This is a genomic window from uncultured Streptomyces sp. (assembly GCF_947488945.1).
GTDB lineage: Bacteria > Actinomycetota > Actinomycetes > Streptomycetales > Streptomycetaceae > Streptomyces.
In genome coordinates this window covers 57,672-170,995 of sequence record NZ_CANLBS010000012.1, presented here as the reverse complement: position 1 = coordinate 170,995, position 113,324 = coordinate 57,672, and the positions used below count along the sequence as shown (strand labels likewise).

General features: G+C 72.3%; 104 protein-coding genes, 1 pseudogene and 1 riboswitch (2 of these 106 cut by a window edge). Of the genes and pseudogenes, 63 read left to right on the top strand and 42 right to left on the bottom strand.

Going from position 1 to position 113,324, the window contains the following annotated elements; genetic code table 11:
• The 5 genes from Q0994_RS20655 to Q0994_RS20635 all read left to right on the top strand — a co-directional run.
• Window positions 1-408, top strand: partial view of a sugar ABC transporter permease gene (locus tag Q0994_RS20655; RefSeq protein ID WP_299537137.1) — the 3' portion only. 579 nt of this gene lie to the left of the window's left edge; 408 of the gene's 987 nt are visible here — the last part of the coding sequence; its start codon lies off the left edge, out of view; the stop codon is at window positions 406-408.
• Window positions 408-1,340, top strand: a complete 933-nt coding sequence (locus tag Q0994_RS20650; RefSeq protein ID WP_299537134.1) for a carbohydrate ABC transporter permease — start codon at window positions 408-410, stop codon at window positions 1,338-1,340. Before Q0994_RS20655 ends, Q0994_RS20650 begins: the two co-directional genes overlap by 1 nt.
• 86 nt (window positions 1,341-1,426) lie before the next feature.
• Window positions 1,427-3,103: an extracellular solute-binding protein gene (locus Q0994_RS20645; RefSeq protein WP_299537132.1), complete on the top strand. Its 1,677-nt coding sequence runs from the start codon at window positions 1,427-1,429 to the stop codon at window positions 3,101-3,103.
• A gap of 361 nt (window positions 3,104-3,464) precedes the next feature.
• Complete coding sequence (locus Q0994_RS20640; protein ID WP_299537130.1) at window positions 3,465-4,664, top strand: hypothetical protein; 1,200 nt, start codon at window positions 3,465-3,467, stop codon at window positions 4,662-4,664.
• Window positions 4,665-4,779: 115 nt separating this feature from the next.
• The gene (locus tag Q0994_RS20635) at window positions 4,780-5,577 is read left to right on the top strand and encodes a helix-turn-helix domain-containing protein (RefSeq protein WP_299537127.1); all 798 of its coding nucleotides are present in this window, start codon (window positions 4,780-4,782) and stop codon (window positions 5,575-5,577) included.
• Window positions 5,578-5,611: 34 nt separating this feature from the next.
• Here the strand turns inward: Q0994_RS20635 and Q0994_RS20630 are convergent, their stop codons facing one another.
• Window positions 5,612-6,883 (bottom strand): alpha-L-fucosidase, encoded by a 1,272-nt coding sequence (locus tag Q0994_RS20630; RefSeq protein ID WP_299537125.1) that lies wholly within the window; start codon window positions 6,881-6,883, stop codon window positions 5,612-5,614.
• Window positions 6,884-7,032: 149 nt separating this feature from the next.
• Complete coding sequence (locus tag Q0994_RS20625; RefSeq protein WP_299537123.1) at window positions 7,033-9,444, bottom strand: polysaccharide lyase 8 family protein; 2,412 nt, start codon at window positions 9,442-9,444, stop codon at window positions 7,033-7,035.
• 255 nt (window positions 9,445-9,699) lie between these two features.
• Between Q0994_RS20625 and Q0994_RS20620 the strand changes: the two genes are divergently transcribed.
• Window positions 9,700-10,782 (top strand): FAD-dependent oxidoreductase, encoded by a 1,083-nt coding sequence (locus tag Q0994_RS20620; RefSeq protein ID WP_299537120.1) that lies wholly within the window; start codon window positions 9,700-9,702, stop codon window positions 10,780-10,782.
• A 198-nt stretch (window positions 10,783-10,980) separates the two neighbouring features.
• Entirely contained in the window at window positions 10,981-11,118 is a 138-nt protein-coding gene (locus Q0994_RS20615) for a hypothetical protein (protein WP_299537117.1), read from the top strand.
• Between the two features lie 125 nt (window positions 11,119-11,243).
• Here Q0994_RS20615 and Q0994_RS20610 read toward each other — a convergent pair whose 3' ends face one another.
• Window positions 11,244-13,049: an ABC transporter ATP-binding protein gene (locus Q0994_RS20610; RefSeq protein WP_299537114.1), complete on the bottom strand. Its 1,806-nt coding sequence runs from the start codon at window positions 13,047-13,049 to the stop codon at window positions 11,244-11,246.
• 329 nt (window positions 13,050-13,378) lie between these two features.
• On the opposite strand from Q0994_RS20610, the gene Q0994_RS20605 reads away from it, so the two are divergent.
• The 4 genes from Q0994_RS20605 (at window position 13,379) to Q0994_RS20590 (ending at window position 20,813) form a co-directional block, all read left to right on the top strand.
• Entirely contained in the window at window positions 13,379-13,843 is a 465-nt protein-coding gene (locus Q0994_RS20605) for a MarR family transcriptional regulator (RefSeq protein ID WP_363325559.1), read from the top strand.
• Between the two features lie 60 nt (window positions 13,844-13,903).
• Window positions 13,904-16,879, top strand: coding sequence for an FAD-binding and (Fe-S)-binding domain-containing protein (locus Q0994_RS20600; RefSeq protein ID WP_299537108.1), 2,976 nt, complete (start codon window positions 13,904-13,906; stop codon window positions 16,877-16,879).
• A gap of 200 nt (window positions 16,880-17,079) precedes the next feature.
• Complete coding sequence (locus tag Q0994_RS20595) at window positions 17,080-19,035, top strand: ABC transporter ATP-binding protein (RefSeq protein WP_299537106.1); 1,956 nt, start codon at window positions 17,080-17,082, stop codon at window positions 19,033-19,035.
• Window positions 19,032-20,813: an ABC transporter ATP-binding protein gene (locus tag Q0994_RS20590; RefSeq protein ID WP_299537103.1), complete on the top strand. Its 1,782-nt coding sequence runs from the start codon at window positions 19,032-19,034 to the stop codon at window positions 20,811-20,813. Before Q0994_RS20595 ends, Q0994_RS20590 begins: the two co-directional genes overlap by 4 nt.
• A 98-nt stretch (window positions 20,814-20,911) precedes the next feature.
• Here the strand turns inward: Q0994_RS20590 and Q0994_RS20585 are convergent, their stop codons facing one another.
• Window positions 20,912-21,340 (bottom strand): calmodulin-binding protein, encoded by a 429-nt coding sequence (locus Q0994_RS20585; RefSeq protein ID WP_299537101.1) that lies wholly within the window; start codon window positions 21,338-21,340, stop codon window positions 20,912-20,914.
• 283 nt (window positions 21,341-21,623) lie between these two features.
• Between Q0994_RS20585 and Q0994_RS20580 the strand changes: the two genes are divergently transcribed.
• On the top strand, window positions 21,624-22,985 hold the full coding sequence (locus Q0994_RS20580) for an NAD(P)/FAD-dependent oxidoreductase (protein ID WP_299537099.1): 1,362 nt from the start codon (window positions 21,624-21,626) through the stop codon (window positions 22,983-22,985).
• Between the two features lie 140 nt (window positions 22,986-23,125).
• Here Q0994_RS20580 and Q0994_RS20575 read toward each other — a convergent pair whose 3' ends face one another.
• Both Q0994_RS20575 and Q0994_RS20570 read right to left on the bottom strand, forming a co-directional pair.
• Window positions 23,126-24,661 carry an ATP-dependent DNA ligase gene (locus tag Q0994_RS20575; protein ID WP_299537096.1) on the bottom strand — a complete coding sequence of 512 codons (1,536 nt, stop codon included), beginning with the start codon at window positions 24,659-24,661 and terminating at the stop codon, window positions 23,126-23,128.
• A gap of 85 nt (window positions 24,662-24,746) precedes the next feature.
• A complete protein-coding gene (locus Q0994_RS20570) occupies window positions 24,747-25,538 on the bottom strand; it encodes a metal-dependent hydrolase (RefSeq protein ID WP_299537093.1) in 792 nt (263 codons plus the stop codon).
• A gap of 77 nt (window positions 25,539-25,615) precedes the next feature.
• On the opposite strand from Q0994_RS20570, the gene Q0994_RS20565 reads away from it, so the two are divergent.
• Together Q0994_RS20565 and Q0994_RS20560 are read left to right on the top strand one after the other, a co-directional pair.
• Window positions 25,616-28,189 carry an RNA helicase gene (locus Q0994_RS20565; RefSeq protein WP_299537091.1) on the top strand — a complete coding sequence of 858 codons (2,574 nt, stop codon included), beginning with the start codon at window positions 25,616-25,618 and terminating at the stop codon, window positions 28,187-28,189.
• Between the two features lie 49 nt (window positions 28,190-28,238).
• Window positions 28,239-29,111: an acyl-CoA thioesterase II gene (locus tag Q0994_RS20560; protein WP_299537088.1), complete on the top strand. Its 873-nt coding sequence runs from the start codon at window positions 28,239-28,241 to the stop codon at window positions 29,109-29,111.
• A gap of 16 nt (window positions 29,112-29,127) precedes the next feature.
• Here Q0994_RS20560 and Q0994_RS20555 read toward each other — a convergent pair whose 3' ends face one another.
• Window positions 29,128-29,397 (bottom strand): DUF6011 domain-containing protein, encoded by a 270-nt coding sequence (locus Q0994_RS20555; protein ID WP_299537086.1) that lies wholly within the window; start codon window positions 29,395-29,397, stop codon window positions 29,128-29,130.
• 152 nt (window positions 29,398-29,549) lie between these two features.
• Between Q0994_RS20555 and Q0994_RS20550 the strand changes: the two genes are divergently transcribed.
• The 5 genes from Q0994_RS20550 to Q0994_RS20530 all read left to right on the top strand — a co-directional run bounded on the left by Q0994_RS20550 (window position 29,550) and on the right by Q0994_RS20530 (window position 34,072).
• Window positions 29,550-30,491 (top strand): DUF389 domain-containing protein, encoded by a 942-nt coding sequence (locus Q0994_RS20550; RefSeq protein WP_299537084.1) that lies wholly within the window; start codon window positions 29,550-29,552, stop codon window positions 30,489-30,491.
• 138 nt (window positions 30,492-30,629) lie between these two features.
• Entirely contained in the window at window positions 30,630-32,051 is a 1,422-nt protein-coding gene (locus Q0994_RS20545; RefSeq protein ID WP_299537082.1) for a DUF2252 domain-containing protein, read from the top strand.
• Window positions 32,052-32,365: 314 nt separating this feature from the next.
• The gene (locus tag Q0994_RS20540; protein WP_299537080.1) at window positions 32,366-32,926 is read left to right on the top strand and encodes a GNAT family N-acetyltransferase; all 561 of its coding nucleotides are present in this window, start codon (window positions 32,366-32,368) and stop codon (window positions 32,924-32,926) included.
• Window positions 32,927-32,945: 19 nt separating this feature from the next.
• Entirely contained in the window at window positions 32,946-33,434 is a 489-nt protein-coding gene (locus Q0994_RS20535) for a glutathione peroxidase (RefSeq protein WP_299537077.1), read from the top strand.
• Window positions 33,435-33,685: 251 nt separating this feature from the next.
• A complete protein-coding gene (locus Q0994_RS20530) occupies window positions 33,686-34,072 on the top strand; it encodes a DUF6281 family protein (protein ID WP_299537074.1) in 387 nt (128 codons plus the stop codon).
• 156 nt (window positions 34,073-34,228) lie between these two features.
• On the opposite strand, the gene Q0994_RS20525 is transcribed toward Q0994_RS20530, so the two are convergent.
• Window positions 34,229-35,455, bottom strand: coding sequence for an acyl-CoA dehydrogenase family protein (locus tag Q0994_RS20525; RefSeq protein ID WP_299537071.1), 1,227 nt, complete (start codon window positions 35,453-35,455; stop codon window positions 34,229-34,231).
• 174 nt (window positions 35,456-35,629) lie between these two features.
• Between Q0994_RS20525 and Q0994_RS20520 the strand changes: the two genes are divergently transcribed.
• Window positions 35,630-36,277, top strand: a complete 648-nt coding sequence (locus Q0994_RS20520) for a TetR family transcriptional regulator (protein ID WP_299537068.1) — start codon at window positions 35,630-35,632, stop codon at window positions 36,275-36,277.
• Between the two features lie 28 nt (window positions 36,278-36,305).
• Here Q0994_RS20520 and def read toward each other — a convergent pair whose 3' ends face one another.
• On the bottom strand, window positions 36,306-36,851 hold the full coding sequence (gene def / locus Q0994_RS20515; RefSeq protein ID WP_299537065.1) for a peptide deformylase: 546 nt from the start codon (window positions 36,849-36,851) through the stop codon (window positions 36,306-36,308).
• 113 nt (window positions 36,852-36,964) lie between these two features.
• On the opposite strand from def, the gene Q0994_RS20510 reads away from it, so the two are divergent.
• From Q0994_RS20510 to Q0994_RS20480, 7 genes are all read left to right on the top strand, one after another.
• Window positions 36,965-38,203 (top strand): MurT ligase domain-containing protein, encoded by a 1,239-nt coding sequence (locus tag Q0994_RS20510; protein WP_299537063.1) that lies wholly within the window; start codon window positions 36,965-36,967, stop codon window positions 38,201-38,203.
• 31 nt (window positions 38,204-38,234) lie between these two features.
• Window positions 38,235-38,963 carry a type 1 glutamine amidotransferase gene (locus Q0994_RS20505; RefSeq protein ID WP_299537061.1) on the top strand — a complete coding sequence of 243 codons (729 nt, stop codon included), beginning with the start codon at window positions 38,235-38,237 and terminating at the stop codon, window positions 38,961-38,963.
• 143 nt (window positions 38,964-39,106) lie between these two features.
• On the top strand, window positions 39,107-40,132 hold the full coding sequence (locus Q0994_RS20500) for a 6-phosphofructokinase (protein WP_299537059.1): 1,026 nt from the start codon (window positions 39,107-39,109) through the stop codon (window positions 40,130-40,132).
• A gap of 180 nt (window positions 40,133-40,312) precedes the next feature.
• The gene (locus Q0994_RS20495; RefSeq protein ID WP_299537057.1) at window positions 40,313-41,266 is read left to right on the top strand and encodes a cytochrome c oxidase assembly protein; all 954 of its coding nucleotides are present in this window, start codon (window positions 40,313-40,315) and stop codon (window positions 41,264-41,266) included.
• Window positions 41,267-41,332: 66 nt separating this feature from the next.
• Window positions 41,333-41,491, top strand: a complete 159-nt coding sequence (locus tag Q0994_RS20490) for a hypothetical protein (RefSeq protein WP_299537055.1) — start codon at window positions 41,333-41,335, stop codon at window positions 41,489-41,491.
• 217 nt (window positions 41,492-41,708) lie between these two features.
• Entirely contained in the window at window positions 41,709-42,422 is a 714-nt protein-coding gene (locus Q0994_RS20485; RefSeq protein WP_299537052.1) for a 1-acyl-sn-glycerol-3-phosphate acyltransferase, read from the top strand.
• Between the two features lie 63 nt (window positions 42,423-42,485).
• Window positions 42,486-43,535 (top strand): NAD(P)-dependent oxidoreductase, encoded by a 1,050-nt coding sequence (locus Q0994_RS20480; RefSeq protein WP_299537050.1) that lies wholly within the window; start codon window positions 42,486-42,488, stop codon window positions 43,533-43,535.
• A gap of 73 nt (window positions 43,536-43,608) precedes the next feature.
• Here Q0994_RS20480 and Q0994_RS20475 read toward each other — a convergent pair whose 3' ends face one another.
• From Q0994_RS20475 to Q0994_RS20445, 7 genes are all read right to left on the bottom strand, one after another.
• Window positions 43,609-45,135 carry an alpha/beta hydrolase gene (locus Q0994_RS20475; protein ID WP_299537276.1) on the bottom strand — a complete coding sequence of 509 codons (1,527 nt, stop codon included), beginning with the start codon at window positions 45,133-45,135 and terminating at the stop codon, window positions 43,609-43,611.
• 287 nt (window positions 45,136-45,422) lie between these two features.
• Window positions 45,423-46,184, bottom strand: coding sequence for an urease accessory protein UreD (locus Q0994_RS20470; RefSeq protein WP_299537048.1), 762 nt, complete (start codon window positions 46,182-46,184; stop codon window positions 45,423-45,425).
• Window positions 46,181-46,855: an urease accessory protein UreG gene (gene ureG, locus Q0994_RS20465; RefSeq protein ID WP_299537046.1), complete on the bottom strand. Its 675-nt coding sequence runs from the start codon at window positions 46,853-46,855 to the stop codon at window positions 46,181-46,183. The genes Q0994_RS20470 and ureG overlap by 4 nt, the downstream gene beginning before the upstream one ends.
• A gap of 38 nt (window positions 46,856-46,893) precedes the next feature.
• Window positions 46,894-47,556 carry an urease accessory protein UreF gene (locus tag Q0994_RS20460; RefSeq protein ID WP_299537043.1) on the bottom strand — a complete coding sequence of 221 codons (663 nt, stop codon included), beginning with the start codon at window positions 47,554-47,556 and terminating at the stop codon, window positions 46,894-46,896.
• Window positions 47,557-47,569: 13 nt separating this feature from the next.
• A complete protein-coding gene (locus Q0994_RS20455; RefSeq protein ID WP_299537041.1) occupies window positions 47,570-49,291 on the bottom strand; it encodes an urease subunit alpha in 1,722 nt (573 codons plus the stop codon).
• Window positions 49,284-49,595 carry an urease subunit beta gene (locus Q0994_RS20450; RefSeq protein WP_299537039.1) on the bottom strand — a complete coding sequence of 104 codons (312 nt, stop codon included), beginning with the start codon at window positions 49,593-49,595 and terminating at the stop codon, window positions 49,284-49,286. Before Q0994_RS20450 ends, Q0994_RS20455 begins: the two co-directional genes overlap by 8 nt.
• Window positions 49,596-49,606: 11 nt before the next feature.
• Window positions 49,607-49,909 (bottom strand): urease subunit gamma, encoded by a 303-nt coding sequence (locus Q0994_RS20445; protein WP_299537037.1) that lies wholly within the window; start codon window positions 49,907-49,909, stop codon window positions 49,607-49,609.
• Window positions 49,910-50,429: 520 nt separating this feature from the next.
• On the opposite strand from Q0994_RS20445, the pseudogene Q0994_RS20440 reads away from it, so the two are divergent.
• The 3 genes and pseudogenes from Q0994_RS20440 to Q0994_RS20430 all read left to right on the top strand — a co-directional run.
• Window positions 50,430-50,798 (top strand): annotated as a pseudogene (locus tag Q0994_RS20440) (ATP-dependent Clp protease proteolytic subunit); the annotation flags it as partial.
• 7 nt (window positions 50,799-50,805) lie between these two features.
• A complete protein-coding gene (locus tag Q0994_RS20435; RefSeq protein ID WP_299537034.1) occupies window positions 50,806-51,114 on the top strand; it encodes a hypothetical protein in 309 nt (102 codons plus the stop codon).
• Between the two features lie 375 nt (window positions 51,115-51,489).
• Window positions 51,490-51,654: riboswitch (cyclic di-AMP (ydaO/yuaA leader) on the top strand.
• Between the two features lie 3 nt (window positions 51,655-51,657).
• Entirely contained in the window at window positions 51,658-52,128 is a 471-nt protein-coding gene (locus Q0994_RS20430; protein WP_299537031.1) for a C40 family peptidase, read from the top strand.
• 185 nt (window positions 52,129-52,313) lie between these two features.
• On the opposite strand, the gene Q0994_RS20425 is transcribed toward Q0994_RS20430, so the two are convergent.
• Together Q0994_RS20425 and Q0994_RS20420 are read right to left on the bottom strand one after the other, a co-directional pair.
• A complete protein-coding gene (locus Q0994_RS20425) occupies window positions 52,314-52,742 on the bottom strand; it encodes an ATP-binding protein (protein WP_299537029.1) in 429 nt (142 codons plus the stop codon).
• 224 nt (window positions 52,743-52,966) lie between these two features.
• The gene (locus Q0994_RS20420) at window positions 52,967-54,106 is read right to left on the bottom strand and encodes an 8-amino-7-oxononanoate synthase (RefSeq protein ID WP_299537027.1); all 1,140 of its coding nucleotides are present in this window, start codon (window positions 54,104-54,106) and stop codon (window positions 52,967-52,969) included.
• 144 nt (window positions 54,107-54,250) lie between these two features.
• Between Q0994_RS20420 and bioB the strand changes: the two genes are divergently transcribed.
• From bioB to bioD, 3 genes are read left to right on the top strand one after another with little or no spacing between them, the layout of a single operon-like run.
• Complete coding sequence (gene bioB / locus Q0994_RS20415; RefSeq protein WP_299537025.1) at window positions 54,251-55,630, top strand: biotin synthase BioB; 1,380 nt, start codon at window positions 54,251-54,253, stop codon at window positions 55,628-55,630.
• A complete protein-coding gene (locus Q0994_RS20410) occupies window positions 55,623-56,975 on the top strand; it encodes an adenosylmethionine--8-amino-7-oxononanoate transaminase (protein ID WP_299537022.1) in 1,353 nt (450 codons plus the stop codon). The genes bioB and Q0994_RS20410 overlap by 8 nt, the downstream gene beginning before the upstream one ends.
• Window position 56,976: 1 nt before the next feature.
• The gene (gene bioD, locus Q0994_RS20405) at window positions 56,977-57,678 is read left to right on the top strand and encodes a dethiobiotin synthase (RefSeq protein ID WP_299537019.1); all 702 of its coding nucleotides are present in this window, start codon (window positions 56,977-56,979) and stop codon (window positions 57,676-57,678) included.
• Window positions 57,679-57,779: 101 nt separating this feature from the next.
• Here the strand turns inward: bioD and Q0994_RS20400 are convergent, their stop codons facing one another.
• The 3 genes from Q0994_RS20400 to Q0994_RS20390 form a co-directional block, all read right to left on the bottom strand.
• Window positions 57,780-58,118, bottom strand: coding sequence for a fic family toxin-antitoxin system, toxin component (locus Q0994_RS20400; RefSeq protein ID WP_299537274.1), 339 nt, complete (start codon window positions 58,116-58,118; stop codon window positions 57,780-57,782).
• A gap of 361 nt (window positions 58,119-58,479) precedes the next feature.
• On the bottom strand, window positions 58,480-59,472 hold the full coding sequence (locus tag Q0994_RS20395) for a PP2C family serine/threonine-protein phosphatase (protein WP_299537016.1): 993 nt from the start codon (window positions 59,470-59,472) through the stop codon (window positions 58,480-58,482).
• Between the two features lie 122 nt (window positions 59,473-59,594).
• A complete protein-coding gene (locus Q0994_RS20390; RefSeq protein WP_299537013.1) occupies window positions 59,595-59,822 on the bottom strand; it encodes an antitoxin in 228 nt (75 codons plus the stop codon).
• A 169-nt stretch (window positions 59,823-59,991) separates the two neighbouring features.
• On the opposite strand from Q0994_RS20390, the gene Q0994_RS20385 reads away from it, so the two are divergent.
• The 6 genes from Q0994_RS20385 (at window position 59,992) to mug (ending at window position 67,927) form a co-directional block, all read left to right on the top strand.
• Window positions 59,992-60,411 (top strand): GNAT family N-acetyltransferase, encoded by a 420-nt coding sequence (locus Q0994_RS20385; protein WP_299537010.1) that lies wholly within the window; start codon window positions 59,992-59,994, stop codon window positions 60,409-60,411.
• Between the two features lie 1,372 nt (window positions 60,412-61,783).
• Entirely contained in the window at window positions 61,784-63,121 is a 1,338-nt protein-coding gene (locus tag Q0994_RS20380) for a hemolysin family protein (protein ID WP_299537007.1), read from the top strand.
• Window positions 63,118-64,137 carry a hemolysin family protein gene (locus Q0994_RS20375; RefSeq protein WP_299537005.1) on the top strand — a complete coding sequence of 340 codons (1,020 nt, stop codon included), beginning with the start codon at window positions 63,118-63,120 and terminating at the stop codon, window positions 64,135-64,137. Before Q0994_RS20380 ends, Q0994_RS20375 begins: the two co-directional genes overlap by 4 nt.
• A 444-nt stretch (window positions 64,138-64,581) precedes the next feature.
• Window positions 64,582-65,430 (top strand): SGNH/GDSL hydrolase family protein, encoded by an 849-nt coding sequence (locus Q0994_RS20370; RefSeq protein WP_299537003.1) that lies wholly within the window; start codon window positions 64,582-64,584, stop codon window positions 65,428-65,430.
• A gap of 453 nt (window positions 65,431-65,883) precedes the next feature.
• On the top strand, window positions 65,884-67,326 hold the full coding sequence (gene purB, locus Q0994_RS20365; RefSeq protein WP_299537001.1) for an adenylosuccinate lyase: 1,443 nt from the start codon (window positions 65,884-65,886) through the stop codon (window positions 67,324-67,326).
• A 46-nt stretch (window positions 67,327-67,372) separates the two neighbouring features.
• The gene (gene mug, locus Q0994_RS20360) at window positions 67,373-67,927 is read left to right on the top strand and encodes a G/U mismatch-specific DNA glycosylase (RefSeq protein WP_299537272.1); all 555 of its coding nucleotides are present in this window, start codon (window positions 67,373-67,375) and stop codon (window positions 67,925-67,927) included.
• 247 nt (window positions 67,928-68,174) lie between these two features.
• On the opposite strand, the gene Q0994_RS20355 is transcribed toward mug, so the two are convergent.
• The 3 genes from Q0994_RS20355 to Q0994_RS20345 form a co-directional block, all read right to left on the bottom strand.
• Entirely contained in the window at window positions 68,175-68,615 is a 441-nt protein-coding gene (locus tag Q0994_RS20355) for a hypothetical protein (protein WP_299536999.1), read from the bottom strand.
• A 208-nt stretch (window positions 68,616-68,823) separates the two neighbouring features.
• Complete coding sequence (locus Q0994_RS20350; RefSeq protein ID WP_299536998.1) at window positions 68,824-69,561, bottom strand: ABC transporter permease; 738 nt, start codon at window positions 69,559-69,561, stop codon at window positions 68,824-68,826.
• Entirely contained in the window at window positions 69,558-70,499 is a 942-nt protein-coding gene (locus Q0994_RS20345; RefSeq protein WP_299536996.1) for an ABC transporter ATP-binding protein, read from the bottom strand. Before Q0994_RS20345 ends, Q0994_RS20350 begins: the two co-directional genes overlap by 4 nt.
• A gap of 107 nt (window positions 70,500-70,606) precedes the next feature.
• Between Q0994_RS20345 and Q0994_RS20340 the strand changes: the two genes are divergently transcribed.
• From Q0994_RS20340 to Q0994_RS20330, 3 genes are all read left to right on the top strand, one after another.
• The gene (locus tag Q0994_RS20340) at window positions 70,607-71,779 is read left to right on the top strand and encodes a sensor histidine kinase (RefSeq protein WP_299536995.1); all 1,173 of its coding nucleotides are present in this window, start codon (window positions 70,607-70,609) and stop codon (window positions 71,777-71,779) included.
• Window positions 71,780-71,788: 9 nt separating this feature from the next.
• Window positions 71,789-72,439, top strand: coding sequence for a response regulator transcription factor (locus tag Q0994_RS20335; protein WP_299536992.1), 651 nt, complete (start codon window positions 71,789-71,791; stop codon window positions 72,437-72,439).
• Between the two features lie 102 nt (window positions 72,440-72,541).
• Window positions 72,542-73,699, top strand: a complete 1,158-nt coding sequence (locus Q0994_RS20330; protein ID WP_299536990.1) for an ROK family transcriptional regulator — start codon at window positions 72,542-72,544, stop codon at window positions 73,697-73,699.
• 590 nt (window positions 73,700-74,289) lie between these two features.
• Here the strand turns inward: Q0994_RS20330 and Q0994_RS20325 are convergent.
• Window positions 74,290-74,685, bottom strand: coding sequence for a GNAT family N-acetyltransferase (locus Q0994_RS20325; RefSeq protein ID WP_299536987.1), 396 nt, complete (start codon window positions 74,683-74,685; stop codon window positions 74,290-74,292).
• A gap of 274 nt (window positions 74,686-74,959) precedes the next feature.
• Window positions 74,960-75,739, bottom strand: coding sequence for a GntR family transcriptional regulator (locus tag Q0994_RS20320; protein ID WP_299536986.1), 780 nt, complete (start codon window positions 75,737-75,739; stop codon window positions 74,960-74,962).
• 534 nt (window positions 75,740-76,273) lie between these two features.
• Here Q0994_RS20320 and Q0994_RS20315 point away from each other — a divergent pair.
• From Q0994_RS20315 to Q0994_RS20305, 3 genes are all read left to right on the top strand, one after another.
• Window positions 76,274-77,140, top strand: coding sequence for an alpha/beta fold hydrolase (locus Q0994_RS20315; RefSeq protein WP_299536983.1), 867 nt, complete (start codon window positions 76,274-76,276; stop codon window positions 77,138-77,140).
• 544 nt (window positions 77,141-77,684) lie between these two features.
• Window positions 77,685-79,292 (top strand): alkaline phosphatase, encoded by a 1,608-nt coding sequence (locus tag Q0994_RS20310; protein WP_299536981.1) that lies wholly within the window; start codon window positions 77,685-77,687, stop codon window positions 79,290-79,292.
• A 311-nt stretch (window positions 79,293-79,603) separates the two neighbouring features.
• A complete protein-coding gene (locus tag Q0994_RS20305; RefSeq protein WP_299537270.1) occupies window positions 79,604-81,046 on the top strand; it encodes a GNAT family N-acetyltransferase in 1,443 nt (480 codons plus the stop codon).
• Window positions 81,047-81,169: 123 nt separating this feature from the next.
• Here Q0994_RS20305 and Q0994_RS20300 read toward each other — a convergent pair whose 3' ends face one another.
• Window positions 81,170-82,354, bottom strand: coding sequence for a PLP-dependent aspartate aminotransferase family protein (locus Q0994_RS20300; RefSeq protein ID WP_299536979.1), 1,185 nt, complete (start codon window positions 82,352-82,354; stop codon window positions 81,170-81,172).
• A 60-nt stretch (window positions 82,355-82,414) separates the two neighbouring features.
• Here Q0994_RS20300 and Q0994_RS20295 point away from each other — a divergent pair, with 60 nt between their 5' ends.
• From Q0994_RS20295 to Q0994_RS20285, 3 genes are all read left to right on the top strand, one after another.
• On the top strand, window positions 82,415-82,894 hold the full coding sequence (locus tag Q0994_RS20295; RefSeq protein ID WP_299536977.1) for an Lrp/AsnC family transcriptional regulator: 480 nt from the start codon (window positions 82,415-82,417) through the stop codon (window positions 82,892-82,894).
• 196 nt (window positions 82,895-83,090) lie between these two features.
• Window positions 83,091-84,776: a DUF885 domain-containing protein gene (locus Q0994_RS20290; protein ID WP_299536974.1), complete on the top strand. Its 1,686-nt coding sequence runs from the start codon at window positions 83,091-83,093 to the stop codon at window positions 84,774-84,776.
• Between the two features lie 170 nt (window positions 84,777-84,946).
• Complete coding sequence (locus Q0994_RS20285) at window positions 84,947-85,849, top strand: ATP-grasp domain-containing protein (RefSeq protein ID WP_299536972.1); 903 nt, start codon at window positions 84,947-84,949, stop codon at window positions 85,847-85,849.
• A 32-nt stretch (window positions 85,850-85,881) separates the two neighbouring features.
• On the opposite strand, the gene Q0994_RS20280 is transcribed toward Q0994_RS20285, so the two are convergent.
• Window positions 85,882-86,382 carry a rhodanese-like domain-containing protein gene (locus tag Q0994_RS20280; protein ID WP_299536970.1) on the bottom strand — a complete coding sequence of 167 codons (501 nt, stop codon included), beginning with the start codon at window positions 86,380-86,382 and terminating at the stop codon, window positions 85,882-85,884.
• A gap of 92 nt (window positions 86,383-86,474) precedes the next feature.
• On the opposite strand from Q0994_RS20280, the gene Q0994_RS20275 reads away from it, so the two are divergent.
• Entirely contained in the window at window positions 86,475-86,981 is a 507-nt protein-coding gene (locus Q0994_RS20275; protein ID WP_299536968.1) for an Lrp/AsnC family transcriptional regulator, read from the top strand.
• Between the two features lie 81 nt (window positions 86,982-87,062).
• Here Q0994_RS20275 and Q0994_RS20270 read toward each other — a convergent pair whose 3' ends face one another.
• The 3 genes from Q0994_RS20270 to Q0994_RS20260 form a co-directional block, all read right to left on the bottom strand.
• Window positions 87,063-90,119: an AAA family ATPase gene (locus Q0994_RS20270; RefSeq protein ID WP_299536965.1), complete on the bottom strand. Its 3,057-nt coding sequence runs from the start codon at window positions 90,117-90,119 to the stop codon at window positions 87,063-87,065.
• Window positions 90,116-91,282, bottom strand: coding sequence for an exonuclease SbcCD subunit D (locus tag Q0994_RS20265; RefSeq protein ID WP_299536964.1), 1,167 nt, complete (start codon window positions 91,280-91,282; stop codon window positions 90,116-90,118). The genes Q0994_RS20270 and Q0994_RS20265 overlap by 4 nt, the downstream gene beginning before the upstream one ends.
• Before the next feature lie 228 nt (window positions 91,283-91,510).
• On the bottom strand, window positions 91,511-92,137 hold the full coding sequence (locus Q0994_RS20260) for a YigZ family protein (RefSeq protein ID WP_299536961.1): 627 nt from the start codon (window positions 92,135-92,137) through the stop codon (window positions 91,511-91,513).
• Between the two features lie 74 nt (window positions 92,138-92,211).
• Here Q0994_RS20260 and Q0994_RS20255 point away from each other — a divergent pair, with 74 nt between their 5' ends.
• Complete coding sequence (locus Q0994_RS20255) at window positions 92,212-92,619, top strand: CoA-binding protein (protein WP_299536960.1); 408 nt, start codon at window positions 92,212-92,214, stop codon at window positions 92,617-92,619.
• Between the two features lie 75 nt (window positions 92,620-92,694).
• A complete protein-coding gene (locus Q0994_RS20250; protein ID WP_299536957.1) occupies window positions 92,695-93,501 on the top strand; it encodes an aminoglycoside N(3)-acetyltransferase in 807 nt (268 codons plus the stop codon).
• An 81-nt stretch (window positions 93,502-93,582) separates the two neighbouring features.
• Here the strand turns inward: Q0994_RS20250 and Q0994_RS20245 are convergent, their stop codons facing one another.
• Window positions 93,583-94,155: a helix-turn-helix domain-containing protein gene (locus tag Q0994_RS20245; RefSeq protein WP_299536955.1), complete on the bottom strand. Its 573-nt coding sequence runs from the start codon at window positions 94,153-94,155 to the stop codon at window positions 93,583-93,585.
• A gap of 93 nt (window positions 94,156-94,248) precedes the next feature.
• Between Q0994_RS20245 and Q0994_RS20240 the strand changes: the two genes are divergently transcribed.
• A complete protein-coding gene (locus Q0994_RS20240; RefSeq protein WP_299536952.1) occupies window positions 94,249-95,115 on the top strand; it encodes a DMT family transporter in 867 nt (288 codons plus the stop codon).
• A gap of 48 nt (window positions 95,116-95,163) precedes the next feature.
• Here the strand turns inward: Q0994_RS20240 and Q0994_RS20235 are convergent, their stop codons facing one another.
• A complete protein-coding gene (locus Q0994_RS20235) occupies window positions 95,164-95,916 on the bottom strand; it encodes an acyltransferase (protein ID WP_299536950.1) in 753 nt (250 codons plus the stop codon).
• A 150-nt stretch (window positions 95,917-96,066) separates the two neighbouring features.
• Between Q0994_RS20235 and Q0994_RS20230 the strand changes: the two genes are divergently transcribed.
• Complete coding sequence (locus Q0994_RS20230) at window positions 96,067-96,597, top strand: gamma carbonic anhydrase family protein (RefSeq protein WP_299536947.1); 531 nt, start codon at window positions 96,067-96,069, stop codon at window positions 96,595-96,597.
• A gap of 122 nt (window positions 96,598-96,719) precedes the next feature.
• On the opposite strand, the gene Q0994_RS20225 is transcribed toward Q0994_RS20230, so the two are convergent.
• Together Q0994_RS20225 and Q0994_RS20220 are read right to left on the bottom strand one after the other, a co-directional pair.
• Window positions 96,720-97,382 carry a DedA family protein gene (locus Q0994_RS20225; RefSeq protein WP_299536945.1) on the bottom strand — a complete coding sequence of 221 codons (663 nt, stop codon included), beginning with the start codon at window positions 97,380-97,382 and terminating at the stop codon, window positions 96,720-96,722.
• A gap of 287 nt (window positions 97,383-97,669) precedes the next feature.
• Entirely contained in the window at window positions 97,670-98,122 is a 453-nt protein-coding gene (locus Q0994_RS20220) for a DUF4442 domain-containing protein (RefSeq protein ID WP_299536943.1), read from the bottom strand.
• A gap of 127 nt (window positions 98,123-98,249) precedes the next feature.
• On the opposite strand from Q0994_RS20220, the gene Q0994_RS20215 reads away from it, so the two are divergent.
• Both Q0994_RS20215 and Q0994_RS20210 read left to right on the top strand, forming a co-directional pair.
• Window positions 98,250-99,305 (top strand): hypothetical protein, encoded by a 1,056-nt coding sequence (locus Q0994_RS20215; protein WP_299536941.1) that lies wholly within the window; start codon window positions 98,250-98,252, stop codon window positions 99,303-99,305.
• 162 nt (window positions 99,306-99,467) lie between these two features.
• Window positions 99,468-100,793 (top strand): MFS transporter, encoded by a 1,326-nt coding sequence (locus Q0994_RS20210; protein ID WP_299536939.1) that lies wholly within the window; start codon window positions 99,468-99,470, stop codon window positions 100,791-100,793.
• Here Q0994_RS20210 and Q0994_RS20205 read toward each other — a convergent pair.
• The 3 genes from Q0994_RS20205 to Q0994_RS20195 form a co-directional block, all read right to left on the bottom strand.
• Window positions 100,755-101,600 (bottom strand): spermidine synthase, encoded by an 846-nt coding sequence (locus Q0994_RS20205; RefSeq protein ID WP_299536938.1) that lies wholly within the window; start codon window positions 101,598-101,600, stop codon window positions 100,755-100,757. The two genes, Q0994_RS20210 and Q0994_RS20205, sit on opposite strands and share 39 nt — an antisense overlap.
• An 82-nt stretch (window positions 101,601-101,682) precedes the next feature.
• Complete coding sequence (tuf, locus tag Q0994_RS20200; protein ID WP_299536936.1) at window positions 101,683-102,855, bottom strand: elongation factor Tu; 1,173 nt, start codon at window positions 102,853-102,855, stop codon at window positions 101,683-101,685.
• A gap of 99 nt (window positions 102,856-102,954) precedes the next feature.
• Window positions 102,955-103,092, bottom strand: coding sequence for a hypothetical protein (locus Q0994_RS20195; RefSeq protein ID WP_299536934.1), 138 nt, complete (start codon window positions 103,090-103,092; stop codon window positions 102,955-102,957).
• A 455-nt stretch (window positions 103,093-103,547) separates the two neighbouring features.
• On the opposite strand from Q0994_RS20195, the gene Q0994_RS20190 reads away from it, so the two are divergent.
• The 3 genes from Q0994_RS20190 (at window position 103,548) to Q0994_RS20180 (ending at window position 105,675) form a co-directional block, all read left to right on the top strand.
• Window positions 103,548-104,294: a TVP38/TMEM64 family protein gene (locus Q0994_RS20190; RefSeq protein WP_299536931.1), complete on the top strand. Its 747-nt coding sequence runs from the start codon at window positions 103,548-103,550 to the stop codon at window positions 104,292-104,294.
• A 185-nt stretch (window positions 104,295-104,479) separates the two neighbouring features.
• Window positions 104,480-105,352: an undecaprenyl-diphosphate phosphatase gene (locus Q0994_RS20185; protein WP_299536928.1), complete on the top strand. Its 873-nt coding sequence runs from the start codon at window positions 104,480-104,482 to the stop codon at window positions 105,350-105,352.
• A 98-nt stretch (window positions 105,353-105,450) separates the two neighbouring features.
• Window positions 105,451-105,675: a hypothetical protein gene (locus Q0994_RS20180; protein ID WP_299536926.1), complete on the top strand. Its 225-nt coding sequence runs from the start codon at window positions 105,451-105,453 to the stop codon at window positions 105,673-105,675.
• A gap of 96 nt (window positions 105,676-105,771) precedes the next feature.
• Here the strand turns inward: Q0994_RS20180 and Q0994_RS20175 are convergent, their stop codons facing one another.
• The 3 genes from Q0994_RS20175 to Q0994_RS20165 form a co-directional block, all read right to left on the bottom strand.
• Window positions 105,772-106,038, bottom strand: a complete 267-nt coding sequence (locus tag Q0994_RS20175) for a hypothetical protein (protein WP_299536924.1) — start codon at window positions 106,036-106,038, stop codon at window positions 105,772-105,774.
• 47 nt (window positions 106,039-106,085) lie between these two features.
• Window positions 106,086-106,703 carry a flavin reductase family protein gene (locus Q0994_RS20170; protein ID WP_299536922.1) on the bottom strand — a complete coding sequence of 206 codons (618 nt, stop codon included), beginning with the start codon at window positions 106,701-106,703 and terminating at the stop codon, window positions 106,086-106,088.
• Window positions 106,704-107,449: 746 nt separating this feature from the next.
• Window positions 107,450-108,178: a hypothetical protein gene (locus Q0994_RS20165; RefSeq protein WP_299536920.1), complete on the bottom strand. Its 729-nt coding sequence runs from the start codon at window positions 108,176-108,178 to the stop codon at window positions 107,450-107,452.
• Between Q0994_RS20165 and Q0994_RS20160 the strand changes: the two genes are divergently transcribed.
• Window positions 108,177-108,389, top strand: coding sequence for a hypothetical protein (locus tag Q0994_RS20160; RefSeq protein WP_299536917.1), 213 nt, complete (start codon window positions 108,177-108,179; stop codon window positions 108,387-108,389). The two genes, Q0994_RS20165 and Q0994_RS20160, sit on opposite strands and share 2 nt — an antisense overlap.
• 85 nt (window positions 108,390-108,474) lie before the next feature.
• Here Q0994_RS20160 and Q0994_RS20155 read toward each other — a convergent pair whose 3' ends face one another.
• Window positions 108,475-109,518, bottom strand: coding sequence for a LacI family DNA-binding transcriptional regulator (locus tag Q0994_RS20155; RefSeq protein ID WP_299536915.1), 1,044 nt, complete (start codon window positions 109,516-109,518; stop codon window positions 108,475-108,477).
• Between the two features lie 238 nt (window positions 109,519-109,756).
• Here Q0994_RS20155 and Q0994_RS20150 point away from each other — a divergent pair, with 238 nt between their 5' ends.
• The 4 genes from Q0994_RS20150 to Q0994_RS20135 all read left to right on the top strand — a co-directional run.
• Window positions 109,757-111,073, top strand: coding sequence for an ABC transporter substrate-binding protein (locus Q0994_RS20150; protein ID WP_299536913.1), 1,317 nt, complete (start codon window positions 109,757-109,759; stop codon window positions 111,071-111,073).
• A 121-nt stretch (window positions 111,074-111,194) separates the two neighbouring features.
• Window positions 111,195-112,079: a carbohydrate ABC transporter permease gene (locus Q0994_RS20145; RefSeq protein WP_299536911.1), complete on the top strand. Its 885-nt coding sequence runs from the start codon at window positions 111,195-111,197 to the stop codon at window positions 112,077-112,079.
• A gap of 4 nt (window positions 112,080-112,083) precedes the next feature.
• The gene (locus tag Q0994_RS20140) at window positions 112,084-112,989 is read left to right on the top strand and encodes a carbohydrate ABC transporter permease (RefSeq protein ID WP_299536909.1); all 906 of its coding nucleotides are present in this window, start codon (window positions 112,084-112,086) and stop codon (window positions 112,987-112,989) included.
• A gap of 57 nt (window positions 112,990-113,046) precedes the next feature.
• On the top strand, window positions 113,047-113,324 hold the 5' portion of the coding sequence (locus tag Q0994_RS20135) for an alpha-L-rhamnosidase (RefSeq protein WP_299536907.1). Its footprint extends 2,317 nt past the window's final position; 278 of the gene's 2,595 nt are visible here — the first part of the coding sequence; the start codon lies at window positions 113,047-113,049; its stop codon lies off the right edge, out of view.

Genomic DNA, 113,324 nt, shown 5'->3' with positions numbered 1-113,324 from the left:
GAGCTGGTCTGGAAGGAGAGCGGCTGGGGCACCATCATCTTCCTGGCGGCGCTCTTCCAGGTCGACGAGGGACTCTACGAAGCCTCCGCGCTCGACGGCGCGGGTCCCTGGCGGCGGTTCTGGCACATCACGCTGCCGGCCCTGCGCCCGGTCATCTTCCTTCTGCTCATCCTGCGCCTCGGTGACATCCTCTCGGTCGGCTTCGAGCAGATCCTGCTCCAGCGCGACGCGTTCGGCGGCGACGTGGCCGAAGTCATCGACACCTACGTCTACTTCCACGGCATCCGCGACGGGAACTGGGGGGTGGCCGCCACTGCCGCCCTGTTCAAGGGCGTCATCGGAGCCGTTCTCGTCTTCTCCACGAACAAGATCGCCCACCGCATGGGTGAGCAGGGGGTGTACCGCTGATGAGCGATGTCCTCGACATGGACCGCCCGACCGCCGAGCGCGCCGAGCGTCCGGCGTGGAAGGAGAAGCCGAAGCCGGTCACCCGGGCGGGCAAGGGCGTCGTCCTCGTCGTCACGGTGCTGACGGTGATCGTCCCCTTCTGGGTGGTGCTCGCCACCAGCCTCTCCCCCGACTCCCAGGTGATCGCCAACGGCGGTTACGCCCTGTGGCCCGAGCGCTGGACCACCCACGCCTACGACCTGGTCTTCTCGGGGGGACAGATCACCCGTGCCGTGGGCGTGTCCGCCCTGGTGACCGTGGTCGGCACCGCCGCGAGTCTGGCGTGCACCATCCTGCTCGCCTACGCCCTCGCCCGGCCCGGTGTGACCGGCGGCAAGCCGATCATGCTGCTGATCCTTTTCACCCTCCTCTTCCCGGCCGGCATGATCCCCAGCTTCCTGGTGGTCAACGGGATGGGCCTGCGCAACACCTACTGGGCGCTGTTCCTGCCCGTCCTGGTCAGCGCGTTCAACCTGGTCGTCATGCGAGGGTTCTTCCAGGGCATCCCGCAGGAACTCTTCGAATCGGCCAAGATCGACGGCGCCGGCGAACTGCGCATCCTCTTCACCATCGTCCTCCCGCTCTCCAAGGCCGTGGTCGCGGTGGTGGGTCTGTTCTACGCGGTCGGGTACTGGAACGACTTCTTCCGAGCCGTCCTCTACACCGACCAGGCCACGATGTGGCCCCTCCAGACCTGGATGCGCACCTACGTCGTGCAGAGCCAGCAGAGCCTGATCAACGTGGCGGGCAACGTGAACGAACAGATCCAGTTCGCTCCGCAGACCGTCAACATGGCCGTCGTGATGATCGCCACCGTGCCGATCCTCTGCGTCTACCCCTTCATCCAGCGCTACTTCGCCAAGGGCGTGCTCACCGGTGCGGTAAAGAGCTGACCCCGCCCCCGCAGCCCGTACACCCCGCGCATCCCCCGCTTCGTCACCCGCCCCGGGTCGGGGCCTTCGTAAAGGAACGGTTTCCCATGTCCTCCGGCATCTCCCGCAGAAAAGTGCTGCAGACGATCGGCGCCTCCACCGCGCTCGCGGCCACCGGAATGACCCTCTCGGCCTGTTCGACCACGTCTTCGGGCGGGGGCGACCTCGACAACGTGGGCAAGAAGCTCGCCGCGTGGCCGACGTACGTCGCGAGTCCGGACGCCCCGGCTCCTGACCTGGCCCCCACCGACCAGGGTGTCCGTCCCGGCTACCTGCGTTACCCCGAGGGACTGAAGCGGTCCGTCGCCGAGAAGCCCGGTGACGGCTCCAAGGTGACGGTGTGGACCATCACCTGGGGCGCCCCGCCGAAGGCGAAGGCCCAGCACCAGTTCTGGCAGGCCCTCAACAAGGAGCTGGGCGTCGATCTGGACCTGGTCGTGGTGCCCGCCGGTGAGGCGCAACAGAAGTTCGCCACCCTGGTGGCCGGCGGCGATCTGCCGGACATCATCGCCGCGTCGTCGTACCTGCCGAACCCGACCGAGCTGATCGCCGCCAAGTGCCAGGATCTGACGGAGTTCCTCTCCGGGGACGCCGTCAAGGAGTACCCGAACATCGCGGCCATCCCGACCTACGCCTGGAAGGCCGCCGACCGCATCGACGGCCGTCTCTACCGCTTCCCGGTGGAGCGCCCCCGGATCGGCCAGACCATCGCGGCCAATGTGGAGCGGCTGAAGTCGGCCGGCGTCTGGGTGCCGGAGATCGGCGCTCTCACGGTCGACGAGTACGCCAAGGGCCTCCAGCAGATCTCGGGACGGAACAAGTGGGGGATGGGCGTGGCGGGCGCGGGCGCGTTCGGCTTCAACACGCTCGTGCCGATGTACGGAACGCCGAACGTGTGGACCCTGAAGGACGGCGCCTTCGTCAACCACGTCCAGGCCGACGAATTCAAGGACGCCCTGGAGAACATGGTCAAGTGGCAGAAGAACGGCATATTCCGGGCCGACCCGCTGTCGCACGACGCCACCCTGACCACCGACTTCCGCACGGGGGTCACGGCCAGCGTCTCCGGCGCGGCCGTCGACTTCACCGGCAACCACGTGGCCGTCGGGAGCGCCTTCACCGTGGACCAGGTCCGTCCGCCCAAGCCGGACAACGGCAAGAAGGCGGTGCACTGGTTCTCCCCCGGCGCCGACTACTTCACCGTGCTGAAGAAGGCCCCCAAGGACCGCATCAGGATGCTGCTCCGGGTCATGAACTACCTCGCGGCCCCGTTCGGCACCAAGGAGTACGAGTTCGTCAACTACGGCGTCGAGGGCACGCACTTCGACCGTGCCGAGGACGGCAGTCCCGTCCAGAAGCAGATCGCGCTGGACGGCGACAGCAAGGACACCGTGGGCGTGGGCTTCATCGCCTGCTGCCAGACGCCCATCTTCCTCCCTTCGTCGGTTCCCGGCGCCGAGGCCTCCGTCAAGCGCCGGCACGCCTTCGAATCGGAGATCGTCGCCATCGGCCGGCCGGACATGAGTGTCGGTCTGCTCTCCAAGACCTGGAACGCCAAGCAGAACGAGTTGATGCTGCTCAAGGAAGACGCGATCAAGGCCATCGTCATGGGCCGCAAGCCGGTCTCCTCCTGGGACACGATGGTCAAGGACTGGCTGGCCAAGGGCGGTGCGCAGGCAGCCGAGGAGTTCCACGAGGAGTACGAGGCGGCCACCAAGGCCTGACCGGCCCGCGCGCTCCCGTCGCACCCGCTCCGGCCGGCCCCGGAATCCGCAGCCCGGACGACAGGGCCCTCCCCGGCCGCCGGGCCGGCGTCCGGTGGCCGGGGCCGACCCGGTGATCGCCGTCCACGACGTGTTCGCCGACGCGCCCCGCACCCTACGACTGGCACCTCACGCCGGAGACGGGTACCGCCCTCACCTTCGGCGACACCACGTACGACCTCTCCGATCTCGCGGGACACGCCCCCTCCGCGGGCTGACCCGCGCGGCGGCGGGGCCCCCTCCCCCGGCGGCCCCGCCGCTCCCCCGATCCGGCCCGTCCGTCCGGGCGGGCTGTCTTCCCCCCACTTGTGGAGGACACACCATGCGGAACAGCACGGTACAGAGCGGTACCACGGGGCAGCCCGGCACCTCGCCCGCACCCCGCGTCGGACGGATGCGACGTGCGACGGCCGTCCTGGCGGGACCGGCGCTGGGCGCGATCCCGCTGCTCGGCACCACCCCGGCCGCGGCCGCCGACCCCTTCCCCGTCTTCGTCAACGAGCGCGGCGCCGACCGGCCCACGCTGGAACAGTTCGGGTCGACCCGCTCCACGGTCGTGTACGACGTCTTCGCCTTCACGTGCACCGCCACCTCGTGCACCGCCAACGGCGGCGCACTGCCCACCCAGGCCGTCTTCGAGGCCAAGGTGAAGGAGTACATGGGCGCCAACCAGTTCGGCGGCGCCGCGACCGCGCCGGTCGTGCTGGACTTCGAGGACATCGAGCTGACGCAGGTGGCCACCGGGGCCGCCGCGACCCACGCCTACAACCTGTGGCGCACCCTGCTGACGTGGACGCACAACGCCGCGCCGAGCGCTCCCGTCTGCCACTACGGCTACGACTGGCTGACCCAGAACCAGGCGCTGATCAAGCAGCTCCACGACGACGACCTGCTCAACTGCTTCGCACCGCGCGCGTACTTCTACACGGCGTGGACCCAGGCCGAGTGGGACCAGCGCCTGGACGAGGCGGTCACCCACGACCGCACCATCGCTCCGGACCACCCGATCTACCCGTATGTCAACCCGACCACCATCGAGAACGGCGCTTACGTCTCCGGCAACACCTGGGCGCACATGTTCGAGCAGGTCAAGGCCAAGGCGGACGGTGTCATCGTCTGGGAGCCGACCGCCGCCGACAGCACGGCCTGCAACTGGGTGGCGCAGCACTCCTACGAGATGGGAGTGATCACCGGGACCGGCAGCAGCGGCCCGCTCAAGGCCACCGCCACACCGCCGAGCGGCAACTGCACGGTTCGGCGCGGTACCACGGTCTCCGTCCCGGTGGCCTTCGCCAACACCTCCACCACCGCGACCGCCGCGACCGCGCTGACGCCGGTGAGCGGGGCCACCGGGATCACCGGCACCTGGGCGTCCGGCACGGTGCCGGCCCTGGCGCCGGGCGCGACCTATGCCACGACGCTCTCGCTGACGGTCGCCCCGACCCGGACCGCAGGGACCGCCCTGCTGCACCTGAAGACCGGGCTCAGTGACACCCGGATGTCGGTGATCGTGCTCAACTGACCCTGCCTTGGCCCGGTTCCGTCGCCGTCCGAGTTCCGGGACGGCGACGGGGCCGGGCCTCCCGTCCGTCCCGGAAGCCGGCGGGCCGCGGGCTCCGCGCTGGTACATTCTCCCCGTGGTCAACGAGTCGCCGCCCGGCGCCCAGGTCCGTCTGCCGCTGGAACGTCCTCCGCGCGTGGCGGGGTCGGGGACCGCGGTACACGGCACCGACACCCGGAGCGAGGTGTTCCGGCTGCCGGACCTCTGGCAGCTCCACCTCTACCGGTACAGCGCCGAACTCGTGGTGGACGGCGTGCCGCACATGATCCGGCCGGGGCACGTGAGTCTGGTCCAGCCGGGAAGCGTCGTGGAGTTCCGGTACACCGGGCGCTCCGAACACCTCTTCGTCCACTTCGCGGCCGGGGCCCAGGACGGGCCGGGGCTGCCGCTGCCGGTCGCCCAGCCGGCGGGCCCCGAGGCAGGGGCTCTCACGGACACGCTGCGGCGGGCCGTCGCGGCGGCGCCGCACAGCCCCGCGCGCGCCTCCGTAGAGGTGTGGTCGGCGCTCTGGCGGGTCTGCGACATCGCCGCGCGGGCCGGTTCGGCCACCGGCGCGCACACCCCGGTCGGCCGGGCGCTGGCCCACATCGAGTCCCGGCTGCCCCGCCCGTTGACGGTCCCCGAGGTGGCCGCGGCGGCCGGGGTCTCGCACAACCATCTGATCCGGCTGTTCCGGGCGGAGACCGGGGACACCGTGGTGGCGCACATCCGGCGGCGGCGGATGGAGCGGGCCCGGCATCTGCTGCGCGAGTCGACGCTCTCCATCCCCGCGGTGGCGGCCTCCGTAGGCGTCCCCGACCTCCAGGCGTTCAACAAGCTGTGCCGGCGCGAACTCGGGGCGTCCCCCCGCGCCGTCCGCGCCGGCCAGGTCTGACGGCCAGGCGCGTACGGGACCGCCCCGGCGCGGCTCAGGAGCGGCCGGCGCCCTGGTACAGCTCCAGCGGCCCTTCGAGCTCGACGGCGAGGACCGTGGCGTGCGGGTCGACGTCCTCGGCCGGCGGGGCGTCGATCCACCGGACCCCCGGCACGTTGCCGAGGCCGCCGGTGTTGCGGTGGGCCAGCTCGGTGCCGGTACCGACGACCCGGACCCGCCGGATGCCGGTGAGCAGGCCGCGGATGCTGACGGTCTCGCGCGGCGGGTCGAAGCAGACCAGGTAGAGGGTGCGCGCGTCGGCGGAGAGGGTGCTCGGGCCGTAGTGGTGGCCGGCGGGCAGGCCCGCCACCGTGCCGTACACGGCCTCCTCGTGCCGGGCGATCCAGGCGCCGAGCCCTTCCAGTCGGCTGACCTGGGGGGCGGGGATGGTGCCGTCCTCGCGTGGGCCGACCGCCAGCAGCAGGTTCCCGCCCATGGCGATGGTCTCGGTGAAGTACCGCACCAGCATCCCGACGGACTTCTGATTGTGGTCCTGACCCCGGTACCCCCACGAGTCGTTGACGGTGAGGCAGAGTTCCCACGGTCCGTCCGGCCGGGTGAGCGGCACGCCCTGCTCGGGGGTCGCGTAGTCGCCGTGCCGGAGCATCCGGGCGTTGAGCACGGTCTCGGGGTTCCCGGCGAGGATCAGGGCGGCGAGGTCGTCCAGCCCCCACTGCTCCTCGGACCGCTCCCATTCGCCGTCGAACCAGAGCAGGTCGGGACGGTAGCGGGAGACGAGTTCGCCAACCTGGCCGTCCCGGTGGGCGAGATAGCGGCGCCACGCCGCGGGGTCCTCCTCGCCCGGCGCGGCTGAGGCGTAGCGGTTGGTCCGCACCTCGTCGTTGGGCGGCTCGGGGTGGACGGCGCTGGCGTAGTCCGGGTGGTTCCAGTCGGAGTGCGAGTAGTAGAGGCCGACCTTGAGGCCCTTCTCCCGCAGGGCGTCGGCGTATCCGGCGACGAGGTCGCGGCCGGCCGGGGTGCGGCGCACCACGTCGAGGTCGCCGTGGGCGGTGTCCCAGAGCGCCACCCCGTCGTGGTGCCGGGCGGTCAGCACCGCGTAGCGCGCTCCGGCGCGGGCGAACAGGTCGGCCCAGGCGACCGGGTCGTAGGCGGAGGCGGTGAAGCCGTCGAGCTGCTTCATGTACGTGGAGTGCGGGACGTCACCGGTGTAGAAGGACCACGACTCGGCCACACCGTCGACGGCGTAGATCCCGTAGTGGAGGAAGACGCCCAGTTTGGCGTCGCTGAACCAGGGTTGCATCGGCATGCGCCGACGCTATGCCGGGGCGGCGCGCGGGCGCGTGGCCCCGGATCACCAGAAGTGGTCCGTTCTCACCGTGCGACGCCCTCTTCTGCGCCGGTTCCGAAGGGGGAGCGGCACCGTCGGCAGAACCGCTCCCCGGGAATCTCCGGCGGTCAGTGCAGCCTGACCCTGACGGTCAGGCCGGCGCCGGCCAGCTTCGTGAAGTCGCCGAAGGCGAGCCTCAGCCTCCTGCCCCGGTCGTCGGTCGTCGCGGTGACGCCGTCCGGCGCGGAGACGATCTCCTTCACGCGGCGCGCCCAGAGAAGCTGGAGCGAGGTGTTGAGCCGGGTGGGGTCCGCGACCACGAGGGTCGCGGTGCCGTCGCGGTGCTCGCGGACCAGCACGGAGGCGGGGGCGTCGACGGTGATGCCGTCCACGGTTCCGGGCTGCCAGAAGTTGACGGCGGCGAAGCCGAGCGACGCCACCCGTACGCCGTGCTGGGCCGGGGTGGCGGCGGTGACGGTCAGCCAGTTCCGGTGCTGGGCGCGGCGCGCGGTGGCCTTGGCGCTGGCTCCCGGCATCAGGACGTAGGCGTAGCCGGCGTCCACCGGGTCAGTGCCGTGGTCGTTCCAGAGCGTCAGGTAGCGGCGGGTATTCGGGGTGGTGGGGCCGTTGACGTTGATGTCGCGCCAGGCGCCGGTGCGCTCCTCGCGCAGCGCGTCCAGTGTGGTCCCGCCCGGGAAGACGTAGCCGGCGTGGCCCTCGATGTGCGCCCACTCGGCGCGCGGGAACGTCTGCGCCCATCCCTGGGCGGAGGGCTGGGTCCGGCCGTCCACGACGAACCGGGGGGCGCCCGCGGTGCCCAGCGCCCGGTTGTCGACGGTGGTCTCGACCAGGTGGCCGTCGGTGGCGGTGATGCCGGAGCCGAGGCAGACGATCGCGTCGTCCAGGCAGAACCAGGACTTGCGGGCGGTCATCGTGCCGGCGATGGCCTTGAGGTGGTGACCGACCGCGCCGAACTCGCCGTCGGTGGCGCCGCCGACCCAGACGGTGTCGCTGGGCGGCTGGCCCCACTCCCCGCCCTGCCCGTCGGCCAGCGGCTTCTTCGAGGCGGTGATGCCGGGCAGCCGGTAGGGATCGACGGTGGGCCAGTAGGCGTCGGAGTACTGCTCCAGGTTGACCTCGGCGCCCCACCACGACAACCAGCCGGAACCGGTGTGGTAGCCGCGGGCGTTCTCGCCGTTGCCGTACTCGTAGTGCGCGATCCGCCGGGACGACATCGAGATCGAGGCCGCCCAGCCGGGGCGCCGGTGGGTGACACGGCTCATGTCGGCGAAGTTCCGGTGCTCGACGGGCTCCGGGCTCGCCACCACGGAAGCGTCCCGCAGGACGTCCTGGAGCAGGGACATCCTGGTGAGGCTCAGGGCGTTGTTTGCCGTCGCGGGCCGGTAGTAGTCGCGCTCCAGCCAGCCCTTGACCATCGCGCGCCAACGGGCGTTCTCGGCGGGACTCGCCCCCTGCCCGACGAGCAGGACGGTGGCGATCAGCGAGTGGGCCCTGGTGTGGTCGTTGCCGCCGACGCGGCTGATGGAACGCCCGCCGACGTTGTCCATGATGAGGCCGTTGTAGATGAACGGGGCGACGGCCTTCTCGACGGTGTCCAGGAACGGCTGGGTGTCCGCCGCGTCGATCTCCCACGTGGAGCCGCGCAGCAGTGCCAGCAGACGGCCGACGCCGTCGTGCAGCACGGCGCCGTACGCCCCGATGTAGGGGACGTTGGTGTGCTGGATGAACGAGCCGTCGGCGTAGAAGCCGTCGCCGGACGTCACGTACGGGAAGACGGCCGGGAGCGCCCCGGCGGCGAGCGCGATCTTCTCGGCGCTCCGGCCGACGATGCCGCGCAGGATGACGCCCCGGCACAGGTCGACCCGGTTGGCTCCGGTGGACACGCCCGTGTACGAGGCGAAGAGGGAGTCCGGCACGAAGTGGTCGACGGCGGCGCAGTAGTCCGCGATCTGCTCCTCGCTCAGGGCGTCGTACAGCAGCACGGCCGTGTCCATCAGGGCCTGCGGGGCGCCGATCTGCCAGTTCCACCAGTTTCCGTAGCGGGTGACCCGCTCGTTGTAGACGGTGGCGTACATGTGGTCGAGGCCGGTCACGACCGCCTGGAGGAGACCGGCGTCGCCGGTGAGACCGGTGCCCGGCTGCGCGTAGGCCTGTGCCATCGTCTGCAACCGGGTGTACGAACCGTTCATCCGCTCCGAGAACGCGTACGACTCGGCGTCCAGGTCGGGGTCGGGGTCGCTCCACACCAGGTCCGCCCAGAGCGAGCCCTCGGCCGGCCGCATCGTGGAGAGATAGGTCCGGGCGTTGGCGCCGAGCGTCGTGAGGAGGGTCGCGTAGGGCTCCTCGGTGGCCACGAAGCCGGTGCCCAGGATCAGTTCGCGCCACTTCTGACGGAGCGCCGCGTACGGGTCCTCGTCGGCGGCCGCCGTGCCGGGCCAGGTCCCCACGGACGCTCCGAGTGCGAGGGAGGCGGCTCCCGCGGTCCGGAGGAAGGTACGGCGTGGCCACGGTGCTGACATGGGGACTCCTGCGGGTTCGACCGGCTAGAGGGGGCTCGCGGTTTCTAACACGCATCGGCAGCACGAAGCAACGGTTTCGTACATTCTCCTTTCGAATGTTCGTCATTCGAAAGCAATCGAAAAACCGAAACTGCGGGCTTCCGGCCTCCACGCGAGGCGCGAACCGGACGCCGGTGGTACGCCGGGTCGGGCGCGTCTCCGGCCCGTGCCCTCGCGTCCGGGAAGACGGGACGGCCGTCGCTGGTTGGTAGAAGCGTGAACGATTCTCAGGTACGCGCCGTGGACGTCGTGGTGATCGGGGCCGGTCAGGCGGGCCTGTCCGCCGCTTACCATCTGTCGCGATCCGGCCTGGCGCCCGACCGCGACTACGTGGTGCTGGACCACGCGCCCCGCCCCGGCGGCGCCTGGCAGTTCCGGTGGCCTTCGCTGACGTACGGCAAGGTGCACGGCATGCACGCGCTGCCCGGCATGGAACTCACCGGCGCCGACCCCGCCCGCCCCTCGGCGCAGGTGGTCGGCGACTACTTCGCGGCGTACGAGGAGCGGTTCGGCTTCCGGGTGCACCGGCCGGTGGAGGTGCGGGCGGTCCGCGAGGGAACGGAGGGCAGGCTGCTGGTGGAGACCTCGGAGGGGGCGTACGCGGCCCGCGCCCTGATCAACGCCACCGGCACCTGGGACCGGCCGTTCCTGCCGCACTATCCCGGTCAGGAGACCTTCCGCGGCAAGCAACTGCACACGGCCGGCTACCGGGGCCCGGCGGACTTCGCCGGACGTCGGGTGGTGGTCGTGGGCGGCGGGGCGTCCGGCACCCAGCACCTGATGGAGATCGCCGACGTGGCCGCGGCGACATTCTGGGTGACGCGACGGGAGCCCGTGTTCCGCGAGGGCCCGTTCGGCGAGGAGCAGGGCAGGGCCGCCGTCGCGCTGGTGGACGACCGGGTCCGGCAGGGGCTGCCGCCCGCGAGCGTGGTGAGCGTGACCGGGCTGCCGCTGACCGACGCCGTGCGCGAGGCACGGGCCCGGGGCACCCTCGACCGGCTGCCGATGTTCGACAGGATCACCCCGGACGGGGTGGCCTGGGACGACGGGCGGACGGTCGCCGCCGACACGATTGTGTGGGCCACCGGTTTCCGGGCGGCCGTCGACCACTTGGCCCCGCTGCGGCTGCGCGAACCCGGCGGCGGCATCCGGGTCGAGGACACCCGGGCGGTCCGTGACCAACGCGTCCACCTGGTCGGTTACGGGCCGTCCGCCAGCACCGTCGGCGCCAACCGGGCAGGCCGCACGGCGGTCCGCTCGGTCACCCGCCTTCTCGCCCGCACCCCCGCGCCGGTCTGAGCCGTTGCCGTCCGCTCGCGCCGCCGTAGTGGCTTCGCCGCCGCCGCGCCGTGAAACGGGTGTGGCCCGGGGCGAGGGGCGGCGCGCATCGCACGGAGTCCACGACACGACCGAACAGGCGAACAGGCGAGCGGGTGTTCGTCAGAACGCGTGATCGTTCCGCTTTTCGTTGCCCGGTGCCCCTGTGACGCCGGATGATTGCAGAGCGCAGGCAACGGGCTGCAGACCGTGCACGCGCAGTCCCGTAACGCACCATGCACCAAGGAGAAGCACTCGATGAACTTCCTCACCGACCTGCTGGCCGGCATCGTCCACTTCGTGGGTTGGCTCGTCTGATCGAGGTCACACCTGCGCCGTCGCTCCCCGTCCCACGGGAGCGGCGGCGCTGCCATGTGTACGGAGCGGGTGTCGCGCCGGCCCGACAGCGCGGGCCGCAGAAGCGTCGGCCCGGAAGCGCTGCCTCAGAGGGCCGCCGGGGCCGGCCGGGTGTCGCGGCGGACGAGTGCGGCATAGCGGCCGTCCAGGGCGAGCAACTCCTCGTGGGTGCCGCGTTCGACGGTACGCCCCGCGTCCAGGACGACAATCTGGTCGGCGTCGCGGACCGTGGAAAGGCGGTGGGCGATGGTGATCGTGGTGCGCCCCGCGGACAGCGCGTCGATCGCCTCCTGCACGGCGTGCTCGGTACGCGTGTCCAGGGCACTGGTCGCCTCGTCGAGGATGAGCACCGGGGGGTCGCGCAGAATGGTGCGCGCGATGGCGAGCCGCTGCTTCTCACCCCCGGAGAAGCGGTAACCCCGTTCGCCGACGAGGGTGTCGTACCCGTCGGGCAGAGAGGCGATGTGGTCGTGGATCTGCGCCGCCCGCGCCGCGGCTTCGATCTCGGCGTCGGTGGCGTCGGGTTTGGCGAAGCGGAGGTTCTCGGCGACCGAGGCGTGGAAGAGGTAGGTCTCCTGGGAGACCACCCCGACGGCCCTGGCCAGCGTGTCGAAGTCGAGGTCGCGCACGTCCACGCCGTCGAGGGTGACCCGCCCGCCGGTGACGTCGTACAGCCGGGGGACCAGATAGCTCAGCGTGGACTTGCCCGAGCCGGTGGGGCCGACGACGGCCAGCGCCGCGCCCGCGGGCACCTTGACGTCGATGTCCGCGAGGGTCGGACCGTTCTTCTCGTCGTAGCTGAAGTCGACGTGCTCGAAGGCGACCTCGCCGCGGATCTTCTCCAGCCGCACCGGCTTCTCGCGCTCGGTGATGTCGGGTTCGAGGTCGAGGTATTCGAAGATGCGCTGGAAGAGCGCCAGCGAGGTCTGCATCTGCACGCCGGTCGAGAGCAGGCTCACCGCGGGGCGGAAGAGCCCCTGCTGGAGCGAGACGAAGGCGACGATCGTGCCGAGCGAGACGGCGGTCGAGCCGGAGCGCAGGGTGAGCCCGGCCGCCCAGTAGATGACGGCGGGCATGGCGGCCATGACGATGCCGATGGTCGACATCCGCCACCGCCCCGCCATGTTGGAGCGCACCTCCAGGTCGACGAGTTGTTCGGACTCGTCGGAGAAAGCCTTGGTCAGGGAGTCGGAGCGGCCCATGGTGCGCCCGAGCAGGATGCCGCTGACGGAGAGCGACTCGGTGACGGTCGCGGCCATGGCCGCCATCTGGCGCTGGCGGTGCGTGGTGATCTTCTTGCGCTCGCGGCCGACCCGGCGGCTGATCCAGACGAAGACGGGGAGCAGCAGCAGGGAGACGACGGTCAGGCGCCAGTCGAGCGCGAGCATCGCGACGACCGTGGCGACGACGGCCGTGAGGTTGGAGACCAGGGAGGTGGCGGTCGAGGTGACGGTCGCCTGCATGCCGCCGATGTCGTTGGCGATGCGCGACTGGACCTCGCCGGTGCGGGTCCTGGTGAAGAAGGCCAGCGGCATCCGCTGGAGGCGGGTGTAGACGGCGGTGCGCAGGTCGTGCATCACCCGCTGGCCGACCGTGGTCGAGATCAGGGTCTGCAGGACGCCGAAGACGCTGGTGACCACGGCGGTGAGGATCATGCCGAGGGCGAGCAGCGTGAGCAGGCCCGTGCGGCCCTGCGGGATCGCGGTGTCCAGGATCTCGCGGAGCAGGAAGGGGGAGGCGACCGAGACGAGGGACGAGGCCGCGACCAGCAGCCCCACCAGTCCGAGACGGGCGCGGTAGGGCCGGAAGAGGCCGAGGATGCGGCGCAGCTCGGGCGGAGGCTGGGCCCCGTCCCGGGGTGGGGGTGTCCAGGTGGGTTCGTCGGGTTTCATGGGCTCCTTCGTGAAGCGTGCGGGCGCGTCGGCCGGAAGCGGTGGGGCGCCGAGCTGTGCGGTCGTGCGGTCGTGCGGTCGTGCGGTCGTGCGGTCGTGCGACGGAGCGTGCGTGGGGCGCGGGCTCGAACCGCGTGCTCCCGCGTGAGCGGGCTCGGACGAGCCTAGTCCATTGTTACCTATACTCACAATGAACAAGGTCCTGCTATTGTTCCCGCATGGGTACCCCAGATTTCCCGGCGCCCGCTCCCGGCGGTGCCGACTCCCCCGATCCCGCCGCGGACGCGCCCCACGGCCGGACGCCCCACGGCCACGCGGTCGCCCCGGAGGTGGAGGACGACTCCCCCGGCTTCCGCTCCGCCGACGCCGACGGCGTCCTCGCCGAGCAGTTGCTGCGGCTCACCCGGCGGCTGCACCGCATACAGCGGCGCCAGCTCGAACCGATCGGGGTCACCCCCGCCCAGTTCCGGCTGCTGCGCACCGTCGCCCAGTACGAGGCGCCGCCCCGGATGGCGGACCTCGCCCAGCGGCTGGACGTCGTGCCCCGCGCGGTCACCACCCTGGTGGACGGGCTGGAGGCCGGCGGCCGGGTGCGCCGGGTGCCCGATCCGGCCAGCCGCCGGGTGGTTCGGATCGAGCTGACCGACGAGGGACGCACCACCCTGCGGTCGCTCCGCGACGCGCGGCGCGGGGCGGCGGAGGAGATCCTTGCACCACTGGACGCCGAGCAGCGCGAGGTGCTCGGCGGGTTGCTGTCCGCCCTGGTCGACGGAATGCCGGAGCGGCGCTGCTGAGCCACCGCAGACCGAGCGGGCGCGCACACCGACGACCCGCCGTCCCGAGGGGATGCCGCCATGCCGTTGCTGGAACCGAACCCGGACTCCCTGCGCCCGGACACGCCCCGTCCGCCGTCACCCGACCGGGTGCCCGACCGCGAGGCGTCCGGCACCCCGGAGCCGCTTCGGTCCGAACTGACCGCCCTGCTCGGTCCGGAGAAGGTGCTCTGGAAGGTCTCCGACCTGGTGCGGTACGCCTCCGACGCCAGCCCCTACCGATTCCTCCCGCAGGTGGTGGTGGTCCCCGAGGATCTCGACGACGTCTCGGCGGTCCTGTCGTACGCCCACGGCAAGGGTCGCCACGTCGTGTTCCGGGCCGCCGGAACCAGCCTCAACGGCCAGGCGCAGGGCGAGGACATCCTGGTGGACGTGCGGCGCCACTGGGCGGGCGTCGAGGTGCTGGACGGCGGCGTCCGGGCCCGCGTCCGGCCGGGCACCACGATCATGCGGGCCAATGCCACGCTGGCCCGGCACGGACGGCTGCTCGGCCCGGACCCGGCCAGCGCCATCGCCTGCACCGTCGGCGGCGTGGTCGCCAACAACGCCTCCGGGATGACGGCGGGCACCACACGCAACTCCTACCGGACGGTGTCCTCGCTGACCTTCGTCCTGCCGGGCGGCACCGTGGTGGACACCGCCGACCCGGACGCCGACGAGGCCCTCGCGCACGCCGAGCCCCGGCTCTGCGAAGGACTGCTGGCGATGAAGGCGGAGATCGAGGCGGACCCGGAGCTGACCGCGCGCATCCGCGCCAAGTACGAGATCAAGAACACCAACGGCTACCGCCTGGACGCCTTCCTCGACGGTGCGACGCCCGTGGAGATCCTGCGCGGGCTGATGGTGGGCTCCCAGGGGACGTTCGGCTTCATCTCCGAGGTCGTCTTCGACACCCTGCCGCTGGACCGCCGGATCTCCACCGGGCTGCTGTTCTTCCCCTCGCTCACCGCTGCCGCTGCCGCCGTCCCCCGGTTCAACGACGCCGGTGCGCTCGCGGTGGAGCTGATGGACGGCAACACCCTGCGCGCCTCCGTCAGCGTCGAGGGCGTGCCGGCCGACTGGGCGACACTCCCGCGCGACACGGCGGCGCTGCTGGTGGAGTTCCGCGCCCCGGACGAGGCGGGACAGGAACGCCGTGAACGCGCGGCCGCCGACGTGGTGCGGGATCTGGAGCTGGTCGCCCCGGCCCGCTCGGTGACCAACGAGTTCACCCGCGAGACCCGCGTCATCAACGGCTACTGGAAGGCGCGCAAGGCGTTCGTCACCGCGGTGGGGGGTTCGCGCCCCTCCGGCACCACCCTGATCACCGAGGACTTCGCGGTGCCGCCCTCCCGGTTGGCCGACGCCTGCGAAGCCCTGCTCGCGCTCCAGGCGGAGCACGGCTTCGACGCCGCCGTCGCCGGCCACGCGGCCCACGGGAACCTGCACTTCCTGCTCGCCTTCGACGCCGCCGAGCCGTCGGACGTCGAGCGGTACGCCGCGTTCATGGACGCCTTCTGCACGCTGGTGGTCGACCGCTTCGACGGCTCGCTGAAGGCGGAGCACGCGACGGGCCGCAACATCGCCCCGTTCCTGGAGCTGGAATGGGGTCCCCGGGCCACCGAGCTGATGTGGCGGACCAAGCAGCTCATCGACCCGGCCGGGGTGCTGGCCCCGCGCATCGTGCTCGACCGCGATCCGCGCGCGCATCTGCGCGGGCTCAAGACCATCCCCTCGGTGGAGCCCGTCGCGGACCCGTGCATCGAGTGCGGCTTCTGCGAGCCCACCTGCCCGAGCCACGACCTGACCACCTCGCCCCGCCAGCGCATCGTGCTGCGGCGCGAGATGCTGCGCCAGCCGCAGGGTTCGCCGGTCGAGGACGCACTCCTGGACTCCTACGGATACGACGCCGTGGACACCTGCGCCGGCGACTCCACCTGCAAACTGGCGTGTCCGGTCGGCATCGACACCGGCGCGATGATGAAAGACTTCCGCCACCGGCGCCACTCCCCCCGCGAGGAACGCGTCGCGGCGCTCACCGCGCGGCACTTCAAGGCCGTGGAGGCGGGGGCCCGGCTCGCCGTCGCCGCCTCCGGACTGCTGGGCGACCGGGCGGGCGACCGGCTGCTGCAGGCCGTCACCAAGGCCGCCCGCAAGGCGGTCCGGCCGGATCTCGTGCCCGAGTGGCTGCCGGAGATCCCGGGCGCGGCGCCCCGCCGGCTGCCGAGGACCGGGCGGACCGGCGCGCACGCGGTGTACTACCCGGCGTGCGTCAACCGCATCTTCGGCTCCCCCGACGGCTACCGGGGCCCCACGCTCCAGGAGTCCGTGGTCGCGCTCGGCGCACGGGCCGGGAAGCCGGTGTGGATCCCCGACGACGTGGCGGGGACGTGCTGCGCGACGATCTGGCACTCCAAGGGCTACGACGCCGGGAACCGGGTGATGGCCAACCGCATCGTCGAGGCCGCGTGGGGCTGGACGGCCGGCGGGGCGCTGCCGCTGGTGGTGGACGCGTCCTCGTGCACCCTCGGCATCGCCCACGAGGTGGTCCCCTACCTCACCCCGGACAACCTCGAACTCCACCGCGGGCTCACAGTGGTGGACTCGCTGGTCTGGGCGGCCGACGAACTGCTGCCGCACCTGCCGGCCGGGCGGAAGACCGCCTCCGCCGTCGTCCATCCCACGTGCTCGATGCAGCACCTCGGTGACGTCGAGCATCTGCGCACGCTGGCCGCCGCCTGCGCGGACGAGGTGACACTGCCCGACGACGCCGACTGCTGCGGCTTCGCGGGCGACCGCGGGATGCTCCACAAGGAGCTGACGGAGTCGGCGACCGCCAAGGAGGCGGCGGAGGTCAACACCCGTGCGTACGACGCCTATCTGTCGGCCAACCGGATGTGCGAGATCGGGATGGACCGGGCCACCGGCCACCGGTACCACTCGGTCCTGATGGAGCTGGAGCGTGTCACCCGCCCGGCGGGAGCCCCCGCAACCGCCGCCCGTCCGCCGGCCGGCTGACGCCCGCCGGACACCCCGCCCGAAGCCCCCGCGCCGCACCGCGCGGGGGTTTCTCCGTCCCGCGGGACGGACGCCGGCCGGGACCGGGCCGCGCGCTAAAACCGGTTGCCACCAGGGGCGGGCGCGGGCGAGCCTTACGGTTTGACCCGTTCCGTGCGCGAGATCCCACCCGGGGCCGCGCCGCCGAGCCTGGGAACACCATGCAGATTCGTGACCTTCCGTACGCAGATCCCGGCGAACCCGACGTCCGGTCGGGCCCGCGCTTTCTGCTCTGGCTGGGCCGCAACCAACTGGCCGGTCAGTTCAAGGCGGCCGGCTGGGGACTCCTCCACCAACTGGGCGTCGCCGGGCTGCCGCTGGTGGTGGGGCTGGCGGTGCAGGCGGTCGTGGACCGCTCGGGCGGCCGCCTCGCCCTGGCCGGGGGTCTGCTGGCCCTGCTCGGGGTGGTCATCGCGGTGGGCGACGCGATGCTGCACCGTACCGCCGTGACCAACTGGATCACCGCCGCCGCCCGGGTGCAGCAACTGCTCGCCCGCCGGACGGCGGAGCTGGGCGCGGCGCTGACCAAGCGCGTCGCGGCCGGTGAGGTCGTCGCGGTGTCCACCGGGGACGTGGAGAAGATCGGCTGGTTCGTCGAGGCGCTCTCCCGCTTCGCCGCCGCCGCCGTCGCCCTCGTGGTGATCTGCGTCGGCCTGGTGCTGTACCTCCCCCCGCTCGGCACCCTGGTGGCGGTGGCGGTGCCGCTGCTGGCCCTGGCGGTCCTGCCGCTGCTGCCCCGTGCCACCGGCCGGGCCGACGTCCAGCGCGAGAAGGCGGGCAAGGCGACCGAGTTGGCGTCGGACACCGTCGCGGGCCTTCGGGTGCTGCGCGGCATCGGCGGCGAGGAGCTGTTCCTCGACCGCTACCGCCGTGCCTCCCAGGAGGTCCGGCGGGCTGCCGTGCACAGCGCCAGGATGTGGTCGCTGATCTCCGCGATCCAGGTGATGCTGCCGGGCATCCTGCTGATCTCCCTGGTCTGGTACGGCGCCGGGCTGGTGCGGGACGGCCGGATCGAGGTCGGCCAGCTGGTCACCGTCTTCTCGGCGGCGACACTGCTGCTGTTCCCGTTGCGGCACTTCGAGGAGATCGCCATGGCGTACTCCTTCTCCCGCCCCTCCGCCGTGCGCGCGGTCCGGGTGCTGGGGCTGCGCCGGGGCGGCGTCCCGGAGGGTGTGCGGGACGCCGGGACGGTGGGTGCGGAGGGCGACCTCTACGACCCGGTCACCGGGCTGATGGCGGGCAGCGGTCTGTTCACCGCCGTGGTCTGCGGCGACCCGGACGAAGCGGGACGTCTGGCCGAGCGGCTCGGCGGCCATGCCGCGGCGGAGCCGGACGCCGAGGGACGCGACGCCGCGAAGGGTGACGGCGACGGAAAGGGCGACGGGGCGCCGGACGGAGAGGCCGCGTCCCCCCTCCCGTCGGTGCTGCTCGGCGGGGTGGCGCTGGACGACCTGCCGCTGGAGGCCGCCCGTGCGGCGGTCCTGGTCCAGGACAAGGACCCGGTGCTGCTCTCCGGCACCCTCGACGAGCTGCTGGACGTGCCCCGGTCCGGAAGGGTGACGGCCGAACAGGCGCTGACGGCCGCGCAGTGCGGCGACGTGCTGGACGCGCTGGCGCGGTCGTCCGCCGGGAACGACGGAGACCCGCTGCGGGCCCGGATCACCGAGCGGGGCCGTTCGCTGTCGGGCGGTCAGCGCCAGCGCCTGGCGCTGGCCCGTTCGCTGGTCACCGACCCGGAGGTGCTGGTCCTGGACGAGCCCACTTCGGCGGTGGACTCGCACACGGAGGCGCGGGTCGCCGCCGGGGTCAAGCACCTGCGCACCGGCCGCACCACGGTGGCCTTCGCCTCGTCCCCACTGCTGCTCGACCTCGCCGACCGGGTGGCCCTGGTGCACGGCGGGACGGTGGTGGCCGCGGGCACCCACCGCGAACTGCTACGCACCGAGCCCCGCTACCGGGCCGTCGTCGCCCGTGAGACGGAGGCCGAGACGGACGCGGGCCGGGCCACCGCCCGAGCCACCGGCAGCGGCACCGGCACCGGCACCGCAGAGCACCCCGCACGGATCGCCGCACCGGCGGCCGTCCGCACGATCGAGGAAGTCGAGGAACGCGCGTGATCGGCATCGCCCCACCGTCGTACGACCCGGCCGCGCCGGAGTCGGTGACGACGCTGCCCGTCGGCTCGACGCCGACGGTCCGGGCCTATGTGCGGGACCTGCTGCGGCGACACCGCAAGCCGTTCCTGCTGCTCGTCGCGGCCAACGCGATCGCCGTGACCGCGTCGATCGTCGGCCCCTATCTGCTCGGCGGCCTGGTCGAGGACCTGGCCGAGGGCGCCGCCGACCTGCACCTGGAGCGCACCGCGGCGATCTTCGCCGTCGCGCTGGTGATCCAGACGGTGTTCACCCGCACGATGCGGCTGCGCAGCGCCATGCTGGGCGAGGAGATGCTCGCCGACCTCCGCGAGGACTTCCTGGTCCGCTCGGTGGGGCTGCCGCCCGGGGTGCTGGAGCGGGCCGGGACGGGCGACCTGCTGTCCCGGATCACCACCGACATCGACCGGCTGGCCAACGCGATGCGCGAGGCCGTGCCGCAGCTCGCCATCGGCACGGTGTGGACCGGACTGTTGCTGAGCGCCCTCGCCGTCACCGCGCCGCCGCTGGCGCTGACCACGCTGGTGGCGCTGCCGGTGCTGATCCTCGGCTGCCGCTGGTACTTCCGGCGCGCCCCGTCGGCGTACCGCTCCGAGGCCGCGGGGTACGCGGCGGTGGCCGCGGTGCTGGCGGAGACCGTCGACGCGGGCCGCACGATCGAGGCGCACCGGCTGGGCGCCCGCCGCGTCACCCTGTCGGACCGGCGGGTCCAGGAATGGACGCGGTGGGAGCGGTACACGCTGTTCCTGCGCACGGTCCTGTTCCCGGTCGTCAACATCACGTACGTGACCATCCTCGGGGCCGTGCTGATGTTCGGCGGCTGGTTCGTGCTGGAAGGGTGGCTCACCGTCGGCCAGTTGACGACGGGCGCGCTGCTGGCGCAGATGATGGTGGACCCGATCAGCCTGATCCTGCGCTGGTACGACGAACTCCAGGTGGCCCAGGTGTCGCTGGCCCGGCTGGTCGGCGTGCGGGACATCGAGCCCGACGCGGGTGACTCCGGGGTGCGGCCGCAGGGGCGCGAGGTGCGGACCGCTGACGTCCGGTTCGGCTATGTCGAGGGCGCCGACGTGCTGCACGAGGTGTCGATGCGGGTCGCCCCCGGCACCCGGATGGCGCTGGTCGGTCCGTCGGGGGCGGGCAAGTCGACCCTGGGAAGGCTGCTGGCCGGGATCTACGCGCCGCGCACCGGTGAAGTGACACTGGGCGGTGCCGAGTTGTCGGACATGACCGCCGAGCGGGTGCGCGAGCACGTGGCCCTGGTCAACCAGGAGCACCACGTCTTCGTCGGGTCGCTCCGCGACAACCTGCTGCTGGCGCGCACGGGCGCCGGGGACGCGGAGTTGTGGGCGTCGCTCGCGGCCGTGGACGCGGACGACTGGGCGCGGGCGCTGGAGGGCGGACTGGACGCGGAGGTCGGCTCGGGCGGTCTGTCACTGACACCCGCGCAGGCGCAGCAGATCGCGCTGGCCCGGCTGGTGCTGGCCGATCCGCACACCCTGGTGCTGGACGAGGCGACCTCGCTCCTCGACCCGCGCGCGGCCCGTCACCTGGAGCGTTCGCTGGCCCGGGTGCTGGAGGGCCGCACGGTCATCGCCATCGCCCACCGCCTGCACACCGCGCACGACGCGGACGTGATCGCGGTGGTGGAGGAGGGCCGCATCAGCGAACTCGGCAGCCACGACGAGCTGGTGGCGGCGGACGGTGCGTACGCGGCGCTGTGGCGGTCCTGGCACGGGTGACCACGGGGCCCGCTCCGGCCGGTCGCCACGGATGTCCGTGGCGACCGGCCGGAGCGGCGCCGCAGTTCCCTCGGCAGTCCCGCAACGCGGGGGAAGCCCTACGGCGCGGGGATCTCTTCCGTCAGGCGCCCGGTCCAGGGGCACCAGTACAGGCCGGGAAGGAAAGCGCCGCCCGCCTCGTCGAGGTGGTCCTCGACGTAGGGCGTCGTGGCGTCGCAGACCTCGATCGCCGCCTCCGCGAACTGGATGCGCTCGGGGTCGAGATGGAAGCTCCAGCGGGGGTTGTAGTCCGCCTGGCGCTTGACGATCCTGCCGATGACGATCTTCTGCTCCCCGGTCGCGACGATGTCGCGGGCTTCCTGGATCGCCGACGGAGTGGTGATCTTGACGATGAACTCGGCGCGCGTGATGTCCCGCATCTTGAAGTACGCGGCCTCGTCGGCGGCTCCGGCCTGCCCGGCCTGGACCGTCACGGCGAGCAGTGAGGCGGCGGCGAGGGCGCCGAGTCGGGCGGTGATGCGTCGCATGGGTACTCCGTACGTGGGGGCGTGACCATCACACCCATTCGTCACGGAGTGTATGCGTTGATGACATGGAGTAACCTTTCGTCGGGTGGGACGCCGCCGGGAGTCACCGTTTCGGCTCATTCCGCGGTCCCGCTGGTCCCCTCCGGCGTCGCCCGGTCCGCCGGCCGTCCCCCGATCCCTTCCGGGAGGCGGGTGCCGGAACTTCCGGTGAGGATGTGAGGTGACCCGCCCGGAACTCGGGGCAGGCGTGACACGACCGCGTAAGCCTGAGAAGGGACAACCCGTGGCACCACCCAGGATTCTCGTCATCGGCGCCGGCTTCGCCGGGGTCGAGTGCGTACGCCGTCTGGAACGCCGTCTCACGCCGGGCGAGGCCGAGATCACCCTCGTCACCCCGTTCTCGTACCAGCTCTATCTGCCGCTGCTGCCGCAGGTGGCGTCCGGGGTGCTCACGCCGCAGTCGGTCGCGGTGTCGTTGCGGCGCAGCCGCCGGCACCGCACCCGGATCGTGCCGGGCGGCGCCATCGGGATCGACACGCGGGCGAAGGCGGTGGTGATCCGCAAGATCACCGACGAGATCGTCACCGAGCGCTACGACCATCTGGTGATCGCGGCCGGCAGCATCACCCGGACGTTCGACATCCCGGGCCTGGTGGAGAACGCGCGCGGCATGAAGACGCTCGCCGAGGCCGCGTACATCCGCGACCACGTCATCGCCCAGCTCGACCTGGCCGACGCCAGTGAGGACGAGGCCGAGCGCGCGTCCCGGCTTCAGTTCGTGGTGGTCGGCGGGGGGTACGCGGGCACGGAGACCGCGGCCTGTCTCCAGATGCTGACGACCAACGCCGTGAAGCACTACCCGCGACTGGACCCGAAGCTGATCAAGTGGCACCTCATCGACATCGCGCCGAAGCTGATGCCCGAACTCGGCGACAAGCTCGGCACGACCGCGCTGGAGATGCTGCGCAAGCGAGGCATCGAGGTGTCGCTGGGAGTGTCCGTCGCCGAAGCCGGTCCGGAGCAGGTGAAGTTCACCGACGGAAGGGTGCTGCCGTGCCGCACGCTCATCTGGACCGCGGGCGTGGCCGCCAGCCCGCTCATCGCGACGCTGGACGCCGAGACGGTGCGCGGGCGGCTCGCCGTGACGCCGGAGCTGACGCTGCCGGGCGCGGAGAACGTGTTCTCGCTCGGTGACGTGGCGGCGGTGCCGGACCTCGCCAAGGGCGACGGGGCGATCTGCCCGCCCACCGCGCAGCACGCCATGCGCCAGGGCCGGGTGGCCGCGGACAACGTGCTGGCGGCCCTGCGCCACCAGCCGCTGCGGCCGTACGTCCACAAGGACCTCGGCCTGGTGGTGGACCTCGGTGGCGCGGACGCCGTGTCGAAGCCGCTGGGCATCGAGCTGAAGGGCGTGCCCGCCCAGGCGGTGGCGCGCGGCTACCACTGGTCGGCGCTGCGGACCGGGGTGGCGAAGACGCGGGTGATGACCAACTGGCTGCTGAACGCGGTCGCCGGCGACGACTTCGTGCGGACCGGTTTCCAGGCCCGCAAGCCCGCCACGCTGAAGGACTTCGAGTACTCGGACGCGTACCTGACGCCCGAGCAGGTGCGGGAGCACACCGCCTCGGTGACGCTCGGCCACTGAGCCGGGCGCCGCCGCCGATCCGCCCGGCCGGGCGGGACCGTTCCCCGGTCCCGCCCGGCCGTGGTGCGTACGCCGCTCCTCCGCGTCCCGTCCCGTCCTCCCCCGCTTCCCGTCCCTTCCTGTCCCGTGCCCGCAGCGCTTCAGGTCTGCCGGGAGAGGACCGTCTCCACGGTGTCGGCCTCGTCCGGCGTCTTGTCGGGGCGATGGCGGAGTACCCGCGCGAACCTCAGGGTGACCCCGGCCGGGTAGCGGGTGGAGCGCTGCAACCCGTCGTAGGCGATCTCCACGACCAGTTCGGGGCGGACGTGCACCACGTGGCCGTCGTCGTCGGTGGCGAGTGCGAGCAGGCGTGTCGTCTGCTCGGCGAGCATCGCGTCGGTGAGTCCCTTGAAGGTCTTGCCGAGCATGGCGAAGGTGCCGTCCGGGCGGCGCGCGCCGAGATGGAGGTTGGAGAGCTTCCCGGTGCGTCTGCCGTGGCCCCACTCGGCGGCGAGCACCACCAGGTCGAGGGTGTGCACCGGCTTGACCTTCCGCCAGGACGCGCCGCGACGGCCCGCCGTGTACGGGCCGTCGAGTCCCTTGACCACGACACCCTCGTGGCCGCGTTCCAGGGTGGTGGCGAGGAACGCGTCGGCGCTCTCCCGCGCCGCCGGGTCGGCCGGGTCGGGGACGAGAGTGCGGCGGACCCGCATCGCTTCGGGGACCAGCCGGGCCAGGGCCGCGTGCCGTTCGGCGAAGGGGCGGTCGAGCAGTTCCTCGCCGTCGACGAGCAGCGCGTCGAAGAAGACGGGCACCACCGGCAGGGTGGCCGCCGCGCCTGCCACGTCCAGGCGGGAGCCGATCCGGGCCGCGGTCTCCTGGAAGGGGCGGGGGCGGCCGTCGGCGTCCAGCGCGATGGCCTCGCCGTCCAGGATGAACCGCTCGCCCGGGAAGCGCGCGACGGCCTCGACGAGCTCGGGCAGCCGGGCGGTGATGTCGTCGAGGGTGCGGGTGTGGACGCGTACCCCGGTGGCGTCGCGGTGGACCTGGACGCGGATGCCGTCGAGCTTCTCCTCGACGGCGCACGGCCCCAACTCGTCCAGGGCCGCCCCGACGGACGGTGCCGAGCGGGCCAGCATCGGGTGGACGGGGGTGCCCGCCGTGAGGACGAAGGCGGCCAGTGCGTCCGGTCCGTCGGCCAGCAGGGTCCGGGCCACGGCGGGCAGCGACCCGGCGAGCATCACCGCCCGGCGGACGTCGGCGGGCGGGGCGCCGGCGGCCAGGGCGAGGGCGTCGGTGGCGAGGGCGTCGAGGGCGCCCTGCCGCAGTTCGCCGACGAGCAGGGCCCGCAGGAAGCGCTGCTCGTCGGCGGTGGCCAGGGCGAGCAGGGCCCGCATCCGCTGCTTGCGCGCGGTCTGGGAGCCGGGGCCGGAGAGTGCGCCGATCGCGGTCAGCTCGGCGTCGGTGCCGGCCACGGTGAGGCTGGGCCCGGCGGCGGGCGGGACCGGGTCGCCGACGGTGCTCCAGCCGATGCCGAGGCGTCCCTGCGGCAGTCGGCCGGCCAGGTACGGGATGGCGATCGGCACGTCGTCGGGTTCCGCGTCCCGGAACAGTCCGGCGAGCAGGGCCGTCTTGCGGGTGCGGGCGGAGGTGGCGGCGACGTCGAGGGAGACCTGTGCGAGCCGGATCAGCAGCATGCGCCCATGGTGCTACGGCCGCGGCCCCGCCGCCCGGGACGTGCCGGGCGGCGGGGCCGCGGGACCCCCGTGCGGGTGGCCGGCTTCAGATCACGTTGAGGGCCGCCGCCGCCCCCACCCCTCCGAGCAGCATGAACAGCGGCATCAGTACCTTGATCTCGACCCAGGCGCCGGCCCGGAACCGCATGAACTTGGGCGGTCCGAGCGGGTACCACCGTTTGCGGGCGATCGGCAGCGGCCACAGGATCGGGCAGCCGGAGACGGTCAGCGCGTCCCCGATGTCGTGCACCAGGGCACCCAGCACGATGGGCAGGCCCAGCCAGAGGTACTCCTGGCCGGGGGCGTCGAAGAGCCAGCCCGAGCCCTGTCCCGGCTTGTCGAGGACGCCGGCCAGAATCCAGGCGCTGGTGGCGCCGAGCAACCAGACGAGGACGTCGCTGGAGACGCGCGCGGCCCGCCAGAGCAGGCCCTCCACGGCGAGGACCAAGTGGACGAAGAGGATCGCCAGGACCGCCCAGCGTCCTCCCCAGATCGCCGCCAGCGAGGCGGCGCCGCCGGTGAGGACGGCCCACAGCCAGGTGTGGGTGAGGGTGCGGTGGCCGCCGTTGCGCCGCGGGTCGGCGGAGGACCGGGTGGCCTTGTAGACGGCGTAGGAGAGCTTGTCGACGACCTCGCAGACCCCCTTGGACACGGGTCCGAAGGCGCGCGAGATGGTCGCCGACTTGTGGTCGAGGTCGGGGGCGAGCGCGGCGCCCGCGCAGATCAGCGCCCCGACGACGAGCACCGGCCACGGCATCGTGTGGCCGGCGGCCGCGGCCGCCGCTCCGACCCCGAGCCAGGCCGCGGCCCCGGAGAGAGAGTGCGCTGGTCCCATCATGGTCGATCCGCCCCCATACACGTGTGACGGCCACCGTCGCGGTGACGTGGCCGAGTTGAGTGGGAAGCGTATCCTCCATGATCTTCGTCGCCCGGTCCGGTTCCCTCATCCGGACGGAAGCCAGGCAAGATGGGGACGTGACACTCATCGATCAGCTCCCCGCGACCGCCGACCCGGACGCCCTCTTCGAGGCCTTCTCCTCGTGGACGGAAAGTCAGGGCATCGCCCTCTACCCCGCTCAGGAGGAGGCGCTGATCGAGGTGGTCTCGGGGGCGAACGTGATCCTGTCCACCCCCACCGGCTCGGGCAAGAGCCTGGTCGCGGCGGGTGCGCACTTCGCGGCGCTGGCGCAGGACAAGGTCACCTTCTACACCGCGCCGATCAAGGCGCTGGTCTCGGAGAAGTTCTTCGACCTGTGCAAGCTCTTCGGCACGGAGAACGTCGGGATGCTCACCGGCGACGCCTCCGTCAACGCGGACGCTCCGGTGATCTGCTGCACCGCCGAGGTGCTGGCGTCCATCGCCCTGCGCGACGGGAAGTACGCCGACATCGGCCAGGTCGTGATGGACGAGTTCCACTTCTACGCCGAGTACGACCGCGGCTGGGCGTGGCAGATCCCGCTGCTGGAGCTGCCGCAGGCACAGTTCGTGCTGATGTCGGCCACGCTCGGTGACGTCTCGATGTTCGAGAAGGACCTGACCCGGCGCACCGGACGGCCGACGTCCGTGGTGCGCTCGGCGACCCGGCCGGTGCCGCTCAGCTACGAGTACCGGCTGACGCCGATCACCGAAACGCTGACGGAGCTGCTGGACACCCGGCAGTACCCCGTCTACATCGTGCACTTCACCCAGGCCGCGGCGGTCGAGCGGGCGCAGTCGCTGATGAGCATCAACATGTGCACCAAGGAGGAGAAGGAGAAGATCGCCGATCTCATCGGCAACTTCCGCTTCACCACCAAGTTCGGCCAGAACCTGTCGCGTTACGTGCGGCACGGGATCGGGGTGCACCACGCGGGCATGCTGCCCAAGTACCGCCGTCTGGTGGAGAAGCTGGCGCAGGCGGGGCTGCTGAAGGTCATCTGCGGTACGGACACGCTCGGCGTGGGCGTCAACGTGCCCATCCGCACGGTGCTGTTCACCGCGCTGACCAAGTACGACGGCACGCGGGTGCGGACGCTGCGGGCCCGCGAGTTCCACCAGATCGCGGGGCGGGCGGGGCGGGCGGGCTTCGACACCGCCGGGTTCGTGGTGGCGCAGGCGCCGGAGCACGTGATCGAGAACGAGAAGGCCGTCAAGAAGGCGGGCGACGACCCGAAGAAGAAGCGCAAGGTCGTCCGCAAGAAGGCGCCCGAGGGGTTCGTGGCCTGGTCGGAGACGACGTTCGACAAGCTGATCCAGTCCGATCCGGAGCCGCTCACCTCGCGCTTCAAGGTCACCCACACCATGCTGCTGTCGGTGATCGCCCGGCCCGGCAACGCGTTCGACGCGATGCGCCACCTGCTGGAGGACAACCACGAGCCGCGCAAGGCGCAGTTGCGGCACATCCGCAGGGCGCTCGCCATCTACCGTTCGCTGATCGACGGCGGCGTGGTGGAGCGGCTGGACGAGCCCGACGCGGAAGGCCGCATCGTGCGGCTCACCGTCGACCTCCAGCAGAACTTCGCGCTGAACCAGCCCCTCTCGACGTTCGCGCTGGCGGCGTTCGACCTGCTGGACACCGAATCCCCCTCGTACGCGCTGGACATGGTCTCCGTCGTCGAGTCGACGCTGGACGATCCCCGCCAGATCCTCGCCGCGCAGCAGAACAAGGCGCGCGGCGAGGCGATCGGGCAGATGAAGGCCGACGGGATGGAGTACGAGGAGCGCATGGAGCGGCTCCAGGAGGTGACGTACCCCAAGCCGCTGGACGAACTGCTGTGGCACGCCTACGAGGTGTACCGCAAGAGCCACCCGTGGGTGGGCGACCACCCGGTGTCGCCGAAGTCCGTGATCCGCGACATGTACGAACGGGCCATGACGTTCACGGAGTTCACGTCGCACTACGAACTGGCCCGCACCGAGGGCATCGTGCTGCGGTATCTGGCGAGCGCCTACAAGGCACTGGAGCACACCATCCCCGACGACCTGAAGTCGGAGGACCTGGAGGACCTGATCGCCTGGCTGGGCGAGATGGTGCGGCAGGTCGACTCCAGCCTGCTCGACGAGTGGGAGCAGCTCGCCAACCCGGAGGTGGAGACCGCCGAGCAGGCGCAGGAGCGGGCCGACGAGGTCAAGCCGGTCACCGCGAACGGCCGGGCGTTCCGGGTGCTGGTGCGCAACGCGATGTTCCGGCGGGTGGAGCTGGCGGCGCTGGACCGGGTGCGGGAGCTGGGCGAACTGGACGGCGAGTCCGGCTGGGACGAGGACGCCTGGGGCGAGGCGATGGACGCGTACTGGGACGCGCACGAGGAGCTGGGCACCGGCCCGGACGCGCGCGGCCCGAAGCTGCTGAAGATCGACGAGGACCCCGCGCACGGGGTGTGGCGGGTGTGGCAGGCTTTCGCCGACCCGCAGGGCGACCACGACTGGGGCATCCGCGCCGAGGTGGACCTCGCGGCCTCCGACGAAGAAGGCCGCGCCGTCGTCCGCGTCACGTCCGTGGGTCAGCTGTGAGCCCGTGCGCCGTGCCGGCGCCCGGGTGGCGAGAGTGGAGAAGAACCGCATGACGAACCCCGCCGAGAGCCTGGTCGACCTTCTCGACCTGGAGCGGATCGAGGTCAACATCTTCCGGGGCCGGTCCCCCGACGAGTCCCTGCAAAGGGTCTTCGGTGGCCAGGTCGCGGGCCAGGCGCTGGTCGCCGCGGGCCGGACCACCGACGGGGACCGCCCCGTGCACTCCCTGCACGCGTACTTCCTGCGGCCGGGCCGTCCCGGCGTGCCGATCGTGTATCAGGTGGAGCGGGTGCGCGACGGGCGCTCGTTCACCACGCGCCGGGTCACCGCGGTGCAGCAGGGACGGACGATCTTCAACCTGACGGCGTCCTTCCACCGGCCCGAGGAGGCCGGCTTCGAGCACCAGTTGCCGCCGGCCCGGATCGTGCCGGACCCGGAGGAGCTGCCGACGGTGGCCGAGGAGGTCCGCAGCCACCTCGGCGGGCTGCCGGACGCCCTGGAGCGGATGGCCCGCCGCCAGCCGTTCGACATCCGGTACGTGGACCGGCTGCGCTGGACCGCCGACGAGCTCCGGGACGCCGATCCGCGCAGCGCGGTGTGGATGCGGGCGGTCGGCCCGCTCGGCGACGACCCGCTGGTGCACACCTGCGCGCTGACGTACGCGAGCGACATGACGCTGCTGGACGCGGTGCGCATCCCGGTGGAGCCGCTGTGGGGGCCGCGCGGCTTCGACATGGCGTCCCTGGACCACGCGATGTGGTTCCACCGGCCGTTCCGGGCCGACGAGTGGTTCCTGTACGACCAGGAGTCGCCGATCGCGACGGGCGGCCGGGGACTGGCACGCGGCCGGATCTACGACCGCGAGGGCAATCTGCTGGTCTCCGTGGTGCAGGAAGGGCTCTTCCGGAGGCTGGAGGCGTAGCCGCGCACGGGGCCGGTCAGAGTCCGGGCAGCGGCTCCTGGTCCGCCTCCCGGCGGCGGGTCCTGACCTCCGGCGGCGCGGGGTGCAGTTTGGCGTCGCAGGACGGGCCGAGACCGGCCCGTCGGGAGTCCGTCCCGGTGAGCGGGCGGCCGCACAGCCGGCAGCGGACGAGGCGACGGCCCGCGGGGTCGTCGCCTCCGGCGTCCGCGCCGGAGCCGTCGGGCCCGCGGGTGCCGGAGCCGGCGGATTCGGGCAGCAGGCCGGGGAGGGGCTCGGAGGGATCCACCCGCCGATCTTCTCAAAGAGCCGGCTCCGCGGAGCCGGCGCCGGGCGCCGGATTGCCGGAACCGGGCGGATGCAGCCTTATGGAAGAAGCCCCGCGGGCCGTACGCGGCCTCGTCCGGCCGGACCGGCGGGACGGACCCGTGGAGGTGCGCGATGGACATGATCCATGTCCGCGCGGTGAGCCCGCCCGATCTCACCGACCGGATCGTCGCCCTGCTGGCCGCCGATCCGTGCGTGCTGAACCTGATCGTGCAGCCCGGTGCCGCGCGGAACCCGGACGGCGACTCGGTCGCCTGCGACGTGCTCTCCGGCGCCGCCAACAGGGTGCTGGACGGCCTGCGGGAGGCGAGTCTCGACCGGCGCGGCTCGTTGGTCGTCGAGACGGTGGACATGGCGTTCCCGGGGAGGGCGGAGGAGAACGGCCGCCGGGCGCTGGGCCCGCTGGCGTTCGCACCGGTGTGGGAGCAGGTCGAGGCCCGTATCCGGGACGAGGCGCGGTATCCGCCGAGCTTCTACCTCTACCTGGTGGTCGCGGGGCTCATCGGCTCGGTGGGCATCGTCACCAACTCCCAGATCCTGATCGTGGCGGCGATGGTGGTCGGCCCGGAGTACGGGGCCATCGTGAGCGTGGCACTGGGGCTGGACCGGGGGGACCGGCCCACGGTGCGGCGCGGGCTGCGGGCCCTGGGCACCGGATTCCTTCTGACGATCGCCGTCACCTTCCTCTTCAGCCTGCTGATCCGCGGCTTCGGTTTCGAGTCGCACGCCTTCCGGGCGGGTCTGCGACCGGTGTCCGACCTGATCAACACACCGAACTTCTTCTCGTTCGCCGTAGCGACCCTGGCCGGCGTCGTCGGCATCGTCTCGCTGACCGAGGCGAGGACCAGCGCCCTGCTGGGGGTGTTCATCTCGGTGACCACGATTCCGGCCGCCGCGGCCATCGCGGTCTCGGTCGCGTTCACCAGCTGGCAGGAGGCGTGGGGGTCACTGGTGCAGCTCCTGGTGAACATCGTGGTGCTGATCCTGGTGGGAGCGGCCTCGCTGCGCGCCCAGCGGGCGATCTGGCGGCGGATCGAGCGGCGGCGCGGGGCGTGACCACTCCGCCGGGATGTCCCTGGCCGGGGCCTCGGACATGCCGTACGCACGGGGCGCGGGGATCATCGTAGGAGGTTCCGGGGGGCGGGGCGGCCGCCCCGCCCCCCCGGAGCGTCCCACCAGTCGGAGGAGTCCGTCATGGGCCACGAGAACCGCCCGGCGCCGCGTCCCGCGCCCCGCGCCACCCCCGCCGAGCGGGCCGCCGCGGGAAGGGAGGCCCGGAAGCGGGTGCCCCGCTCCGCCCACGCCGAGTTCGAGCCCTCCGCGGACCGGCGTCCGGCGCTGAAAATCCTGGAGGCCCAGTCCGCGGCCCGGGTGCCCGAACTGGTGCCGGTCCGCTACGGCCGGATGACCGAGTCCCCCTTCCGCTTCTACCGCGGGGCCGCCGCGGTCATGGCGGCGGATCTCGCGGCCACCCCGGTCTCCGGGATCACCGCCCAGCTCTGCGGAGACGCCCACCTGTTGAACTTCCGGCTGCTCGCCTCCCCGGAGCGCAACCTGGTCTTCGACATCAACGACTTCGACGAGACGCTGCCGGGACCGTGGGAATGGGACGTGAAGCGGCTGGCGGCCAGTCTCGTCGTGGCCGCCCGCGCCAACGGCTTCTCCGGCCGGGAGCGGAGCGGGATCGTGCGGGCCGCCGTGCGTTCCTACCGGGAGTCGATGGCACGGTTCGCGGGGATGGGCAACCTCGCCGTCTGGTACGCGAGGGTCGACGAGCAGCGGCTGCGGGAGGTGGCGGCGACGCAACTGGCGGACCGGGGGCGGCGCAACCTCGACCGGGCGCTGTCCAAGGCACGCACCCGCGACAGCGCGCAGGCGTTCGCCAAGCTCGCGACCACGTCCGACGGGCATCCGCGGATCGTCCCCGACCCGCCCTTGATCGTGCCCATCGAGGAACTGCTGCCCGACGTCGAGCGGGCGGCGGCCGAGAAGTGGTTCGGCACCCTGCTCGGGCGTTACGGCCACACCCTCAGCTCCGACCGTCGGGCGCTGCTGGCGGACTACAGGCTGGTGGACGTGGCCCGGAAGGTGGTCGGGGTGGGCAGCGTCGGCACCCGGTGCTGGATCTTGCTGCTCCTCGGCCGGGACGAGAACGATCCGCTCTTCCTCCAGGCCAAGGAGGCCGACGATTCCGTCCTCGCCGGCCACCTGGACCCGAGCGTCCACAGCAACCAGGGGCAGCGGGTGGTGGCCGGCCAGCGGCTGATGCAGGCGAGCAGCGACATCTTCCTCGGCTGGCAGCGGGTCGACGGGCTGGACGGGCGCCGACGGGACTTCTACGTACGCCAGTTGCGCGACTGGAAGGGAATCGTCGAACCGGAGCTGATGGTGCCGCGCGGGATGACGGTGTTCGGCGAGGTGTGCGGCACCACGCTGGCCCGCGCGCACGCCCGCTCCGGCGACCGGATCGCCATCGCCGCCTACCTCGGCAGCGGTGACCGTTTCGACCGGGCGCTGGCCGTCTTCGCCGAGGCGTACGCCGACCGGAACGAACGCGACCACCGGACGCTGGTGGACGCGGTCGCCTCGGGGCGGCTCCCCTCCGCGCCGGGCTGAGGCCCCGGGGCGGGGCACCGGAGCGGGGCACCGGGACGGGGTGGGCGCAGGGCGGGGTACCGGGGCGCAGGGTGGGGTACCGGGGCGCAGGGCGGACGCGTCGTGGCCGCGCCGTGGATCTCGCGCCCGGCGCCGGCGCACGCGCCGGCCCGGCCGCCTGCGGTCCGGGGGCGCGGCGGGGCGCGGTCGACCGGGTGGTCCGGAGGGGTCCGTGCGACCGCCGTCGCCGCCCGCATACCGTTACCGCTGTCCCGCCGACGCGCGGGACGGTGAAGCGCTCCAAGACCGCATGGTCGTGAAAGGACCCCAGCCCCATGACCGAGATCGTCTCCGTGTCCGGCCCCGAACTGGTCACGTACGCCGATGAACTTGCCGCCCTGCTCGTCGACACCGTGCACGGCGGGGCTTCCGTGGGGTTCCTCGCCCCGCTGGACCGGACCGGGGCGGCGGACTGGTGGCGGGCGCGGGCACGGGCCGTCGAGGAGGGCGGGCTTCAGGTGTGGATCGCGCGGGACGGCGAGCGGATCGCCGGAACCATCGGCCTGGTCCGCGCGCCGTTGCCCAACGCCCGGCACCGCGCGGAGGTCGCCAAGCTGATGGTGCGCCCCAGCGCGCGGGGGCGGGGGCTGGGCCGGGCGCTGCTCGCGGCGGTGGAGGAGTCGGCGGCCCGCTCCGGGCTCTCGCTGCTGATCCTGGACACCGAGACCGGCAGCCCGGCGGAGCGGCTGTACCGGGCGGCGGGGTGGACGGAGTGCGGCTCGGTGCCGGAGTACGCCGGTGACCCGCACGGGGTACTGAGGGCAACCACGTTCTACTACAAGGCCCTCGGCGCGTCGGTTGCGGTCGGCGGCACAATGGGTGGCGACGCCACCTGATTCTGATCGAGGAGTCCCGATGACCCTGCACGACATCCCGCTGCGCACCCTGACCGGCGAGCCGACCACCCTCGGCGCGTGGAAGGGCAAGGCCGTGCTGCTGGTGAACGTGGCCTCCCGGTGCGGTCTCACCCCGCAGTACGAGGGCCTGGAGCGGCTGCAGCAGACGTACGGCGACCGCGGGTTCACCGTGCTCGGCGTGCCGTGCAACCAGTTCGCCGGGCAGGAGCCGGGGAGCGCGGAGGAGATCCAGACGTTCTGCTCGACGACGTACGGCGTCAGCTTCCCGCTGCTGGAGAAGGTCGACGTGAACGGCGACGGCCGGCACCCGCTGTACGTGGAGCTGACGAAGCTCGAGGACGCCGACGGCGGGGCGGGCGACGTGCAGTGGAACTTCGAGAAGTTCCTCGTCTCCCCCGCCGGGGAGCCGGTCGCCCGGATCCGCCCGCGCACCGAGCCGGAGGCGCCGGAGGTCGTGGCGGCGATCGAGGCGCAGCTCCCGGCCTGATCCGGTCGGCCGACGGGCCGGGGCCGTGCGGTGAACCCCCGCACGGCCCCGGCCCGTTCGTGTTCTGCGGCCGGGCCGTAAGCCCGGCCGGGCAGCCCGTGGAACCTGATCCGCATGCCCCACGTCGAAGGTCGGAATTCACCACAGCCCCATCACGGACACGTGGTCATCTCCGTGCCGGGCGAGGGCGAAGCCACGCGGCGGAGAAGGGGCGTTTCTCCTCTCCGCCGCACCTACCGAGGGGGAAACACATGAGCTGGATCAGGCGATCCGCCGGCTTGCTGGCTGCGGCGGCCCTGGCGATGCCGGTGGCCGCGTGCTCGACCGTCGACCGTGCGGTCGACTGCGCGGCCCCGGTCTTCACCTACCAGGACAGAACGTACGTGGGCGTCCCGGACGCGGTCTTCACCCCGGGGAAGAAGCTCGGCACCGCCGCCACCACGTCGTCCTGCGACGAGGACGGCAGCGGCCGAGGCGAGTCCGCCGACCGGACGGAGACCGCGTACGCGGTGAACGGCATCCCGCCCGAGGTCGCCATCGCCCTGTACGGGGAAACGCCGGACACGGCGCTGCTCCACGCCGTCGACTCCGGCTCAGGACTCCCGCCCGAGGTGCGGAACGTGATCGACCCCTCCTGACCCGGGGCGCGGGGACCGGTCCGCACACGCTGACGCGGTACGGCGTGACGGAGCCCCGGGGAGATGGGTGACCATCGACCCGGGGCTCCGTCTGCGGCGCGGCGGGACCACCACGTCGGCCGAGCCGCCCGCAGCTCCCCCGGACGGCCCACCCGGCTAGCGGATGGGCATGCCGGAGAGGGTGCGGGCGATGACCAGGCGCTGGATCTCGCTGGTCCCCTCGAAGATGGTGTAGATCGCCGCGTCGCGGTGCATCCGCTCCACCGGGTACTCGCGGGTGAACCCGTTGCCGCCGAGGATCTGGACGGCCTGGGCGGTGACCTTCTTCGCGGTCTCGCTGGCGAACAGCTTGGACATGGAGCCCTCGGCGGAAGTGAACGGCTTGCCGGTGGTCGCCATCCAGGACGCGCGCCAGACCAGCAGCCGGGCCGCGTCGACCTGCGTCCGCATGTCGGCGAGCTGGAAGGCGATGCCCTGGTTGTCGATGATCGGGCGGCCGAACTGGGTGCGGGTCTTCGCGTAGTCGAGGGCGTACTCGTAGGCGGCGCGGGCGGTGCCCACGGCCATGGCGCCGACGGCGGGGCGGGACGCCTCGAAGGTGGCCATGGCGGCGTTCTTGACGCGCTCGCCGCCGGTCCTGGCGCGCTCCCGGGCGCGGGCGAGGCGCTCGTCGAGCTTCTCCTTGCCGCCGAGCAGGCAGTGGCCGGGGACGCGGACGTCCTCCAGCACCACCTCGGCGGTGTGCGAGGCGCGGATGCCGTGCTTCTTGAACTTCTGGCCCTGCGAGAGGCCGGGAGTGGCCGGCGGGACGATGAAGGAGGCGTGGCCCTTGGAGCCGAGCTCCGGGTCCACGACGGCGACGACGACGTGGACGTTGGCGATGCCGCCGTTGGTGGCCCAGGTCTTGGTGCCGTTGAGGACCCATTCGTCCTTGGCGGCGTCGTAGACCGCGCGGGTCCGCATCGCCGCGACGTCGGAGCCGGCGTCGGGCTCCGAGGAGCAGAACGCGGCGACCTTCACGTCGTCCACGTCGCCGTACATCTGCGGGATCCAGGTGCCGATCTGCTCTTCGGTGCCGTTGGCGAGGACGCCGACGGCGGCCAGACCGGTGCCGACGATCGACAGGGCGATGCCCGCGTCGCCCCAGAACAGCTCCTCCATCGCCATCGGGATGCCGAGGCCGGTGGGGTCGAAGAACTGCTGGGCGTAGAAGTCGAGGGAGTAGATCCCGAGCTTGGCGGCTTCCTGGATGACCGGCCAGGGAGTCTCCTCGCGCTCGTCCCACTCCGCTGCGGCCGGCCGGATGACATCGGCGGCGAAGCCGTGCAGCCACTCGCGGACCTGCTTCTGGTCGTCGTTGAGATCGAGCGTGAACTCGGCCATGTTCCCCTCCATGCACTGCGGCGAAACGCGTTACTTGCGGTAACTGAAGTCTGTTACCGATCAGTAGCCTCTGTCAACCTTCTCCGGGCGGTTCCGCGCCCTGTCGGACCTGGGTGTTACGTTTCCCGGGTGCGTGCGGATCAGTGCACGGCACAGGGCGGGGAGAGGGACGACATGGAGAGCGCACGACAGGCCGACCGGCAGCGGACGGCGTCCGAACAGCGCCGCCGGGAACTGCTGGAGGCCGCGGACCGTGTGGTGCTCAGGGACGGCCCGCGGGCCTCGATGAACGCGATCGCCGCCGAGGCCGGCATCACCAAGCCGATCCTCTACCGCCACTTCGGCGACAAGGGCGGCCTCTACCGCGCCCTCGCCCAGCGCCACACCGACGCCCTGCTGAGCGCCCTGCGCGCCGCGCTGGACGCCCCCGCCGAACGCCGGGCCCGCGTCGAGGCGACCCTCGACACCTATCTCGCGGCCATCGAGGCGCGTCCGCAGGTCTACCGCTTCCTGATGCACCCCTCGGACGGCGCGCCCGCCCCGGAGGCCGGCTTCGACGTCGGCCGGCACTCCGCCCCGCTGCTGCGACGGCTCGGCGAGGAACTGGGCACGGTGATCGCGGAACGGGTGGACCTCGGTCCGGACGGCGAGCAGACGGCGCGGATCTGGGGCCACGGCATCGTCGGGATGATGCACGCGGCCGGCGACTGGTGGCTCGGCGACCGCCCCTGCTCGCGCCGGCGGCTGGTCAGCACGCTCGCCGACCTGCTCTGGGGACGGCTGGGCGAGGTCGGCGACCGGCCGGGCGCACCCGGCTTCTGACCGGTCCGCGCCACGGAGCGCGGGTGGCTCAGACCCCGCTCCCCCACGGTGTCCTGCGGGCCGCGCGCAGTGCCCTCGCCCGGCGCAGGCCGGTCAGCCGGTCGGTGTAGACGGCGCCGTCGAGGTGGTCGCACTCGTGCTGGAGACAGCGCGCGAACCAGCCGGTGCCGGTGATCTCCACCGGATCGCCCGTCAGGTTCCGCCCGCGCACGACCGCGCGGTCGAAACGCGGCGTGCCGGCCTCGATGCCCGGAAGTGACAGACAGCCTTCCGGTCCGCGTACGGTGATCCCGTCCGCCTCGACCAGTTCGGGGTTGACGACGTGCCCGAGGTGGCGCACGTCGTCGTCGTCCGGGCAGTCGTACACGAACACCCGCAGCCCCACGCCGATCTGGTTGGCGGCGAGGCCCACTCCCTCGGCGGCGTACATGGTGGCGAACATGTCCTCCACCAACCGGGCCAGTTCCGGCCCGAAGTCGGTGACGTCCTCGCAGGGGCGGTGCAGCACGGGGTCCCCGAGGGTGGAGACGGTGCGGACGAGCCCGGAACTGCCGGGGATCGGACGGTTGCGCATGCCCGTAAGGGTACGTTCCGCCCGACCCGCGCGGTTCCCCGGTGCCGCGGTGCGGTCGGCGCCCCGGACATCGATAGGCTGGGCGCGGACCGATGCAAGGAGGATCTAGGACGATGGCAGGCAACACGGAGCCGTTGTCGCCGCGGGCCAAGCTCGCCGTGACGGCGGGCAAGGCCGCGGCGGCGGTGTCGCGCGCCGCGGGGCGCGGCAGCGGATCGGTGATCGGCGGCCGGGTGGCGCTCAAGCTCGACCCCGACCTGCTGGGGCGACTGGCGCAGCACCTGGACGTGATCCTCGTGTCGGCGACGAACGGCAAGACGACCACCACCCGGCTGATCGCCGAGGCGCTGCGCGCCGCCGGCCCGGTCGTGTCGAACGCGCTCGGCGCCAACATGCCGGCCGGGATCACCTCGGCGCTGGCGGGCGGCTCGGACGCGAAGTACGGCGTGATCGAGGTCGACGAGAAGTACCTCGCCGGCGTCGCCCGCGACACCACCCCCAAGGCGATCGCGCTGCTCAACCTCTCGCGCGACCAGCTCGACCGCGCCGCCGAGACCCGGATGCTGGCGGAGCACTGGCGCGAGGGCCTGGCCGGCTCGAAGGCCGTGATCATCGCCAACGCCGACGACCCGCTGATCGTGTGGGCGGCCTCGTCGTCCACCAACGTGGTGTGGGTGGCGGCCGGCCAGGCCTGGCGCGACGACGCCTGGTCCTGCCCCTCCTGCGGCGGTGTGATGCAGCGCCCCGGCGACGACTGGTTCTGCGGGCAGTGCGGCTTCCGCCGCCCCGCCCCGAGCTGGGCGCTCAACGGCGACTACGTCCTCGACCCGCACGGGTCCGCGTGGCCGATCCACCTCCAGCTCCCGGGACGCGCCAACAAGGCCAACGCCACGACGTCGGCGGCGGTCGCCGCCGTCTTCGGTGTGCCGCCGCAGGTCGCCCTGGAGCGCATGTACCAGGTACAGGCCGTGGCGGGCCGCTACGACGTGGTCTCCTTCCAGAACCGCGAACTGCGGCTGCTGCTGGCGAAGAACCCCGCGGGCTGGCTGGAGACGTTCTCGCTGATCGACCCGCCGCCGACTCCGGTGATCCTCTCCGTCAACGCGCGCGGCGCCGACGGCACGGACACCTCGTGGCTCTGGGACGTCGACTACACCCAGCTGGCCGGCCACCCGATCTTCGTGCTCGGCGACCGCAAGCTCGACCTCGCCGTCCGCCTCGAAGTGGCCGGCCTGCAGTTCCGGGTCTGCGAGTCCCTCGACGAGGCCGTCTCCCTGGCCCCGCCCGGCCGCATCGAGGTCATCGCCAACTACACCGCCTTCCAGGATCTGCGCCGTCGTGTCGGCAACTGATCCCGGTCCGGGCCACCGGAGAGGACGAAGCATGAGCAACAACGGTCTGCGTCTGGTCTGGGTCTACCCCGACCTGCTGAGCACTTACGGCGACCAGGGCAACGCGCTGGTCGTCGAGCGCCGGGCGCGTCAGCGCGGCCTCGACGTGCAGCGCGTCGACGTCCGCAGCGACCAGCCGATCCCGACCTCGGGCGACATCTACCTGGTCGGCGGCGGCGAGGACCGCCCGCAGCGGCTGGCCGCGGAGCGGCTGCGCCGCGACGGCGGTCTCGGCCGCGCCGTGTCGAACGGCGCGATCGTCTTCTCGGTCTGCGCCGGCTACCAGATCCTCGGCCACGAGTTCATCAACGACCTCGGCGAGCGCGAGCCCGGTCTCGGCCTGCTGGACGTGGTCTCCACCCGCGGCGAGGGCGCGCGGTGCGTCGGCGACGTACTCGGCGACATCGACCCCCAGTTGGGGCTGCCGCCGCTGACCGGGTTCGAGAACCACCAGGGCGTCACCCACCTCGGTCCGACCGCCCGCCCGTTCGCGCGGGTCCGGGTGGGCCGGGGCAACGGCACCGGGGACGGCACCGAGGGCGCGTACAACGACACCGTGTTCGGCACCTACATGCACGGGCCGGTGATGGCGCGGAACCCGCAGATCGCCGATCTGCTGCTGAAGCTGGCGCTCGACGTGAACGCGCTGCCGCCGGCCGACGACCGCTGGTACGAGGCGCTGCGCGGCGAGCGGATCGCCGCCGCGACGCAGCCCGCCTGATGAGGGCTTTTCAGCTCGTCTGAGCGGAGTCCAGCAGGCGGACGCCGGGTTCGGTCCCGCCACCCTGCGCCGGTAGGGTGGCGGGTAATCCACCGGACGACGTGGTCCGGTCGTCGGCCCACGTTGCAAAGGTTTCTCGGGCAATGCGCATTGGTGTCCTCACCTCCGGCGGCGACTGCCCCGGTCTCAACGCCGTCATCCGTTCCGTCGTGCACCGCGCGGTGGTCGACCACGGCGACGAGGTCATCGGGTTCCACGACGGGTGGAAGGGGCTCCTCGAAGCGGACTACCGCAAGCTGGACCTCGACGCCGTCGGCGGCATCCTCGCGCGCGGCGGCACCATCCTCGGCTCCTCCCGCGTCCAGCCGGCGCACCTGCGGGACGGCGTGGAGCGGGCCAAGGGCCATGTCGCCGACCTCGGCATCGACGCGATCATCCCGATCGGCGGCGAGGGCACCCTGAAGGCCGCCAACCTCCTCTCCGAGGCGGGGCTGCCGATCGTCGGCGTGCCGAAGACGATCGACAACGACATCGCGGCGACGGACGTCACCTTCGGCTTCGACACCGCCGTCGGCGTCGCCACCGAGGCGCTGGACCGGCTGAAGACCACCGCCGAGTCGCACCAGCGGGTGCTGATCGTCGAGGTGATGGGCCGTCACACCGGCTGGATCGCCCTGCACTCGGGCATGGCCGCCGGCGCGCACGCCATCGTGGTCCCCGAGCGCCCCTTCGACATAGACGAGCTGACCAAGGTCGTCGGCGCACGCTTCTCGGCCGGCAAGAAGTTCGCGATCGTCGTGGTCGCGGAGGGCGCCAAGCCGCGACCGGGCGGCATGGAGTTCGAGCAGGGCACCAAGGACATCTACGGCCACGAGCGGTTCGCCGGGGTCGCCACCCAGCTCTCCTCCGAACTGGAGCACCGCCTGGGCAAGGAGGCGCGGCCGGTGATCCTCGGCCACGTCCAGCGCGGCGGCACACCGACCGCGTACGACCGCGTGCTCGCCACCCGGTTCGGCTGGCACGCGGTGGAGGCGGCGCACCGCGGGGAGTTCGGCATGATGACGGCGCTGCGCGGCACCGAGATCGCCCTGGTCCCGCTGGCGACCGCGGTGGAGACGCTGAAGACGGTGCCCGCCGAGCGCTACGCGGAGGCGGAGTGCGTGCTCTGATCCGCTCTCTGATCCGCTCGTAGGGACGGACCCGGTCCCGCCCGCGGTGGGTGTTCCCGCGGCCACGGACCGACACGCGCCCCGCCCGACCGCCCCCGGCCGCGAGTGCGGTCGGGGGCGGTTCTAGTCTGGACCGGACAAGCGGCACGAATCGGGGACGTCCCCGTCGGGAGTGAACAGATGGATCACAGCGGGCACGGCATGAACATGGATCTGCCGCCGTTCACGCTGGGTCGTGGGCTCGAGTTCTCCGCGGACCCGTATTTCCTCGTCGGCTGCCTCGCGGCGCTCGCGCTGTACGGCTGGGGCGTGGTGCGGCTGCGCAGGCGGGGCGACGGCTGGCCGGTCAACCGGATCGCCTTCTTCGTCGTCGGGGTGCTTTCCATCGCCCTGGTCATGTGCACCAAACTCAACGACTACGGCATGGTCATGTTCAGCGTGCACATGGTGCAGCACATGGTCATCAGCATGCTGTCGCCGATCCTGCTGCTGCTCGGCGCGCCGGTGACGCTGGCCCTGCGGGCGCTGCCGGTGGCGTCCACGCGGGGCGGCACGGGACCGCGCGAACTGCTGCTGATGCTGCTGCACAGCCGCTACATGAAGCTGATCACGCACCCGGTGTTCACCATCCCGCTGTTCATCGCGAGCCTGTACGCGCTGTACTTCACGCCGCTCTTCGACTTCCTGATGGGCTCGACGCCCGGCCATCTCGCGATGATGGTGCACTTCCTCGCCGTGGGCCTGGTCTTCTTCTGGCCGATCATGGGCGTGGACCCGGGGCCGCACCGGCCCGGCTACCTCATGCGGATGCTGGAACTGTTCGCCGGGATGCCGTTCCACGCGTTCTTCGGGATCGCGCTGATGATGGCGAGCCAGCCGATGGTGGAGACCTACAAGGACCCGCCGGCCTCGCTCGGCATCGACGCCCTCAGCGACCAGACGTGGGCGGGCGGCATCGCGTGGGCGTTCAGCGAGGTGCCGTCGGTCCTGGTGCTGATCGCCCTGGTCTTCCAGTGGTACCGCTCCGACCAGCGGATCGCGAAGCGGTCCGACCGGGCCGCGGACCGGGACGGTGACAAGGAGCTGGCGGCGTACAACGCCTATCTCGCCTCATTGCAGGCGCGCGGACAGTAGCGCGGGACGCCCCCGGCGCGCGACCATGGCGGTAACGGCCGCGCGGCCGGCGAGGAGCGTGCGCGCATGTCCGGATCGAAGAAGACCATGGGAGTGCTCACCGTCGGCGCCCTGGTGGCGGTGACGGGATACACGGTGGCGCTCGGCAGCAACGGCTGGCTGTGGTTCGGCTGGGTGGTGCTGGGCCTGCTCACCCTGGGGATGCTCGCGACTCAGGACACCTGAGCGCCGGCGGCGCCGCACGCCCCCGGGACCCGTCGCCCCGGGGCGGCGCCCCGCGTGCCGGTCACGGTTCTGCTCCATCAGCGGCTTTTCGTACAGGTGACCGGTCAGTACGGTTACGCGGCGCCATGCCGCCGCCTAGACTGACGGACCCCGCACCATCGTGACCTGGTACGACGCAGTCCCTGACGCCGATCCGGCAGAGCGAGGTTCACCCTCCGTGTTCTATTACATCCTGAAATACGCCGTGCTCGGGCCACTGCTGCGCCTGCTGTTCCGGCCCCGGATCGAGGGTCTGCACCATGTTCCGGACGACGGGGCCGCGATCATCGCCGGGAACCACCTGTCGTTCTCCGACCACTTCCTGATGCCCGCCATCCTCAAACGGCGGATCACCTTCCTCGCCAAGGCGGAGTACTTCACCGGACCCGGCGTGAAGGGCCGTCTCACCGCGGCGTTCTTCCGCAGCGCGGGGCAGATCCCGGTGGACCGCTCCGGCAAGGAGGCCGGGCAGGCGGCGATCCGTGAAGGGCTCGGCGTGCTGAACAAGGGCGAGCTGCTGGGCATCTACCCGGAGGGCACCCGCTCCCACGACGGCCGGCTCTACAAGGGCAAGGTCGGGGTGGCCGTGATGGCGATCCGGGCGGGTGTGCCGGTGATTCCGTGCGCGATGGTCGGCACCTTCGAGATCCAGCCTCCCGGCCAGAAGGTCCCCACGATCAAACAGGTCACCATCCGCTTCGGTGAACCGCTGGACTTCTCCCGCTACGCGGGCCTGGAGGACCAGAAGGCGGCGATCCGGGCCGTCACGGACGAGATCATGTACGCCATCCTCGGGCTCTCCGGTCAGGAGTACGTCGACGAGTACGCGGTGAAGGTGAAGGCGGCGAAGGCGGCCCAGCAGCCCCGGAAGTTCCCCGGACTGCGGCGCTGACAGCGTATCCGCGACCGGCGAACACCCCTTCTCCCGCATCCGCCCCTCACATAGCGTCCTGCCATGAGCCGAGGACGGGCATGGGTACTGGGTGCGACCGGTCAAGTGGGACGGGCCGCGGTGGACGCGTTGACGCGGGACGGCTGGGAGGTGACGGCCGCCTCCCGCAGGGGTGGCGACCCGGGCGGGCGGCCCGGGGAGACCCGCACGATCGCCGTGGACCGCGACGAGGAGGGCGCTCTGGAGCAGGCCCTCGGGGACGGTTGCGACCTGCTGGTCGACGTCGTCGCCTTCGGGGCGCCGCACGCCCGGCAGCTCACCGCGCTGTCCGGACGCGTCGGTTCGGCGGTGGTCGTCTCCACCGGTGCGCTGTACACGGACGCCCGGGGCCGCGGTTTCGACACCCAGGGCGAGCCGGACGGCGCCCCGGTCTACCCGGTGCCGATCCCGGAGTCGCAGCCGACGGTGCCCCCGGGCGACGGCACGTACGCCTCGCGCAAGGCCGAGCTGGAGCGGACACTGCTGGACGCGGGGGCGGACCTGCCGGTGACGCTGCTGCGGGCGGGCGCGATCCACGGGCCGTACTCCCGGTCGCCGCGGGAGCTGTACTTCGTGAAACGGCTGCTCGACGGCCGTCGGCGGCGGGTGCTGGCGTTCGGCGGCACCAGTGTCTTCCACCCCGCGCACGTGGCCAACCTGGCCGAGCTGGTCCGGCTCGCGGCGCTCCGCCCCGGCTCGCGGGTGTTGAACGCCGCGGACCCCGACGCGCCGAGCGTCGCGGAGATCGGTGCGGCGATCGACGAGGTGCTCGGGACGGACACGGAGACCGTGCTGATGCCGGGGCCGCCCGGCCCGGACGGGGTCGGCGACACCCCGTGGAGCATCGAGCACCCCGTCGTGTACGACATGTCCGCGGCCGAGCGGGAGCTGGGGTACCGGGCGGTCACCGGGTACGCCGGGTCGCTGCCGGCGACGGTCTCGGGGCTGGTCGGCGAGCTGGAAGGGCGCGACTGGCGCGAGGCGTTCCCCGACCTGCACAGGGCTTACGGGCCCGGCCTGTTCGACTACGCGGCGGAGGACGCCTGGCTGAAGCGTCACGACCGGCGCGGCTGAGCCGCGCCGGTCGTGACGGGCACATGGCCGGGGCCGGCCCCGTGGCGGGACCGGCCCCGGTGGTGCGGCGGTCCTACGGAACCGGCGTGGCGTGCGGGGCGCACGTCACGTCGCGGCTGTCGGTGGCCCCGGTCAACAGGTAGGTGTCGACCCGCTGGTTGACGCACGGGTTGACCAGCCCGGTGACGCCGTGGGAACCGGCGTCCTTCTCGGTGATCAGCCGCGAGCCCTTGAACCGCTGGTGCAGCGAGACGGCGCCCTCGTACGGGGTGGCGGCGTCGCGGGTGGACTGCACGATGAGGACCGGCGGCAGGCCCTTGCCCGTGGTGACCTCCAGCGGGCGCTGCTGCGGGGCGTGCCAGGTCGCGCAGGGCAGGTTCATCCAGGCGTTGGCCCAGGTCATGAACGGGTAGTCGCGGTGCAGCCGGGTGTTGTCGCGGTCCCAGGTGCGCCAGTTCGTCGGCCACTTGGCGTCCGCGCACTCGACGGCGGTGTAGACGGCGTTGCCGTTCTCGGAGGCGGCGTTGCCCGCCACGTCCGACAGGTCCGGGGCCGCGGCGTCCACCAGCGCCTGGGTGTCACCGGCACGGTAGTCGCTCCAGGTCTGGGCGACCGGCTTCCAGCTGGAGTCGTAGTACGGAGCGCTCTGGAAGAAGCCGATCAGCTCGGCCGGGCCGACGAGGCCGCCGATGGGGCTCTTCTTCGCGGCGGCGCGCAGGGTCAGCCATGCCTGCTCGACCTTCTGCGGGGTGTCGCCGATGTGGTAGGTGGCGTCGTTCGCGGCGACCCATGCCTTCCAGTCGTCCCAGCGGCCCTGGAAGGCGATGTCCTGGTTGAGGTTGGCCTCGTACCAGATGTTGTCGCGGTCCGGGTCGACGACGCTGTCGACGACCATGCGGCGCACGTGCGACGGGAAGAGCGTGCCGTAGACGGCGCCCAGGTAGGTGCCGTAGGAGACGCCGAGGTAGTTGAGCTTCTTCTCCCCGAGCGCGGCCCGGATCACGTCGAGGTCGCGGGCGGTGTTCGGGGTGGTCATGTGCGGCAGCATGTCGCCGCTGCGTTCGGCGCAGCCGGCCGCGTACTCGGCGGCGAGCTTGCGCTGGGCGCGCTTGTCGGCCTCGCTGTCGGGGACCGGGTCCGCCTTCGGCGCCTTGACGTACTCCTGCGGGTCGGCGCAGGAGATCGGCGCCGAGTGGCCCACGCCGCGCGGGTCGAAGCCGACGAAGTCGTAGGCGGCGGCGGTCTTCGTCCAGAGCGGGTTCTTGTTGGTGATCCGGGTCGGGAAGCGCATCCCGGAGCCGCCGGGGCCGCCGGGGTTGTAGATGAGCGCGCCCTGCCGTTCGGCGGCGGTGCCGGTGCTGACGTGCCGGTCGACGGCGAGTCTGATCTTCTTGCCGTAGGGCTTCGCGTAGTCGACCGGGACGGTCACCCAGCCGCACTCGATGGGCGCGGCCAGGCCCCAGTCCGCGGGACAGGCGGCCCAGTCGATCCCCTGCGCCGCCGCACGGTCCGCCGCGACGAGGACGCCTCGGGCCTCGGCGCCGCCGCCGTCGTGGTGAGCGGTCGCCGAGGCCGCGGGTATCGCGGTCGCGCCGACCATGAGCGTGCCGGCGACCAGCGCGCCGAGCGGTCCGAGCAGTGTGGAGCGTCGTCTCACGTGGAACCTCCCCCTGGGATGCCGCGCCGCCGGGGCGGCGCGGTGTCGGAACTCCCCGTGATCCTTGCGCCTGTGCGGTTCCTGAGGACAGGGCGTACACGTGTTTCTTTACCGAACCAATAACCGGTGAACGGTGTCGCGCTGAGCGGACTCGGCCGCCGGGAAGGGGAGTTGACGGCCCCAAAGGCGCGCGGGCGCGCCGCGGTCCGCCGCCCGGGCCGGAGTCGGCCTCACCCCCGACCCCGGGCGCCGGGGATCTCGTACGCCGCCTCGTCCAGGATCGCGCGCAGCAGGCGCGCGTCCTCGGCGACGGCCGTGACCAGGACGGCGGGTCCGGCCAGGGGGGTGAGGACGGCGGTGGGGCCGAGGACCCGGGCGGCCGGTTTCTTGTCGTCGAAGTCCGGGTCCACCACCAGGAGTTGTCCGACTGTGCGGTGGTCTCCGAGGACCGCCGGGCCGTCCCAGCCGGGCTCGGCGTCCGGCCCGTAGGCCAGTCGCTGGTCCAGCAGCGGGCGGCCGGCCCGGTGCACGACGAGGCGGGTGGTGAGGGCGCCGGTGGGCTCTTGGTGCCGGCCGAGCACCTGCTCCTCGCGCAGCACCAGCCGGGCGGTCGGGGCGAGCGTGACCCGGGTGGTCATCGCCAGCCTGCTGCCGCGGGCGGAGATCAGCGGCTCCGGCAGCCAGCGCAGCACCGCGTCGTCGCCGACGTCCAGCGTCACGTCGTACGTGGCGGGGCCGGGGCCGGGCAGCGCCACGGTGGCGGCGGCGGAGCCGAGGGTGAGCCGGGCGCCCTCCTCCACCGCGACCCGCACCGCCAGCCGGTCGCCGCCGAGCGGCGCGCTCATCGCGCCGACGAGGGTGACCCCGGCGTACGGGGCAGCGGCCCGGGTGCGGCGTAGCGCGAGCGGTCCGTCGCTCTCCAGCTCCGGCAGGACGGTGCAGCCGCGATCGTCCGCCACGGCCCGCAACCGGGCCGTCGCGCGGACGCTCACGCGACCCAGGCGGCGAGCCGCGACCGCACCCAGCCGGCGACCGGGGCCACGCCCTCCTCGCCCCTCAACGACTGGAACACGACCGGGAGTTCGCCGCGCTGCTGCTCGGCGTCCCGGGCCATCCGACCGAGGTCGGACCCGACGTACGGGGCGAGGTCGGTCTTGTTGACGACGAGCAGGTCGGCGGTGGTGACGCCGGGGCCTCCCTTGCGCGGGATGTCGTCGCCGCCGGCGACGTCGATGACGAAGATCTGCGCGTCCACCAGCCCCTTGGAGAAGGTGGCGGTGAGGTTGTCGCCGCCGGACTCGACGAGGATCAGGTCGAGGGGGCCGACGGTGTCCTCCAGGTCCTCGACCGCTTCGAGGTTGGCGGAGATGTCGTCGCGGATGGCGGTGTGCGGGCAGGCGCCGGTCTCGACGGCCTGGATGCGCTCGGGCGGCAGGACCGCGTTGCGGAGCAGGAAGGCGGCGTCCTCGCGGGTGTAGATGTCATTGGTGACGACGGCGATGGAGTAGCGGTCGCGCAGGGCACGGCAGAGCGCGGCGACGGTGGCGGTCTTGCCCGAGCCGACCGGCCCGCCGAGGCCGATGCGCAGGGCCCGACGGGTGCCGTCGGGGCGGGCGGCGTCGGCGCTGACGGCGGCCGTGCCGTGGGAGTGGTCGAGGTGCATGGTGCGGCTCCTGAGGATGGCGGTGCGACGGTCCGGTCCTACGACGCGAAGAGGCGGACCGGCTGTGCGGCGTGGATCTCGGCGGCGATGTCGAGCAGCGGCGCGGAGGCCGAGGGCAGGGCGTCGATGCCCTGCCGGGCGGCGGCCACCGCCTGTTCGACGACCCGGTCGAGGTCCGGGGCGAGGCGGGCGAGGACGGCGGTGGCCTCGAAGGGGTCGAGCGAGAGCAGCCGGACGACCGCGGTGGCGGGTCCGCCGACCGCTTCGTAGGCGGCGCAGTGGGCGGCGTCCTCGGGGGTGAGGCCGGCCGAACGGGCGGTGAGGCCGAGGACGACGGGCTGGTGGGCCCCCCGGGGCCGGGCCGCGGCGAGCGCGTCCAGCTCCGGGCCGGGCCAGGTGTGCCGGGCCGCCCGCATGAGCTGGCGGCCCAGTTTGCGGGCGGTGGCGCGCAGCGCGGGTGAGGGCGTACGGGCGTCGGCGGCGTCGTCCAGGGCGAGCGGGTCGAGGCCGAGGGCCGCCGCCGCGGCGAGCGCGGCGGTGGTGAGCCCGGCGGTGTGCAGGCGGCCGCGGCAGAAGCCGGCGAGGTCGTCGGCGTCACGGATACGGCCCGCCGTGACGGCCGGTTCGGCACCGCCGGAGTGGGCGTGCCCACCCGCGGGGAACCGGCCGTCGGCGAGGATGAGCAGGGCTGCGCGTGTCATGGCGGTCCCGCGCTCAGAAGAGGAAGTAGCGCTGGGCCATCGGGAGCTCCGCCGCGGGGGCGGGCTCGACGAGGTCGCCGTCGATGGTGACGGCGAAGCTGTCGGGGTCGACTTCCACCCGGGGCACGGCGTCGTTCTCCCGCATGTCGGCCTTGGTCACGCCCCGGGTGCTGGTGATCGGCACGAACTTCTTGCCGAGGCCCAGGCGTTCGGGCAGGCCGTCGTCGATCGCCGCCTGCGAGACGAAGTTGAAGGAGTTCGCGGCGGGCGCCCTGCCGACGGCGCCGAACATCGGCCGCGGCATGACGGGCTGGGGGGTGGGGATGGACGCGTTGGCGTCACCCATCTGGGCGTAGGCGATCTGGCCGCCCTTGATGACGAGCTGGGGCTTCACCCCGAAGAAGGCGGGATCCCAGAGCACGAGGTCGGCGAGCTTCCCGGTCTCGACCGAGCCGACCTCACGGTCGATGCCCTGCGCCACGGCCGGGTTGATGGTGTATTTGGCGACATAGCGACGGGCCCGGTGGTTGTCGGCCCGGCCGTCGCCGGGCAGGGAGCCGCGGCGCTTCTTCATCACGTGTGCGGTCTGCCAGGTCCGCAGGACGACCTCGCCGATGCGTCCCATCGCCTGGGAGTCGGAGGAGATGATGGAGATGGCCCCGAGGTCGTGCAGGATGTCCTCGGCCGCGATGGTCGAGGGCCGGATCCGGGACTCTGCGAACGCCAGGTCCTCGGGCACCGACGGGTTGAGGTGGTGGCACACCATCAGCATGTCGAGGTGTTCCTCGATGGTGTTGACGGTGTGCGGCCGGGTGGGGTTGGTCGAACTCGGCAGTACGTAGGGCTCGGAGACCACAGTGATGATGTCGGGCGCGTGCCCGCCTCCCGCGCCCTCGGTGTGGTACGCGTGGATGGTGCGGCCCGCGATGGCGGCGAGGGTGTCGCCGACGAAGCCGGCTTCGTTGAGGGTGTCCGTGTGGATGGCGAGCTGCGCGCCGGTCTCCTCACAGACGCTCAGGCAGGCGTCGATCACCGCGGGGGTGGCGCCCCAGTCCTCGTGGATCTTGAATCCCAGCGCCCCGCCGCGCAGTTGTGCGTGCATCGCGTCGCGGGACATGGTGTTGCCCTTGCCGAGCAGCCCGATGTTGACCGGGTAGGCCTCCAGCGCCTCGAACATCCGGGCCAGGTGCCAGCCGCCGGGGGTGACGGTGGTGGCCTTGGTGCCCTCGGCGGGCCCGGTGCCGCCGCCGACGAGGGTGGTCACCCCGGAGGAGAGCGCCTGGTCGACGAGGGTGGGCGTGATGAAGTGGACGTGCGCGTCGACGGCACCGGCGGTGAGCAGCTTGCCGTTGCCCGCGATGATCTCCGTCTCGGGGCCGATCACCAGGTCCGGGTGGACGCCGTCCATGGTGTCCGGGTTGCCGGCCTTGCCGATGCCGGTGATCCGGCCGTCCCGGATGCCGACGTCCGCCTTGACGACGCCCCAGTGGTCGAGGACGACGGCGCCGGTGATGACGGTGTCCGGGGCGCCCTCGGCGCGGGTGGTGCGCGCCTGGCCCATGGACTCGCGGATCACCTTGCCGCCGCCGAACACCGCCTCGTCGCCGGAGCGTCCCGGACCGCCGGAGCGGTCCTCTTCGATCTCCACGAGGAGATCGGTGTCGGCGAGCCGGATGCGGTCACCGGCGGTGGGGCCGAACAGGTCGGCGTAGACGGCACGGTCGAGTTCAGCCATCGAGGGCACCTCCGGTCGCGCCGCGCAGTCCGGGAACGGTCCGGGCCCCGGCGAGGGGGACGAGTTCGACGTCGACGGGGATACCGGGCTCGAAGCGCACGGCGGTCCCGGCAGCGATGTTCAGGCGCAGCCCGTGGGCCGCCCCGCGGTCGAAGTCGAGGCCGGGATTGGCCTCGGCGAAGTGGTAGTGCGAGCCGACCTGGACGGGCCGGTCGGCGGCGTTGAGCACGGTGAGGCGGGTGATCGCGCGGCCCTCGTTGAGGAGCACCGGCCCGTCCCCGTACAGGATCTCTCCGGGAATCATCGGCGCCGCCCTCAGACGATCGGTTCGTGGACGGTGACGAGCTTGGTGCCGTCGGGGAAGGTGGCCTCGACCTGGACGTCGTGGATCATCTCGGGGATGCCGTCCATGACGTCGTCGCGGGTGAGGATCCTGCGTCCGGAGGCCATCAGCTCGGCGACGGTGCGGCCGTCGCGGGCGCCCTCCAGGATGTGGGCGGTGATGAGGGCCACCGCCTCCGGGTGGTTGAGCCGCAGCCCGCGGGCACGGCGCTTCTCGGCGACGTCCGCGGCCACATGGATGAGCAGGCGTTCCTGCTCGTGCGGGGTCAGTTGCACGCTTCCACCTCATCGTCGTCCGCCCACTACCGGCTCGGGGCGCAGCGGGACCATACCGGACCGTCAACAGTTCGTTGAACGCCGGAACGGACCTCTCGGGTCAGGGTGTGCACGGTAGGACGAAAGTTTTACCGCCGCGTTAACTGATCTTGTGCCGGTCGATGCGATCACGGCCCCGGAGGGGCTTCGCGCCGCACCGGGCCCGGGGAGCGCGCGGCCACCGACGCGGCACCGGCGGGGCGGGGAGCGGGGGCGCGGGCGCGACGGACCGGCCGCACGGGCCTTCGTATACGGCCGGGGTACGGGCCTGGGCGGCGGAGAACGGCGCGTGCGGGGGCGGGACGGGGCGATGCACGGTGGCGCGTGCGGGGGCGAGGGCGGCGCGGAGGACGGCGGGGCGGTTTGTCGGGCCGCCGACCGGCAGCGGGGCCCTGCCGGCGCGACCGGGGTGCGGCGGTACGGTGCTGCGGTGCGGTCGCGTGAGACGGGTCGCAGGGCGTGCGGGTCACGGGACGCGTCAGGCTTCGCGGGAGCGGCGGCGGCCCTGTTGCCGGCGGCGGGAGCGCCGGGGCGCCGACATGCACTGCCCCGCGCGCGGGTAGTCATGCAGCAGCCCGCCCTGCCCGAGCCGGTGCGCGGCCGGCCCTCCGACCTGAAGATCGAAGCGCGTGAACTCCTGTGCACGCGCGACCTGCTGATCACCCTGCCGGCAGGACACACCGGCCGGCCCGCCGAACGCATCGCAGCCGACCTCGCACGCGACACCATTGCCGACGCCCCGGCGGCGCGGGCGTACGGCCTGGTGGACCACGTCACGGTGGACCACCTGCTGGTGGACCACGTACGGGAGAACCGCGACGCCTCCCTCCCACCGCAGACCCCGAGGTGAACCGCCGATGCTGCCACCCGAACTCCCGCCGCTGCCCGCCCTGACGCGCGCGGAGGGAGCCTTCATCGACCACTATCTCGACGTACTGGACCAGGTGGGGCGCATCAACCCCGCGCACGGCGGCGACACGTACGCCGCCCTGCGCGCGGCACAGGCGCTGACCTCGCTCGCCGTGGCACTGCGTGAGGCGCTGACGCTGATGCACGAGCGGGGCGAGGCGCAGCTCCACGCAGCCACCCTGGCACGGGCGCTGCGGGCGCTCGACGGAGAGCGGCGGGCCGGGCGCGTCATCGTGCCGCCCGAGAGGCGGAGTTGACGGCGGACGGACGCGGACACGGGTAGGAAACTGGCCCATTCGGGGGCTGTCGGAGACACGCCCGGACCGGTGATCGGATTTCTCCCTCGTTCGGCGTACCACGCCACCCGGACGCGTGACCCGTCGATTTGCCTTCTCGATCGGTCCTGTGATCGCCCGGTGACGCTTCGTCGCTGGTGTGGGCGTGGACTTCCCCCGGACCGGGGAACCCCTTCGGCCCACCGCCCCACCTGTTCGGCGCAGCGGGTCCCTGCCGCACCGATGGCGGCCGTACCCCGGAAATCGTGCGCGGGTTGAGTCAAGATCCGTGGGACGACAAGCCCCCGCCACCGCGACGGGGCGGTCCGGGCGGACGCCGAGTCCTGCCGCTGTCCGGATGACTGGTCGACGAAAGTGGATCGGCAGGAGTGGAGGACCCGAGCACAACGGGTCGACCGGGAGACCGGCCGTCCCTCGGGGTGAAGCCGCATCACGCGGCCGGGCAACTTCGCCAGCCCGAACCCGACAGGTCATCCTTCACAGGCGGCTGACGAAGGGTTGCGCATGTCTGCGCAGGTTCATGTCCCGTCTCTGCTCGCACGCACCGGCACCGCGTCGGTCCTCACTCTGGCCGTCGGCACGACGATGCTGACGCCCGGTCTGGTGACCGAGGCCGAAGCCGCTTCCCATTCGGCCCGGGCACTGCACGTCGCCGCGTCGAAGAAGGGAGCCCCCTATCAGTACGGCGCCACCGGTCCCCGCCGGTTCGACTGCTCGGGCCTGACGCTCTACTCGTTCAAGAGGGTCGGCAAGAAGCTCCCCCGCACGGCCGCCCAGCAGTACAACAAGACCCGCCACATCTCCTCGGCGCACCGCCGGAAGGGGGACTTGGTCTTCTTCCACCAGGGCAGCTACGTGTACCACGTGGGCATCTACGCCGGTAAGGGCAAGATGTGGCACTCCCCGAAGACGGGGGCCGTGGTGCGGCTGGAGAAGATCTGGACGAAGAAGGTCTGGTACGGGCGGGTGCGCTGACGCGGGCGGCGGGCCGGTTCCGGGGGCCGACCCTCGGCGCGGTCCCGTCTCCGTTCGGGCCAGGCGGGGCGGTGCCCGGACGTGCGGTCGAGCGCGCTGTCCGGCCTGCGCGACGGGACTGCTCCTCCCGGTCCCCGTCGGCGAACCCGGCGCGCGGGCGGCCCGGCCGCAGGACACCGGGCCGCTCAGACCGCCGCCGCGGGCCAGGGCAGGACGACCCAGACCGTCTTGCCGCCGTCGGGGGTGGGTGTGACGCCCAGTGTGCCGCCGTGCTCCTTCACCAGGGATCTGATGATCGGCAGTCCGCGGCCGTTGTCCTGACGGACGGCGGCGGGCAACCGCCGGGGCGGCCGGGGGTGGCTGTCGGCGACCCCGAGCCTGAGTTCCTCGTCGCGTTCCAGGGCGAGGTGCACCGTGAAGGTGGGCGACCGGCCCAGGGTGTGCTGCACCGCGTTGGTGGCCAGCTCCGAGGTGATCAGCCGCAGCGTGTCGGCCAGGTCGCTGCCGTCGTCCAGGCCCCAGGCCACGAGCGTGCGCGACACGTGCCTCCGGGCCACCGGGACCGACATCGGGTCGCTCGGCAGAGTGAGGTTCGCCTCCTGCTGGTCAGCCATGTCGACGCGGCCCCTTTCAGCCTCCGGTCGGCCCGTCGCCGACGCGGACAGTGCTGCACGTCACACTGTCACCGTCACCAGGTGCCTCCGTACGGATCCGCCGAGATGTGTGTGGTTCTGTCGCTCGATGCGGTGAACCGGGTCCCGGCGCGGAGTCGAACGTCCCGAACACCGGTGACGGCGGGGAGGATCCCGGACCTGCCACCCGGCAGCCCCCGCCTCGGTCAGCGGGGCGCGGTGCGGGCGACGGTCGCCACGGCGGCGGCCACCTGCGCGTCCGTCAGGTCCGCACGGGCCGTCAGGCGGAGCCGGGAGACGCCGTCCGGGACCGACGGGGGCCGGAAACAGCCCACCGAGATCCCGGCGGCCCCGCAGTCGGCCGCCCAGCGCACCGCCTCGGCCGGACCGGGCGCGCGTACCGCCACCACGGCGGCGTCCGGCCGCACCGCGTCGAGGCCGGCGTCCGACAGCCCCCGGTACAGATCCAGCGCCACGGCACGGGCCCGGTCCGCCCGGTGCGGTTCCGCGCGCAGCAGAGCCAGTGCCGCGCCCGCGCCCGCCACGGCGGCCGGTGCGAGGCCGGTGTCGAAGATGAAGGTGCGGGCGGTGTTGACCAGGTGCGCGATGACGCGGGCCGGACCGAGCACGGCGCCGCCCTGACTGCCCAGGGACTTGGACAGGGTCACCGTGGCCACCACGTCGGGTGCTCCGGCCAGCCCGGTGGCGGCCGGCGCGCCGCGACCGCCCGGCCCGAGGACGCCGAGCCCGTGGGCGTCGTCCACCAGAAGGGCGGCCCCCTCGGCCCGGCAGGCGTCGGCCAGTGCGGTGAGGGGCGCGGCGTCCCCGTCGACGGAGAAGACGGTGTCGCTGACGGCCAGCGCCCGGCCGGCGTGCCCGTGCAGGGCCTTGCGTACCGCTTCCGGGTCGGCGTGCGGGACCACCTCGACGGCGGCCCGCGACAACCGGCAACCGTCCACGATCGAGGCATGGTTGGCCGCGTCCGACACGATCAGCGACCCCGCCGCGGAGAGGGAGGTGAGGGCGGCGAGGTTGGCCGCGTAGCCGGAGGACATCACCAGCGCCGCCTCGAATCCGCAGAACGACGCCAGATCGCGTTCGAACCCGGCGTGCAGCGTGGTCGATCCGGTCACCAGCCGCGAACCCGTGGCACCGGCTCCCCAGGTCCGGGCCGCGCGTGCCGCCGCCCCCGTGACCTCGGGGTGACGGGTCAGCCCCAGATAGTCGTTGCCCGCGAGGTCCAGGAGCCCGGTGTCGGCTCCACGGGGCCGGAGCGTACGGACGAGTCCGGAGGCCGCGCGGCGGCCCGCGTCCTCATCGATCCAGTCGAACGGGTCGAAGGCCATGACTCGGTCCTTTTTGTAGGCAGCCCACAGAGGTTAACGGGGAGTGCAGCAGGTCATGGTGTGGCAATGCACACACAGCCTCACCGGGTCTCCTGTCGGGTTCCTCCTTGGCCGAACCGCTGGTCGTGCGTCAGGATCGACGCCATGGACCTCCTGAGCACGCTGGTGGACAAGGGGCTGCGGCGCGAGACGCCGACCCGCGAAGAAGCGCTCGCCGTTCTGGCGACCTCCGACGACGACCTGCTCGACGTGGTGGCCGCGGCGGGGAGGGTGCGCCGCGAGTGGTTCGGCCGACGGGTGAAGCTGAACTATCTGGTCAATCTCAAGTCGGGTCTCTGCCCGGAGGATTGCTCCTACTGCTCGCAGCGGCTCGGCTCGGGCGCCGACATCCTCAAGTACACCTGGCTGAAACCGGACGAGGCGTCGAAGGCGGCCGCGGCCGGTGTCGCGGGCGGCGCGAAGCGGGTGTGCCTGGTGGCGAGCGGCCGCGGCCCGACGGACCGGGACGTCGACCGGGTGTCGCGCACCATCGAGGCGATCAAGGAGGAGAACGAGGGCGTCGAGGTGTGCGCCTGCCTGGGCCTGCTCTCCGACGGACAGGCGGAGCAACTGCGTACGGCGGGCGCCGACGCGTACAACCACAACCTCAACACGTCGGAGGCCACGTACGGGGCGATCACGACCACGCACACGTACGCCGATCGGGTGGACACCGTGCGGCGGGCACGCGGGGCCGGGCTGTCGCCGTGCTCCGGGCTGATCGCGGGCATGGGCGAGAGCGACGCCGATCTGGTCGACGTCGTCTTCGCGCTGCGGGAACTCGACCCGGACTCGGTACCGGTGAACTTCCTGATCCCGTTCGAGGGCACTCCGCTGGCCGACGAGTGGAACCTGACGCCGCAGCGCTGCCTGCGCATCCTCGCGATGGTCCGGTTCGTCTGCCCCGACGTCGAGGTCAGGATCGCCGGCGGCCGCGAGGTACACCTGCGGTCGATGCAGCCGCTGGCTCTGCACCTGGTCAACTCCCTGTTCCTCGGTGACTATCTGACGAGTGAGGGTCAGGCGGGACAGGCCGACCTCGACATGATCGCCGACGCCGGGTTCGAGGTGGAGGGCGCGGGAACCACGACGCTGCCGGGCCATCGTGTCGCCGGGCGCGCGGCCGCCCGTGCGGACGGGACCGGCCGGGGGGACACGGAGGCGACGGGCTGCGGAAGCGGTGCGGCGGAGTCCGCGTCGTGCTCCACGTCCTGCGGGTCGGTGTGCGGTTCCCACGAGGGTCACGGGGCCGGTGCGGTGGAGAACGGTGCCACGCCGGCCGGGGCTTCGGGGGCGGACGGCGCTTCGGGCGCGGGTGGTACGGGCGGCGGCTGCGGGCCGTGCGGCGGGGCGGGCTCGCGGGCGGGCGCGGAGACCGAGGCTGCCGAGGGGGTGCCGGTGGCACGGGACGGGAAGCCGTCGCGCGCGGGCCTGGTGACCGTGCGCCGACGCGGCGCGGGCACGGACGTCGCGCCCAATGCCTGACCTTCACACGCTCGTCCCGGGAAGCCAGGTCTCCCCGCCCGCACCGGCACGGCTCACCCCCGCCCGGCTGCGGGAGCTCGACCGCGAGCACGTCTGGCACCCGTACGGTCCGATGCCCGGCCGCCAGGAGCCCCTGGTCGTCGCGTCCGCTTCGGGCGTCCGCCTCAAGCTGGCCGAACCCACTTGCGGGCAAAGCGAGTTGGTGGACGGCATGTCGTCCTGGTGGTCGGCGGTGCACGGCTACAACCACCCGGTGCTCAACGCGGCGGCGCGCGACCAGCTCGACCGGATGAGCCACGTGATGTTCGGCGGGCTCACCCACGAGCCGGCCGTCCGACTCGCCGCCCGGCTGGTCGAGATCACCCCGGAGCCGCTGCGGCACGTGTTCCTCGCCGACTCGGGCTCGGTCTCGGTCGAGGTCGCCGTGAAGATGTGCCTGCAGTACTGGCGGTCCGTCGGCCGACCGGCCAAGCAACGGCTGATGACCTGGCGCGGCGGTTACCACGGCGACACCTGGCAGCCGATGTCCGTGTGCGATCCGGAGGGCGGGATGCACGACCTCTGGTCCGGCGTCCTTCCCCGGCAGGTCTTCGCGGACCTTCCGCCCGCCGGCTTCGACGCCGAGCCCGACCCCGCCTACCTCGCCCATCTGCGGGACACGATCGCCCTGCACGCCGACCGGCTCGCAGCGGTGATCGTCGAACCCGTGGTGCAGGGTGCGGGCGGCATGCGCTTCCACTCCCCCGCGTATCTGCGGGCGCTGCGCGAGGCGTGCGACGCGCACGACGTCCTCCTGGTCTTCGACGAGATCGCGACGGGATTCGGGCGTACCGGGCGGTTGTTCGCCGCCGACCACGCCGCGGTGGCACCCGACGTCATGTGCGTCGGCAAGGCGCTGACCGGCGGCTATCTGACGATGGCGGCGACGTTGTGCACCGCACGGGTGGCGGACGGCATCGCGCGCGGCGACGTGCCGGTGCTGGCGCACGGCCCGACGTTCATGGGCAATCCGCTCGCGGCGGCGGTGGCGTGCGCGTCGATCGACCTGCTGCTCGGCCAGGACTGGGAGCACGAGGTCTCCCGGATCGGAACGGGGCTGCGGGACGGACTCGCCGAGGCCCGCTCGTTGCCCGGTGTGGCGGACGTACGGGTGCTGGGCGCCATCGGCGTCGTCCAGTTGGACCACGAGGTGGACATGGCCGCGGCGACCCGGGCCGCGGTGCGCGAGGGCGTGTGGCTGCGCCCGTTCCGCGACCTCGTCTACACCATGCCGCCGTACATCACCGATGACCAGGACGTGGCGCGGATCTGCCGTGCCGTGTGCGCCGCGGCGCGGGAAGGCTGACATGACCATCCTCGTGGTGACGGGCACCGACACCGAAATCGGCAAGACGGTGGTGACGGCGGCCGTCGCCGCCGCTGCCGCCGGCCGCCGGGTCGCGGTGCTCAAGCCCGCCCAGACCGGGGTGGCGCCCGGCGAGCCGGGAGACGTGGCCGAGGTGGTCCGGCTGGCCGGCGCCTGGATCACCACCGCCGAACTGGCCCGTTTCCCCGAGCCGTTGGCACCGGCCACCGCTGCCCGCCGGGCCGGGTTGCCGCCGGTGCGTCCGCACGAGATCGCCGAGGCCGCCGAGAAGCTGGCGACCGACCACGAACTGGTGCTGATCGAGGGCGCGGGCGGACTGCTCGTCCGGTACGACGACGAGGGCGCCACGCTCGCGGACGCCGCCCGGCTGCTGGCGGCCCCGGTCCTGCTGGTGACGCGGGCCGGTCTCGGGACGCTCAACTCCACGGCCCTGACGGCCGAGGCGCTGCGCAGCCGGGGCCTGGAATGCCCCGGAGTCGTCGTCGGCAGCATGCCCCAGACCCCGGATCTGGCAGAACGGTGCAACCTGGAGGATCTGCCGGTGGCGGCCGGTGCGCCGCTGCTCGGCATCGTCCCGGCCGGTGCCGGCGCGCTTCCCCCCGCGGAGTTCGCCCACCGCGCCCCGTCGTGGCTCGCCCCTCGCCTGGGCGGCGTGTGGCGGGGCACAGGGGCGACGGCCTAGGAGGGCTGCGGCAGGAAGGGGCGGGAGGGATGCGGGAGGACGGGGCGGGGGGGACGCGGGCGTATTGCCGACCGTCCTGGCGCCCGCCCCTGCCGCCCGCCTCACACGCACCAGGTGCGCAACTCCGCCGCGACGGAGCGCACATCGGCCTCTCCGAACTTCACCATGCGGGCGAGTTCCCGCACTTGTTCCGGCGATGTGCTGAGCTTGTAGCCGGACGCGACGAGGTAACCGTAGGCGACGGCGGAGGCGAACATCGCGTTCGAGTGCTCCAACGCGGGGACGTGCAGCAACAGTTGTAGCAGGGCTGCCGCACGGGAATGCGGGTCGCTGTACACGGGGGCGCCGAAGATCTCGGCTTCGTGCCGGCTGACCGCGGCGACCAGTGCTCCCCAGTCGACCACGTGCGGATCGCCCGGGGTCCGGTGCTCGGCGACCATGAGCAGCCAGGACAGGTCGATCCGAAGGATGAGGACGCCCGCCGTCGAACCCTCGGCCCCACGGCTGTCGTCGCCGTAGCCGTAGCCGTAGCCGTCCGCGGCGCCGTCGCGGTCGTCGGCGCCACGGCCGTCGCCGTCGTGGCCGTCGTCATCGGGCGAACGGCCTTCGGGGGAGGAATCGTTGTCCATGCGGAGACTGCCTCGCGGATCAGAAAGCGGGGTGGGCCAAGACGAAGTCGAACGGGCATACCGGGGAGGGACGTTGGGCTCGCGGTCGAACGATTGAGCCGGCTCCCTCGCCGGTCAGTGTTCAGTATTCATCAGTGCGGGGTGGCGTTCCACGATCGGTCACGCCGGGCGCTCAGGGCTCGTACAAGGGGGATACCGGTATCGACAGGGCCGTGACGTTGTCGTGGCCGCCGGCCTCCAACGCATGGGCGACCCAAGCCCGTACGTTCCGGAGTTCGCCGTCTGCGTCGCGCCCACCGCGCCGGGACGGCAGTACGGAACGCAGGCTCTCGACGCCGTCGAGATACCGCCAGAGGCCGTCCGTGCACAGGAGCAGACGTCCGGGCACTGCGGGACGGTGGCTCCGTATCCGGGGCGGCCGGTCGTCGGCGTCGGCGCCGAGCCAGGCCGCCAAGGCGTCGTTCTCGCCGGTGTCGTCCTCGGAAAGCGCCCAGCCTGGGCCCTCGTCCGGGATCCAGTAGGCCCGGCTGTCACCGATCCACGCCGTCCAGATCCCCTCGGGCCCGACGATTCCCGCGAGGAAAGTGCAGGCGGGGGCGGCGCCGAGGAGGTCCAGGACGGGGTCACCGGAGGCCGAGGGGACGCGGGTCGGGACCGGAGCGGCGCGGGTGAGGGCTTGCATGGCGTAGGCCGGGGCGTCAGTGGCGGCGGCAGAGGCTCGGCCTGCGGGGGCCGGGCTCTGGTTGGCGAAGGTGGCGGCCTGGTTGGCGGAGGTGGCGGCCTGGTTGGCGGAGGTGGCGGCCTGGTTGGCGGAGGCCGGGATCTGGCCGGCTCGCGCCGGGATGTGGGTGGTTCGCGCCGGGGCTCGGGTGGCCCGGGGCGAGGTGGCCAGGGCGGACACCGCCTGCGCGGCACGCGCCGCGGCTCGGACGAGAGCGGTCTCGGGAAGTTCACCCGCGCGAAGCGCCTCGACGGTGACGTTCGCCGCGACCTCGGCCGCGAGGCGGGCGGCACGGTCGGACCGGGGCGCCATGGACACGCCGTCACAGACGACACCCACCGTCCAGTCGTCCACCGTGGCCAGCGCCATCGCGTCGGCGTTGACGCCCCGGATCAGTCCACGATCGGTGACACCGGCCGCGCCATGGCCTCCGACGGCCTCCACATGCGAACGGAAGCCCTCTTGAGCGGCCCCGCATTCCCAGCAGCGACCGTCCGGACCCACGGTCCCCGCGCACTCGGCACACACCGGAGCGGTCACGCTGCCGCCCTTCGCCGCCGACGTCGTCAGCGGTTACGCCCGCTCTCCGCGCCGAACTCCTCCGCGAAGACGGACTCGTACTGCTTCATGAAATCGGCTGCCGCCTCGACGAAGGTCTGCCCCACTTCGCCCGCGTCCTGCTCGACCAGTTCCTCGATGTAACGGTTCACGCTCACCCCCCGTTGGGAAGCCCGCTGACGGGCGGTTTCGGCCGTGGCCCTGTCCACACGCACGTTCAGCTGAGTCTTCGGCACCCCTTTACACTAGCGCCGCCGTGCTAGCGCCTGCAAGGGCGGCGCATGCGTGCCCCGTGCACGCCCTCCCCGCCCGGCGCCCGCCCGTGGCGGGCGGCTGCCCCGCCGGGGTGTCCAGCATGCGAAAAGGGTTCGCCGGGACAATCTCGGCCCTGGTTGGCTCCTCCCCATGAGCGATCTTCACCTGCGACACGCGCTCCCGGCGGACATCGATCCCGTACTGGAGTTCTGGCGCGTAGCCGCCGAGGGGACCAGCATCACCGACGACCACGACGGCATGGCCCGCCTGCTGCGAACGGATCCCGAAGCCCTGCTGCTCGCCGAACGCGACGACACACTCGTCGGCACGGTCATCGCCGGGTTCGACGGATGGCGCTGCTCCCTCTACCGACTGGCCGTGCATCCGGACTGCCGCCGTCAGGGCATCGCCTCCGCCCTGCTGGAAGCCGCACGGCAGCGGTTCACCGCGCTCGGCGGACGGCGCGTGGACGCCATGGTGCTGGAAGCCAACGAGCAGGCGCACCACACCTGGGCCGCAGCCGGCTACCACCGCGAGGACCACTGGCGACGCTGGGTCGCGTCCCTGTAGGCCTCCCGGCGGGGCCCAGGCCAGGCACGCCGCCCAGCGGGAAGAGCGCGGGCGGTGGCTAGGTGCGAGGCGGGGCGAGGCGCTGGGGGCCGGGCGCTGCGGGCCGGGCACCGCGGGCCGGGCGCTGCGGGCACGAGTCCCTGGGCCGGGGGCGGAGCGCGCCCCCGGTCGACGTGGAGCGCCGGGGGCCGAGAGGCGACGTGCCGGGAGGGCCGTGGGGGTGCCGGTCGGGCGGTAGCTGGGCGAAGCCGTGGCCGGGCGGAAGCCCGGCACCTGCCCGGAGAGGGCCGGGGGAGCCGGTACGGCGTGATCGCGTGTACGCGACAGCGGCGCGCGGTCGTGGGGCTCCCGGTGCGCCGGAAACGCGCTGAGTCCCGTCGACGGGCCGGGCGAGGGCGCAAGACCTGTATCCGCCAGGACCGCAGCGTTGAAAACGCCGAATTGCCGGCCTCGACGGTCCTGACCGATACGCATCCCGGATCCGCTCGGGTCCGCCCAGCAGGAAATGATTCGGCGACACCCGGCGATCGAGCCGCTCCGCGCGTAAGCGGAACCGGCCTCCGGACGCGGGGCGTGAGACCTCGGGCGTGAGACACCGGGGCATCCGAGGGCTGACAGCGATCGGCCCCGGAACGCCAGGGCTCTGAGGCATCGGGGCACTGGGCATCGGGCATCGGGCATCGGGCATCGCATCATTGATCAAGGCGCCGGGCGGTTCAGCTCACCGCGCTGCGCCCCCTGGTCACCCCCGGCCGCCCGAGGCACGCATCCCGCGGCGTCATCGCCGTACGCACGTGTCGCGGCCCCTGCCGCATCACCTACCGGGTAGCGGGTACGAGAGCCCGGCCGAGGCCAGCCGCGTCCGCCCTCATGCCGTGCCCGGCACCCGGGGCCCGCCCTCGGGCGGGCCCCGGGTGCCGCCCGAGGGCGACCCACGCGACGAAGGTGCCCGCCGCCGGGCGGGCCGGAAGAAGAAGGGCTGACCGTGCGAGAAGGACCGGCGCTGCCGGGCGGAACGGGGCCGGGACGAGCGGGCAGAAACGGGGCGGGGCGAGCGGGCCCACCGCACCGTCCGCCGGGTGTGTCCACGAGGGCCGGACATACGGCGCCGGATCGCATGTCCCGCCGCGACACGGCCCGAGGGCCTGTCACCATGGAACCCGCACGATGGGGAGGTCCGAGGGCGTGCCCCCGCCGATCCCGCCCCCCACCACCCCACTTTGCCCATCCTTTACCATGGGATCCGTCATCCTGATCATTACTCCGAAAGGTGTGAGCGTCCGTCCATGGGCGAGCCTCCCAGTAGTCGTCAACCGCGCCGACAGCGCGCGACCCTCCGACCCCTGCCCGATCATGGGACGGAGGTGAACCGATGATCGAAGTGCTACTGCTCCTGGTCGCACTGCTGCTGTCACTCGCCTGTGGGGCCTTCGTCGCGGCGGAGTTCTCCCTGACCACGGTGGAACGCCGGGATCTCGAACGCGCCGTCGAGCGCGGTGAGCGCGGCGCTGCGGGCGCTCTCAAGGCGGTCCGCAGTCTCACCTTCCAGCTTTCCGGCGCGCAGCTGGGCATCACCGTCACCAACCTGGTGGTCGGCATGCTGTCCGAAGCGTCGATCGTCAAGCTCATCCGCGGACCGGTGGAGGCGATCGGGCTGGCCCCGAGCGTCGCCTCGTCCGTCGCCATCGTGATCGGAACCGCGATTTCCACCGTGGTGCTGATGGTCGTCGGTGAACTCGTCCCCAAGAACTGGGCCATCTCCTCACCGCTGGCCGTGTCCAAGGTCGTCGCCACACCGCAGCGGATCTTCACCGCGGTGTTCCGCCCCTTCATCAGCCACCTCAACAACACGGCCAACCGCATCGTGCGCCGATTCGGGCTGGAACCCACCGAGGAACTCGCTTCTGCGCGCAGCCCCCAGGAGCTGGTCGCCCTCGCGCGCCACTCGGCCAAGGAAGGCGCGCTGGAGGCGGACACCGCCGAGCTGTTCGTGCGCACGTTGAAGCTGTCCGAGCTGACCGCCGAGAACGTCATGACCCCGCGTGTCCAGGTGACCGCGCTGGAGACGCACGCGACCGCCGAGGACGTCGCCAACGCGACCCGCGCCACCGGTCTCTCGCGCTTCCCCGTGCACCGGGGCGGTCTGGACACGGTGGTCGGCGTGGCCCACATCAAGGACGTGCTGGCGATCCCCGCTGAACAGCGGCCCCGCACCCGTGTCACGGACCTGATGCGCGAACCGCTCCTGGTCCCCGAGACGCTCACGGTGGACCGGCTGCTCGACCGGCTGACCAGCAGGATGGCCATGGCCGTCGTCATCGACGAGTACGGCGGTACAGCCGGCGTCGTCACGCTGGAGGACATCGTCGAGGAGGTGGTCGGCGAGGTACGCGACGAGCACGACCCGCACGAGACCCCCGACCTCGCCCGGGCCGGCGAGGACGCCGACGGACGCAGCCTTTGGTCCGCGGACGGTGCCGCGCGCACCGACCAGCTCCGGACGATCGGCCTGCGCGTCCCGGACGGACCGTACGAGACGCTCGCCGGCCTCATCGCCAACGAGGTCGGCCGCATCCCGAAGGTCGGTGACACGGTCGAGATGGCCGACTGGCGGATCGACGTCGTGGACGCCTCGGGGCGCCGCGCCGCCCGCGCGCTGTTGCACGCACCGCTGACGCACACCGAGGAAGAGACGGAGGACGCGCGATGATCGCCCTTCAGCTGTTCATCGGCCTGCTGACGCTGGTCGTCAACGCATTCTTCGTCGGCGCGGAGTTCGCACTGATCTCGGTGCGCCGCAGTCAGATCGAGCCCGAGGCCGAGGCCGGAAACCGGCGCGCCCGCAGTGTCATCTGGGGCCTCGAACACGTCTCCGCCCTGCTGGCGGCGGCCCAGCTCGGCATCACGCTCTGCACCCTGGTGCTGGGCATCGTCGCCGAGCCTGCGATCGCCCACTTGCTGGAGCCGGCCTTCGACGCGGTGGGGGTGCCGCACGGACTGGTCCACCCGATCTCGTTCGTGATCGCCCTGTCCGTGGCCACGTACCTGCACATGCTCCTGGGCGAGATGGTGCCGAAGAACGTCGCGCTCGCCGAGCCGGCACGCAGCGCCTTGCTGCTCGGTCCGCCCCTGGTCGCCATGGCCAGGGCCCTGCGGCCCGTGATCTTCGCGATCAACGCCTTCGCCAATCTGCTGCTGAAGCTGCTGCGGGTGGAGACGAAGGACGAGGTCTCGGCCACGTTCTCCGACGACGAGCTGGCCTTGATGGTCAAGGACGCCGGGGACGCCGGCCTGGTCGACGACCGTTCCGCGGAGCGGTTGCGCCACGCGCTGGAGCTGGGACGGCGTCCGGTGCGCGACGTCGTCATGCCGGTCGACCGGGTGGTGTTCACCCGGGTCGGGACGACCCCCGAGGAACTGGAGCGCCTGTCGTCCGAGTCCGGGTTCTCGCGCTTCCCGGTCATGGACAGCGAACAGCGGATACTCGGCTACCTCCATGTGAAGGACGCCCTGGACGCTGTTCCCCGCGACGTCCCGTTCCCGGTGAGCGCGATGCGCCCGATCGCCCGGGTGCGGGCCGCCACGCCCCTCGACGACGTTCTGACCGCGCTGCGGCGCAGCCGAACGCACCTCGCTGCGGTCCTCGACGACGAGGGCCGGCTGGTGGGCGTCGTCACGATGGAGGACGTCCTGCGCGAACTCGTCGGACGGCCCCAGGCCAAGTGACGGGGGCCGCCCGGCGGACGGTGACGGTGACGGCGGTACGGGGCCGGCTTGCAGCCGGATCGCCGGGCGGCCGGGAACGAAGCCGGACGACGCCCTGAGTCGGCAGGTGGCCCGCCGCGCGGTCGACGCGCGGCGGGCCACCTCTGCGCGGTGGGCGGCGGTCAGGAACGGGGCGGCCTCCTCAAGCGCGAGGCCGGGCCCGGAAGCGAGTGCGACGTCCTGGGCGTCACCGGTGAGCCGGCCTCCGGACGAAGAGGACGGATGTGCCCGGCCGCCGCGACCGGCTCGGCCCGGGGCGCGGAGGTACCGGTCGGACACGTCGGTCCTGCCGGAACGGCTCCGGTCGGCGCCCGACACCCGGTTTCCGTACCCCCGTCGGCTCATGATCCGGCCGCCGCGGGGGAATCCGACGACACTGGCCTCGCGCGGTACCATCGCCGGGCCATGGAAATGAATGCCTCCTACACCAGCCTTGTCGCGATCGGCGACTCGTTCACCGAGGGCATGTCCGATCTGCTGCCCGACGGCACTTACCGGGGCTGGGCCGACATCCTCGCCGCCCGACTGGCCACCAGGACCCCTGGATTCCGGTACGCCAATCTCGCCGTCCGCGGGAAGCTCATCAGCCAGATCGTGACGGAGCAGGTGGACGCCGCGGTGGCGCTCCAGCCCGACGTGGTCACCCTCGTGGGCGGGCTGAACGACACCCTGCGGCCGAAGTGCGACATGGGCATGGTCACGGCTCGGCTCGAGGAGGCCGTGGAGCGACTGGCTCCGGCGTGCAAGACCTTGGTCCTGATGCGCAGTCCCGGCCGGAACGGCCCGGTGATGGAGCGGTTCCGCCCACGCATGGAGGAACTGTTCACGCTGGTCGACGCACTGGCGGCCCGGCACGACGCGGTGGTGGTCGACCTGTACGGGGCTCCGTCGCTGGGCGACCCCCGCCTTTGGGACTTCGACCGGCTCCACCTGACGGCCGAGGGGCATGAGCGGGTCGCCGAGGCGGTCTGGCAGGCGCTCGGGCTCCCCGCCGAGACCGATTGGCAGACCCCGCTGGCCCCCACCGCCCCGCTCCGCTGGGCGAACCGGCGGGTCGACGACGTCCGCTTCGCGCGGCAGCACCTCGTTCCGTGGATCGGCCGCCGACTCACCGGCCGGTCGTCCGGGGACGGCCGCTTCGGCGCGCAGTTCGACGGCGGAATCGGCCGAGCGTTCTGGATCGCCCCCACCGATGACGACGAACCGGGTCCGGTGACGGGGTGGCGCCGGGTGGATGAGCCTCCACGCCCGTAGTGCGGCATGCCACCCCCATGTTGAATGGACTGCCGAACGCCGTGCCGAGCAGCGGGTGCCTGCCGGGAGCCGCGCCCGCCGGCCGGTGAAGGCCCGAAGCAGGCCGCTGAAAGCCCGGAGCGGCGCTTCTCGCCCCGTGCCGGTCGCCCGTGCGACGGCCCCGAACGGCCCGTGCGCCCCTGGCCGCCCCTCCTGCCTCGACCGTCCCGCACGAGCCGACGGGTTACCACGGTTCCATGGACAGGTGTGCCGCCCCGGAGTGCCTGGCCGCATGCGTCCGTCGGCCTCCGCAGGACGGCCGGCGGCGACTCCGCCCCCGTGTCCGGCCCGTCGATGATCCGATGTGGCGCAGGCAACGCGAGCCTCCGGCCGTCCCTGGCACGCCCGCTCGTAGCAAAGTACAAACCGGGCCCGGGCGCTGGCCTGCACAAATCGCCAGTAGAATTCATTTTCGTGACTGCTGTGTCTGCGAAGCCTCGCATCCCCAATGTCCTTGCCGGCCGCTACGCCTCCACGGAGCTGGCCGTTCTCTGGTCCCCCGAGCAGAAGGTGAAGCTGGAGCGTCAGCTGTGGCTGGCGGTACTGCGTGCTCAGAAGGACCTCGGGATCGAGGTACCGGACGCCGCCCTCGCCGACTACGAGCGTGTGCTCGACCAGGTCGACCTCGCCTCGATCGCCGAACGGGAGAAGGTCACCCGGCACGACGTCAAGGCGCGTATCGAGGAATTCAACGCGCTCGCGGGCCATGAGCAGGTCCACAAGGGCATGACCTCCCGCGACCTCACCGAAAATGTCGAGCAGCTCCAGATCCGGCTTTCCCTCGAGTTGATGCGCGACCGCACGGTCGCCGTTCTGGCCCGGCTCGGCAAGCTCTCCGGCGAGTACGCCGAGCTGGTCATGGCCGGGCGTTCGCACAACGTGGCGGCGCAGGCGACGACCCTGGGCAAGCGCTTCGCCACGGCCGCCGACGAACTCCTCGTCGCCTACGGCAGGCTCGAAGACCTCCTGGGCCGCTACCCGCTCCGCGGGATCAAGGGACCGGTCGGTACCGCCCAGGACATGCTCGACCTGCTGGGTGGCGACGGTGCCAAACTCGCGGACCTGGAGCAGCGGATCGCCGCTCACCTGGGCTTCGCGCACGCCTTCACCTCCGTGGGGCAGGTCTACCCGCGCTCGCTCGACTACGACGTGGTCACGGCGCTCGTCCAACTCGCCGCCGCACCGTCGTCGATCGCCAAGACGATCCGGTTGATGGCCGGCCACGAGCTGGTCACCGAGGGCTTCAAGCCCGGTCAGGTCGGCTCCTCCGCGATGCCGCACAAGATGAACACCCGCTCCTGCGAGCGCGTGAACGGCCTGATGGTCATCCTGCGCGGATACGCCTCGATGACCGGTGAGCTGGCCGGGGACCAGTGGAACGAGGGCGACGTCTCCTGCTCCGTGGTCCGCCGCGTGGCGCTGCCCGACGCCTTCTTCGCGTTCGACGGGTTGCTGGAGACCTTCCTGACGGTTCTGGACGAGTTCGGCGCGTTCCCTGCTGTGGTAGCCCGTGAACTCGACCGCTACCTTCCCTTCCTCGCCACCACCAAGGTGCTCATGGGGGCCGTACGGGCCGGAGTCGGCCGAGAGGTCGCCCACGAGGCGATCAAGGAGAACGCCGTCGCCTCCGCCCTCGCCATGCGCGAGCAGGGCGCCGAGCGCAACGAGTTGCTCGACAAGCTGGCCGCCGACTCCCGCATTCCGCTGGACCGGACGCAGTTGGACGAGCTGATGGCCGACAAGCTCTCGTTCACCGGCGCAGCCGGAGACCAGGTCGCCTCCGTCATCGACCGCGTCGAAGAGATCCTGAAGCAGCATCCGGCCGCTGCCGGTTACACGCCGGGGTCCATCCTCTGATCCGGATGCCCTTCCCGTTCCGTCGCGTGGGTGGACCGTGCCGAAGCTGACGCCGGACGAACTGCAGGCCGCCCGGGACCACATCGTGCCCGATGTCGTCGCGGGCGGTCTGCGCGTGTTGTTCTGCGGGATCAACCCGAGCCTGATGACCGCCGCCACCGGGCACCACTTCGCCCACCCCGGAAACCGCTTCTGGCCCGTACTCCACCTTTCGGGATTCACCCCGCGTCGCCTCCTTCCCTCCGAGCAGTCCGAACTCCTGACGTACGGCTTGGGCATCACCAACGTGGTGGCGCGGGCCACAGCTCGCGCGGACGAGTTGAGCGCCGACGAGTACCGTGCCGGCGGCGCTCTGCTGGCAGCCAAGGTGGACCGCCTTCGGCCGCTGTGGCTGGCGGTCGTCGGAGTCACCGCCTACCGCACAGCTTTCGATGAACGCAAAGCTGTCATAGGCCCGCAGGAACGGGCGATCGGCGGCGCCAGGGTCTGGGCACTTCCCAACCCCAGCGGACTGAACGCCCACTGGACGGTCGAAACCATGGCCGAGGAGTACACCCGTCTTCGCTCCGCGGTCGAGACGACTGAGCCACCCACGGTCTGACCCGTTCCCCCGGCTCCGGCCGCGTGCCGCTCGCCATGACCTGGCGCGAGCATCTCGCCGCGCGCACGCCGTCCCGGATACGGCCTCGTGCGGGGCCTGTGCCGATCAGCGCACACGCCGACACCACATGACCCGGTGCGCTTACGTCCGGGTCTCGGCGGGAGAGCCCGTGCTGCGGGCGACCGTCCCGCAGCACTGGTCACACCAGAACTTTCCGTCCCCGCCGCCCGACGTTCCCGTCACGAGGTCAGGGTGGATCGACCGAGGTGACCACGACCACGACGTCACACTGGCTGCCGACAGCCTTGTCGCCCAGAAAGGCCAGAGCGATCCATCGTTCGTCGACTTTCCACAGATGAAGGTTCTGGCACTCCACCACCGACGTGGCCCACGGCTCGGGTATCGCCTCGCCGCGGAGCATCCGCTCCCGCGTACTCCAGAGACTGACCCAGTCCGGCTCGCCCCAACGCCGCGTCAGCACGTCGAGGAGTGCCTCTTGTTCCGCGACGACCTGCGCCCTCGATTCGCTCGATGCCGCCTCGCCGGCCGCTCCCCCCTCATCGGCCCCGCGCAGGTATGCCGTGTGGTAGCCGGGGCCGCTGCTCCTCGAACCTGACGGGGCGTGTTCGGGAGGGTACTCGCGAACACGCAACTCATCGATCAGTCGGAGGTGACGTGCGATGGTCATGTCGCCAGTAAACCGTCTGCCACTGACAAGTGCCGCCCCCCGGGCCTTCGCAGGACCGTTCCACCTGCCGACACCGCGGCCCCGGTCGCCCCGGAGCCCTGCCGTGCCACAGCGCCCCGGTTTCTCTCACCCGCCCACCCGTCCGCCCGTCCGCCCGTGACAGAGACGGTCCGGTTTTCCGGACGGACAGGCTCCCGGCGACCGGTCGTCAGGCATCTCGGGTGCGCACCATCCACCAGCCGGCCAGTTGCGCCGCCGCTGTCCACAGGAACAGAACACCGAGACCCGTCCACGGGCCGAGACTTCCCTCCTGATGCTGATGCAAAATCAACTGTCCGGCTCGGTCGGGCAGATACTGAGCGACTCCCCCGGCCACGTCCCCCACCACGAAGGAGACGACCAGGAGGAAGGGGATCAGGATGCTGAGCACGACGACGGCGCTGCGCAGCATGGCTGTGAGGCCGGCGGCGAACAGAGCGATCAGGCAGAGGTACAACCCGCCGCCCAGGACGGCGCGCAGGACGCCCGGATGCGTCAGACCTATCGCGACGTCACCGAGGAAGAGCTGGCCGCCGACGAAGGCGAGAAGACTGGTGATCATGCCTGCGACGAGAGCGAGTGCCCCCACCGTCGTCATTTTGGCGCAGTAAAAGAGGCCGCGTCTGGGCACAGCGGTCAGGGATGTCCGCAGGGCTTCACCGAGGAACTCGCTCGACAGCGCGGTGGCTCCGAAGGCCATGGCGGCGATCTGCCCGAAGTTCAGGGCGTAGAAGGCGCCGAAGAGCAGGTCGGCCCCAGGAGCACCTGCCTCCTGTCGGCCGATCGTCGCGGACACCAGCAAAGTGATCGCGACGGTCACCAGCACCATCGACCACAGTGAGCTGAAGACCCCGCGCAGCGACCGGATCTTCAACCACTCGGAGTGGACCACTGTCATCGTGTTCATGCGCCAGGCCTCCTGTCGGGGCGGGGATTCGAGAGCGAGGTGTATTCGCCTGCCGTCGCGGTGAGTTCGAGGTATGCCTCCTCCAAGGAAGCCTGTTCGTCACGGAGCTCCAGCAGGACGATCCCCGCTCCACCCGCCATCCGCCCGACCTCCTCGGCCCGCACACCATCGACGGACAACCCGTCTTCCCCTCGCAGCTCGGGCTGGTGGCCTCGGCCGGTCAGCAGGTCGTGCAGCCTTCCCGCTTCCGCGGACCGCAGACTCACCCTGGGACGGGTGTGCCGGTCGAGGAACTCGCCCATGGGCATGTCGGCGAGCAGCTTGCCCTTACCCAGCACCACGAGGTGGTCGGCGTAGGACGCGGTCTCGTTCATCAGGTGGCTGGAGACGAGGACCGTACGCCGTTCCGAGGCCAGCCGCCTCAAGAGCGTCCGGACCCAGATGATGCCCTCCGGGTCGAGCCCGTTGGCCGGCTCGTCGAGCAGGATCACGGCCGGATCTCCCAGCAGCGCGGCCGCGATGCCAAGGCGTTGTCGCATCCCGAGGGAGAACGACTTGATCCGCTTGGCCCCGACGGCAAGCAGGCCGGTCTCCTCGAGCACGGTGTCGACCCTGGAGGTGGCTATGCCGTTGCTCGTCGCGAGGATCGCCAAGTGGTCGCGCGCCGTGCGGGAGCCGTGGGCGGAACGGGCGTCCAGCAGGGCGCCCACCTGCCGCAAGGGCGCATCCAGGGTGGCATAGGCGCGGCCGCCGATGGTCGCGGTGCCGCCCGTCGGCCGGTCGATTCCGAGAAGGAGTCTCAGGGTGGTGGACTTGCCGGCGCCGTTCGGCCCGAGGAATCCGGTGACCTTGCCGGGCTCGACACGGAAATGGAGGTTGTTCACGGCGCGCTGCCCGCCGTACGTTTTCGTGAGTTGGTGGACCTCGATGCTGGTCATGTGCCGATCCTCCCGGCCCGCCCACAGTCGGCGCCTCCCCCGTTCGGGGGACTCATCTCCCTCGCTCGGGGGAGCCGCCCCTCGCCGCCCGCTGACACGATGGCGTCATGCGCACGTTCCTCGCACCTGTGGTCCAGGCGACCACGCACAGTCGCTGGCTCCACCTCCTCATTCCGCTGGCTGCCGCCAGCGTGTGGGTCTTCGTCTTCCCGGAGTGGCCCTGGGTGTTGGCGCTCCTCCCCGTGGTAGTCGGGCTGGTGCCGGTGACCCGGGTCGGCGAAGGGATACAGGCCCAGGCGCTCCTCACGCCGGACGAACGCGGACGCCCGGACGCGACAATTTCGATCGAGCGTTCGGCCACGTGGGCCGAGCGATGGCGGGTCGTGCTGTGGCTGGAGATGCGGCTGACGCTCGCCGTGCTCACCGGCTTCGCCACGATCTGGCTGCCGGCGACCACCGTCGACCTGATCCTGATGGGGTTGGGACGGAGACGGTCGGACACGACGCTCGTCCCGTGGCTCGATCCCAGCACATGGTTCGTGCTGTTCGCGCCTGTCCCGCTCGCTCTGCTGGCCGTCACTGTCGTCATGTGTGGTCGTCTGGCCACCTACGCCGCGCGGCGGCTGCTGGGTCCGTCGGAGAGCTCCCGGCTGACCGCGTTGGAGGCGCTCACGGAACAACTCTTGGAGCGCAATCGCATCGCCCGCGAGCTGCACGACTCGATCGGACACGCGCTGTCGATCTCAGTGATCCAAGCAGGTGCCGCACGGTCCGCCGACAACGCGGAGTTCACCCGCCAGGCGCTCGCCGCCATCGAGGAGACCAGTCGATCGGCTCTGGAGGACCTGGAAAGAGTGCTGCGGGTTCTCCGCGATCCCGGTGCCTCCGCGGAACGGTCACCGACGCTCGCGGAAGTCGGCCGTCTGCTGAACTCCGCGCGCGGATCGGGGGCTGACGTCGACGCGGTGATGTCGGGGAGCGTCGATCATGTGCCGGGCCCCGTCTCCCGCGAGGGGTACCGCATCCTGCAGGAAGCACTCACCAACGTGCTGCGTCACGCCGGCCCCGTTCCCGTAAGGGTGAGAATCGGTGTGACGGACACACGGCTTGAGCTCGACGTGGTGAATCCCGTGGTCGGCGTCCCCCGGCGGCCGGCCGTTCCCGGTTCCGGGCTCCGGGGCATACGGGAGCGAGCCGCGCTGCTGGGAGGCGAGGCCACGTCGGGGCGGGTCGACGACGAGTGGGCAGTGCGGGTGAGCCTGCCTCTCTCGAGCGCCTAGGCTGAACCGGTGCCGGTAAGCATCCTGCTCGTCGACGACGAGCCCCTGGTCCGTTCGGGCCTGCGGGCCGTTCTGGAGGCGCAGCCGGACATCGAGGTGGTGGGCGAGGCCGCGGACGGTGCCGCCGTTCTTCCACTCGTCCGCCGGCTGAGGCCGGACGTGGTGGCGATGGATGTCCGGATGCCCCTGATGGACGGGATCGAGGCCACCCGCCTCGTCCTGCGCACGGTGCCCGACCCGCCGAAGATCCTCGTCGTGACGACGTTCGAGAACGACGAGTACGTGTACGAGGCGCTGCGTGCGGGGGCCGACGGGTTCCTGCTGAAGCGGGCGCGGCCCGCGGAGATCGTGCACGCGGTCCGGTTGGTCGCCGAGGGCGATTCTCTCCTGTTCCCCGCGGCGGTGCGACGGCTCGCCGCGGAGCACGGCGGGGGCACGGCGAGGGCCGGGCTTCTGGACGCCGCGCTGACCGACCGGGAGGAGGCCGTGCTCCGGTTGATGTGCCGGGGGATGTCGAACGCGGAGATCGCCGCCACGTTGTACCTGGGGGTGGAGACGGTCAAGACCCATGTGAGTGCGGTGCTCTCCAAACTGGGAGCGCGGGACAGGACCCAGGCGGTGATCGCGGCTTACGAATCGGGCTTCGTGGCTCCGGCCTGATGCGGAGGTTGCGTCTCGGTACCAGGTCGGAGGACGACGCCCGACGTCCGCAGCCGACTAGTAACATCCGGCTGACATGCGCGAGAGCTGGGAGGACACACCGTGGGGCGGCTGACCGGAGGAGACCCGTCGTTGCTGCGGCGGATCAATTCCGCGGTGGTGTTGCACGCGCTCAGAGGTGCGGATTCCCCCACGCTCACGGATCTCACGCGGATCACCGGCCTGTCCCGCCCCACCGTCGAAGGAGTCGTGGAAGGCCTCTTCGAGGCCGGTCTGGTGGTCGAGGCTACGCCGGACGAAGGGGAGGCACGGCGTCAGGGCCGGCCGGCCCGAAGGTTCCGTTTCCGGGCCGAAGCCGGTTACCTGCTCGGCGTCGAGATCAGCGCCCACCGGGTGTCCGCTCTGCTGGCGGGACTCGACGGCCGCATCATCGGCGCGGGCTCCCGGGTAGTGTCCGAGCATCTCGGCGCGGACGAGCGACTGGACCAGGTGCGGGGGATGATCGCCGACGTCCTGCGGCGCAGCGGCGTCTCCCGCAGCAGTCTGCGTGCGGTGGGGGTCGGTACACCGGGCATCGTCGAAGCCGACGGAACGGTCCGTCTCGGTACCGCCCTCCCGGGCTGGACCGGACTGCCGCTCGGTGAGCGCCTGCGGCGCTCGTTCCGCTGTCCGGTGCTGGTGGAGAACGACGCCAACGCCGCGGCCGTGGCCGAGCACTGGAAGGGCGCGTCGAGCGAGTCCGACGACGTGGTCTTCGTACTGGCGGGCCTCAGTCCCGGCGCCGGTGCTCTGATCGGAGGAAGGCTCCACCGGGGGTTCGGTGGAGCCGCCGGGGAGATCGGAGCCCTGCATCTGCTCGGCAGGGAAGTGACCCCCGAGCACCTGTTGTCGACGACCGATACGCCACTGGACCCCCTGGACGAGCGTGCGGTCGCAGCAGTGTTCGCCGCCGCACGGCGCGGGGAGGCGGGGGCGCAGGCGGCGGTGGAGCGATTCATCCAGCGGCTGGTGCACGACGTCGCAGCGCTCGCGTTGGCACTCGATCCCGAACTCGTCGTCATCGGCGGCTGGGCCACCGGACTCGACGGGGTCCTGGAGCCCCTTCGCCAGGAACTGGCGCGCTACTGCCTGCGGCCGCCGCGGGTGGCCCTGTCGGCCCTGGGCGAGGCGGCCGTTCCTACCGGAGCGCTAAGGCTTGCGCTGGACCACGTGGAAGAGCAACTGTTCGCCGTCGAAAGCACCGTCACCGCCCGCAGGTAGGGAGCGCGCGTACCGGAACGACCCTGTACATGTGCCGTCAGGGCCTGTGCTGGGAATGCGGCGGAGGCATGCGGTAGCGGGGGGCGGTCCCACGAAAATGCACCTGTCGTACGGACCGCTGGGTCATACGGACCCTGGGTCCTACGAACGCTGGGTCGTACGGACGCTGGGTCGTACGGACGCTGGGTCGTACGGACCCACTGGCTGGGTACGTCACCGCAGCACGTTCGGCCCGGCATGGATACGGCTACCCGCAGTTCCGCCGGCACGGTTTTGGCCCCGTACGGGCACGGCTCCACAGAGGTGGGCCCCGCACGGGCTCGACTTCGTGCACCTGGGACCCTTAGGGGCACGCATCGTAGACACGCGCGGGTTCCGGTTCGGCGTGCCAGTGCCCGTTCGGATCGTTCGGGGTGGGGGGTGCGGCGTCGCGCGGGCGTTTCCCGTACGGACTCGGGTTGCACACGCTCAGGCGATGCGGTGCGGCCGGTGCCGCCCTCGCGCGTCGGAGCCTCAGCCCGGTATCCGACTCCGCCTTCGGACGCGGACGCTGCTCGGCCGGGCCGTGACGATCGACGGACCGGAAGAGGTCAGAGTGAGATCAGACCGGCTGCTGTCCGCCTGAAGCCGCAGGCATCGTAGTAGAAGGGGCGCAGGTGGTCCTCGAAGTCGACGTGCAACCACTCGCACTCCGCTCTACGGGCTCCGTCGACGGCCGCCGCGATGAGCGCGGCACCGACCCCCTGACCACGGCAACTCGGAGCGACGACCGTGTCCAGGACGAAGGCGTGCGCTCCGCCGTCCCCGACCACGTTGACGAACCCGATCATGGAATCGTCTCGCCATGCACAGACCCATCCGACACTGTGGCGCTCAAGTCGCGTTCGCCAGTCGGTCCGCACCACCGGCTCGCCGAAGCCCTCGGCGTGGAGTACGTCGAGTACCTCGTTGTCGAATGCGCCGCGCCATTCGTACGTGATCGCCACGCCGCGATCGTAGTGCCCCGGACATGTCCGGTCGCCGCAGCGCCCCGCGCCACGTCCGGTGACGGCACGACAGGCCGGGGACTTTTCCGCACCCTTGGAGTTCACGCGGTGGCACTCGCGCAGCGGGGCGGACGACGCGGATGAGACTGCGTCCGACTTACGCCTCACTCCGCCACGCACTCCGCCCGCACACGTGACAACGCCACGCCCCAACGGCCGTCCGACCCGCCCACGCGCCGCGCCCGGAGCTACGCCGCGTGGACCGCCCCATGTCTCAGGACGCGCGGCGCTGTTCCTGCCGCTCGTGCCGGATCTCCACGGCACCGGAATCGCCGAACGTCAGGCGGCAGGTGTCGGCGCGGTAGGTGGCGACGGAGACGGCGGCGGTTCCGGCGACGCCGAGGTAGCGGGTCGTGACGACAAGCACGGGCGCGCCGGGCAGGCGGTCGAGTTCCTTGGCGTCGTCGGCGCGGGCGGACCCGAGCTCGACGGAACGGTCCTGACCCTTGAGGTTCACGCGGTGGAGTTCGCGCAGGACGCTGCGGGCCCGCGCGGGACCGGCGGGGGCGTCGATGGCGGAGAGGTCGGGGACGGAGGAAGCCGGAACGTACAGCAGTTCCGCGGCAACCGGCTGACCGTTCGAGACGCGGGTGCGGCGAATCACGTACACCGGTCCGGTACCCGGCTCCTCGCGGAAGCCGAGCAGACTCCGCACCGCGGTCGGCACCTCACCCGTGACGCAGTCGACGGGCTGCCACGCCTGGTCGGCGACTTCCCCGTTCCAGTCACGTTGAGCGGTGGAGACGGCCACGCCCACACGCGGAGGGGCAACCGTGGTGCCGACCCCGCGGCGGCGCTGCAGACGGCCTTCCAGTTCGAGCTGTTCCAGCGCCTGCCGGAGGGTGGCTCGGGCGACACCGAACCGGGCGGCGAGCTCACGCTCGTTGGGCAGGATCTCCCCCACGGCGAAGTCGGAGTCGAGCGCCTCACTGAGCACGGTCTTCAGGTGCCAGTACTTGGGCTCCTGCACCGGCTCCAACTGCGTGGTCCCCACCCTGTCCTCCGCAATCCCGAGCGGCCAATTCCGCGACGTTCTTTATTAAAGGTTCCTGACTTAACGTTCAGACCATAGGACGATGCACCCCCTTGGTCAAGACCAATCGTCCCCCTGCGAACCATGTGACGAGTCCCTGAGCACAGAGCGTTCACAGGGCGTTCGTAGACCTGTGAACCCGCCGCCGCTCCCACGGGGCGCAAAGGCCCGGAAACTGGCGCCGCCGCTCTGCAGGGGCAACGCGGTCACCGCCCCGCAGAGAAGGCACCGCACCCGCACAGGGCACACGGCGTACTGCGCACCGCACAGCGCACAGCGGAACCCTGGACGCGTGAACCGAGAAACGTCTCACCGTCCTTCCGCCCCACCAACCTGACGGCTCCTCGCCCCGGAATCCCGCAACTCCTCAACCCCACAACTCCGCAACTCCGCAACCCATCGAGCCCACAGCCCTCTTGTACCTCTGGCTACTCGGCGGTAAGTGTTGTTGACGAGACGTCTACCTTTCCGCTCATCTCTGTCAGGAGCGACCGCATGCCCGCCACGGCCTCATTCGAAGTCCAGCCTCCCCGCGACACTCCTCACGGCTCACCGCAGCCGGCGGATTCGGGCCCGCACACGGTGAACCTGGCGTACGAACGGACGGGTTCCGGCGCCCCGTTGCTGCTGCTGCACGGCATCGGACATCACCACCAGGCGTGGGACCCGGTGCGGCACGTACTGGCGGCGGAACGCGACGTCATAGCCGTCGACCTGCCCGGGTTCGGCACATCCCCGGCGCTCCCGAGCGAGTTCACGTACGACGCGGTGACGGTGGCGTCGGTGCTGGACGCGTTCTGCCGGTCCCTCGGCATCGAACGGCCCCACGTGGCCGGCAACTCGCTCGGCGGTCTGCTCGCCCTGGAACTCGGCCGACGGGGCCGCGCCCGTTCCGTCACGGCCTTGTCCCCCGCGGGCTTCTGGACGGAGCGGGAGCGGGCGTACGCGTTCGGGACGCTGCGGGCCATGCGGCTCGGCGCGCTCGCGCTGCCGCTCCCGCTCATCGACCGTTTGTCCCGGAGCGGCCCCGGCCGGGCCGCGCTGACGAGCACCATCTACGCCAGGCCGGGCAGGCGTTCGCCCGAGGCGGTCGTGGCCGAGACCCTGGCACTACGGAACGCGACGGGCTTCGAGGAAACCCTGGCAGTGGGCCGTGAGGCCGGGTTCCGCCACGATGTCGCGGAGGTTCCGGTCGCCATCGCGTGGGGCACCAAGGACCGGATCCTGCTGCGCAGGCAGGGAGTGCGGGCCAAACGGACGATTCCCGGAGCGCGCCTGGTGCGGCTGCCCGGCTGCGGTCACGTGCCGATGAACGACGATCCGGCCCTGGTGTCACGGGTCATCCTCGACACGAGCCGCTGACCGCGACGAGGCACCGGGCCGCACGCCGCGGGCCGACGCCGCAGACCGCAGAGGCGGTGACGGCTCGGCCGACGGCAGCGGCAGCGGCAACGGCAACGGCAACGGCAACGGCAACGGCAACCATGGTCTTGATCCGGCCGGGGCGACAGGCCGCGGCGAACGAACCCGGGGGTGAACGGTCGATCCCGATGAACAGATACGAACGCACACGCGTGACGAACCGGCGTGACGAACTGGCGTGACGAACCGAAGCGGGTGCCCTGACCCGAGCCACCGACGTGGGCGAAGCGCTGTCGGCCAACCAACGACCCACCGTGAGACTCTCCGGCAACGCACGAGGCCGTTGGCCGACGGCCGACGCTCGACGTGAACGACGCTCGACGTGAACGACGCTCGACGTGAACGACGTAGGGGCCACCGTTCATCCGGCGTTGATGCCACGGCCGCCCGCGGAGCCGAGCATGGTCCGGCGCACGGTCGTCCACGCCGGCCGGACCGTCACCGTCCGCCCGGCACCGTATCTCCGCACACTGGAGCCGCTTCGATGCCGCACCGATCCCCGGTCCCCTCCCCCGACCGCCGAAGCGTCCTTCGCACGTCACTGCTCACGTCCGCCGGGGTCGCCCTGCCCACGGCCGCCGCCGTCGTTCTGCCCGCCGCGCAGGCCGGTGCGGCGCCGGCGTTCGTGCGGTCCGGCAGGCCCTCGGCCGCCTGGGGCGTCCAGGTCGGTGACGTGACGGCCTCGACCGCCCTGGTGTGGGTGCGCGCGGACCGGCCGGCCCGGATGATCGTGGAGACCTCGGCCACCGAGTCGTTCCGCCGCGCCCGCACCTGGCTCGGTCCCCTGATCGGACCCGCCTCCGATTTCACGGGAACCACCGCCCTGCACGGACTGCCGGCGGGCGAGCAGATCCATTACCGGGTCACTCTGGCGGATCCGGAGGATCCCCGCCGGACGGGCGAGCCGGCAGTGGGCACGTTCCGTACCGCCCCCGTGCGCCGGCCGGACGGCGTCCGCTTCCTCTGGTCCGGCGACATCGCCGGTCAGGGCTGGGGCATCAACCCCGACATCGGCGGTTACGTGGTCTACGACGAGATGCGACGTCTCGACCCCGACTTCTTCCTCTGCAGCGGCGACAACATCTACGCGGACGGCGTGCTCGAACCGAGCGTGACGCTGCCGGACGGCCGCGTCTGGCGCAACGTCACCACGGTCGAGAAGGCGAAGGTCGCCGAGACGCTGGACGAGTACCGGGGCAACTTCCGCTACAACCTGCTGGACCGGAACCTGCGCGCGTTCAACGCCCAGGTCCCCTCCATCGTCCAGTGGGACGACCACGAGGTCCGCAACAACTGGTACCCGGGGCAGATCCTGGACGACGCCCGCTACGCGGAGAAGGACGTGGACGTGCTCGCCGCCCGGGCGAGGCGGGCGTTCCAGGAGTACTTCCCCGTGCCGGGCCCGCGGGGCGGTTCCGCCGGCGGCCGGATGCACCGGGTGGTGCGGCACGGCCCGCTGCTGGACGTCTTCGTGCTCGACATGCGTTCGTACCGCAACGCCAACTCGCCCGGTCGGCAGGCGGACGACACCGCCGGCATTCTGGGGGCGGAACAACTCGCGTGGCTCAAGCAGGAACTGCTCCGCTCCCGCGCGGTCTGGAAGGTCGTCGCGGCGGACATGCCCATCGGCCTGGTGGTGCCCGACGGCGCCACGGACTACGAGGCGGTGGCGCAGGGCGATCCGGGCGCCCCGCTCGGACGCGAGCTGCAGATCGCCGAACTGCTGCGTTTCGTGAAGCACCGGCGGATCACCGGCACCGTATGGCTGACTGCGGACGTCCACCACACGTCCGCGCAGCACTACCTCCCCGAACGCGCCGCCTTCAAGGATTTCGCGCCGTTCTGGGAGTTCGTCTCCGGACCGCTCGCCGCCGGCGGATTTCCGGCCAGTCAGCTGGACGGCACCTTCGGTCCGGACCGGGTGTTCGTCCGGGCCCCGGAGCGCGCGAACGTCTCTCCCATGGAGTCCCCCCAGTTCTTCGGAGAGGTCGAGATCGACGGCGGAGGCGGAGAGATGACGGTACGCCTCCGCGCCCAGGGCGGCACGGTTCTGTTCTCGCAGACCCTGCAACCCGGCCGCACGGGGCAGTGAGTCCGGCCCCGCCCCGCATCCACCCCGCCCCTTCGCCGGGCGCCCGGCACCCCGCGCGCCCCGCGTGACGTGCCCGCCACCCGTCCCGTTCGTCCAGCCCGCCATGCCCAACCGTCCCCCGGCCGTCCCCCGCCCAGCCACGCCCCTCGGCGTCGGCCCGGCTTCCGCTCCTTATCAGGCCGGGGCCCATATCGGCCCGGGAAAACCAGCCAAGAGCGGACGAAAAGCGACTAGATCCACACTTAACCCATCGGTCACAAGGCGTTCGTGATCAGGCAACACCAGGAGGTCACAGTGAGGTCATGACTGATGTGACTTCCGCGAAGAGCGCCCGCCGCCCGCACCACTGGCGCCGGGACCTGATCGAGCTGGCTGCCCTGTTCACCGCCGTGGCGGTCGCCGACGTCGTGGCCAATCTCGTCGGGCACCAGCCGGACGGCCCCTACCTGCTGATCGCCTCGGCCGTGGCGCTCGTCGCCACGGCCACGTTCCACACGTGGTGGGCACGCAGGCACAGCCACGCACCACCGAGCGGTACGGGCGATACCGTGGCCGGTGGCGGTGCCGGGGGCCACACCGGCACGGCCACCGGCTCCGGCACGGCCACCGGTTCCGGCCCGGAGGCGCCCGGTGCCGCTCCCGGTGCGCCGGACGCCGGGGAGACGGTCCTGTGGCGGATGCGGACCACCGTGCAGGACGCCCCGGGCAGCCTGGCCGCCCTGTGCATCACCCTGGCCCGGCTCCGCATCGACATCCTGACGCTGCAGACCCACCCCCTGGCCGACGGCACCGTCGACGAGTTCCTGCTGCGGGCGCCCGCCGGGCTCACCGCCACGGAACTGACCCGCGAGACCTCCGTGGCCGGCGGCCGGTCCACCTGGATCGAGCGGGCCGACGCCCACGACCTCGTCGACACCCCGACGCGGGTGCTGGGGCTCGCCACCCGTACCGCGCTCGACGCCGCCGAGCTCCCGCTCGCACTGCGTCAGTTGCTCGGCCGGTGCACCATCCACTCACTGCCCGCCGTGTCCCTCGCCGGCCGGCCGACCGGCGAGACCGCGCCCGTGGAGGGCGTGCTGGAGGAGACGGTGATGCGCCTGCGGGACCCGTCGGGCGGCGCGATCACCGTGGAGCGCCCCTACCTGCCGTTCACCCCGACCGAGTTCGCGCGGGCGCGGGCACTGGTCGAGCTCGACGCCCGGCTCGGCCCCCGGGTGCCGCGCAGCGAGGACGTGCTCACCCTGGCCGAGGGCAACGAGATCACCGTGCGCCGCGCGGACCGTGCCGACCTCGTGGCGGCCCGCGAGATGCACGACCGCTGCTCGTCCCACACGCTGGGCCTGCGCTACCACGGCCCGGTCCACGACGCCGACCGCTACCTGGACCACCTGCTCAGCCCGCGCTTCGGCCGCACCCTCGCCGTGCAGACGTCGTCCGGCAAGGTGGTCGCCCTGGGGCACCTGCTGTGGGACGGCGACGAGACCGAGGTCGCGCTCCTGGTCGAGGACGACTGGCAGCGCCGGGGCATCGGGTCCGAACTGCTGCGCCGCCTCCTCGGACTCGCTCAGGAAGCGGGCTGCGAGAGCATCTACGCCGTCACCCAGGCGCACAACACCGGCATGGTCGCCGCGATGCGCGGGCTGGGCCTCCCCCTCGACTACCAGATCGAGGAGGGGACCCTGGTGATCACGGCCCGGCTGCGGACCGACCGGCGTGCGGCGGCTCCCACCGGCCGGAACGCCGGCCAGCCCTAACCCTCCGGGGACGCAGGACCGGTAGTCACCGCCCACCGCTCCGGTTCCACGCCGCCGACGATGAACGGACCCCGGAGCCGGGCCCGCAGCGTCAGAAACCGGCCGCGTCAGGAACCGGCGGCGTCAGGTACCGGCCGCGTCGCTCGGCCCGTCCCGACCGTCGCCCAGCGCTTGGCACAGGTCGGCCCACAGGTCCTCGACGTCCTCCAGGCCGACCGACATCCGCAGCAACCGGTCGTTGACGCCGGATGCGTGCCGGTCCCCCTCGGCCACCACTCGGTGGCTGAGGGAGGCCGGATGCTGGATGAGCGAGTCCACGCTGCCGAGGCTGACGGCCGGTGTCACGAGACGGACCCCGGCGATCACCCGGTGCGGGTCCCCGTAGACCTCGAACGAGACCATCGCGCCACCGGTGCGGGGGTAGTGGACGCGGGCGACGCGCGGGTCGACGGCGAGGCGGCGCGCCAGTTCGGCGGCGCTCGCGGACGCGGCCCGTACCCGTACGGGCAGTGTGGACAGCCCGCGCAGCAGCAGGTAGGCGGCCAGGGGGTGCAGTACGCCGCCGGTGGCGAAGCGGACCCGGCGCAGCACTCCGGCGAACTCCTCGTCGCAGGCGACGACTCCGCCCATCACGTCTCCGTGGCCGCCGAGGAACTTGGTGGCGCTGTGCAGCACCATCCGTGCCCCCTGACCGGCCGGGCGCTGGAGGACCGGGGTGGCGAAGGTGTTGTCGACCATCAGCGGCACGGATCCGCAGGCGCGGGCGGCGGCGGCGACGTCGGTCTCGGCCAGTGTCGGATTGGCGGGGGTCTCCAGCAGGACGAGTCCGGTGTCCGGCCGGATCGCCTGCGCGAGGCCCGCCACGTCGGTCCAGGTGACCTCCGTGCCGAGCAGCCCGCTGGTGAGCAGGTGGTCGCTGCACCCGTAGAGCGGGCGCAGGGCGACGACGTGCCGGAGCCCGAGACTCGCGCGGCCGAGGAGAACGGCGGTGAGCGCCGCCATCCCGCTGGCGAAGGCGACGGCGCTCTCCGTCCCCTCCAGCCTGGCGAGGGCCGTCTCGAAGCGCGCGGTGGTCGGATTGTCCAGCCGGGCGTACACGGGCGGGCCGTCGGGCGCCCGCCCGGTGGCCGCGAAGGCGTCGACGCGCCCGGCCTCGCGCCGGGAGTCGTAGGACGGGTAGGTGGTGGAGAGATCGATCGGCGGGGCGTGCAGACCGAGCAGCGCGAGATCGTCGCGGCCGGCGTGCACGGCTTCGGTGTCCGTCGCACGGGTGCGGGCGGCCGGGGACACCTTCAGGTCGTCATCCATGGCCCCCACTCTGAACAGCCACCGGACCATGGGGCACAACTCCCGTGCTACGTTCCGCGGATGACCGATTCCGTCGCTCTCGATCCGGTGGATCTCGACATTCTGCGCGTCCTTCAGAACGACGCCCGGACGACGTACCGCGATCTCGCCGAGACGGTCGGGGTCGCTCCGTCGACGTGCCTGGACCGGGTCGCCCGGCTGCGCCGTTCGGGGGTGATCCTCGGCCACCGGCTGCACCTCGACCCGGCCAAGCTGGGACGCGGCCTGGAGGCGCTGCTGTCGGTACAGGTGCGGCCCCACCGGCGGGAGTTGATCGGGCCCTTCGTGGAACGCGTCAGGGCGCTCCCGGCGACCCGCGCGCTGTTCCACCTCACCGGACCGGACGACTACGTGGTGCACGTGGCGGTGTCGGACGCCGCGGACCTCCAGCGCCTCGTGCTGGACGACTTCACCTCGTGCCCCGAGGTGGTCCGGGTGGAGACCCGGCTGATCTTCCAGCAGTGGGAGTGCGGGCCGCTCGTCCCGGCCTCCCCGCGGTGACCGGCGCGAGAACCGGCCGACGGGATCCGGTCCGCCCGGGCCGGGCCGCCTCCGGGCCGGGCCGGTGGGCGGCGGGTCCCGCCGGGCCGGTGGACGGCGGGTCCGAGGGCGCCGGCCGGGGGGCCGCGCCCGCCTCTTCCGGCCGCCCAGGAGGGGGGAGGTGACGCGGAGGCCGTCGTCGTACGAGGATGTCCGCATGTCAGACACTTCGAGCAACGCGCTGCCCCGCCAGGTCGCCGACGAGTACGTCGACGCGATCATCGACCTCGACCCGATCCTGGGCACCTATCTCGGCGTCGCCGCAAGCTCGCGCCATCTTCCCGACTTCTCCCCGGCCGGCCAGCAGGCCGTCGCCGATCTCGCCCGCGCCACGCTCCGGAAGCTGGACGCGGCCGAACTGCTGCCCGAGGCGTCCAGCGACGCCGAGCGGCGGTGCGGACGGCTGCTGCGGGAGCGTCTCACGGCCGAACTGGCCGTGCACGACGCCGAGGAGGGACTGCGGGCCGTCTCCAACCTGCACTCGCCCGCGCACAGCCTCCGTGAGGTCTTCACCGTGACCCCGACGGAGACCGACGAGGACTGGGCGGCGGTGGTGGACCGGCTGCGCGCGGTCCCCGCCGCGCTGGAGGGCTACCGGGCCTCGCTCGCCCTCGGTCTGGAGCGCAAGCTGTACGGCGGCCCGCGCCCCACCGCCACGTTCGTGGAGCAGTTGACCGAATGGGCCGGGGGAAGCGGCACCGGCTTCTTCCAGGACTTCGTCGCGGACGGCCCCGCCTCCCTGCGCGGCGAGCTGGACGACGCCGCCGCCTCCGCCACCGGCGCGCTCGCCTCCCTGCGCGACTGGATGCGCGACGTGTACGCCCCGGCCGTCGAGGGCGCCCCCGACATCGTGGGCCGGGAGCGCTACGCCCGCTGGTCCCGCTACTTCAACGGCACCGACCTCGACCTGGACGAGGCGTACGCGTACGGCTGGTCGGAATACCACCGGCTGCTGGCCGAGATGAAGACCGAGGCGGAGAAGATCCTTCCGGGAGCGGGTCCCTGGGAGGCGCTGGCCCATCTCGACGTCCACGGCAAGCACATCGAGGGCGTGGACGAGGTTCAGGCCTGGCTGCAGGGCCTGATGGACGAGGCGATCGAGGCGCTGGACGGGACCCACTTCGAGCTGGCCGACCGGGTGAAGAAGGTGGAGTCGCGCATCGCTCCTCCGGGCGGCGCGGCGGCCCCGTACTACACCGGCCCCTCGGAGGACTTCTCCCGACCGGGCCGTACCTGGCTGCCGACGATGGGCGAGACCCGCTTCCCGGTCTACGACCTGGTCTCCACCTGGTACCACGAGGGCGTTCCGGGCCACCACCTGCAGATCGCGCAGTGGACGCACGTCGCCGACAGCCTCTCGCGCTACCAGGCCTCGGTGGGCCAGGTCAGCGCCAACGCCGAGGGCTGGGCGCTGTACGCGGAGCGGCTGATGGACGAGCTGGGCTTCCTGCCGGACGCGGAGCGGCGGCTCGGCTACCTCGACGCGCAGATGATGCGGGCCTGCCGGGTGATCGTGGACATCGGCATGCACCTGGCGCTGGAGATCCCGGCGGACTCGCCGTTCCACCCGGGCGAGCGCTGGACGCCGGAGCTGGCCGAGGAGTTCTTCGGCAACCACAGCGGCCGGCCGGCGGACTTCGTGGAGAGCGAGCTGACGCGCTACCTGTCGATGCCGGGCCAGGCCATCGGTTACAAGCTGGGCGAGCGGGCCTGGCTGCTGGGCCGGGAGAACGCGCGCAAGGCGCACGGCGACGCGTTCGACGCGAAGGCGTGGCACATGGCGGCGCTCTCGCAGGGTTCGCTGGGCCTGGACGACCTCGTCGAGGAACTGTCGAGGCTCTGACCGTCGTCCGAGTCCGGGGAGCGGCGGTTCCGGCCGCCGCTCCCCCGGCCCCGCCGCCCCGCGTCGTCGTCCGCGTTCACGGCCAAGCCGGCGCCCGGGGCGGCGCGTTCCCCACCCCGCCCCACCCCCACCCCGACCCCGACCCCGACCCCGACCCCGAGGGGCCTACCGTGACCGGTTTCCTGTACTGCTCCGACCCGTTGCGCCCCGGCCGCACCGATCCCGCCTTCGCCGAGGAGGCCGCGGCCGTGCGGGGGTCGGGGGCCGCACCGGGGTCCGGGCCGGCCGTGGCCCTGGTCGACCACGACGCGCTGGTCGCCGGGGACGCCGTCGCGGCGGTCCGTCGCGTGCCACGCGGTTCGGGGACGTACGTCTACCGGGGCTGGATGGTGACGTCGGCACGGTACGCGGAGCTGGACCGGGCGCTCCGGGCCCGTGACTGCGCGTTGTTCACGCGTCCGGAGGCGTACCGCACCGCGCACGAACTCCCCGGCTGGTACGGGGCGTTCGCCGGGATCACGCCGCGCAGCGTCTGGTGCGAGGGGCCGGTGGAGAAGCTGGACCGCGCCGGTGCGGACTTCTGGGCCGCGCTCGCCCGTCCTCTGGGGCGGGGGCCGGGCATCGTGAAGGACTTCGTGAAGTCCCGCAAACACGAGTGGCACGAGGCTTGTTACGTACCGGAGTTGGCGGACGGGGAACGGCTCGCCGCCGTCGTGGGCCGTTTCGTCGAGCTCCAGGGAGAATTCCTCGCCGGCGGGGTGGTGCTGAGGTCCTTCGAAGCCTTCGTGCCGGAGGGGGAGGCCCGGATCTGGTGGCTCGACGGCGAACCCGTACTCGTGACCGCACACCCCGACACCCCCGGCGCACCGCCCCCCACCGCCGAGGAATTGGGCCCGCTGCTGCCCGCGGTACGCGAGGCGCTGAGCGGTCTCGGCTGCCGTTTCGTCGCGACCGACCTGGCCCTGCGCGAGGACGGCGTCCGGCGGGTGGTCGAGGTCGGCGACGGCCAGGTGAGCGGCCTACCCGCCGGCGCGGACCCCGGCCCGCTGCTCACCACGCTGGCGAAGGCATAGGGCCGTGGTCCGCACAGCGGGTACCGGGGCTTTCAGCAGCCGCAGTCGTCGGTTCCGACGGGTGCGGTGAGCGGGTCCGCCGCGCGCCGGTCGTCGCCCCGCCAGGTCTCGAAGGGGAAGCCCTCGCGGACCCAGTACTCGAAGCCGCCGAGCATCTCCTTGACCTGGTAGCCCAGTTCGGCGAGGGCGAGCGCCGCGCGGGTGGCGCCGTTGCAGCCCGGTCCCCAGCAGTACGTGACGACGGGCACGGCACGGTCCAGCAGCAGTGGCGCCTGTGCCGCGACGAGTGCGGTGGGCAGGTGCAGGGCCCCGGGGACGTGCCCCTGGTCCCAGGACTCCGTCGAGCGCGAGTCCACCACGACGAAGCCGGGTCCGGCGGCCCCGCCCTCCCGCGCGGCGGCCAGTGCGGCGGCGACGTCGGAGACGTCGGCGTGGAAGGCGAGTGAGGCGGAGAAGTGGGCGGCTGCCGCGGCGGGAGAGGTGGGCGGGACGCGGAGCACGGGGTTGCCCGAGAAGGCGGTCGATGAGGTCATGCAGAAATTCTCGACCGGTCAGGAGTCCGCGAACAGGCGCGTTCCCCGGCGATCGGCTTGATCCGGCGAGGAAATCCCTGTTCTCTGATTCCATGACCGATTATTCCCCGGACGCCACCGATCACCGCATTCTCGACGTCCTCCAGCGCGACGGGCGGGCCTCCTTCGCCGAGCTGGCGCGGGCCGTGGCGATGTCCCCGAGTGCGGTGACCGAGCGGGTGCGCAGGCTGGAGGAGCTGGGGGTGATCAGCGGCTACACGGCCACGGTGGACCCGGAGCGGGTGGGCCTGCCCATCCTGGCCTTCGTGCGGCTGCGGTATCCGAACGGCAACTACAAGCCGTTCCACGACCTGCTGGACGCCATGCGGGAGATCGTCGAGGCGCACCACGTCACGGGCGACGACTGCTTCTATCTGAAGGTCACGGCCCGCTCGATGCGCCACCTCGAAGAGATCACCGGCCGTGTCGGGGCCCTCGGATCCGTGACGACGAGCGTGGTCTACTCCTCCCCGCTCCCCCGCCGAGCGGTGAGCGCGGCGACGGGCGGCGACGGCACGGAGGGCCCGGCCGGGCGCCACGGCACGCGTCCCGGCCGCTGAGACCACGCACCGCCGCGGAGCCGGCCCGGAAGCAGCCCCGCAATCGGCCCGAGGACGGCCGGGCGGCGGTGCGGTGCGCGCTCAGCCCGCCCGGTGCCGCACGGTCGATCCGTCGCGTTCCTTGACGACTTCGAGCTGCACCGGAATCCGGCGGCGGAGGTCGGCGACGTGGCTGACGATGCCGACGCTGCGGTCGCGTTCGCGCAGGGAGTCGAGCACGTCGAGCACCTCGTCCAGGGTCTGGTCGTCGAGGCTGCCGAACCCCTCGTCGATGAAGAGGGTGTCCAGCCGCATGCCGCCCGCCTCGTCGGTGACGACGTCGGCGAGGCCGAGTGCGAGGGCGAGGGAGGCGAAGAAGGTCTCGCCGCCGGACAGGGTGGCGGTGTCGCGTTCGCGGCCGGTCCAGGAGTCGACCACGTGGAGGCCCAGGCCCGCCCGGCGGCTCCCGGTGCGGGCGTCGGAGTGGACCAGGGTGTAGCGCCCGCCGGACATGCGCCGCAGCCGTGCGGTGGCGGCGGCCGCCACCTGTTCGAGCCGGGCCGCGAGCACGTACGCCTCCAGCCGCATCTTGCGCTCGTTGTCGGCCGAGGTGCCCGCGGTGAGGGTGGCGAGCCGGGCCACCCGCTCGTACTCCTGCCGCAGCGGGCCCAGTTGGCGCACGTCCCGGTCGACCGCCGCGGAGAGGCGGTCCAGTTCGGCGCACCGCTCGCGGGCCGCCGCCAGCGCGGTGGTGGCGCGGCGCAGGGCCCTCTCCGCCTCGTCGTGGGCGGCGCGGGCCGCCTCGGGGCGGGCCGGGGCCTGTCGCGCGGCCTCCTGGGCGTCCGCCTCGGCGAGGCGGTCGGCGACGGTGGCGGCCTCCGTCTGCCAGGCGTCGACACGGGCCTGGAGTCCGCGCTGGGCGGCTGCGTCGAGGAGGGCCGCGGCGGCGGCCTGCGGGGTGTCGAACCCGGCACGGAACGCGGCGTCGGAGAGCCGGCCGTCGGCCTCCTTGCGCCGCGCGGCGGCCTCCTGTTCGGCGCGTACGGCCTCGGCGGCGTCGGCCAGCAGTGCGGCGCGCCGCTCCAGCCGCCCGGCGTGCTCGGCGATGGTGGCGCCGCCGGTGCGCACCTGGTCGAGGTCCGCGCGCAGGGTCCGCTGTTCCTCGTCGAGCGCCTCCCGCCGGGACGTCCGGCCGGCCGCGCGCCGCTCGGCCCGGCGGACCTCGTCGAGGCGTTCACCGTGCTCACGCTCGGCGGCGGCGAGCGCCTCGCGCGCGGCGTGCGTTCCGGCGGCGGTGCGGTGCGCCGCGGCGTACGCGGTGTTCAGCTCCGCGACGCGGCTCTCCAGGTCCCGCACGGCCGGGGTGTCCGCACCGGTGCCGGACCGGGCCGCGGCCGGGGTCGCGGGGTCGGCGTCCGGCCGGGGCTCCAACGCCTCCGCTTGGGCGGACGCGTACCGTTCGCGTACGACTTCGAGGTCCTGTTCGGCCCTGGCGCGGGCCTGTTCGGCGGCGCGGTGGGCTTCGAGGGCCCGCTCCTCGGTGGCCCGGTCGACGTGTCCGTCGCCGGGACGTGCGGGTTCGGGGTGGGTGACCGATCCGCACACGGCGCAGGGTTCGCCGTCGGTCAGCCCGGCGGCGAGTTCGGCGGCGATGCCGCGCAGTCGCCGCTCGCGCAGCCCGAGCCAGTGCTCGTGGGCGTCGAGGGCCCGCTCGCGGGCGTCGTCGCGGCGGCTCCGGACGGCGGCGCTCTCCTCGGCGAGGGAGTCCCGGCGGCGCGCGGCCTCCAGCCGCCGGCGCAGCGGGGCGAGCCGGCCGGCGAGCTGTTCGGCGACGGTGGCGGCGTCCTGTGCCGCCTCGAGGCGTACGGCCAGCGCCCGCCGGGTTTCCGGCCAGCCGTCGAGCCAGTCGGCGCTCTCGCGGACGAGTTCGTCGTCGGCTCCGGCGTCCCGGTCCAGGGCGGCCCGCTCGGCGTCGATCCCGGCGATCCGGCGCTCGGCCCGCCGGGCCGCGTCGAGGGCACCGAGCTGCTGCCGGAAGTCCCTTTCGACGGCGGCCAGCCGGTCGGCTCCCGCGTCGGCGAGATCGGGCGGGAGCTGCGCGCAATGGCGGTCGCGCGCGGCGGCTGCCCGTCCCGCGGCGTGTTCGGCCTCGTCGCGGAGGTCGAGTGCGGGGGCGACGCGCTCGGCCCGGCGGGCGCGTTCGAGCCGCTCGTGGCAGCGGTCGCGTTCGGGCCTGCCGGCTTCGAGTCCCGCGGCGCGCCGGAGGGTTTCCTCGTGCCGTCGCTGGAGGCGGTCCGTCTCCAGCTCGGCGTCGAGCGCCGACCGGGTGGTGCGGTGCCGGGCCTCGGCGGCGTCGAGTACGACGCGTGCGATGTCCAGCCGCTCGCGGGCGCCGCCGCGGGCGACGGCGGCCCATTCCAGGACCTGTCCGGCGAGTCCGGGGTCGCCGGGCTGGGCGTTGGGCTCCGGGGTCTCGGCCGCGGGGCCCGCCGCCTGGGCGAGGCGCTGGGCGACCGCGAGGACGCGCTCGTCACCCGCTCTGACGCGCGCTTCCGCGGCGCGCCGCAGTTCGGCGAGCCGTTCCTCCACGGCGGCGAAGCGGCGGGTGTCGAAGAGCTTGCCGAGAAGTCTGCCGCGTGCCTCGGCGTCGGAGCGCAGGAACCGGGCGAAGTCGCCCTGCGGCAGCAGCACCACCTGGCAGAACTGCTCGCGGCTCATGCCGAGCAGGCGGGTGATCTCCTCACCGATCTCCTGGTGGGACTTGCTGAGCGGCTTCCACCCCTGTCCGGGGTCGTGCTCGCGCAGCCGGCTCTGCGCCTTCTCCGTGGTGAAGCCGCCGGCCTTCGTCTTCTTGGGCCGGGGCTGCGCGGGCGAGCGGCTGATCTCGAGCCTGCGGCCGCCGACGGTCAGCTCCAGCAGGACCTCGGTCGGCAGGGCGGGGTCGGCGTGGTCGCTGCGCAGGGTCGTGCCGGGGCTCTGGCGGGCGCCGGGCACGGCTCCGTACAGGGCGTAGCAGACGGCGTCGAGGACCGAGGTCTTGCCGGCTCCGGTGGGGCCGTGCAGCAGGAAGAGTCCTCCGGAGGAGAGTGCGTCGAAGTCGACCTCCTGGGTCCCGCCGAACGGGCCGAACGCGGTGAGCACGAGCCGGTGGAGCCTCAACGCGACACCTCGCGCACCGCGTCGTCCACCCGTACGTCGTCGAACACGGCGCGCAGGACCGCCCGTTCGGGGGCGTCCGGTCCGCTGCCGCCGCGCACGTGCGCCACGAAGTCCTCCGCGATCTGGTGGTCGTCGCGTCCGGCGAGCCGCCGGGCGTAGGAGCCGGCCGGGTCGTCGGGGTCGCGGTCGGGTTCGAAGACGAGGCTGAGGGCGTGCGGGAACCGTTCCTGGAGCCGGGCCATCGGTTCGGGGGGCCGGGCCGGATCGGTGAGGGTCGCCTCCACCCAGGACTGCTCGTGGGCGTCGAGCGCGGGATCCTCGAGCAGGGTGTCGAGGCGACCGCGGATACGGGCGAGCGGGCGCGGAACCGGGCAGTCGAGGCGTTCGCCGGTGATCCGGCCCGGGGCGTCGAGGTCGATCAGCCACATGGTCTTGCGGTGGTGGGTCTCGGAGAAGGAGTAGGCGAGCGGGGATCCGGAGTAGCGGACCCGCTCGGTGACCTGCTGGCTGCCGTGGAGGTGGCCGAGCGCCACGTAGTCGACGCCGTCGAAGACCCCGGCGGGCACCGCCGCGACGCCCCCGACGGTGATGTCGCGCTCGCTGTCGCTGGGTTCGCCGCCCGCGACGAAGGCGTGCGCGAGCACCACGGACCGGGTGCCCGCCGGACGGGTGGCGAGGTCGGCCCTGACCTGGTCCATCGCGGCGGTGAGGACGGCTTCGTGTCCGCCCTTCGGCGCCTTGAGGGTGTCGCGGACGAGGGCGGGTTCGAGGTACGGCAGCCCGTAGAAGGCGACGTCGCCGTGGGCGTCGGCCAGCACGACGGGGGTGCCGCAGGCGGCCGGGTCGGTCCGCAGGTGGATGCCCGCCCGGCCCATCAGTCCGGCGCCGACGCCGAGCCTGCGGGCCGAGTCGTGGTTGCCGGAGATCATGACGGTGGGCACGCCGAGGCCGGCGAGCCGGTGCAGGGCGCGGTCGAAGAGTTCCACGGCGGACAGCGGCGGGACCGCGCGGTCGTAGACGTCTCCGGCCACGACGACGGCGTCCACCTCGTGGGTGCGCACGGTGCTGACGAGGTGGTCGAGGTAGGCGGCCTGCGCGTCGAGCATCGGGACGCGGTGGAACGACCGGCCGAGATGCCAGTCCGAGGTGTGCAGAATCCTCATGGCATCGCTCCGCCGCTCGTGTCCCGCATGTCTTCCGCCCTCCCGGCCCCGTGGCACGCTCTTCCGCCGTCCGTCCGGCGGCCGGCGGCGCCCCGGCGGTGGTCTGCGGGGACGCCTCCGCAGACCCTAGCGCCGGTGGCCCGCCGGCCCCTCATCCGCGCACCCCCGGCCGGTCCGGCCCGGCCCGGCCCGCGCCTCCGGCCCGCCCCGCCGGGCCGCCGCCCCCGTTCACACGTCCCCGTAGGCCTCGCCGCCGAGCTCCAGTACCGCCGCGCCGGCCGTGGCGTCGGCGAGCCAGGCCCGGAACGCCTCCACGCCGGCGTCCGGGAGGCCGACGTCGATGACGACCGCCTCGCCGTACCGCACCTCGCGCACCGCGGTGCCCGTGGCACGCAGGTCGTTCTCCAGCTTCCCGGCGCGCTGGTGGTCCACGGTCACCGTCGCCAGCCGGAACCGCTGCCGGGTGCGGGTGCCAAGGGCGTCCAGCGCCTCGCCGACCACGCCTCCGTACGCCCTGATCAGCCCGCCCGCGCCGAGCTTCACGCCGCCGTAGTACCGGGTGACGACGGCGGCGGTGTACCGCACCTCGCGGCGCATCAGCATCTGGAGCATGGGAACGCCCGCGGTGCCGCCGGGCTCGCCGTCGTCGCTCGCCTTCTGCACGGAGGCGTCGGCGCCGATGACGTACGCGAAGCAGTTGTGGGTGGCGGCCGGGTGTTCCCTGCGGACGCGTGCGACGAACTCCTGCGCCTCCTGCTCAGTGGCGGCGGGGGCGAGCGAACACAGGAAACGCGATCGGTTGATCTCGCTCTCGTGCACGCCCGCGCGGGCGACGGTCCGGTACTGCTCCTGCATCCCTCCACCCTATGCGGCCCCGCCGACAGTCCCCCCGCGGGAATGGCGGGGCCGGTCGGCGGGTTGTCGCGTGCATGTACGCAGACGCAGAGACGGTCCGGCGGATCCTCCGGGACAGCGGCGACACCTGGGCCGTGGTCGGCCTGTCCACCAATCCCTCGCGGGCCGCCTACGGGGTGGCCCGGGTGCTCCAGGACTTCGGCAAGCGCGTGGTGCCGGTACACCCGAAGGCCGAGACGGTCCACGGCGAGCAGGGGTACGCCTCGCTGGCGGAGATCCCGTTCCCGGTCGACGTGGTGGATGTCTTCGTCAACTCCGCGCAGGCCGGTGCGGTGGCCGACGAGGCGGTCGCCGTCGGGGCGAAGGCCGTCTGGTTCCAGTTGGGCGTGATCGACGAGGACGCGTACGCGCGCACCCGCGAGGCCGGGCTGGACATGGTCATGGACCGCTGCCCCGCGATCGAGATCCCCTCGCTGCGCTGACGCGTTCCGTCACATCCGGTCGGTAGCGGTCGCGCCCTTCCGGCGGCGGGGGGCCTGGGCGGACAATGTCCGACCGTGACGACTGCCACCGCGTGCACGGAGAGCCTGGCGGCCGACCTCCGCCGTCTGGGGGTCCGCCCCGGCGGCGCCCTGCTGGTCCACGCCTCGCTGCGGGCGGTCGGACCGGTGGCGGGCGGCGCGCGGGCGGTGGTGGAGGCGCTGCGCACGGCACTGGGCGGCGCGGGCACCTTGGTCGTGCCGTCGTTCACCCCGGAGAACTCGGACACCTCCCGCGCCCATCTCGCCCGGCTGGCCGCGCTCCCGGAATCCGGGCACGCGGCCCTCCTGGCGGCGATGCCGCCGTTCGGTCCGTCGACCCCGGCGCCGGGCATGGGCCGGCTGGCGGAGACCGTGCGGCTGACCCCGGGAGCCGTCCGGAGCGCGCACCCGCAGACGTCCTTCACGGCGCTCGGCCCCGCCGCCACCCGCCTGACGTGCCGTCACCACGAGGACTGCCACCTGGGCGAGGACTCCCCCTTGGCCCGCCTGTACGAGGAGGACGGCCGGGCCCTCCTCCTGGGAACGGGCTTCGGCTCCTTCAGCGCCTTCCACCTCGCCGAATACCGGGTGCCCGACCCTCCGCGGCGGACCTACCGCTGTGTGGTGATACGCGACGGCCGCCGCACATGGTGGAGTTACGAGGACGTGGCCCTGGACGACGACGACTTCGCCGCGCTCGGCGCGGACTTCTTGCGCACGGCGGCCCCGGGCGCGGTGCGCGGCGGGCGGGTGGGGGCGGCGGTCAGCCGCCTGGTCCCGGTGCGCGAGGCGGTGGACTTCGCGCTGGACCGCTTCAAGAACGGCCGTCCCGCGGCGGGTTGACACTTCCGCGCGCCCGGCCCTCCCGTCCCGGCCCCGCCCCCGGACGCCCCGTCCCCGGGCGACCGGCCCCCGGCCGGGCCGTCACCGCACCGGGGGGATGGAGACCGCCATGGTCAGGTCCACGGGTACGGTGCCGTCGTTGCGGTAGGCATGGGCGACGTGGGCCTCGAAGGTGGCCGAGGTGCCGGCCGGGATCAGGTGCGGTTCGCCGCCGACCTCCAGCGTCAGTTCGCCGGCGGTGACGTGCAGGAGTTCCACCGTTCCCTCCGGGTGCGGGTCCGACGCGCTGCCGTCGCCGGGTTCGAGGTGCCAGGACCACAGCTCCAGGGGACCGCGCGCCTCGGTGCCGACCAGGAGGGTGGTGGAGCTTCCGGCCTCGGTGGACCAGAGGCGGACCGCCTGCTCGGCCGGCACCAGCCGCACCTGCGGGCCCTGTTCGTAGTCGAGCAGGGAGGTGATGCTGACGCCGAGTGCGTCGGCCAGCTTCACGGTGGTGCCGATGCTGGGGTTGGTCCGCGCCTGCTCGATCTGGATGATCATGCCCCGGCTCACGCCGGCCCGCGCCGCCAGCGCGTCGAGGGTGAACCCGCGCTCCCCGCGCCACCGCTTGAGGTTGCGCGCCAACGTCTGGGTGAGCTGATCGAGGTCAGACACATTCCGTCCAATATTCTGAATGACAGAGTCGAAGATAGTGCACTACGGTGTGGCTGCACCCACCGTTCACCGCACTGTACTGCGAGGCGCGCCATGACCCCCCTGTTCGCCCTGGCCACCAGTTTCCTGTGGGGCCTGGCCGATTTCGGCGGCGGTCTGCTCTCCCGGAAGACCCCGGCCCTGACCGTGGTGATCGTCTCGCAGTCGCTGGCCGCCGTGGTGCTGGGTGCCGTGGTGGCGGTCACCGGCGCCTGGAGCGAGGCGGACGCCCGACTGTGGTTCGCGGTGGCGGCCGGGGTGGTCGGACCGGTCGCGATGCTGAGTTTCTACAAGGCCCTCGCGCTGGGGCCGATGGGCGTGATCTCGCCCCTGGGTTCCCTGGGCGTGGCGGTGCCGCTCGCCGTGGGGGTCGCGCTCGGCGAGCGCCCGGGGCCCGTGCAGTGCGCCGGCATCGGGGTGGCCGTACTCGGGGTCGTACTGGCGGGCGGCCCGGAGCTGCGCGGGGCGCCGGTCCGGCGGCAGGCGGTGCTGCTCACGCTGGTCGCGGCGGCCGGGTTCGGCGCCGTCATGGCCCTGATCGCGGAGGCGTCCACCACGGTCACCGGCCTCTTCCTCGCGTTGTTCGTGCAGCGCGTCACCAACATCGCGGTGGGAGGCTCCGCGCTCCTCGCGTCGGTCCGCCGGGGCGGCCGGGCGCTGCCCGACGAGGGGGCCCGGAGCGCCGTCGTGGCCGCACTCCCGGCGCTGGCCTTCGTCGGACTGGCCGACGTCGCCGCCAACGGCACCTACGCGCTGGCCGCCCGTACCGGCCCGGTGGCGGTCGCCGCGGTGCTCGCCTCCCTCTACCCGGTGGTCACGGCGCTCGCGGCGCGGGTGACGCTCGGCGAACGCCTGCGCGGGGTGCAGGCAGCGGGGGCCGGGCTGGCCTTGATGGGCACGGTGCTGCTCGCGACCGGCTGAACCGGGCCCGCCGGCCGCGGACCACCGGCACCGGGGTCCGCACGGGGCTCAGCCGCCCGGCACTTCGTCGAGTTCGAGGGTGCGCAGCGCGACCAGTTGCTCGGAGGTGATGCCTTCGGGGATCGGTACCGGGGCGGGGGTGCGCAGCGGCGGCTGCCAGCCCTTCTCCGGGTGGTAGCCGCGGACGACCTTGGCCGGGGCGCCGGCCACCACGGCGTGGTCGGGAACCTCCCCGCGTACCACCGCGCCCGCCGCCACCACGACGTTCCGGCCGAGGCGGGCGCCGGGCAGGATCACCGCGCCGGTCCCTATCCAGCAGCCGGGACCTATGACCACCGGTGCGGTGCGCGGCCACTGACGGCCGACCGGCTGGTCCGGATCGTCGTAACTGTGGTTGGTGGACGTGATGTAGACGTACGGGCCGCAGTACGTGTCGCGGCCGACGCTCACGCCGGCGTCGGCGACGACATGGCTGCCGCGGCCGAGGACGACCCCGTCGTCCAGGGTCAGGATCGGGTCGGTACCCAGATCGAGGCCGGGCATCATCCCCACGGTCAACGTGACCTGTTCGGCGATGATGCAGTGGTCGCCGAGCCGGATCCACCGCTCACCGAACACCGTGCCCTGCGGGAAGGCGAGCCGGGTGCCGGGACCGATCCGGCCGAAGCGCAGCGGCCCCGGGCGGTCGGCGGTGACCGCGCCGGACTCCCGCATCCAGGCCCAGCCGCGGTGCACGGCACGGGAGGAGACGCCGCGCCACGTGCGGGCGAGGAGGCGGGACGCCTTGCTGTTCTTCGGCACCCGCTCACGGTAGTCGCCGCGCCGCGGACCATCCCCCGCGCCCGTCTGTGATGTTCACCCCACTGACCGGCGGCGGGTGCGGCGTCGCTTACGGTTCCCTGGCACGGAAGATCGGACGGCGGGTCGCGTCGGCGGACACGGAGGCAGGGCATGGCGGAGCAGCCACTCATCATGGGCATCGGCGGCAGGGAACCGGTGGTCGATCCAGACGCCTTCGCGGCTCCGACCTCCGTCCTCGTCGGGGACGTGACGCTGGCCGCGGGCTCCAGCGTCTGGTACCACGCGGTGCTGCGCGCCGACTGCGGGCCGATCTCGCTGGGGCCGGACAGCAACGTCCAGGACAACTGCAGTCTGCACACCGATCCCGGTTTCCCGCTGACCGTGGGCGCGCGGGTGTCGGTCGGCCACAACGCGGTGCTGCACGGCTGCGTCGTCGAGGACGACGTGCTGGTGGGCATGGGCGCCACCGTGCTGAACGGCGCCCACATCGGCGCGGGTTCGCTGATCGCCGCGCAGGCGCTGGTCCCCCAGGGCATGCGGGTGCCGCCCGGCTCGCTCGTGGCGGGAGTGCCCGCGAAGGTCAAGCGCGCGTTGACCGAGGAGGAGCGCGAAGGCGTGACGTTCAACGCGACCGGTTACGTGGAGCTGGCCAAGGCCCACCGCGAGGCGCACGCCGGCTGACGGCGCCCGGAGCGGCGCACGGCGGGCCGGACGCGGGGCGGTCGCGGGACGTGGGTTTGCCGCGGGGCGGACGCGGTCCGTCGCGGGTCGCGGGCCGGACCGGTCCGCCGGTGGCCCCGGCGTCAGTCGGCCGTCCGCACCCCGGCGGGTTCGGCGACGGGCTCCCCGGCGCCGTCGGCCGCCGCGGCCTTCTTCGCCCGGTTCCTCACCACCAGCAGGGAGCCGACGCCGAACAGCACGGCGACCAGCAGGCCGATCCAGGAGAACCGCTTGAGCCACGCCTCCGCGACCACGCCCACCGAGTAGACGACGGCGGTGGTGCCGCCGGCCCAGACGATCCCGCCGAACACGTTGGCGATCAGGAACTTCCAGTACGGCATCCGCAGCACGCCCGCCAGCGGGCCCGCGAAGATCCGCAGCAGGGCGACGAACCGGCCGAAGAAGACGGCCCACATGCCCCACTTCTCGAAGGACCGCTCGGCCAGGCCCACTTGGGCCTCGCCGAAGTGCTTGGGGAACTTCCTGTTGAGCCGGGCCAGCAGCGGCCGGCCGCCCTTGCGCCCGATCGCGTACCCGATCGAGTCACCGACCACCGCACCGGCCGAGGCGCACGCGCCCAGGATGTACGGGTCGATGTGTCCGTGCTGGGAGGCGAGGAGCGCCGAGCTGACCAGGACGATCTCCCCGGGCAGGGGGATGCCGACGCTCTCCAGGCCGATGACGCCCGCCACCAGGAGGTAGATGCTCAGCGCGGGGATGGTTTCGAGCCATTCCTGGACGTGCAACGCCGGTTCCTCCCGTGCGGGGGTTCTTCTCGCAGCGCGTCGCCCGTACGGCGGCGCAGGCGGGAAGCCTACCTGGCGCGGCGCTTCCGGGGACCGCCGCACCCCCGGACGCACGCGGAGGCGCCGCCGCTCCCGGAGCGGGGAGCGGCGGCGGCGTCGGGCGGCTGCCGGAGCGCGCGCCGGTCCCCGTGCCAGGTCACCAGTGGGACTTGTGCCGGGTCAGCGACGGGGCCCGTGCCCGTTCAGCCGTGGGACCCGTGCCCGCACGCCGACGGGCCCGTGTCGGTTCAGCGGTGAGGACGCAGCGTCCAGAGGACCGTCATCTCTCCGGTCACCGCGCCGTCGGCCCGGTGGATCTCGATCGTCACGGGGAACTCGGGACGCTGTCCGGCGTCGAGCTCCGCGATCACGTCGGCGGCCGGACGGCCGAGGGTGGCGGTGGCGGTGACCTCCCCCATGGCCAGCTTCTTGTACCCGATCTCCGCCTTGACGGCGAGCGGCACGGCACGCGCCAACTGATCGCCGAAGGCGGCCATCACGATGGCGCCGCTCGCGGACTCGGCGAGGGTGAACATCGCGCCGGCGTGCGGGCCGCCGAGGTGGTTGTGGTAGGCGGCCTGGTCGGGCAGCCGGACGACGGCGCGCTCCGGGCCCGCCTCGTCGAAGGTGAGGTTCAGGGTCCGGACCATCGGTACCGTCGCGGCGAGCATCTCGCCGACCGTCGTCTCTTCAGCGCTCATGAGCCGCATGTTACTCACGAGTAGCCCCGGTTGACCAGAGCCCTGTGGCACCCGCCGGGGTCGCACCGTGCGCTCCGTCGGGGGCGGACGTAGCCGTGGGGCCGCGCCCCCTCTATGGTTACGAGCCATGTGGCCAGGACAGCAGCCGCCCGGGGGCGAGCAGAACCCGCAGGACCCGCAGCAGAACCCGTACCAGCAGCCGGGGTACCAGCAGCCGAATCCCTATCAGCAACCGGGATATCAGCAGCCCGGATACCAGCAGCCGGGAGAGCAGCCCGGTTACGCCCAGGGGCAGCAGCCCGGGTATCCGCAGCCGAATCCGTACCAGCAGCCGACCGCGCCGCAGTACGCGGTGCCGGGGCCGGACGGCGGGCCGGGGAACGACAAGAAGAAGACGACGCTGGTCGCCGTCGTCGCGGCGGCCGTGGTCGTGGTGGCCGCGGTGACCACCGGGGCGGTGGTCCTGAACAAGGACGGCGACGAGGGCGGCACCGACGCCAAGGCGTCCCCGTCGGTCTCGGCCGAGCCGACCGGCGCCACCTCCTCCGCCCCCGCCAACCCGCGTGGCGAGGACGGCGACGCGGTGCCGACGGTGGCCGGCTGGAAGGTCGTCACCAACCCGAAGTGGGGCACGCGGTTCGACGTCCCCGGCGACTGGGAGGTGGCGAGCCCCGGCGTCTTCTCGGGCTTCGAGGACGCGAAGGAGCCGCTCGGCTCCCCGGCGGCCGGCTTCACCGCGCCCGCGTACTACAAGAGCAAGTGGTGCGTGGACGACTCCGACAAGGACGGCGACGAGGAGGAGACCAGCCTCGCCGGCGTCGGTTCGAAGGGGGCGCAGGGCGCCAAGTCCTCGGCGGAGGCGGCCACCAACGAGGCGGGCACCTGGGTGTGGGCCGCGTACGCCCAGACCGACCCCAAGGACAAGATCAAGGTCGGTGAGCCGAAGGACTACACCACCGCCTCGGGCCTCACCGGCAGCGTGGTCGAGGCCACCGCCACCGGACTGGCCAACAAGAAGAAGTGCGACAGCGACGGCAAGTCGATCGCCTTCAGCTTCAAGAACGGCAAGGACGTCTACGCCACGTGGGTCCTGTACGCGGCGGCGGGTGTGGACGACGAACTCCCGGACGCCACGATCAAGAAGATCCTGAGCACCGTGCGCCTGGTGGAGTCCACCTCCTGACGGGACGCACGCCGACGGCCCTCCCGGCCGACACCCCGCACGACCAGGCCACATTCGTCCGCTTTTGCCGCGCTTCAGCGCGGGGACTGACCGCACCGGGCCGCGACCGCCGGTCGGTCAGTCCATTTGGCAAGACGGGCCGTGGCCATGGATAGTCCCCGAGTGGCATCCCTCGACACCCCTCCCCGCCCCCGACGCCGGCCCGCCTGGGCCGGACGCAACTACACCCTGCTGACCGCCGCGGCGATCACCACCAGCCTGGGCAGCAACGGGGCACTCATCGCCTCCGCGTTCGCGGTCCTGGAAGCGGGGGGCGACGCGGGCGACGTGGGCCTGGTCGCCGCGGCCCGCACCCTGCCGCTGGTGCTCTTCCTGCTGATCGGCGGCGCGGTCGCGGACCGGCTGCCCCGGCACCGGGTGATGGTCGCCGCCAACACGCTCAACTGCCTCTCGCAGGCCGCCTTCGCCTGGGTCGTGCTGACCGGCGACGCGCAGCTGTGGCAGATGATGCTCTTCACCGCCCTGTGCGGCACCGGGCAGGCGTTCTTCAACCCGGCCGCCGAGGGCATGCTGATGTCCAGCGTCGGCCCGGAGCAGGCCGGACGGGCGTTCGCCCTGTTCCGGATGGCGATGCACGGTGCGGCCATCGGCGGCGCGGCGCTCGGCGGCGTCATGGTGGCCGCCATGAGCCCCGGATGGGTCCTCGCGGTGGACGCCGCGGCGTTCGCCGTCGCGGGGGCGCTGCGGGCGTTCCTCGACGTGAGCCACATCCCCGCCCGTGAGGGCTCCGGCGGTCTGCTGTCCGACATGCGCGAGGGGTGGAAGGAGTTCGTCGGCCGGACCTGGCTGTGGGCGATCGTGCTGCAGTTCTCGGTCGTGGTGGCCGTGGTGGGCGCCGCGGAGTCGGTGTACGGCCCGCTGGTCGCCCGGGACGAACTCGGCGGGGCCCGGCCCTGGGGCATCGCATTGGCGGCGTTCGGCGTCGGCACGCTCGGGGGCGCGTTCCTGATGATGCGGTGGAAGCCGCGCCGCCTGCTGCTGGCCGGAACGCTCTGCGTCTTCCCGCTCGCCCTGCCGTCGGCGGCGCTCGCCGTCCCGCTGCCGGTGACCGGGCTGTGCGCGGTGATGTTCGTCAGCGGGATCGCCATCGAGGTCTTCGGCGTGGCCTGGATGACGGCGATGCACCAGGAGATCCCGGAGGAGAAGCTGTCACGGGTCTCGTCCTTCGACTGGTTCGGCTCGGTGGCCATGGTGCCGCTGGCGACCGCCGTGGCCGGCCCCGTCGAGTCGCTGGTCGGCCGGAGCTCGGCGCTGTGGGGCTGCTCGGCGCTCGTCGTGCTGGTGACGGCCCTCGTGCTGCTCGTTCCCGACGTCCGCAATCTGCGGCTGCGCGTCGCGCCCAAGGAGATCCGCGCGCACGACGGCGCCCCCGCGGCTCGGACGGGCGTCTCAGCCGATGCCGAAAGCCCCGTCGGGGGGCTGGGGTGAGGCGACCGCCCCGGCGTCGGTGACCGGTTGCGCCCGGCCCGCCCTGCGGCGGACCTCGGCCCCCTGCTCGACCCGCGCCGGGAAGGCGTCGGAGGCGCAGCGCCGGGCGAGGGCCGCCGTGTCCAGCGGCGTGTGCGAGGCCAGCAGCAGGACGTTGCCGAAGCGCCTGCCGCGCAGCACGGCGGGTTCGGCCACCAGCGCCAGGTCGGCGAAGACGGCGGCGAAGGTGGCGAGCTGGGACCGCAGGAACGCGAACGGGGCGCCGTCGGCGAGATTGGCGGCGTAGATCCCCTCGGGGCGCAGGCAGCGCGCGGCCGCCCGCGCGTACTCGACGGAGGTGAGGTGGGCCGGCACCCGCGATCCGCCGAAGACGTCAGCGACCAGCACGTCGAGGGACCCGGGCGCCGTCGCCCCCACCACCGCCCGTGCGTCCTCGCCCCGCACCACGACACCGCTGTCCGCCGGCAGCGGCAGGTGCTCCGCGACCATCGCCAGCAGCCCCCGGTCCGCCTCGGCCACCTCCTGGCGCGAGCCGGGCCGGGTGGCGGCGACGTAGCGCGGCAGGGTGAGCGCGCCACCTCCGAGGTGCAGCACGTCGAGCGGCTCCCCCGGCCCGGCCGCGCAGTCCAGGACGTGCGCGAGCCGCTGGACGTACTCGAATTCCAGGTGCGCCGGATCGTCGAGGTCGACGTACGACTGCGGCGCGCCGTCCACGGTGAGCAGCCAGGCCCGGTCGGCGTCCACGTCGGGGAGCAGGCGGGCGGTGCCGTGGTCGACCTCGCGGACGACGGGTATGGGCTCGTTCACCCCACCATTGTGCGGTGGCCGCGGCGCGCTCCCGACCGGCCCCGTCCCCTCCTCCGGGGCGCGGAGGAGGGGACGGGCGCCGTCAGAGCAGCGCGGTGACGGTGCCGGCCCCGACGGTCCGTCCGCCCTCACGGATCGCGAAGCCGAGACCGGTCTCCAACGGGACGTCGCGCCCCAGTTCCACGGTCATGGTGACCGTGTCGCCGGGCCGCGCCGGGCCGACCTCCCCGAGGTCCACGTCCCCGACCACGTCCGCGGTGCGGAGGTAGAACTGCGGCCGGTAGCCGGTGGCGACCGGGGTGGTGCGGCCGCCCTCGCGCGCCGACAGCACGTACACCCGCGCGGTGAACCGGCGGCTCGGGGTGATGCTGCCGGGCGCCGCGACGACCTGCCCCCGGCGGACCCGGTCGCGCTCCACGCCGCGCAGCAGCAGGGCCACGTTGTCGCCCGCCTCCGCGGAGTCCATCGGCTTGCCGAAGGTCTCCAGGCCCGTCACCACCGTCTCGACGTCCGCGCCCGGCACCGAGACCCGGTCACCCACCCGGACGGTGCCGCGCTCGACCGCGCCGGTCACGACGGTGCCGCGCCCGGTGATGGTGAGCACGTTCTCCACCGGCAGCAGGAACGGCGCGCCGGTGTAGCGCACCGGCGTCGGCACGTACGTGTCCACCGCGTCCAGCAGGCCCTCGATCGCGGCCGTCCAGCGCGGCTCGCCCTCCAGCGCCTTCAGCCCCGACACCCGGACGACGGGCGCCGTGTCCCCGCCGTAGCCGTGCGCGGACAGCAGCTCGCGCACCTCCAGTTCGACCAGGTCGGTCAGCTCGGGGTCGCCGGCGTCGGCCTTGTTCAGGGCGACGACGATGTGGTCGACCCCGACCTGACGGGCCAGCAGCACGTGCTCCGCCGTCTGCGGCATGACCCCGTCGAGCGCGGACACCACGAGAATCGCCCCGTCGAGTTGCGCGGCGCCGGTGACCATGTTCTTCACGTAATCGGCGTGGCCCGGCATGTCGACGTGCGCGTAGTGCCGGGTGCCGGTCTCGTACTCGACGTGCGCGAGGTTGATGGTGATGCCGCGCCGCGCCTCCTCGGGCGCCCGGTCGATCCGGTCGAAGGAGACGTAGGAGGTGGTACCGCCGCGCTCGCTGAGCACCTTGGTGATGGCGGCGGTGAGAGTGGTCTTGCCGTGGTCGACGTGACCCATGGTGCCGATGTTGAGGTGCGGCTTGGTGCGCACGTAGGCGGTCTTGGACATGGTTCGGCCCTCGGTTTCGGAAGCTGGAGGAAGCGATGAGGGACCCCGGGATCCGGCCGACCCTCCCCTTGCGGGGTCCACCGGACGATCGGGGGAGGGTCAGCTTCGGGTGGTGCCGAGGACGGCGGGCGCCGCTGCGACGGCTGCCGCGAGGGGCGTGGCCGCGACGGGCACGACGGCAGCCTTCGGCGCGTCCGCGACTGCGGACGGCGCTGCGGGGAAGGCGTACCGGAACATGGGCCGAGCATGCCCCCGACGCCGCCGCCGCGTCGAACGGTTTTCCCGCCGGGCCGTCCGCGTCCGGCCCCCGGATCAGAGGTGCTGGGTCGCCACGTGGGCGGCGAGCACGTCGACGGTCCCAGGGAGGTCGGCAAGGGTGCTCGGAGGGCCTTCGGGCATCCCGCGGGAAGATCCGGAGCGGAAAATTCCGTACGCGTCCACGAACTCGTATACGGAATCCCCGTGCATCACGGTCCCTGCGGCGAGCGAGGGGCAGCCCCGGCTTTCGATGCCCAACGCGCCAAAGGAAGAGGCGGGGGGGGACGATCGGCCCTGCACCGGGGCTGTCACGTCCTGGGCCGGAACCGGAATCTGCCGCGCAGGGCCGGCGGCAGGGCTCGCGGGCGGGGTGCACCGTGTTCACCGCGCCCCCATTACGGCGATCACACACGCGTTTCGGTTAGTCTCCCCAAATGTTCGAACCCGTTCCCACGGCGCGGCCCGGCCACGGTCTCGCCCTGCGCTGTTCGAGGGCCCTGTTGTCGCCCTGGTCCCGGTTCTCACTGCTCGTGGCGGTCCTCCTCGCCGCCGCGACGACGACCTTGATGTTCGAACCCCAGAGACTCCTGGAGTCCGGCTGGCCGGCCCAGTCGGTCGGCGGACCGGCCGCCCTGCTCTTCGGTCTGCTGTACGGGGTGTGCACGGTGGCGTTCGTGCCGCGCCCGCTGCTGAACCTCGCGGCGGGGGCGCTCTTCGGCAGCCAGGCGGGGCTCGCCTCGGCCGTCGCGGGCACGGTCCTCGGCGCCGGCATCTCCTTCCTGCTGGGCCGCACGCTGGGCCAGGACGCCCTGCGCAAGCTGGTGCGGGGGCGGGTGATGAAGGCCGCGGACGGTCAGCTCAGCCGGCACGGCTTCCGCTCCATGCTGGCGCTGCGGCTCTTCCCCGGGGTGCCCTTCGCCGCGGCGAACTACTGCGCGGCCACCTCGCGGATGGGCTTCGCGCCGTTCCTGCTGGCCACCGGCGTCGGCTCGGTACCTAATACCGCCGCCTACGTCGTCGCCGGCAGCGAGGCGGCGTCACCGACCTCGCCCGTCTTCCTCGCGGCGACCGGGTTCATCGCGCTCTCCGCGGTGGCGGGGGCGCTGGTCGCCTGGCGCAAACGGCACCGGCTGGGCGGCGGGGACCGGCCGGCCGGGGTCCCGGTGGCCGAGCAGTCCTGAGCCCTGAGGCCGGGGCAGGCGGCAGAACGTTCACCCACAGGCGATACGCTGCCCGCGACCCAAAAGGATCTCGGGGGCAGCAGTACCCCTTCCCTTTCTGATCTTTTCCGACCGTTTTCCGCACGCGCCGACGGGTTGCTCCCGCCGGCGCGTCGCATGATCACCTCCGGGATGGCCTACGCCCCATGAGCTGGTTCGAATCATTCGTCCTGGGCCTCGTACAGGGACTGACCGAGTTCCTGCCGATCTCCTCCAGCGCGCACCTGCGGCTCACCGCAGCCTTCGCCGGATGGCACGACCCGGGCGCGGCGTTCACCGCCATCACGCAGATCGGCACGGAAACCGCCGTCCTCATCTACTTCCGCAAGGACATCGCCCGCATTCTGTCGGCGTGGTTCCGCTCGCTGACCGACCGCTCGATGCGAGGTGACCACGACGCCCAGATGGGCTGGCTGGTCATCGTGGGCTCGATCCCGATCGGCGTCCTCGGCATCACGCTCAAGGACCAGATCGAGGGCCCGTTCCGCGATCTCCGCCTCATCGCCACCACCCTGATCGTGATGGGCGTCGTCCTCGGCGTCGCGGACCGCCTGGCGGCCCGCGACGAGACCGGCGGCAAGCACCGGGCCATCAAGGAGCGCAAGTCGCTGCGGGAGCTGGGCATCCGGGACGGCCTGATCTTCGGCGTCTGCCAGGCGATGGCCCTGATCCCGGGCGTCTCCCGCTCCGGCGCCACCATCAGCGGCGGTCTGCTGATGGGCTACACCCGCGAGGCGGCGGCCCGCTACTCCTTCCTGCTCGCCATTCCCGCGGTCCTGGCCTCCGGCGCCTACGAACTCAAGGACGCCGGCGAGGGTCACGTCTCCTGGCCCCCGACGATCTTCGCCACACTGATCGCCTTCGTGGTGGGATACGTCGTGATCTCGTGGTTCATGAAATTCATTTCCACCAAGAGCTTCATGCCCTTCGTGATCTACCGCATCCTGCTGGGCATCGCGCTGTTCATCCTGGTCGGAGCGGGCGTGCTGAGCCCGCACGCGGGAGAGTCCGCAGGCTGATCGTGGCCCGCCTCCCGGTCGGCGCCCGTCGTCGCCTTCCGGTCCGGCCGGTGCGGCCATCGGGTGCGACGGGCTCCGACCCGTCGCACCCTGGGGTCATGGGTAATCCACCGATCGTCATCCACCGGCCCACGCAGTCGGGTGGCCGCCGGGTGACCGTGCACTACGAGGGGCGCGACGAGATACTCGGGCTCGCCCACTCCGACCGCGACGTGCTGGTCTTCCTCACGAACGCCGGGGTCGACGATCCCGAGCTGGTGCTCGACAACCCCATGTGGGTCGAGTGGCGCGGCGGCCGGGCGCACTCGTACGAGGCGGCGTGACGCTCCCGGTCAGTGAGCGTCGTGCACCTCCCGGCCCGGCATCCGTGCACCTTGCCCGGCCCGGCATCCGGCGCGGGGCGGGCAGCGCCCCGGCCGTCAGGGCGTGTCGCCGCGCCAGTCCCAGCGGTAGGGCTCCCCTGCCCGGGGGCCGTACTCAGCGCGGCCGCCGGGACCGTACGCCCCTATCTCGGTGATCAGGGCCGCCCCCTCGGCCAGGGCCGTCTCCGACCAGCCGGTGACGTCGAGAAGCAGACCGTCCAGCGGTCCGCCCACCAGTTCGCGGTAGGTATGACCCGGCCGGGGTCCCGGGTCCGGGTCCTCGTGGTCGGCGCCGTACACCCGCCGCCGCATCAGCTCGTCCATGCCGGAAGGATCGCACCCGGCACTGACAACCGCAGCGCACGATCCGCTCAACGGGCCCCGGAATCCTTCTGCCACCGGGCGTACGGCACCCGCGCGATCTCGCGTACGCCGCCGAAGGTGCCCCACTCGTTCTTGCCGAGCCGGGTCAGCGGACGCAGCGCCTCGACCTCCGGGTGGCCGTCCACCAGCACCTCGTCGTCCACGGCGGCGTGCACCACCCTGCCGAAGACCACGGTGGAGTCGCCGAGCAGCACCGTGCTGTGCAGTTCGCATTCGAGCGCCACCGGCGACCCCGCCACCCGGGGCGGCGCGACCCGCAGGCTCGGCTCGGCCTCGATCCCGACGGTATCGAACTCGCTGACGCCGGGCGGGAAGTCGGTGGCGGTGGCGTTGATCTGCTCGAAGAGGTGCTCCGGGGCGAAGTTCACGACGAAGGAGCCGGTCTGCTCGATGTTGCGGAGCGAGTCCTTGCGGCCCACGGAAGTGAACTGGACGATCGGCGGGTTGACGCACGCCACGGTGAAGAACGAGTGGGGTGCGAGATTGGCGGTGCCGTCGGCGCCCACGGTGGAGACCCAGGCGATGGGTCGGGGCACCACCACGGCGGTCAGCAACTGGTAGAAGGCTCTGGACTGCATGGTCTGAGGATCGAAGTCGACGCGCATGATCATCAGTATCGCGCGCGGGCGGCGGATTCCAGCCGGGTACCCCGGCTTCGCCCTTCGCTCGTTCTGCGGAAGGTGTCCGGTGACGGCAGGGTCACGCACCTCCGGAGCCACACGTGTCCGCAGCGCCCCTCCGGGACGACTTGGAAGTACCCGAGCACGCCCGTAACGGCCGCGTCACCCTGAACCTGTACGACGCAAACTGTCGGCATGCACGCCCGGGCTCCCCGGCGCCCGTCTGCGCATCTCGTCCGACCGCTTCGGTCCCGAAGCCCGTGTCGACCGGCAGTACGAGGATGCCGAGGCCACCCGTGCACCGCTGGGCTGAGGCCCGCTCACCCAGATCCACAGGGAGAACGACACCCCCGCCTTCACAAGTCCGCCTTCGAAAACGGAAGGCTGTCCGCTCCGACGGCACCGTCGACCGGGCAGTCGTCCGGCCCACGGCGCCGAGATGCGTTTCAGCCAAGTAGCCGCAGGCTGTGTGCTCTTGCACGGCAAGGGTCGACGCATCGCACACCTTCGAAGATCCGCTCCAATCCAGGGTGCGCAGCCCGTCCGAAAGCGCTGGTGTCCGAAATCGCTGCGGCGTCGTTGAGCACGGCAACAGCACCATCGCTTCCACGAGCGGGAACTCATTGACGTCCGTCGAACGACGGTTACGCCGGGGACGGGTGCCCGCCGAAGGCTGCGCCCACCTCCTGCGGCGCCCAGCCGCCCGATCACGAGACGGCGAGCCGACCGAGTCACGCGCCCCCATCAGGCCCCGCAGCACCCTGCCCCTCCGTCGAAGGTGAGACGACGCTCATGCCCCCCGCTCTTCCTCGGTCCGTGAGACCGTCGAGACGTACCTCGGCCGCCACCCCGGCGAGCGAGACGACCTGACCGGACTGCTCGCCGCGGCGCTGCGCGAGGTGGAGGAGGAGGCCGGGATCGCGCCTGGGGACCCGTGCCTGACCCGGCAGCTCCTCGGCTCCCCGGTCGACACCCGCTACGACGCCCCCGACGTTCGCAGAAAACTGCGGCCGGTCATCGATGTCGCTGAAGGTCAACTCCGGATCGATGAACAAGTTCGGGTTCACCGATCCGACATTCATCAAGACGTTCCGGGTTCCACCTCGGCGCCCCAGAAGTCCTTCGTCCCGGGCCCGGGAAGGCGCGGCCCCAGCGCCTTGGCCGGTGAGAGAAGCAGCCCGTCCGGGAAGAACGCCCCCGGAGAAGACCTCGCCCTGCTCGTCGGCCTCGATGTCCTGGTGCTCCACACCACCGCACAGTTGCCACAACTGACGCAGCTCAGAGGGAAGTTGAAAGCCGAGGCGATCGCTGAGAAGCGTGTCGGCGCGCTCGATCTCAGCCTCGGTGGCGGGCGGCAGGAGTGAGGCGTGCGAGAGGGGTGCGTGTTCGGCGAGCCATGCGGTGATGTTCCGCCATGCCGCCTCGAGGCGGGCGGGGCCGGTGTTCTCTTCGACAGGCATGCGGGCAACCGTAGGGCAGGACGATGGGCGGGACGACTGCCTCATGGCCGGTGCGGAGATACCGGTGCGGAACTGGCTGACCACGGTCCCGGCGCGGCCCACGGACAAGCTGGTCGGCCTCGTCGAGGGAATCGCACGCGGCGACACCCCGGCGACCAGCCTCCTCATCATCGACCCCGTCCGGCTGGCACTCATCGGCGCGGACCGCTGACGCCCGATGCCCATCCGGAGCCGCGCGTCCAGAGCCGCGCATCGGGCGACGGGGCCGGGCGAACGTCCTCAGGGGGAACAACCCGTCAGGGGGCGGCCGGTGCGGAGGTGCTGCGGCGGACGATGAGGCGGGGGGTCATGGTGGTCTGCATGGCGCGGTCCCGCTGCCCCTCGACCCGCTCGATCAGCATCTTCGCGGCCGACGCGCCCATGGTGTGGCCGGCCTGGTCGACGCTGGTCAGCTGGACGGGGGCCAGTGCGGCGACGGCGGTGTTGTTGTAGCCCACCAGCGAGACGTCCTCGGGGATGCGCAGTCCCAGTTGGTGTGCGGCGCGGTAGACGCCGAGCGCGGCGACGTCGGCTCCGGCCATGACGGCGGTCGGGGGTTCGGGGCTGGCCAGCAGGCGCATGCCGGCGGCGTATCCGCCCTCGTCGGTGTAGGCGGTGGGCAGCACCTGCGCGTGCTCGCGCAGCCCGTGCCGCTCCATCGCCTCCAGGTATCCCTCGGTGAGGGCGATCTCGGGGGTCTTCTTCCACTGGCCGTTCTTGCTGCCGGGCGCCGAGATGAGAGCGATGCGCCGGTGCCCGAGCGCCGCGAGGTGGTCCACGACCAGCCCGGCCCCGGTGCCGTCCGCGTCCACGACGGAGTCGTGCACCTCGGCCGGATCGTGGTGGCCGATGACGACGGTGGGCGTCTCCGCGGCCGTCGCGAGCACTTCCGACCGGGGAGTTCCCGGTGCGATCAGGATGAGCCCGTCCATCTGGCGGTCGACCAGGGACTGGATGGTCTTCGACTGGTCGGCCTGCCGGAAGCCGGGGGCTCCGATGAGGACGGTGTACTCGCTGTCGCGGAGCTGGTCACGCACGCCTTCCAGGATGTCCGCGAAGAAGGTGTTGCGGATGTTGTCGAGCAGGACACCGATCGTGTAGGTCCGGCCCCGCATGCCCCGGGCGGCCGCGTGCGGCCGGTAGTTGAGCTCCGCCATGGCGGCCCGGACCTTCTCCTGCATCGCCCCGCTCACTCCGTAGGCGTTGCGGAGCACCTTGGACACCGCCGCGGTGGAGACGCCCGCGTGCTGTGCCACGTCGGTGATGGTCACGCGCTTGCCGCGCTTGGACGACGTGTCCATTCGTGTGCACCCCGGGTTTCTCGATCCCATACAACGATCTACATCATGCCTCACCGGCCGCCGTTTGAGTACGCGCCTTTTCCGCAACGTTACGTAGCAGTGTCTTGACGGGATGCGGAGCCGCAGGCACTGTTGTGCCACTTCGACGTGAAGAACGTTATACAAAAACTTCTCTCCGAGCCGCTTCCGTGCCGGACGTCGTCCTCCGCTTCGCCTCCACGATGACAGGGAGCCCACTGTGAACGTCCGTTCGTCCCTCGCCGGAAGACTCCGGTACGCCGGCCTCACCACCGGCGCCGCCGCGATGGCGCTCCTGACCACCGCCTGCGGAGGCTCGGGGGCGGCCGGCGCCTCCGCGCCGGAGAACTTCTCCTATCTGAGCGTCAACGAGAACACCACCGTGAAGACCGCGCTGGGCACCCTGGCGAAGGGGGCGTGCGCGAAGGCGGAGAAGGCGCTGCCGCTGAAGGTGGAGACCGTTCCCCAGTCCGGCCTGGACCAGAAGCTCCAGCTGCTGGCCGGACAGAACGCCCTGCCGGTCCAGTTCGCGGCGGGCAACGCCCCCGCGCTGACGCAGCAGCTCTACACCTCCGGCAAGGTCGCCGACCTGGAGAAGGAGCTGACGGACCTCGGCGTGTTCGACCAGCTCGAACCCGCCGCCGTCTCGACCGTCAAGGCGCTGTACGGCGGCAAGGTCGAGGTGCTGCCGTACGAATACAACATCGAGGGGATCTTCTACAACAAGAAGCTCTTCGCGGACAACGGCATCGCCGTCCCCGGCACCTGGGACGAACTGGTCGACGCCGCGGCGGCGTTGCAGGCGAAGGGCGTCCAGCCGTTCTCCGCCTCCGGGCAGCAGGGCTGGCCCATCACCCGGCTGGTGAGCACGTACCTGTACCGCAGCCTCGGCCCGGACGCGCTCCGCGCGGTGGCCGACGGCAAGGCGAAGCTGACCGACCCGGAGTACCTGAAGGCGGCGCAGGAGATAGCCGCTCTCGGCGAGAAGGGCTACTTCGGCAAGGGCGTCGGCTCCATCGACTACGACACCGCGATGAACCAGTTCCTCTCCGGCAAGGCCGGCATGTTCTACATGGGCAGTTGGGCACTGACCAACATCGCGGACGAGAAGCAGAACAAGGTCGGAGCGGACAACGTCGGCTTCATGCCGTTCCCCGCGGTGACGGGCGGCAAGGGCTCCGCGGACCAGTACCCGTCCAACGTCGGCCTGGGCATCGGCCTGAACGCGAAGTCGTTCGACGCGAAGACGGGGGACTGGGTCTCCTGCATCGCGAAGAACTTCGGCAGCACCGCCCTGAAGGACCACGGTTCGATCTCCGGTTTCAAGGTCAACACCCCGGTCGAGTCCACCACCGAGGTCGCCTCCCAGGTCCGCACCACCATCAGCGGATCGAAGCAGAACGTCCTGTGGTTCGAGGCGCTGTTCAGCACCAAGGCCACCACCGTCAGCCAGACCAACGCGGCCGGGCTGGCGACCGGGAGCATGAGCCCCGAGCAGTTCATGAAGGCCGTGCAGGACGCCCTGGACGCCGCGTAGCACCCGGCGCGTCGTGGTCCGGGCGCGGTACCCGCCTCCCCGCGGTGCCGCGCCCGGCCGCCCGCCCCGCTTCCGCGCAACCGTTCAACACCACAGAACACCACAGAAGTGGACACCTTCCATGCACCGTGTACTCGGTGACCGCAGGGCCGTCGCGATCCTGATCGGTCCCGCTCTGCTGGTCTACTCCCTCATCATGCTGGTCCCGATGGTGTGGTCACTGGGGTACTCCTTCACCAAGGGCAACACGATCGACGGGTTCACCGGGAACGGCCTGGACAACTTCCAGCGCCTGTTCACCGACCCCGCCGTCCGCGAGGCCCTGGCGTTCACCCTGAAGTACGCCGCCGTCGTGACCGTGGGCCAGGTGCTCACGGGGTACCTGCTGGCCCTGCTCTACGTCTTCTTCCTGAAGAAGTCGTCCGCCGTCGTGCGCACCCTGGCGTTCTTCCCGGTCGTGCTGCCCACCGTCGCGGTGGGTCTGCTCTTCCAGAAGTTCTTCCAGGTCGCCCCGCAGACCGGTCCGGTCAACTCCCTGCTGAACATGGTGGGTCTGGACTCGGTGGACTTCTTCGGCAGTGCCGGCAGCGCCTTCTGGGTCCTGGTCACCATGGACGTCTGGCGGTCCATGGGCTTCTACGCGGTGCTGCTCTTCGCCGGACTGGTCGACATCCCCGAAGAGGTGCTGGAATCCGCCCGGCTGGACGGCGCCTCCGGTCTGCGGCTGGTCCGCCACATCGTGGTGCCGCTGTCCTTCCCCGTGCTGATGTCGTCCCTGATCTTCAGCGTCAACGGCACGCTGAAGGTCTTCGACTCGATCGTCGCGCTCACCAACGGCGGTCCCGGGGACGACACCTCACCGCTGACGCTCTACATGTTCCAGACGTCGTTCACCTACAGCGACTACGGGTACGGCAGCACGATCGCCTTCCTGTTGACCGTGGTCTGCCTGCTGGTGACCCTGGTCGTCTTCCGCCTCTCGCGCCGCGACCTCACGAAGGGCTGAAGCCATGGCCGTCACCACCCCCGCCGCAACCACCCCGCGCGAGGCGACACGGACCGCCCCGGCTCCGCCCGCGCGGCGCCGAGGACGCCGCGGCGGCTCGCTCTGGGTCAAGGCCGCCGTCGGCCTGCTCCTGGTCGTCGAGGTCTATCCGCTGCTGTGGATGTTCCTGACCTCGCTCAAGTCCAACGACGACTACCTCAACAACTCCACCTGGAGCCTGCCCTCCACCTGGGAGTGGGGCAACTACACCGAGGCCTGGACCACCGGCCACATCGGCCTGTACATGAAGAACAGCGTGCTGGCGGTCGTGCCCTCGCTGGCGCTGATCCTGCTGCTCGGCACCGCCGCGGGGTTCGCTCTCCAGATCATGGTCTGGAAGGGCCGCAGCCTCACCCTGCTCCTCTTCCTGGCCGGCATGATGGTCCCCTCGCAGATGATCCTGCTGCCGCTGTTCACGATCTACTTCCAGACCGGCCTGTCGGGCACCCTCTGGCCGCTGATCCTCACCTACACCGGCACCGGTCTCCCGCTCACGGTGTTCATGATGGCGACCTACTACAAGACGGTCCCGCGCGAGCTGTTCGAGGCGGCCACCATCGACGGAGCCGGCATCCTGCGCGCCTTCTGGACCATCAGCGTGCCCATGGTCCGCAACGCGATCCTGACCGTCGGCCTGGTGCAGTTCTTCTTCATCTGGAACGACCTGCTCATCGCGCTGACCTTCACCAACAGCCAGGACCTGCGCACCGTGCAGGTCGGCCTGCTCAACTTCACCGGCGACTTCGGCGCGACCCAGTACGGACCGCTGTTCGCCGCGATCTGCATCAACGTCTTCGGGACGCTGCTGATCTACCTCTTCCTCAACCAGAAGGTCATGAAGGGCCTCACCGGCGGAGCCGTCAAGGGGTGACCGCCCGCCCCGCTCCCCGCACCGCCCCGCCCCCCTTTCACGGAAGGCCCTCCTCGCATGTCCCTCCAGCCTGCCCCGGTGACGTTCGAGCACCTGCCGGACGGCCTCGGCATAGGCGTGGCCGCCCCGCGCCTGACCTGGACGCTGCCGCCCGGCGCCCCCTCCGCGCTCGCCCACGAGATCGAGCTGTCGCGCGACGGCGAACTCCTGCGCACCGGAAGGATCGTGAGCGCCGAACAGGTCCTGGTCCCCTGGCCCGGCGCCCCGCTGACCTCCCGCGAACGCGTCGGCGTCCGGGTCCGGGTCTGGACCGGCGCGGGGGGGCCTTCGCGGTG

Coding starts and splice junctions, on each gene's coding strand:
- bioD (WP_299537019.1), top strand. CDS start 56,977: ATGACCATCCTCGTGGTGACGGGCACCGACACCGAAATCGGCAAGACG.
- Q0994_RS20195 (WP_299536934.1), bottom strand. CDS start 103,092: ATGTTCCGGTACGCCTTCCCCGCAGCGCCGTCCGCAGTCGCGGACGCG.
- Q0994_RS20645 (WP_299537132.1), top strand. CDS start 1,427: ATGTCCTCCGGCATCTCCCGCAGAAAAGTGCTGCAGACGATCGGCGCC.
- Q0994_RS20185 (WP_299536928.1), top strand. CDS start 104,480: ATGAGCTGGTTCGAATCATTCGTCCTGGGCCTCGTACAGGGACTGACC.
- Q0994_RS20370 (WP_299537003.1), top strand. CDS start 64,582: ATGGAAATGAATGCCTCCTACACCAGCCTTGTCGCGATCGGCGACTCG.
- Q0994_RS20650 (WP_299537134.1), top strand. CDS start 408: ATGAGCGATGTCCTCGACATGGACCGCCCGACCGCCGAGCGCGCCGAG.
- Q0994_RS20595 (WP_299537106.1), top strand. CDS start 17,080: ATGCAGATTCGTGACCTTCCGTACGCAGATCCCGGCGAACCCGACGTC.
- Q0994_RS20190 (WP_299536931.1), top strand. CDS start 103,548: ATGTTCGAACCCGTTCCCACGGCGCGGCCCGGCCACGGTCTCGCCCTG.
- Q0994_RS20385 (WP_299537010.1), top strand. CDS start 59,992: ATGAGCGATCTTCACCTGCGACACGCGCTCCCGGCGGACATCGATCCC.
- Q0994_RS20500 (WP_299537059.1), top strand. CDS start 39,107: ATGCGCATTGGTGTCCTCACCTCCGGCGGCGACTGCCCCGGTCTCAAC.
- Q0994_RS20495 (WP_299537057.1), top strand. CDS start 40,313: ATGGATCACAGCGGGCACGGCATGAACATGGATCTGCCGCCGTTCACG.
- Q0994_RS20435 (WP_299537034.1), top strand. CDS start 50,806: ATGCTGCCACCCGAACTCCCGCCGCTGCCCGCCCTGACGCGCGCGGAG.
- Q0994_RS20455 (WP_299537041.1), bottom strand. CDS start 49,291: ATGGCTGAACTCGACCGTGCCGTCTACGCCGACCTGTTCGGCCCCACC.
- Q0994_RS20275 (WP_299536968.1), top strand. CDS start 86,475: ATGACCGATTATTCCCCGGACGCCACCGATCACCGCATTCTCGACGTC.
- Q0994_RS20640 (WP_299537130.1), top strand. CDS start 3,465: ATGCGGAACAGCACGGTACAGAGCGGTACCACGGGGCAGCCCGGCACC.
- Q0994_RS20375 (WP_299537005.1), top strand. CDS start 63,118: ATGATCGCCCTTCAGCTGTTCATCGGCCTGCTGACGCTGGTCGTCAAC.
- Q0994_RS20600 (WP_299537108.1), top strand. CDS start 13,904: ATGCCGTTGCTGGAACCGAACCCGGACTCCCTGCGCCCGGACACGCCC.
- Q0994_RS20490 (WP_299537055.1), top strand. CDS start 41,333: ATGTCCGGATCGAAGAAGACCATGGGAGTGCTCACCGTCGGCGCCCTG.
- Q0994_RS20380 (WP_299537007.1), top strand. CDS start 61,784: ATGATCGAAGTGCTACTGCTCCTGGTCGCACTGCTGCTGTCACTCGCC.
- Q0994_RS20345 (WP_299536996.1), bottom strand. CDS start 70,499: ATGACCAGCATCGAGGTCCACCAACTCACGAAAACGTACGGCGGGCAG.
- Q0994_RS20295 (WP_299536977.1), top strand. CDS start 82,415: ATGACCGATTCCGTCGCTCTCGATCCGGTGGATCTCGACATTCTGCGC.
- Q0994_RS20310 (WP_299536981.1), top strand. CDS start 77,685: ATGCCGCACCGATCCCCGGTCCCCTCCCCCGACCGCCGAAGCGTCCTT.
- tuf (WP_299536936.1), bottom strand. CDS start 102,855: ATGTCCAAGACCGCCTACGTGCGCACCAAGCCGCACCTCAACATCGGC.
- Q0994_RS20315 (WP_299536983.1), top strand. CDS start 76,274: ATGCCCGCCACGGCCTCATTCGAAGTCCAGCCTCCCCGCGACACTCCT.
- Q0994_RS20265 (WP_299536964.1), bottom strand. CDS start 91,282: ATGAGGATTCTGCACACCTCGGACTGGCATCTCGGCCGGTCGTTCCAC.
- Q0994_RS20355 (WP_299536999.1), bottom strand. CDS start 68,615: ATGACCATCGCACGTCACCTCCGACTGATCGATGAGTTGCGTGTTCGC.
- Q0994_RS20155 (WP_299536915.1), bottom strand. CDS start 109,518: ATGGACACGTCGTCCAAGCGCGGCAAGCGCGTGACCATCACCGACGTG.
- Q0994_RS20340 (WP_299536995.1), top strand. CDS start 70,607: ATGCGCACGTTCCTCGCACCTGTGGTCCAGGCGACCACGCACAGTCGC.
- bioB (WP_299537025.1), top strand. CDS start 54,251: ATGGACCTCCTGAGCACGCTGGTGGACAAGGGGCTGCGGCGCGAGACG.
- Q0994_RS20425 (WP_299537029.1), bottom strand. CDS start 52,742: ATGGCTGACCAGCAGGAGGCGAACCTCACTCTGCCGAGCGACCCGATG.
- Q0994_RS20520 (WP_299537068.1), top strand. CDS start 35,630: ATGGAGAGCGCACGACAGGCCGACCGGCAGCGGACGGCGTCCGAACAG.
- Q0994_RS20255 (WP_299536960.1), top strand. CDS start 92,212: ATGTACGCAGACGCAGAGACGGTCCGGCGGATCCTCCGGGACAGCGGC.
- Q0994_RS20450 (WP_299537039.1), bottom strand. CDS start 49,595: ATGATTCCCGGAGAGATCCTGTACGGGGACGGGCCGGTGCTCCTCAAC.
- Q0994_RS20140 (WP_299536909.1), top strand. CDS start 112,084: ATGGCCGTCACCACCCCCGCCGCAACCACCCCGCGCGAGGCGACACGG.
- Q0994_RS20165 (WP_299536920.1), bottom strand. CDS start 108,178: ATGCCTGTCGAAGAGAACACCGGCCCCGCCCGCCTCGAGGCGGCATGG.
- Q0994_RS20180 (WP_299536926.1), top strand. CDS start 105,451: ATGGGTAATCCACCGATCGTCATCCACCGGCCCACGCAGTCGGGTGGC.
- Q0994_RS20260 (WP_299536961.1), bottom strand. CDS start 92,137: ATGCAGGAGCAGTACCGGACCGTCGCCCGCGCGGGCGTGCACGAGAGC.
- Q0994_RS20510 (WP_299537063.1), top strand. CDS start 36,965: ATGGCAGGCAACACGGAGCCGTTGTCGCCGCGGGCCAAGCTCGCCGTG.
- Q0994_RS20625 (WP_299537123.1), bottom strand. CDS start 9,444: ATGTCAGCACCGTGGCCACGCCGTACCTTCCTCCGGACCGCGGGAGCC.
- Q0994_RS20535 (WP_299537077.1), top strand. CDS start 32,946: ATGACCCTGCACGACATCCCGCTGCGCACCCTGACCGGCGAGCCGACC.
- Q0994_RS20170 (WP_299536922.1), bottom strand. CDS start 106,703: ATGCGCGTCGACTTCGATCCTCAGACCATGCAGTCCAGAGCCTTCTAC.
- Q0994_RS20300 (WP_299536979.1), bottom strand. CDS start 82,354: ATGGATGACGACCTGAAGGTGTCCCCGGCCGCCCGCACCCGTGCGACG.
- Q0994_RS20630 (WP_299537125.1), bottom strand. CDS start 6,883: ATGCCGATGCAACCCTGGTTCAGCGACGCCAAACTGGGCGTCTTCCTC.
- ureG (WP_299537046.1), bottom strand. CDS start 46,855: ATGCACCTCGACCACTCCCACGGCACGGCCGCCGTCAGCGCCGACGCC.
- Q0994_RS20240 (WP_299536952.1), top strand. CDS start 94,249: ATGACCCCCCTGTTCGCCCTGGCCACCAGTTTCCTGTGGGGCCTGGCC.
- Q0994_RS20430 (WP_299537031.1), top strand. CDS start 51,658: ATGTCTGCGCAGGTTCATGTCCCGTCTCTGCTCGCACGCACCGGCACC.
- Q0994_RS20530 (WP_299537074.1), top strand. CDS start 33,686: ATGAGCTGGATCAGGCGATCCGCCGGCTTGCTGGCTGCGGCGGCCCTG.
- Q0994_RS20505 (WP_299537061.1), top strand. CDS start 38,235: ATGAGCAACAACGGTCTGCGTCTGGTCTGGGTCTACCCCGACCTGCTG.
- Q0994_RS20410 (WP_299537022.1), top strand. CDS start 55,623: ATGCCTGACCTTCACACGCTCGTCCCGGGAAGCCAGGTCTCCCCGCCC.
- Q0994_RS20525 (WP_299537071.1), bottom strand. CDS start 35,455: ATGGCCGAGTTCACGCTCGATCTCAACGACGACCAGAAGCAGGTCCGC.
- Q0994_RS20400 (WP_299537274.1), bottom strand. CDS start 58,118: ATGGTCGCCGAGCACCGGACCCCGGGCGATCCGCACGTGGTCGACTGG.
- Q0994_RS20575 (WP_299537096.1), bottom strand. CDS start 24,661: ATGCTGCTGATCCGGCTCGCACAGGTCTCCCTCGACGTCGCCGCCACC.
- Q0994_RS20480 (WP_299537050.1), top strand. CDS start 42,486: ATGAGCCGAGGACGGGCATGGGTACTGGGTGCGACCGGTCAAGTGGGA.
- Q0994_RS20570 (WP_299537093.1), bottom strand. CDS start 25,538: ATGATGGGACCAGCGCACTCTCTCTCCGGGGCCGCGGCCTGGCTCGGG.
- Q0994_RS20565 (WP_299537091.1), top strand. CDS start 25,616: ATGATCTTCGTCGCCCGGTCCGGTTCCCTCATCCGGACGGAAGCCAGG.
- Q0994_RS20560 (WP_299537088.1), top strand. CDS start 28,239: ATGACGAACCCCGCCGAGAGCCTGGTCGACCTTCTCGACCTGGAGCGG.
- Q0994_RS20145 (WP_299536911.1), top strand. CDS start 111,195: ATGCACCGTGTACTCGGTGACCGCAGGGCCGTCGCGATCCTGATCGGT.
- Q0994_RS20290 (WP_299536974.1), top strand. CDS start 83,091: ATGTCAGACACTTCGAGCAACGCGCTGCCCCGCCAGGTCGCCGACGAG.
- Q0994_RS20230 (WP_299536947.1), top strand. CDS start 96,067: ATGGCGGAGCAGCCACTCATCATGGGCATCGGCGGCAGGGAACCGGTG.
- Q0994_RS20540 (WP_299537080.1), top strand. CDS start 32,366: ATGACCGAGATCGTCTCCGTGTCCGGCCCCGAACTGGTCACGTACGCC.
- Q0994_RS20350 (WP_299536998.1), bottom strand. CDS start 69,561: ATGAACACGATGACAGTGGTCCACTCCGAGTGGTTGAAGATCCGGTCG.
- Q0994_RS20475 (WP_299537276.1), bottom strand. CDS start 45,135: ATGGTCGGCGCGACCGCGATACCCGCGGCCTCGGCGACCGCTCACCAC.
- Q0994_RS20215 (WP_299536941.1), top strand. CDS start 98,250: ATGTGGCCAGGACAGCAGCCGCCCGGGGGCGAGCAGAACCCGCAGGAC.
- Q0994_RS20420 (WP_299537027.1), bottom strand. CDS start 54,106: ATGGCCTTCGACCCGTTCGACTGGATCGATGAGGACGCGGGCCGCCGC.
- Q0994_RS20545 (WP_299537082.1), top strand. CDS start 30,630: ATGGGCCACGAGAACCGCCCGGCGCCGCGTCCCGCGCCCCGCGCCACC.
- Q0994_RS20220 (WP_299536943.1), bottom strand. CDS start 98,122: ATGAGCGCTGAAGAGACGACGGTCGGCGAGATGCTCGCCGCGACGGTA.
- Q0994_RS20460 (WP_299537043.1), bottom strand. CDS start 47,556: ATGACACGCGCAGCCCTGCTCATCCTCGCCGACGGCCGGTTCCCCGCG.
- Q0994_RS20175 (WP_299536924.1), bottom strand. CDS start 106,038: ATGGACGAGCTGATGCGGCGGCGGGTGTACGGCGCCGACCACGAGGAC.
- def (WP_299537065.1), bottom strand. CDS start 36,851: ATGCGCAACCGTCCGATCCCCGGCAGTTCCGGGCTCGTCCGCACCGTC.
- Q0994_RS20280 (WP_299536970.1), bottom strand. CDS start 86,382: ATGACCTCATCGACCGCCTTCTCGGGCAACCCCGTGCTCCGCGTCCCG.
- Q0994_RS20160 (WP_299536917.1), top strand. CDS start 108,177: ATGCGGGCAACCGTAGGGCAGGACGATGGGCGGGACGACTGCCTCATG.
- Q0994_RS20550 (WP_299537084.1), top strand. CDS start 29,550: ATGGACATGATCCATGTCCGCGCGGTGAGCCCGCCCGATCTCACCGAC.
- Q0994_RS20585 (WP_299537101.1), bottom strand. CDS start 21,340: ATGCGACGCATCACCGCCCGACTCGGCGCCCTCGCCGCCGCCTCACTG.
- Q0994_RS20610 (WP_299537114.1), bottom strand. CDS start 13,049: ATGAAACCCGACGAACCCACCTGGACACCCCCACCCCGGGACGGGGCC.